The sequence below is a fragment of the Myroides guanonis genome (genome assembly GCF_900114085.1).
Classification (GTDB): Bacteria; Bacteroidota; Bacteroidia; order Flavobacteriales; family Flavobacteriaceae; genus Flavobacterium; species Flavobacterium guanonis.
Genome location: NZ_FORU01000012.1, coordinates 1 through 115,343, shown reverse-complemented (window position 1 = coordinate 115,343; position 115,343 = coordinate 1). Strand labels below are relative to the sequence as shown.

At 35.0% G+C, this 115,343-nt stretch carries 100 protein-coding genes, 1 tRNA gene and 1 riboswitch (1 of these 102 running past the window's edge); of the genes, 42 read left to right on the top strand and 59 right to left on the bottom strand.

The annotated features are described in order from the left end of the window. The 21 genes from BM024_RS10600 to pdxA form a co-directional block, all read right to left on the bottom strand. On the bottom strand, nt 1-1,223 hold the 5' portion of the coding sequence (locus BM024_RS10600) for an NADH-quinone oxidoreductase subunit N (protein WP_090680024.1). The gene continues 151 nt to the left of window position 1, outside the view; the window shows 1,223 of its 1,374 coding nt (coding positions 1-1,223); it begins with the start codon at nt 1,221-1,223; the stop codon falls past the left edge of the window. A 46-nt stretch (nt 1,224-1,269) separates the two neighbouring features. Further along, on the bottom strand, nt 1,270-2,700 hold the full coding sequence (locus tag BM024_RS10595) for a complex I subunit 4 family protein (protein WP_090680023.1): 1,431 nt from the start codon (nt 2,698-2,700) through the stop codon (nt 1,270-1,272). A gap of 9 nt (nt 2,701-2,709) precedes the next feature. Further along, the gene (gene nuoL, locus BM024_RS10590) at nt 2,710-4,596 is read right to left on the bottom strand and encodes an NADH-quinone oxidoreductase subunit L (protein ID WP_090680021.1); all 1,887 of its coding nucleotides are present in this window, start codon (nt 4,594-4,596) and stop codon (nt 2,710-2,712) included. A 6-nt stretch (nt 4,597-4,602) separates the two neighbouring features. After that, nucleotides 4,603-4,923: an NADH-quinone oxidoreductase subunit NuoK gene (nuoK, locus tag BM024_RS10585; protein ID WP_090680019.1), complete on the bottom strand. Its 321-nt coding sequence runs from the start codon at nt 4,921-4,923 to the stop codon at nt 4,603-4,605. A 1-nt stretch (nt 4,924) separates the two neighbouring features. Next, on the bottom strand, nt 4,925-5,434 hold the full coding sequence (locus BM024_RS10580; RefSeq protein WP_090680017.1) for an NADH-quinone oxidoreductase subunit J family protein: 510 nt from the start codon (nt 5,432-5,434) through the stop codon (nt 4,925-4,927). Between the two features lie 2 nt (nt 5,435-5,436). After that, nucleotides 5,437-5,979, bottom strand: coding sequence for an NADH-quinone oxidoreductase subunit NuoI (gene nuoI / locus BM024_RS10575; RefSeq protein WP_090680015.1), 543 nt, complete (start codon nt 5,977-5,979; stop codon nt 5,437-5,439). A gap of 5 nt (nt 5,980-5,984) precedes the next feature. Then, complete coding sequence (gene nuoH, locus BM024_RS10570) at nt 5,985-7,016, bottom strand: NADH-quinone oxidoreductase subunit NuoH (protein WP_090680014.1); 1,032 nt, start codon at nt 7,014-7,016, stop codon at nt 5,985-5,987. Nucleotides 7,017-7,028: 12 nt separating this feature from the next. Then, a complete protein-coding gene (locus BM024_RS10565; RefSeq protein ID WP_090680012.1) occupies nt 7,029-8,054 on the bottom strand; it encodes an NADH-quinone oxidoreductase subunit G in 1,026 nt (341 codons plus the stop codon). Nucleotides 8,055-8,108: 54 nt separating this feature from the next. Further along, nucleotides 8,109-9,467 (bottom strand): NADH-quinone oxidoreductase subunit NuoF, encoded by a 1,359-nt coding sequence (nuoF, locus tag BM024_RS10560; protein ID WP_090680011.1) that lies wholly within the window; start codon nt 9,465-9,467, stop codon nt 8,109-8,111. Between the two features lie 4 nt (nt 9,468-9,471). Continuing rightward, nucleotides 9,472-10,002, bottom strand: coding sequence for an NADH-quinone oxidoreductase subunit NuoE family protein (locus BM024_RS10555; protein WP_090680009.1), 531 nt, complete (start codon nt 10,000-10,002; stop codon nt 9,472-9,474). Between the two features lie 4 nt (nt 10,003-10,006). Continuing rightward, nucleotides 10,007-11,242: an NADH-quinone oxidoreductase subunit D gene (locus tag BM024_RS10550; RefSeq protein ID WP_090680008.1), complete on the bottom strand. Its 1,236-nt coding sequence runs from the start codon at nt 11,240-11,242 to the stop codon at nt 10,007-10,009. Between the two features lie 21 nt (nt 11,243-11,263). Then, a complete protein-coding gene (locus tag BM024_RS10545) occupies nt 11,264-11,785 on the bottom strand; it encodes an NADH-quinone oxidoreductase subunit C (RefSeq protein ID WP_090680006.1) in 522 nt (173 codons plus the stop codon). A 1-nt stretch (nt 11,786) separates the two neighbouring features. Next, nucleotides 11,787-12,338, bottom strand: a complete 552-nt coding sequence (locus BM024_RS10540; RefSeq protein WP_090680035.1) for an NADH-quinone oxidoreductase subunit B — start codon at nt 12,336-12,338, stop codon at nt 11,787-11,789. 11 nt (nt 12,339-12,349) lie between these two features. After that, nucleotides 12,350-12,712 carry an NADH-quinone oxidoreductase subunit A gene (locus BM024_RS10535; RefSeq protein ID WP_090680004.1) on the bottom strand — a complete coding sequence of 121 codons (363 nt, stop codon included), beginning with the start codon at nt 12,710-12,712 and terminating at the stop codon, nt 12,350-12,352. Between the two features lie 194 nt (nt 12,713-12,906). Next, entirely contained in the window at nt 12,907-13,107 is a 201-nt protein-coding gene (locus BM024_RS10530; RefSeq protein WP_090680002.1) for a cold-shock protein, read from the bottom strand. 137 nt (nt 13,108-13,244) lie between these two features. Continuing rightward, complete coding sequence (accC, locus tag BM024_RS10525; protein WP_090680001.1) at nt 13,245-14,597, bottom strand: acetyl-CoA carboxylase biotin carboxylase subunit; 1,353 nt, start codon at nt 14,595-14,597, stop codon at nt 13,245-13,247. 70 nt (nt 14,598-14,667) lie between these two features. Further along, nucleotides 14,668-15,156 (bottom strand): acetyl-CoA carboxylase biotin carboxyl carrier protein, encoded by a 489-nt coding sequence (accB, locus tag BM024_RS10520; protein WP_090679999.1) that lies wholly within the window; start codon nt 15,154-15,156, stop codon nt 14,668-14,670. 25 nt (nt 15,157-15,181) lie between these two features. Continuing rightward, complete coding sequence (locus BM024_RS10515; RefSeq protein ID WP_090679997.1) at nt 15,182-16,180, bottom strand: beta-ketoacyl-ACP synthase III; 999 nt, start codon at nt 16,178-16,180, stop codon at nt 15,182-15,184. Between the two features lie 163 nt (nt 16,181-16,343). Next, a complete protein-coding gene (rpmF, locus tag BM024_RS10510; RefSeq protein WP_090679995.1) occupies nt 16,344-16,541 on the bottom strand; it encodes a 50S ribosomal protein L32 in 198 nt (65 codons plus the stop codon). A 9-nt stretch (nt 16,542-16,550) separates the two neighbouring features. Beyond that, a complete protein-coding gene (locus BM024_RS10505) occupies nt 16,551-17,102 on the bottom strand; it encodes a YceD family protein (protein ID WP_090679993.1) in 552 nt (183 codons plus the stop codon). Between the two features lie 54 nt (nt 17,103-17,156). Further along, a complete protein-coding gene (gene pdxA / locus BM024_RS10500; RefSeq protein ID WP_090679991.1) occupies nt 17,157-18,224 on the bottom strand; it encodes a 4-hydroxythreonine-4-phosphate dehydrogenase PdxA in 1,068 nt (355 codons plus the stop codon). Between the two features lie 54 nt (nt 18,225-18,278). Between pdxA and BM024_RS10495 the strand changes: the two genes are divergently transcribed. The 4 genes from BM024_RS10495 (at nt 18,279) to BM024_RS10480 (ending at nt 20,565) form a co-directional block, all read left to right on the top strand. Then, a complete protein-coding gene (locus BM024_RS10495) occupies nt 18,279-18,866 on the top strand; it encodes a riboflavin synthase (protein ID WP_090679989.1) in 588 nt (195 codons plus the stop codon). Between the two features lie 97 nt (nt 18,867-18,963). Next, complete coding sequence (locus BM024_RS10490) at nt 18,964-19,527, top strand: RNA polymerase sigma factor (RefSeq protein WP_090679987.1); 564 nt, start codon at nt 18,964-18,966, stop codon at nt 19,525-19,527. Nucleotides 19,528-19,529: 2 nt separating this feature from the next. After that, a complete protein-coding gene (locus BM024_RS10485; protein WP_090679985.1) occupies nt 19,530-19,748 on the top strand; it encodes a hypothetical protein in 219 nt (72 codons plus the stop codon). Further along, complete coding sequence (locus BM024_RS10480) at nt 19,741-20,565, top strand: mechanosensitive ion channel family protein (protein ID WP_090679983.1); 825 nt, start codon at nt 19,741-19,743, stop codon at nt 20,563-20,565. Before BM024_RS10485 ends, BM024_RS10480 begins: the two co-directional genes overlap by 8 nt. 473 nt (nt 20,566-21,038) lie before the next feature. Here the strand turns inward: BM024_RS10480 and BM024_RS10475 are convergent, their stop codons facing one another. Next, the gene (locus tag BM024_RS10475) at nt 21,039-21,863 is read right to left on the bottom strand and encodes a universal stress protein (protein WP_090679982.1); all 825 of its coding nucleotides are present in this window, start codon (nt 21,861-21,863) and stop codon (nt 21,039-21,041) included. Between the two features lie 176 nt (nt 21,864-22,039). On the opposite strand from BM024_RS10475, the gene rimP reads away from it, so the two are divergent. The 6 genes from rimP to BM024_RS10445 all read left to right on the top strand — a co-directional run bounded on the left by rimP (nt 22,040) and on the right by BM024_RS10445 (nt 29,918). Continuing rightward, a complete protein-coding gene (gene rimP, locus BM024_RS10470) occupies nt 22,040-22,507 on the top strand; it encodes a ribosome assembly cofactor RimP (RefSeq protein WP_090679980.1) in 468 nt (155 codons plus the stop codon). Between the two features lie 13 nt (nt 22,508-22,520). Continuing rightward, nucleotides 22,521-23,765 (top strand): transcription termination factor NusA, encoded by a 1,245-nt coding sequence (gene nusA / locus BM024_RS10465; RefSeq protein ID WP_090679978.1) that lies wholly within the window; start codon nt 22,521-22,523, stop codon nt 23,763-23,765. A gap of 49 nt (nt 23,766-23,814) precedes the next feature. Further along, nucleotides 23,815-26,730, top strand: coding sequence for a translation initiation factor IF-2 (gene infB, locus BM024_RS10460; RefSeq protein WP_090679976.1), 2,916 nt, complete (start codon nt 23,815-23,817; stop codon nt 26,728-26,730). Nucleotides 26,731-26,861: 131 nt separating this feature from the next. Continuing rightward, nucleotides 26,862-27,536: a zinc metallopeptidase gene (locus BM024_RS10455; protein WP_090679974.1), complete on the top strand. Its 675-nt coding sequence runs from the start codon at nt 26,862-26,864 to the stop codon at nt 27,534-27,536. Nucleotides 27,537-27,684: 148 nt separating this feature from the next. Continuing rightward, complete coding sequence (locus tag BM024_RS10450; protein WP_090680032.1) at nt 27,685-28,608, top strand: bifunctional riboflavin kinase/FAD synthetase; 924 nt, start codon at nt 27,685-27,687, stop codon at nt 28,606-28,608. Nucleotides 28,609-28,613: 5 nt separating this feature from the next. Next, nucleotides 28,614-29,918: an HTTM domain-containing protein gene (locus BM024_RS10445; protein WP_090679972.1), complete on the top strand. Its 1,305-nt coding sequence runs from the start codon at nt 28,614-28,616 to the stop codon at nt 29,916-29,918. A gap of 133 nt (nt 29,919-30,051) precedes the next feature. Here BM024_RS10445 and BM024_RS10440 read toward each other — a convergent pair whose 3' ends face one another. The 3 genes from BM024_RS10440 to BM024_RS10430 all read right to left on the bottom strand — a co-directional run bounded on the left by BM024_RS10440 (nt 30,052) and on the right by BM024_RS10430 (nt 32,453). Beyond that, entirely contained in the window at nt 30,052-30,825 is a 774-nt protein-coding gene (locus tag BM024_RS10440) for a UDP-2,3-diacylglucosamine diphosphatase (protein ID WP_090679970.1), read from the bottom strand. Between the two features lie 3 nt (nt 30,826-30,828). Further along, complete coding sequence (locus BM024_RS10435; RefSeq protein ID WP_090679968.1) at nt 30,829-31,281, bottom strand: 6-pyruvoyl trahydropterin synthase family protein; 453 nt, start codon at nt 31,279-31,281, stop codon at nt 30,829-30,831. Between the two features lie 407 nt (nt 31,282-31,688). Continuing rightward, the gene (locus BM024_RS10430) at nt 31,689-32,453 is read right to left on the bottom strand and encodes an enoyl-CoA hydratase/isomerase family protein (RefSeq protein ID WP_090679966.1); all 765 of its coding nucleotides are present in this window, start codon (nt 32,451-32,453) and stop codon (nt 31,689-31,691) included. Between the two features lie 669 nt (nt 32,454-33,122). On the opposite strand from BM024_RS10430, the gene BM024_RS10425 reads away from it, so the two are divergent. The 6 genes from BM024_RS10425 (at nt 33,123) to BM024_RS10400 (ending at nt 48,386) form a co-directional block, all read left to right on the top strand. Further along, complete coding sequence (locus BM024_RS10425; RefSeq protein WP_090679963.1) at nt 33,123-41,027, top strand: Ig-like domain-containing protein; 7,905 nt, start codon at nt 33,123-33,125, stop codon at nt 41,025-41,027. Nucleotides 41,028-41,058: 31 nt separating this feature from the next. Further along, a complete protein-coding gene (locus tag BM024_RS10420) occupies nt 41,059-43,455 on the top strand; it encodes a hypothetical protein (protein WP_090679961.1) in 2,397 nt (798 codons plus the stop codon). 71 nt (nt 43,456-43,526) lie between these two features. Next, the gene (locus BM024_RS10415; protein ID WP_090680031.1) at nt 43,527-44,153 is read left to right on the top strand and encodes a hypothetical protein; all 627 of its coding nucleotides are present in this window, start codon (nt 43,527-43,529) and stop codon (nt 44,151-44,153) included. A 60-nt stretch (nt 44,154-44,213) separates the two neighbouring features. Further along, on the top strand, nt 44,214-45,467 hold the full coding sequence (locus BM024_RS10410) for a T9SS type B sorting domain-containing protein (RefSeq protein WP_090680029.1): 1,254 nt from the start codon (nt 44,214-44,216) through the stop codon (nt 45,465-45,467). Nucleotides 45,468-45,477: 10 nt separating this feature from the next. Beyond that, on the top strand, nt 45,478-46,410 hold the full coding sequence (locus tag BM024_RS10405) for a PorP/SprF family type IX secretion system membrane protein (protein WP_090679959.1): 933 nt from the start codon (nt 45,478-45,480) through the stop codon (nt 46,408-46,410). Nucleotides 46,411-46,421: 11 nt separating this feature from the next. Continuing rightward, on the top strand, nt 46,422-48,386 hold the full coding sequence (locus tag BM024_RS10400; protein ID WP_090679957.1) for an OmpA family protein: 1,965 nt from the start codon (nt 46,422-46,424) through the stop codon (nt 48,384-48,386). A 161-nt stretch (nt 48,387-48,547) separates the two neighbouring features. Here the strand turns inward: BM024_RS10400 and BM024_RS10395 are convergent, their stop codons facing one another. Then, nucleotides 48,548-49,168 (bottom strand): thymidine kinase, encoded by a 621-nt coding sequence (locus BM024_RS10395; protein ID WP_090679955.1) that lies wholly within the window; start codon nt 49,166-49,168, stop codon nt 48,548-48,550. A 99-nt stretch (nt 49,169-49,267) separates the two neighbouring features. Between BM024_RS10395 and BM024_RS10390 the strand changes: the two genes are divergently transcribed. From BM024_RS10390 to BM024_RS10370, 5 genes are all read left to right on the top strand, one after another. After that, complete coding sequence (locus BM024_RS10390) at nt 49,268-50,503, top strand: Na(+)/H(+) antiporter (protein WP_090679953.1); 1,236 nt, start codon at nt 49,268-49,270, stop codon at nt 50,501-50,503. A 3-nt stretch (nt 50,504-50,506) separates the two neighbouring features. Next, nucleotides 50,507-51,181, top strand: a complete 675-nt coding sequence (rsmI, locus tag BM024_RS10385; RefSeq protein ID WP_090679949.1) for a 16S rRNA (cytidine(1402)-2'-O)-methyltransferase — start codon at nt 50,507-50,509, stop codon at nt 51,179-51,181. A 130-nt stretch (nt 51,182-51,311) separates the two neighbouring features. Beyond that, nucleotides 51,312-51,737, top strand: coding sequence for an OsmC family protein (locus BM024_RS10380; protein ID WP_090679947.1), 426 nt, complete (start codon nt 51,312-51,314; stop codon nt 51,735-51,737). Nucleotides 51,738-51,744: 7 nt separating this feature from the next. After that, nucleotides 51,745-53,442, top strand: a complete 1,698-nt coding sequence (gene recJ / locus BM024_RS10375) for a single-stranded-DNA-specific exonuclease RecJ (RefSeq protein WP_090679945.1) — start codon at nt 51,745-51,747, stop codon at nt 53,440-53,442. Between the two features lie 42 nt (nt 53,443-53,484). After that, a complete protein-coding gene (locus BM024_RS10370; protein WP_090679943.1) occupies nt 53,485-54,474 on the top strand; it encodes an aspartate-semialdehyde dehydrogenase in 990 nt (329 codons plus the stop codon). A 78-nt stretch (nt 54,475-54,552) separates the two neighbouring features. Here BM024_RS10370 and BM024_RS10365 read toward each other — a convergent pair whose 3' ends face one another. After that, nucleotides 54,553-56,583, bottom strand: coding sequence for a tetratricopeptide repeat-containing sensor histidine kinase (locus BM024_RS10365; RefSeq protein WP_090679941.1), 2,031 nt, complete (start codon nt 56,581-56,583; stop codon nt 54,553-54,555). Nucleotides 56,584-56,681: 98 nt separating this feature from the next. Between BM024_RS10365 and BM024_RS10360 the strand changes: the two genes are divergently transcribed. Continuing rightward, a complete protein-coding gene (locus BM024_RS10360) occupies nt 56,682-57,338 on the top strand; it encodes a DNA-binding transcriptional response regulator (protein WP_090679940.1) in 657 nt (218 codons plus the stop codon). A gap of 68 nt (nt 57,339-57,406) precedes the next feature. Here BM024_RS10360 and acnA read toward each other — a convergent pair whose 3' ends face one another. Continuing rightward, a complete protein-coding gene (acnA, locus tag BM024_RS10355; protein ID WP_090679938.1) occupies nt 57,407-60,139 on the bottom strand; it encodes an aconitate hydratase AcnA in 2,733 nt (910 codons plus the stop codon). 204 nt (nt 60,140-60,343) lie between these two features. On the opposite strand from acnA, the gene BM024_RS10350 reads away from it, so the two are divergent. After that, nucleotides 60,344-60,742: a hypothetical protein gene (locus tag BM024_RS10350; RefSeq protein ID WP_143077759.1), complete on the top strand. Its 399-nt coding sequence runs from the start codon at nt 60,344-60,346 to the stop codon at nt 60,740-60,742. 120 nt (nt 60,743-60,862) lie between these two features. Here BM024_RS10350 and BM024_RS10345 read toward each other — a convergent pair whose 3' ends face one another. Together BM024_RS10345 and BM024_RS10340 are read right to left on the bottom strand one after the other, a co-directional pair. Next, nucleotides 60,863-61,081, bottom strand: a complete 219-nt coding sequence (locus BM024_RS10345) for a PLD nuclease N-terminal domain-containing protein (RefSeq protein WP_090679934.1) — start codon at nt 61,079-61,081, stop codon at nt 60,863-60,865. 277 nt (nt 61,082-61,358) lie between these two features. After that, nucleotides 61,359-63,413 carry a M13 family metallopeptidase gene (locus BM024_RS10340; RefSeq protein WP_090679932.1) on the bottom strand — a complete coding sequence of 685 codons (2,055 nt, stop codon included), beginning with the start codon at nt 63,411-63,413 and terminating at the stop codon, nt 61,359-61,361. Nucleotides 63,414-63,569: 156 nt separating this feature from the next. Between BM024_RS10340 and BM024_RS10335 the strand changes: the two genes are divergently transcribed. From BM024_RS10335 to BM024_RS10320, 4 genes are all read left to right on the top strand, one after another. Further along, on the top strand, nt 63,570-64,277 hold the full coding sequence (locus BM024_RS10335; protein WP_090679931.1) for an SCO family protein: 708 nt from the start codon (nt 63,570-63,572) through the stop codon (nt 64,275-64,277). A gap of 109 nt (nt 64,278-64,386) precedes the next feature. Next, nucleotides 64,387-64,617, top strand: a complete 231-nt coding sequence (locus BM024_RS10330; RefSeq protein ID WP_090679929.1) for a FeoA family protein — start codon at nt 64,387-64,389, stop codon at nt 64,615-64,617. After that, nucleotides 64,618-66,720: a ferrous iron transport protein B gene (feoB, locus tag BM024_RS10325; RefSeq protein ID WP_090679927.1), complete on the top strand. Its 2,103-nt coding sequence runs from the start codon at nt 64,618-64,620 to the stop codon at nt 66,718-66,720. A gap of 7 nt (nt 66,721-66,727) precedes the next feature. After that, complete coding sequence (locus tag BM024_RS10320; RefSeq protein ID WP_090679926.1) at nt 66,728-66,859, top strand: FeoB-associated Cys-rich membrane protein; 132 nt, start codon at nt 66,728-66,730, stop codon at nt 66,857-66,859. A gap of 157 nt (nt 66,860-67,016) precedes the next feature. On the opposite strand, the gene ahcY is transcribed toward BM024_RS10320, so the two are convergent. Next, complete coding sequence (ahcY, locus tag BM024_RS10315) at nt 67,017-68,333, bottom strand: adenosylhomocysteinase (protein WP_090679924.1); 1,317 nt, start codon at nt 68,331-68,333, stop codon at nt 67,017-67,019. Between the two features lie 116 nt (nt 68,334-68,449). Here ahcY and BM024_RS10310 point away from each other — a divergent pair, with 116 nt between their 5' ends. The 5 genes from BM024_RS10310 (at nt 68,450) to BM024_RS10290 (ending at nt 73,648) form a co-directional block, all read left to right on the top strand. Then, nucleotides 68,450-69,079 carry a 4'-phosphopantetheinyl transferase family protein gene (locus BM024_RS10310; protein WP_090679922.1) on the top strand — a complete coding sequence of 210 codons (630 nt, stop codon included), beginning with the start codon at nt 68,450-68,452 and terminating at the stop codon, nt 69,077-69,079. Between the two features lie 396 nt (nt 69,080-69,475). After that, on the top strand, nt 69,476-70,168 hold the full coding sequence (locus BM024_RS10305; RefSeq protein WP_090679921.1) for a Bax inhibitor-1/YccA family protein: 693 nt from the start codon (nt 69,476-69,478) through the stop codon (nt 70,166-70,168). 63 nt (nt 70,169-70,231) lie between these two features. Next, on the top strand, nt 70,232-70,849 hold the full coding sequence (gene pnuC, locus BM024_RS10300; protein WP_090679919.1) for a nicotinamide riboside transporter PnuC: 618 nt from the start codon (nt 70,232-70,234) through the stop codon (nt 70,847-70,849). Then, complete coding sequence (gene arfB / locus BM024_RS10295) at nt 70,836-71,252, top strand: alternative ribosome rescue aminoacyl-tRNA hydrolase ArfB (RefSeq protein ID WP_317040024.1); 417 nt, start codon at nt 70,836-70,838, stop codon at nt 71,250-71,252. Before pnuC ends, arfB begins: the two co-directional genes overlap by 14 nt. Nucleotides 71,253-71,491: 239 nt before the next feature. Continuing rightward, nucleotides 71,492-73,648: a TonB-dependent receptor gene (locus tag BM024_RS10290; RefSeq protein WP_090679916.1), complete on the top strand. Its 2,157-nt coding sequence runs from the start codon at nt 71,492-71,494 to the stop codon at nt 73,646-73,648. 68 nt (nt 73,649-73,716) lie between these two features. Here the strand turns inward: BM024_RS10290 and BM024_RS10285 are convergent, their stop codons facing one another. Continuing rightward, nucleotides 73,717-74,145: a Rieske (2Fe-2S) protein gene (locus BM024_RS10285; protein WP_090679915.1), complete on the bottom strand. Its 429-nt coding sequence runs from the start codon at nt 74,143-74,145 to the stop codon at nt 73,717-73,719. A 12-nt stretch (nt 74,146-74,157) separates the two neighbouring features. Then, nucleotides 74,158-74,580 carry a Rieske (2Fe-2S) protein gene (locus BM024_RS10280; RefSeq protein ID WP_090679913.1) on the bottom strand — a complete coding sequence of 141 codons (423 nt, stop codon included), beginning with the start codon at nt 74,578-74,580 and terminating at the stop codon, nt 74,158-74,160. A 154-nt stretch (nt 74,581-74,734) separates the two neighbouring features. On the opposite strand from BM024_RS10280, the gene greA reads away from it, so the two are divergent. Together greA and BM024_RS10270 are read left to right on the top strand one after the other, a co-directional pair. Next, nucleotides 74,735-75,211, top strand: a complete 477-nt coding sequence (gene greA, locus BM024_RS10275; protein WP_090679911.1) for a transcription elongation factor GreA — start codon at nt 74,735-74,737, stop codon at nt 75,209-75,211. Between the two features lie 20 nt (nt 75,212-75,231). Beyond that, the gene (locus tag BM024_RS10270; protein ID WP_090679909.1) at nt 75,232-75,621 is read left to right on the top strand and encodes an HIT family protein; all 390 of its coding nucleotides are present in this window, start codon (nt 75,232-75,234) and stop codon (nt 75,619-75,621) included. A 55-nt stretch (nt 75,622-75,676) separates the two neighbouring features. Here BM024_RS10270 and BM024_RS10265 read toward each other — a convergent pair whose 3' ends face one another. Further along, complete coding sequence (locus tag BM024_RS10265; protein WP_090679907.1) at nt 75,677-76,828, bottom strand: sensor histidine kinase; 1,152 nt, start codon at nt 76,826-76,828, stop codon at nt 75,677-75,679. A gap of 260 nt (nt 76,829-77,088) precedes the next feature. Between BM024_RS10265 and BM024_RS10255 the strand changes: the two genes are divergently transcribed. The 3 genes from BM024_RS10255 to aat are packed head-to-tail and all read left to right on the top strand — an operon-like array spanning nt 77,089 to nt 79,082. Then, nucleotides 77,089-77,961 (top strand): flavin reductase family protein, encoded by an 873-nt coding sequence (locus tag BM024_RS10255; protein ID WP_090679904.1) that lies wholly within the window; start codon nt 77,089-77,091, stop codon nt 77,959-77,961. A gap of 38 nt (nt 77,962-77,999) precedes the next feature. Further along, on the top strand, nt 78,000-78,383 hold the full coding sequence (locus tag BM024_RS10250) for a DUF3127 domain-containing protein (protein WP_090679902.1): 384 nt from the start codon (nt 78,000-78,002) through the stop codon (nt 78,381-78,383). Between the two features lie 45 nt (nt 78,384-78,428). Beyond that, nucleotides 78,429-79,082, top strand: coding sequence for a leucyl/phenylalanyl-tRNA--protein transferase (aat, locus tag BM024_RS10245; protein ID WP_090679900.1), 654 nt, complete (start codon nt 78,429-78,431; stop codon nt 79,080-79,082). Here the strand turns inward: aat and BM024_RS10240 are convergent. Further along, nucleotides 79,069-79,383 carry a DUF4298 domain-containing protein gene (locus BM024_RS10240; protein WP_090679898.1) on the bottom strand — a complete coding sequence of 105 codons (315 nt, stop codon included), beginning with the start codon at nt 79,381-79,383 and terminating at the stop codon, nt 79,069-79,071. The genes aat and BM024_RS10240 overlap by 14 nt on opposite strands. Before the next feature lie 332 nt (nt 79,384-79,715). Here BM024_RS10240 and BM024_RS10235 point away from each other — a divergent pair, with 332 nt between their 5' ends. Further along, entirely contained in the window at nt 79,716-80,558 is an 843-nt protein-coding gene (locus tag BM024_RS10235) for a hypothetical protein (protein WP_090679896.1), read from the top strand. A 62-nt stretch (nt 80,559-80,620) separates the two neighbouring features. Here the strand turns inward: BM024_RS10235 and BM024_RS10230 are convergent, their stop codons facing one another. From BM024_RS10230 to rplM, 18 genes are all read right to left on the bottom strand, one after another. Further along, complete coding sequence (locus tag BM024_RS10230; protein ID WP_090679894.1) at nt 80,621-81,331, bottom strand: HesA/MoeB/ThiF family protein; 711 nt, start codon at nt 81,329-81,331, stop codon at nt 80,621-80,623. Further along, nucleotides 81,328-82,449, bottom strand: coding sequence for a 2-iminoacetate synthase ThiH (gene thiH / locus BM024_RS10225; protein WP_090679892.1), 1,122 nt, complete (start codon nt 82,447-82,449; stop codon nt 81,328-81,330). Before thiH ends, BM024_RS10230 begins: the two co-directional genes overlap by 4 nt. A 1-nt stretch (nt 82,450) precedes the next feature. Beyond that, nucleotides 82,451-83,221 carry a thiazole synthase gene (locus BM024_RS10220; protein WP_090679890.1) on the bottom strand — a complete coding sequence of 257 codons (771 nt, stop codon included), beginning with the start codon at nt 83,219-83,221 and terminating at the stop codon, nt 82,451-82,453. Further along, the gene (gene thiE / locus BM024_RS10215) at nt 83,196-83,837 is read right to left on the bottom strand and encodes a thiamine phosphate synthase (protein WP_090679889.1); all 642 of its coding nucleotides are present in this window, start codon (nt 83,835-83,837) and stop codon (nt 83,196-83,198) included. Before thiE ends, BM024_RS10220 begins: the two co-directional genes overlap by 26 nt. After that, entirely contained in the window at nt 83,830-84,582 is a 753-nt protein-coding gene (locus BM024_RS10210) for a hydroxymethylpyrimidine/phosphomethylpyrimidine kinase (protein ID WP_090679887.1), read from the bottom strand. Before BM024_RS10210 ends, thiE begins: the two co-directional genes overlap by 8 nt. Further along, nucleotides 84,558-85,157, bottom strand: a complete 600-nt coding sequence (locus tag BM024_RS10205) for a thiamine phosphate synthase (RefSeq protein ID WP_090679885.1) — start codon at nt 85,155-85,157, stop codon at nt 84,558-84,560. Before BM024_RS10205 ends, BM024_RS10210 begins: the two co-directional genes overlap by 25 nt. Next, nucleotides 85,135-86,958 (bottom strand): phosphomethylpyrimidine synthase ThiC, encoded by a 1,824-nt coding sequence (gene thiC, locus BM024_RS10200; protein ID WP_090679882.1) that lies wholly within the window; start codon nt 86,956-86,958, stop codon nt 85,135-85,137. The genes BM024_RS10205 and thiC overlap by 23 nt, the downstream gene beginning before the upstream one ends. A 41-nt stretch (nt 86,959-86,999) precedes the next feature. Then, nucleotides 87,000-87,206, bottom strand: coding sequence for a sulfur carrier protein ThiS (gene thiS / locus BM024_RS10195; RefSeq protein ID WP_090679880.1), 207 nt, complete (start codon nt 87,204-87,206; stop codon nt 87,000-87,002). A gap of 58 nt (nt 87,207-87,264) precedes the next feature. Further along, nucleotides 87,265-87,362, bottom strand: a riboswitch (TPP riboswitch). Nucleotides 87,363-87,542: 180 nt separating this feature from the next. After that, nucleotides 87,543-88,502: a methylenetetrahydrofolate reductase [NAD(P)H] gene (gene metF / locus BM024_RS10190; protein WP_090679878.1), complete on the bottom strand. Its 960-nt coding sequence runs from the start codon at nt 88,500-88,502 to the stop codon at nt 87,543-87,545. Nucleotides 88,503-88,507: 5 nt separating this feature from the next. Next, nucleotides 88,508-92,227 carry a methionine synthase gene (metH, locus tag BM024_RS10185; protein ID WP_090679876.1) on the bottom strand — a complete coding sequence of 1,240 codons (3,720 nt, stop codon included), beginning with the start codon at nt 92,225-92,227 and terminating at the stop codon, nt 88,508-88,510. A 51-nt stretch (nt 92,228-92,278) separates the two neighbouring features. Continuing rightward, nucleotides 92,279-94,681 carry a bifunctional aspartate kinase/homoserine dehydrogenase I gene (gene thrA / locus BM024_RS10180; RefSeq protein ID WP_090679875.1) on the bottom strand — a complete coding sequence of 801 codons (2,403 nt, stop codon included), beginning with the start codon at nt 94,679-94,681 and terminating at the stop codon, nt 92,279-92,281. 4 nt (nt 94,682-94,685) lie between these two features. Beyond that, entirely contained in the window at nt 94,686-95,660 is a 975-nt protein-coding gene (locus BM024_RS10175) for an alpha/beta fold hydrolase (RefSeq protein WP_090679873.1), read from the bottom strand. 11 nt (nt 95,661-95,671) lie between these two features. Next, nucleotides 95,672-96,946: an O-acetylhomoserine aminocarboxypropyltransferase/cysteine synthase family protein gene (locus BM024_RS10170; RefSeq protein WP_090679871.1), complete on the bottom strand. Its 1,275-nt coding sequence runs from the start codon at nt 96,944-96,946 to the stop codon at nt 95,672-95,674. Nucleotides 96,947-97,436: 490 nt separating this feature from the next. Beyond that, nucleotides 97,437-98,621 carry a dicarboxylate/amino acid:cation symporter gene (locus tag BM024_RS10165; protein WP_090680026.1) on the bottom strand — a complete coding sequence of 395 codons (1,185 nt, stop codon included), beginning with the start codon at nt 98,619-98,621 and terminating at the stop codon, nt 97,437-97,439. Nucleotides 98,622-98,752: 131 nt separating this feature from the next. Continuing rightward, on the bottom strand, nt 98,753-99,718 hold the full coding sequence (gene tsf, locus BM024_RS10160) for a translation elongation factor Ts (RefSeq protein WP_090679870.1): 966 nt from the start codon (nt 99,716-99,718) through the stop codon (nt 98,753-98,755). Between the two features lie 99 nt (nt 99,719-99,817). Continuing rightward, nucleotides 99,818-100,585: a 30S ribosomal protein S2 gene (gene rpsB / locus BM024_RS10155; protein WP_090679868.1), complete on the bottom strand. Its 768-nt coding sequence runs from the start codon at nt 100,583-100,585 to the stop codon at nt 99,818-99,820. Between the two features lie 138 nt (nt 100,586-100,723). Further along, the gene (gene rpsI / locus BM024_RS10150; RefSeq protein WP_090679866.1) at nt 100,724-101,110 is read right to left on the bottom strand and encodes a 30S ribosomal protein S9; all 387 of its coding nucleotides are present in this window, start codon (nt 101,108-101,110) and stop codon (nt 100,724-100,726) included. Then, nucleotides 101,110-101,565, bottom strand: a complete 456-nt coding sequence (gene rplM, locus BM024_RS10145) for a 50S ribosomal protein L13 (protein WP_090679865.1) — start codon at nt 101,563-101,565, stop codon at nt 101,110-101,112. Before rplM ends, rpsI begins: the two co-directional genes overlap by 1 nt. 720 nt (nt 101,566-102,285) lie before the next feature. Between rplM and BM024_RS10140 the strand changes: the two genes are divergently transcribed. Further along, nucleotides 102,286-102,564: a hypothetical protein gene (locus tag BM024_RS10140; protein WP_090679863.1), complete on the top strand. Its 279-nt coding sequence runs from the start codon at nt 102,286-102,288 to the stop codon at nt 102,562-102,564. Nucleotides 102,565-103,038: 474 nt separating this feature from the next. Here the strand turns inward: BM024_RS10140 and polA are convergent, their stop codons facing one another. Further along, on the bottom strand, nt 103,039-105,861 hold the full coding sequence (polA, locus tag BM024_RS10135) for a DNA polymerase I (RefSeq protein WP_090679861.1): 2,823 nt from the start codon (nt 105,859-105,861) through the stop codon (nt 103,039-103,041). A gap of 169 nt (nt 105,862-106,030) precedes the next feature. Here polA and BM024_RS10130 point away from each other — a divergent pair, with 169 nt between their 5' ends. Both BM024_RS10130 and BM024_RS10125 read left to right on the top strand, forming a co-directional pair. Beyond that, nucleotides 106,031-107,254: a metallophosphoesterase gene (locus BM024_RS10130; protein WP_090679859.1), complete on the top strand. Its 1,224-nt coding sequence runs from the start codon at nt 106,031-106,033 to the stop codon at nt 107,252-107,254. Nucleotides 107,255-107,547: 293 nt separating this feature from the next. Further along, nucleotides 107,548-107,841: a thioredoxin family protein gene (locus BM024_RS10125; RefSeq protein WP_090679857.1), complete on the top strand. Its 294-nt coding sequence runs from the start codon at nt 107,548-107,550 to the stop codon at nt 107,839-107,841. A gap of 58 nt (nt 107,842-107,899) precedes the next feature. Here the strand turns inward: BM024_RS10125 and BM024_RS10120 are convergent, their stop codons facing one another. From BM024_RS10120 to BM024_RS10100, 5 genes are all read right to left on the bottom strand, one after another. Further along, on the bottom strand, nt 107,900-108,520 hold the full coding sequence (locus BM024_RS10120) for a polysaccharide deacetylase family protein (RefSeq protein ID WP_090679855.1): 621 nt from the start codon (nt 108,518-108,520) through the stop codon (nt 107,900-107,902). A 72-nt stretch (nt 108,521-108,592) separates the two neighbouring features. Then, a complete protein-coding gene (locus tag BM024_RS10115; protein WP_090679853.1) occupies nt 108,593-110,002 on the bottom strand; it encodes an efflux transporter outer membrane subunit in 1,410 nt (469 codons plus the stop codon). A 4-nt stretch (nt 110,003-110,006) separates the two neighbouring features. Further along, complete coding sequence (locus BM024_RS10110; RefSeq protein WP_090679851.1) at nt 110,007-113,150, bottom strand: efflux RND transporter permease subunit; 3,144 nt, start codon at nt 113,148-113,150, stop codon at nt 110,007-110,009. A 3-nt stretch (nt 113,151-113,153) separates the two neighbouring features. Continuing rightward, on the bottom strand, nt 113,154-114,302 hold the full coding sequence (locus BM024_RS10105) for an efflux RND transporter periplasmic adaptor subunit (protein ID WP_090679849.1): 1,149 nt from the start codon (nt 114,300-114,302) through the stop codon (nt 113,154-113,156). 5 nt (nt 114,303-114,307) lie between these two features. Continuing rightward, nucleotides 114,308-114,781, bottom strand: a complete 474-nt coding sequence (locus BM024_RS10100) for a GbsR/MarR family transcriptional regulator (protein WP_090679847.1) — start codon at nt 114,779-114,781, stop codon at nt 114,308-114,310. A 488-nt stretch (nt 114,782-115,269) separates the two neighbouring features. Here BM024_RS10100 and BM024_RS10095 point away from each other — a divergent pair. Continuing rightward, nucleotides 115,270-115,342 (top strand) — tRNA-Gly (locus BM024_RS10095). Nucleotide 115,343 lies beyond the last annotated feature (1 nt).

Below are 115,343 nucleotides of genomic sequence, written 5' to 3'. Positions count from 1 at the left end.
AAGTAATAGAAGATGCTTATAATTGAGTTTATTACTCCGAATATAACTAGGGTAATGTATCCTTTTTCCAAAGCTTGTGAAAACAAGAAGAATTTTCCAAAGAATCCAGCAAAAATTGGAATACCTCCCATTGATAGTAATGCTATAGACATTACAGCTGCTAATAGAGGACTTCTTTTAGCCAATCCATTGAACTGTTCTATTAGTTCTTCACTTTTTCCTCTACATACAACAATTACAACTGTAAAGGCTGCTATACCTGCTAAAGCATATGCTGTAGCATAGTAAAATAAGCTAGCTTCAGACTGTGCGAGATTTACCAATGCCATTATCATGAATCCGGCATGAGATATACCAGAATAAGCTAATAGTCTCTTTATATTATCTTGACGTAACGCCATTATATTACCAACTGTCATTGTGATAATAGATATGAAAACCAAAGCAGTTATATAAGCTTCAGGCATCGATAAAGTAAGTATTAAACTTAATTTATAAAGCGTTGCAATCGCTACAACTTTAGCTAGAGTACTCATTAGAGTGGTAGTTAAAGTTGGAGCACCTTGATATACATCTGGTGCCCAGAAGTGAAATGGGACAGCTGCAATTTTAAATAACATACCTATAATAATCAATACAACCCCAAGTTGATACCATTTTGGTATTCCACCATTGATGGCAAGTTTGAATATTTCTCCTATGTCAAAAGTAGCAGTAGCTCCATAGATAAATGCAATTCCAAATAAAACAACCCCAGAAGCAAAAGAACCTAATAAAAAGTACTTCATTCCAGATTCATTACTTCTAATGTCTTTACGATTACTACCTGCAAGAATGTATAATGAAATGGAAAGAATTTCTAGTCCTAAAAAAAACATTGCCATATTTCCGAAACTCACCATAGAAACAGCTCCCATAAGAAGGAACAGTTTTAAGGAGATGTAATCAGATATTTTAGGTAGTTGATCTTTATAGAAATCACCACTTAATGTCACTAAAAATATAGTAAGTACTATAAACAGCGAGTTAAAGGCAGTTGAAAATTTATTTACGACAATCATATTGTTGAAGTAAGTAGCTTGTAGCCCAAAATCATTTATAGTTAAGCCTAGAATTCCCAATAATCCAATAATGGTTATTGGAATGATGAACTTTCTAAGGTTTATGATTTCTGCTATGAGTACTAAAACCGCTAATCCTCCAATTGCTATTAATGTATTCATTTGTGTTATTTTGAATTTAAGATAATCGGTATTACCGAATCCGTTTTTACTTAATTTGTGTCATAATTTCAACCAAACTAGGAGTAATCAAATCCGTTAAAGGTTTTGGATAAACACCTAAGAAAAGAATTGCAATAACTAATACGCCTAATACAAATCCTTCAATTTTGGTTAGATCAGCGAAAGGTTTTGAATTGGTCTCACCTAACATCGATTTTTGGAACATTCTCAACATATAGAAAGCTCCAAGAATGATACTAGTACCACCGATTATTGCATACCAGATGTTTACTTGTGAAAGACCGAATAACAATGAAAATTCTCCAATGAAGTTAAACGTTCCAGGTAGTCCTACAGAAGCAAAAGTTAGAATTAAGAATAACGAAGCAAACTTTACAGCTTGTTGACGGATTCCTCCCATCTCATTGATAAGTCTCGTTTCGTATCTTCTAAAAATGATTTCAGCAACAAAAAATAAAGCAACTATAACAAATCCGTGAGCTAACATTTGATAAACAGCACCACGCATACCATCTAATGTCAAAGAATAGGTACCAGCAGCTATTAAACCAACGTGAGCCAATGAAGAATAAGCGAAGAAACGTTTAATATTTGATTGTTTTAATGCAATAAAAGAACCATAAACTACGCCTATTAAACTCAACACAATAACAGTTGTCATCAATTCTTTTGCAGCTTGTGGAGCAATAGGAATTTGCCAACGAATAATAGAGTACAACCCCATTTTCAGCATAATACCTGAAAGTAGCATTGTTCCAACTGTTGGTGCTTTTTCATAAGTAGAAGCCTGCCAAGTGTGGAATGGAAAAATAGGAATCTTAATAGCGTAAGCCAAAAAGAATGCTATAAAAATCCAGTATTGTTCTCTAGAGGTTAAATTTAAATCGTATAAATCTTGTAGTAAGAAACTACCTGCTTTTTGATACAAATAAATAAAAGCCACCAACATAAACAAAGAGCCCGCGAACGTGTAAATAAAGAACTTTATGATTGCTTTTTTACGAGCTTCAAAAGTATCATTACCCCACAATAGAGCTATGAAGTATATTGGAATTAATGCTAATTCCCAGAAGATATAGTATAAAAAACCATCAGAAGCTAAGAAAGTACCAGCCATAGCAAAAGCCATAAACAATACTAAAGCATAGAAGGTGTTTTTTTTCTCAATTGGACTTTCGAAAGATGAAAGTATAATTAATGGTGTAAGTAATGTTGTTAACAAAACTAAAGACAAACCTAATCCATCGCCGTTTAGAGCAATATGAATATTAGGAGTGTTCATCCACTGCGCCAGAAATCCAACATTAACTCCTTGTTGTTGCTGACAAATTAGAAATATACATTCCACAAATGAAGCAACTCCAACAATCAAAGCAACTTTAGCTGCTGATTTACCAGAGAAGTAAGTGGCTAGCGCACCAATCAATAACGTTAATAATAGTATAGTTACGTTCATTTTTCTAAATTATCTTGCGATGAATAAATAATATAATAAGAAACAAATTCCAAAAACAAAGGCAAATAAGTAAAGGCCGATATTTCCGTTTTGTGCCTTTTTACCTTGAAGAGAAAGTGTATCAGCTATTTTTCCAAGTCCGAATACGATTTCTGAAAGTACTAATTCTACGTAGTCCCTAAAGAATGTTCCCAATGCATATATTGGTTTTACAATTAATTTCATATAGATTTCGTCTACATAGTATTTATTGTAAAGCACTTTATGAAAACCTGATATTTCTGAGTCAATAGGTGGAACAGTATTCTTTTTAATGTATTTACTGTAAGCCAATCCAATTCCGATTAAAGCTCCTAAAATAGCTAATGCCATTAAAATATATTCAGATGTGCCTAATATGTGTGGATTACTAGCAGCATTGTTAACAATAATAGGCTGTAGATAATTGTTTAACCAACTTGCACCTGGTAAGCTAATAGCGCCACCAATGACAGATAATATTGCTAATACGATTAATGGAATTGTCATCGCAGAAGGGCTTTCGTGTAAGTGATTCTTTTGCTCTTGAGTTCCTCTGAAATCTTTGAAAAAAGTAAGATATAACAAACGGAACATATAAAAAGCTGTCATTACAGAAGCAATAGCCGCTAAAAACCAAAGTATTTTGTTTTCATGGAAAGCTACCATTAAGATTTCATCTTTTGAGAAGAAACCAGCAAGTGGTGGAATACCTGAAATAGCTAATGTAGCCAATAAGAATGTGATATATGTAACTGACATAAACTTGCGTAGACCACCCATTTTTCTCATGTCTTGTTCACCACCCATTGCGTGAATTATGGAACCAGATCCTAAGAATAAACAAGCTTTAAAGAAGGCATGTGTTATAACATGAAAAACCGCAATTTCATAAGCCCCAAAACCTAATGCCATAAACATTAAACCAAGTTGTGAAACAGTGGAGTAGGCAAGAACTTTTTTAATATCGTTTTGAACAAGTCCAATTGTAGCAGCAAATAAAGCAGTTAAAGCACCAACTACAGCAATAATATCTTGAACCCAAGGAGTTAAGTCAAATACAAAGTTTAAACGAGTAATCATAAAGATACCTGCAGTAACCATTGTAGCTGCGTGAATTAATGCAGAAACAGGAGTAGGTCCTGCCATAGCATCTGGCAACCAAGTATACAATGGGATTTGCGCACTTTTACCAGCCGCACCAATAAATAAAGCTAAAGTTGCCCAGCCTAACCACATATTAATTTGGTGATTAGTTCCTTGCATCAAAGCTTCCTTAATAGTCATATAATCTAAAGTTTGGAATAAGAAAGCCAAGATGAATACACCGATTAAGAAACCTAAATCCCCGATACGGTTCATAATAAAAGCTTTTTTAGCTGCGTCATTATAAGATTGATTTTTGTGCCAAAAACCAATTAATAGATAAGAGCACAATCCAACACCTTCCCAACCAATAAACATCATCAATAAATTGCTACCTGTAACAAGCACAATCATGAAGAATATGAATAGGTTTAAATATGAAAAGAATTTAGCATAGTTTTCATCACCTTTCATATAGCTTGTAGAGTAGAGGTGGATTAAAGTACCAATACCAGTAACGAATAAAAGCCAAAGAATGGATAATTGATCAAGTAAGAATCCGAAAGAAATATTAAAATTTTCTAATGCAATCCAATTAAATAAATCAACTTGAATTGGAGTTCCCGTAGATTGTACTTGAAAAAAGCTTATAACTGAAACAACAAAAGAAATGAATACTGCTAAAGTTGCAATAACCCCAGAAGCATTCCCTAATTTTTTACCAAAGAATAGAGTCGCTAAAGACCCTAGTAATGGTATTAATAATAAAAGTAAAATTATGTTCGTGTCCATTGGGAATTATCCTTTTAAGTTTTTTAAATTATCGATATCGATTGAACCAATATTTCTAAATATAGCTACCAATATTGCTAGTCCTACTGCTACTTCTGCAGCAGCAACTGCCATAGTGAAAAACACGAAAACTTGACCTGAAGCATCTTGGTGATACGTTGAGAAAGCTACCAAAAGCATGTTGGCAGAGTTCAGCATAATCTCAATACACATAAACATTATAATGGCGTTTCGTCTATATAGTATTCCGAAAACTCCAATACAAAATAATATAACGGATAGGTAGATATAGGAATCAATGCCTATTATTTCTAATACATTTACCATATTAAGCTACTTTTTTATCTTTTTTAGAAATTAATACCGCTCCAATCATTGAAAGTAAAAGTAATATAGCGACCATTTCAAAAGGTACCACATACTCGTCCAATAATATTTTCCCTAATACATGGACAGATTGAAAATCTTCTCCAGTTTGAGCATAGTTTAGTTCAAATGATTGATTTGCTCTCATTGCAATGGAAAGTAATAAAACACCTACCAAACAAAAAGATATAGTTGCTACAATTTTAGTGACGAATGGTTTTTGGATTTCATTAGTAACATTAAGATTCATCAACATGATGGTGAAAAGCATCAAAATCATAATAGCTCCTGAGTATACCATAATATGAACCATTCCTAAGAATTGAGCGTTTAATAAGATATAATGACCAGCAATAGAAAAAAAACTCACCACAAGCCAAATAGCGCTGTGAATAGGGTTCTTACTAAGGATGGTTAAAACTGCACTTCCGATAGTTAGAGTCGAAAGGATATAAAATAAAATTTCTATCATAACTAAGCTTGATTCTGTTTAGAGTTTTGAATAGCCATTTCAAGTGGCATAACTAATTCTTCTTTACCAAAGATGAAACTTTCTCTTGTGCTGTTTGACTTTGCAAATACTTTTGATTTCGTCAAATAAATAGCTTGCTTTGGACAAGCTTCCTCACACAGACCACAAAAAATACAACGCAACATATTGATTTCATATATGGAGGCGTATTTCTCTTCTCTATAAAGATGTTTCTCTTCTGGTTTACGTTCTGCCGCTGTCATAGAAATAGCTTCTGCTGGACAAGATAACGCACAAAGGCCACAAGCAGTACAGCGTTCTCTTCCTTCATCATCTCTCATCAACATATGTAAGCCTCTATAAACGGGGCTAAAAGGACGTGTTTGCTCAGGATAGCTGATAGTTACTTTCTTTCTAAACATATGTTTTAAAGTAACCCACATTCCTTTGGCAATAGCAACTAAGTAGATGCTTTCTAACCAAGTAAGTTTCTTATTTGAAACTTGCTTTTTTCTTCCTGAAAATGAATAAGTATCTAAAGACATGTTTTTTATTTTAAAAGTAAAATTACTACCGCTGTAACAAGAATATTGAAAAGGGCTAGTGGTATTAATTTTTTCCATCCAAGGTTCATCAATTGGTCATAACGGAATCGTGGTAATGTCCAACGAACCCACATATAAACAAAGATGAAGAAGCATATTTTAATGAATAAAACAAGCATACCAATAACGTTTGCAATGTTTACTCCCCAATTTTCAACAGCCCAATCCATTCCAGGGTAATTATATGCTCCAAGATATAGTATTGACAATATTGCAGAAGAAACAAACATACTAGCATATTCGGCGAAAAGGAAGAACCCCATACGCATTGAAGAATATTCTGTATGGTAACCACCAATTAATTCTTGCTCACATTCAGCAAGGTCAAATGGATTACGATTAGTTTCTGCAAAAGAACAAATCCAAAAAATCAGAAAACCTAATGGTTGATAAAAGATATTCCAGTTCATTCCGTTTTGTTGCAGTGCTATCTCACGTAAGCTCAAAGTTTGAGTCATTAACAACAAAGCAATAATAGAAAGACCCATTGCAATTTCATAAGAAATCATTTGAGAAGCTGCACGCATGGCACTCATCAATGAGTATTTATTATTAGAAGCCCATCCACCAATCATTATTCCATAAACACTTACAGAAAGAACTGCAAAAATGTATAATAGACCAACATTAATATCTGCGGATTGTAAGATAATATCGCGACCAAACAAATGAAGTTTGTCTCCCCATGGTAATACAGCACTTGTTATAAGAGCAATAGTCATAGAAATTGTAGGCCCTAAAACGAATAAGAATTTATTAGGAGTGTCTGGTGCATATTCTTCTTTAGCAAATAATTTTAAACCATCCGCTAAGGGTTGAAGGATACCTCCTTTTCCTGCACGGTTAGGTCCTATACGGTCTTGTATCCAAGCGGCAATCTTTCTCTCGGCGAGTGTCATGTACATTGCCATCAACATAGTAATAGCAAACACTACTAGGATGATAACACTCTTTTCTATAAGGATAGTATTGTCCATACTTTAATATGATTATTTTTTAGATTCTTCTTCTTTGAAAGGAACATTGGTCATACTGATTTTAACTCGGTCTTGATCACGTCCTTTTAAAATTTGTTTTTCTGTATCAATAACTACTGTATCTAACTTACGAGTGTAGTTATTTTGGTTGATTACTGAGAATTTTTCAAATTTTCTCGGACCTTCAACAACCCAGTCTGCTGTATCTTTATGATCGAATCGACATTCGTTACAGATGAATTCCTCAACCTCATGATAAACATCTTTTCTAGCAGTAACTCGTTGTATTTCATCACCAAACATCCAAAGAGTAGTCTTTCCACAACATTTATCACAATCTCTATGAGCATTAAAAGGTTTGTTAAACCAAACACGTGATTTAAACCTAAATGTTTTATCAGTCAAAGCTCCAACAGGACATACATCAATTACGTTTCCAGAGAAATCATTATCAATAGCTGCAGTAATATAAGTTGAAATTTGCGCATGATCCCCTCTTCCACAAACTCCATGTACACGACCATCTGTAATTTGTTCTGCTGTTTTTACACAACGGTAACAAAGGATACAACGGTTCATGTGAAGTTGAATTTTGTCACCAATGTTTTCAGGTTCAAAAGTTCGCTTTTCTTCTTTGAAGCGGGTTAATTCTTTACCGTGCTGATAGCTTAAATTTTGAAGATCACATTCACCAGCTTGATCACAAACAGGGCAATCCAAAGGGTGATTTATAAGTAAAAATTCAGTTACAGCTTTTCTAGCTTCCATAACACGTGGAGATGAAAGGTTTTTAACCTCCATACCATCCATAACAGTGGTTTTACAAGAAGCCATAAGTTTTGGCATTGGACGCTCGTCTGCGTCGCTACCTTTACTAACTTCAACTAAACAAGCTCGGCAATTACCTCCTGTGTCTTCTAATTTTGAATAGTAGCACATAGCTGGTGGGACAGATGGTCCGCCCATCATTCTTGCTGCTTGTAGAATTGTTGTTCCTGGTTCTACCTCTATTTCATGTCCGTCTATAATAACTTTCATAAAGCTTATATTATTTGAGCTCAATCATTCTAGATGATTAAATGCTGTTTTATATTATTTTGTAACTAAGTGTTTGATACTTTCAAAAGGTTCATCCACAAAGTGATTTCTGTTTTTAACTTTTTCAGGGAATTGAATATGATATTCAAACTCCTCTCTAAAGTGTCTAATTGCTGCTGCAACAGGCCATGCTGCTGCATCACCTAAAGGACAAATAGTGTTTCCTTCAATTTTTCTTTGGATGTCCCAAAGTAAATCGATGTCTTCTGATGTTCCATGTCCGGTTTCAATTCTATACAGAACTTTTTCCATCCAGCCAGTCCCTTCTCTACAAGGAGAACACTGACCACAGCTTTCATGAGCATAGAATTTTGCAAAATTCCAAGTATTACGAACAATACAAGCCGTATCATTGTATACTATAAAACCACCTGAACCCATCATTGATCCAGTAGCAAAACCACCTTCACTTAAAGATTCATATGTCATTAATCTATCTTCGCCTTCAGCAGTTTTGTATATCAAATGAGCAGGTAATATAGGAACCGAAGAACCACCAGGTATTAAAGCTTTAATTGGTCTATCGTCTATCATTCCACCACAATACTCCTCAGAATTGATGAACTCATCAACTGTAATACCTAATTCAATTTCATATACACCTGGTTTTTTAATATGTCCTGATGCTGAAATCAATTTTGTACCAGTAGAACGACCTAAACCAATTTTAGCGAATTCTTCACCCGAATTATTTACAATCCAAGGTACATTTGAGATTGACTCTACATTATTAACAACTGTTGGATTACCCCAAAGACCACTAACGGCTGGGAATGGAGGTTTTATACGAGGATTTCCTCTTTTTCCTTCTAAAGACTCTATCAAAGCAGTTTCTTCTCCGCAGATATAAGCTCCTGCACCACAATGAACATGAAGATCTAATGAATAATCAGATCCTAGGATATTTTTCCCCAACCACCCTGCTGCATATGCTTCTTTGATAGCGCGTTCTATAATTTTATAAACCCACATATATTCTCCACGAATATAAATGTAAGATAAATTAGCGCCTAGAGCATAACTAGAGGTAATCATACCCTCAATTAAAAGATGAGGGATGTGTTCCATTAGATATCTGTCTTTAAAAGTACCAGGTTCTGACTCATCAGCATTACAAACAAGGTGTCTTGGTTTTCCAGATTTCTTGTCAATGAAACTCCATTTAAGACCCATTGGGAATCCAGCGCCTCCACGACCTCTTAATCCAGAAGCTTTAACTTCTTCTGTTATAGCGTCGGGAGTCATTGTTTTTATAGCTTTTTCCACAGATGCATATCCGCCATTTTGGCGATAAACTTCGTAGGACTTAATTCCTGGGATATTAATCTTATCTAGTAATATTTTCTTAGCCATAATACTATTTATCGTGAAGGATTATTTTTCCAGCTTTACAATCTTCGATTATTTGATCGATTTGTGCTGGAGTTAAATGCTCTTTATAAAAATCACCAAGTTGCATCATAGGTGCATAACCACAAGCACCTAAACATTGAACTCCAACAACAGAGAACATACCATCTTCGGTAGTTCCACCAGGTTGGATTCCGAGCTTTTCACATGCATATTCCAGCATGTCTTCTGCTCCGCGTAAGCTACAACATGATGTTAAGCAAAACTCAAACATATATTTACCCATTGGTTTTTGGTTATACATCGTATAAAATGTTACAACCTCAAATACCTCAATAGGTGTAATTTCTAATATTTCAGCAACTTTAGCCATTAAATCAGCACTCAACCAATTATCATGTGCATCCTGAACTTCATGTAATACAGGAAGCAAAGCAGACTTTCTTTTATCAGCCGGGTAGTGGCTAATTAATTCGTCTATGCGAGATTTCAATTCTGGAGTGATATTAATGACTTGTGTGTAATTTTTATTTTCCATTTTTTTAAGCGTCTAATTCTCCGGCAATTACATTTAAACTAGAAAGTGTAATAATTGCATCAGATAACATTTGTCCTTGTACGATATCGTTGTAAGCTTGGTATATAATAAAACACGGTCTTCTAAAATGTAACCTATAAGGTGTTCTACTACCGTCAGTAATCAAGTAAAAACCTAGCTCACCGTTACCTCCTTCTACAGGATGATAAACTTCTGTATTTGGAACAGGAATCTCTCCCATTACAATTTTAAAGTGATAGATCAATGCTTCCATATTTTCATATACATCTTCTTTTGGGGGAAGATAATATTCTGGAACGTCAGCGTGATAAGGGCCTTCTGGCATTTTATCAAGTGCTTGTCTAATGATTTTTAAACTCTCCCAAACTTCAGCATTTCTAACACAAAAACGGTCATAACAATCCCCACTTTTCCCAACAGGTATATCGAATTCAAAATCTTCATATGAACAATAAGGTTGAGCGACACGAACATCATAGTCCACGCCTGCAGCTCTTAAGTTTGGACCTGTAAAACCATAGTTAATTGCCTTTTCAGCATCTATTGGGCCTACCCCAATAGTACGGTCCATAAAAATTCTATTTCGAGTCATTAAATCTTCGAACTCCTTCCAAATTTCAGGAAATTCACTTAAAAACTCATCAATCTTTTTGAATGCTTCTGGGCTCCATTCTCTTTCGAATCCACCTATACGACCCATATTGGTTGTCAAGCGAGCGCCACAGATTTCTTCATATATTTCGTATATTTTTTCTCTATATTGAAAAACGTATAAAAACCCAGTAAGAGCTCCGGTGTCAACACCCATTACAGAACTACATATAATGTGGTCTGCAATTCGAGCTAGTTCCATAATGATTACACGTAAATATTGAACACGTTTTGGAATTTCAATTCCCAAAGCTTTTTCTACGGTCATCCACCATCCAGTGTTGTTGATGGGAGAGGAGCAGTAGTTAAGACGATCGGTTAAAACGTTGATTTGATAGAAAGGTCTGTTCTCAGCAATTTTTTCAAATGCTCTATGAATGTATCCAATAGTTCCTTCACCGTCGATGATTTTTTCACCGTCTAATAATAAGATGTTTTGAAAAATACCATGAGTTGCAGGGTGTGTTGGACCTAAATTTAGTATTGAAAGCTCTGTTCCATCCTCCTTAAGTCTAGCTTCAATCATTTTAGCATAGCGATGCTCTGGTGGTAATAATAAATCTGACATAGTGTTTCTGAATCAGTTGAATTAACAGTTATGTACGGTTCTTCCAAAGAATCTGTCGTCTTTGTCAGTTCTTCCTCCGTCTTCTAATGGAAACTCTTTTCTCATTGGAAAAGATTCCATTTCATCCATATTTAAAATTCGTTTTAACTGTGGGTGATTTCTGAATTTTATACCATAAAAGTCATAAGTTTCACGCTCTTGCCAATTTGAACTTAAGAATAAATCTGACATAGAATCAATAATAGGATTCTTGATGTTTAAAAAAGATTTGATTCGAATTCTTTTATTGTCAAACCAATTATGTAAATGATAAACAACAGCTAGTTGTCTGTCCTCTGTATAATCTGGATAATGAATACCACAAACATCTGTTAAAAAATTAAAACGTAGAGTAGGGTCTTCTTTTAGATATTTAATTACTTCGTGTATAGCGTTCGGTGAAACCTCAAAGGAAAAGATATCGTGTTCCTGATGGAAGTCACTTACTTCTAAACCAAAAGTTTCAATTAGTTTATCTTGAATAACATTATTCTCTAAAGCCATATTATTTAATGTTATAAGAGTTTAATAATTCTTTGTATTTCTCTGATCCTCGTCTGTTTAGTGGTTCTGCTTTTACAATTTCTTGCAAACGTAAGATACCGTCTAGAATCTGTTCTGGTCTTGGAGGGCAACCTGGGACATAAACGTCAACAGGAATTACTTTATCAATACCTTGCAAGACTGAGTAAGTATCGAAAATACCACCTGAACTAGCACATGCACCAACGGCGATTACCCATCTAGGTTCTGCCATTTGTTCATATACTTGTCTTAGAATTGGTGCCATTTTTTTTGAAATAGTACCCATTACTAATAACATATCAGCTTGTCTTGGAGAGAAGCTCATACGTTCAGATCCAAATCGCGCCACATCATAAGTAGCAGCCATTGTAGCCATAAATTCTATACCACAACAAGATGTTGCAAAAGGTAACGGCCACAAAGAATTTGCTCTAGCTAATCCTACAACCTCAGTCAATTTTGTTGCAAAAAAGCCCTCTCCAGAAAAACCTTCTGGAGCTTCAACCATTGTATGTTTTGATTTTTCACTCATGTCTTTAAAATTTAATCCCACTCAAGGCCTTTTTTCTTGAATTCGTATAACAAACCAACTACCAATAAGAATAAAAATATTCCCATTTTCCAAAAGCCATCCCAACCTAATTCTTGAAAGTTTACTGCCCAAGGGTATAAGAAGATAACCTCTACATCAAAAAGTACGAAAAGTATTGCGACTAAGAAATATCGGATATTGAAGGGGATACGTGCATTACCAATAGATTCTACTCCACATTCGAAGTTTACATCTTTGTTTTTAGAGCTTCTTTTAGGACCTAAATATCCTGAAATAAAAACAGTTAATGATACAAATCCTGCTGCAAATGCAAGTTGCATTAAAATTGGAATAAAATCTAACTGTGATTGCATATCGATAAAATTATTGAATAAGATACAAATATACGTGGATGGAGGATTATAACAAATTTTATGACATAGCACTAGAGGGCATAAGTAGTTAATGTATGTAATTTATAATCATTCTAAGTATTAGGTGGGGTATAAGCACAAAAAAACCGTTCTTTTTGAGAACGGTTGTAAGCAATTTGAAAAAAAATATATAATTAATCTTCTATTACCTCTACTTGTGCGGCAACTCTACCTTTTCTGCCTTCTTCCTCTACGTAAGAAACGCGTACACCTTCTTGTAATTCTCCGTCTTTTAATCCAGATGCGTGAACGAAAATATCACTTCCAGTTTGTTCGTTTGTAATGAATCCGTAACCTTTTTCTTCGTTGAAGAATTTAACTTTGCCTGTTTGCATTTTTTTTAAAAATAAATATTATGCCTCAAAGATAATCTATTTTTGCATTTGACAAGTTTATTTATTAAAAAAAATTAATTATTTTTAATATATGTTGAAAAAAAAACAGAGATCATTGTGTTGATCTCTGTTTTTCGTTATTCTTGTTCCAAGGGTTTTATCTTGAATGTCTCCATAAATGCGGTAGTATAATTACCAGCCACATAGTTCGGGTCATCCATTAATTGTCTGTGGAATGGAATTGTAGTTTTTATTCCTTCTATTACAAACTCATCTAATGCGCGTTTCATTTTACTAATTGCTTCTTCTCTTGTTTGAGCGGTAGTAATTAGTTTAGCGATCATTGAATCATAATTTGGGGGAATAGTATAGCCTGAGTATACGTGGGTGTCTAAGCGAACTCCATGTCCTCCTGGTGCGTGCAATGTAGTGATTCTTCCTGGTGACGGTCTAAAGTCATTAAAAGGATCCTCTGCATTGATACGACATTCAATAGAGTGTAATTTAGGTAAGTAGTTTTTTCCTGAAATAGGTACACCCGCAGCTACTAAAATTTGTTCTCTAATCAAGTCATAGTCTATAACTTGTTCGGTGATTGGGTGTTCTACCTGGATACGAGTATTCATTTCCATGAAATAGAAATTACGGTCTTTATCAACTAAAAATTCAATAGTTCCCGCTCCTTCATAGCCTATGTATTCTGCTGCTTTTACAGCGGCTAGTCCCATTTTTTCTCTAAGTTCATCTGTCATGAATGGAGAAGGGGTTTCCTCTGTAAGTTTTTGATGTCTTCTTTGAATAGAGCAGTCTCTTTCAGATAAGTGACATGCTTTGCCATAAGAGTCTCCTACTACTTGAATTTCGATATGTCTAGGGTCTACAATAAGTTTCTCCATATACATTCCGTCATTCCCGAATGCTGCTGCAGATTCTTGACGAGCACTTTCCCAAGATTTGTCTAGATCTTCAATTTTCCATATTTCTCTCATTCCTCGACCACCACCACCAGCTGTAGCTTTCATCATAACTGGAAGACCAATTTCTTTAGCGACTTTTTTAGCGTGTTCAAGTGATTCAAGAAGACCTTCTGAGCCAGGTACTGTTGGAACTCCGGCTTTTTTCATGGTTTCTTTTGCCGTAGCTTTATCTCCCATTTTCTCAATCATTGAAGGTGAAGCTCCGATGAATTTTACTCCATGTTCTTCACATATTTTTGAGAATTTTGCGTTTTCTGATAAGAATCCGTATCCTGGGTGAATTGCGTCGGCATTTGTGATTTCAGCAGCTGCAATTATATTTGAGATTTTCAAATAAGAAAGATTGCTTGGTGGTGGACCAATACAAACTGCTTCATCTGCAAAGCGTACGTGTAAGCTATCAGCATCTGCAGTAGAATAAACAGCTACTGTTTTAATGCCCATTTCTTTACAGGTTCTGATAATTCTAAGAGCTATCTCCCCTCTGTTTGCTATTAATATCTTTTTAAACATCTCTTGAAATTTTAGAATTGAAGTTTGATAAATTCCTTTTTGATGAGGAATTGTTCTTTTGATTAATTTCTTAAGATGGATCTACCAAGAATAATGGTTGATCAAATTCTACTGGTGAAGCGTCATCAACTAATACTTTTACAATCTTACCAGAAATTTCTGATTCGATTTCATTGAATAATTTCATGGCTTCGATTACACATACTACATCACCAGTTTTGATTGTTTTACCAACTTCAGCAAAAGCATCTTTGTCTGGTGCTGGTTTTCTGTAGAAAGTTCCAATAATTGGAGATTTAATAGTAATGTATTTAGAGTTTTCATCAGCTACAGCTTCTTGTGCTACTGCAGGTGCTCCAGCAGATGGTGTGGCAGGTTGTGCAGCGGCTGCTTGAGGAAGCGCTGATGTTACAGGGACTTGTTGAATGTAAGTGGTTTCAGTAGTTCCTGTTTCAGTAGTTTTAATGGTGATTTTGAAGTCGTCCATTTCTAATTTTACTTCAGTTGCGCCAGATTTCGCTACGAATCTAATTAAATTTTGAATTTCTTTAATGTCCATACTTTCCTATTAGTTAAGTTGTTTTCTATTGTTTGTTATATGCCCATTTTAAATAAATTGCGCCCCAAGTGAATCCTCCACCAAACGAAGCGAATATAATATTGTCGCCTTTCTTTAGTTTGTCTTCAAAGTCGCAAAGTAAAAGGGGTAATGTTGCCGATGTGGTGTTTCCATATCGTTCTATGTTCATTAGAACTTTAGAGTCTTCTAGTCCCATTCTGTGGGCGGTAGCGTCGATAATACGTTTGTTTGCTTGGTGGGCAGCTAGCCAATCTACATCTTCATGTGATAGGTTGTTACGCTCCATAATCTTTTCGCTAACATGAGCCATGTTAGAGACAGCATATTTGAAAACTGTTTTTCCGTCTTGGAAAACATAGTGCTGTTTGTTGTTGACAGTTTCGGTTGATGCCGGGAGTATTGATCCGCCTGCATCAATTTTTAGGTATTGACGACCTATGCCATCACTTCTAAGGTATTCATCTTGAAAGCCTAGACCTTCGTGATTTGGTTCGAATAAAGCTGCGCCTGCTCCATCACCGAAAATGATACAAGTGGCACGATCGGTATAGTCGATTATTGAAGACATTTTATCTGTTCCAATAAGTAATACCTTTTTATATCTTCCAGACTCGATGTAAGATGATGCTACGGATATACCATAAAGGAAGCTTGAGCAAGCAGCTTGTAAATCAAATGCAAATGCATTAGTAGCTCCAATTTGTGTAGCAACATATACGCCTGTTGTGGCAACTGGCATGTCTGGAGTAGCTGTTGAAAGAATGATTAGATCTATTTCTTTAGGATCAACTCCAGATTTGTCTAGCAAATTTTGTGCGGCTTTGATTGCCATATAAGATGAACCAGCTCCTTCAACTTTAAGGATTCTGCGTTCTTTGATTCCAGTTCTCGTTGTGATCCATTCGTCGTTTGTGTCCACCATCTTCTCAAGATCTGAATTAGTCAGCTTGGTTTCGGGTAAAAAACATCCCACGGCCGTAATGGCAGCATTTATTTTAGTCATATGAGGAGTTGTATTTTAATAAAAACATTCCAAAAAGAGGTGAAAATTACAAAAAAAAAACCAATAAGCCTTTAAGAGTTATTGTTTTTGATTTTTTAGGTATTTAATAACAAAAAAAACTCTCACAACGTGTGAGAGTTTTTTGTTTACTTTTTTAAAAAGCTTATGCCTCTACTGCAGTTGTTTTGTCGATAACAACTTGTCCTCTGTAGTACATTTTTCCTTCATGCCAGTATGCTCTGTGGTAAAGATGAGCCTCACCAGTTACTGCACATGTAGCGATTGTAGGAGCCACAGCTTTGTAGTGTGTTCTTCTTTTATCTCTTCTTGTTTTCGAGGTCTTTCTCTTTGGATGTGCCATTTTACTATATTATTTATCCGTTAATAGTTTTTTTAATTTTTCCCAACGAGGGTCTATTTCATTATTCTCTTGTTCAATCTCTTGTTCAGTTTCTTCTTCGGTTTCTTCATAATAGCCTAAGTATTCAAGGGCTTCAGATTCCAATGTTCCATTTTCAATCCCCGGATGAACCCTTTTTTGTGGTATCGCTAGCACAATTAGTTCGTAAAGATAATGAGAAATGTCGATTTGGTGTTCGGTAAAGGGAATTATAACGATTTCATCGTGGTCATTGTTAAATGAATCCCCAAACTTTACAATTAAATCTAGACTTCCTTCAATAGGCATGTCAAAATCTTGTCCTGTAACATCACATGGTACATTAGCAATGCCTTTGAATTCAATATTGAGTTCCAAAAGCGTGCTTTTTTTATTTAAAAGAACGACTGCTTCGGCCTTTATGCGGTTGAAATCTGAATAGTCATAGTTCTCGAAAAAACGGTTGTCTATAAGGAATTCAAAAGTATGCTTGCCTGTTTTTAATCCTGAAAAAGGTATTAAAAACTCATTTTCTATTTTCATGGTAAACATGATTTGAGCGTGCAAAGATATAAAATAATTATAATTACAAGCGCGTTACTGACTTTTTTTTGTTGTAATTTGTTTTTGCTGAGTCGGTAAGCGGTCAGCGTTTATTTCGATGTTGATTTTTCTTTTGTTGAAAATATCAATTGCTAAGTAGATAGCTTCTCTAAAAGAAGTTTCGTTAGCTATTCCTTTTCCTGCTATGTCATAAGCGGTTCCGTGGTCTGGTGATGTTCTGACTTTGTTTAGTCCAGCGGTATAATTTACTCCGTTTCCAAATGATAGGGTTTTAAAAGGTGTGAGTCCTTGGTCGTGATAACATGCGATAATTGCATCGAATTTCTGATAAGTACTTGAACCAAAGAAACCATCTGCTGGGAAAGGGCCTGACACTAGAATGCCTTCATTAAAAAGTTTTTTTATAGTAGGAATCATTATCGTTTGTTCTTCTTCCCCTATAATGCCTTCGTCTCCGCTATGTGGATTTAGTCCCAAAACGGCAATTCTTGGTTTGAAAATATGGAAATCTTCAATAAGAGAATTGTTTATTGTGCGAACTTTTTGTTCAATCAATTCTGGAGTTAATGCTTTTGCTACATCTTTAAGAGGTAGATGGTCTGTTAATAAGCCAACTCGAAGGTTGTCATTAACTAATAGCATTAGGGCGTTACCTTCTAATTGCTCATTCAGATAGTCGGTGTGTCCAGGGTGTTTGAATGATTCGTTTTGAATGTTGTATTTGTTAATTGGGGCTGTTACTAAGATGTCTATTTTATCGGCTTTTAGGGCTTCTGTTGCTTCAACAAATGACTTAATGGCGAGTTCTCCAATTTGAGGGTCGTTAGTGCCAAAGTCAATGTTAATATTCTCTTTCCAGATATTTAAAACATTCACTTTGCCTGGAATAATTTGTTCGAGATCATCAATACCTTGTATTTGAGTGTTGATTTTTGTGATTTTCTTTATATAGGATAAGGGTTTTGAGTTTCCGAATATTACAGGAGTACAAAGTTCTAGTATGCGATTGTCTTCAAGGCTTTTAAGTATTACTTCGGTTCCAATTCCATTTAAATCTCCGATTGATATACCAAGTATTATATTTTTTTCTTTGTAACTCATAACTACGCTAATTATTACTAATTTTGATGCAAATTTAATAAAATATTTCTAGGTATGTTTACAGGTATAGTTGAAACTATTGGTAAGGTAGAGAAAATTGAGCAGAATCTGACTAACTTGAATATTATGGTAAGCTCTGGTTTTACTACTGAGTTGAAAATAGATCAAAGTGTATTGCATAACGGTATTTGTTTGACAGTAGTGGCTATAGATGGTGATTCTTATGTGATTCAAGCTGTGAAAGAAACTATAGAGAAAACCACTATTGGTGATTGGGAAGCGGGTGATGAAGTTAATTTGGAGCGTGCGATGCTTATGAATGCAAGACTTGATGGGCATATAGTTCAAGGGCATGTAGATCAAAAAGGAAGGTGTGTGTCTATTGAGGATGTTTCTGGGAGTGTGTATTTTGGATTTGAATATGACGGTTTTTTGAAAAATATAACTATTGAAAAAGGGTCTATTACTATAGATGGGGTGAGTCTTACAGTTGTTGATTCTGGGGTTTCAAGCTTTAAAGTTGCAATTATACCATATACTTTAGAGCACACTATTTTTAAAAATTACATAATAGGTTCTGAAGTGAATTTAGAATTTGATGTGATTGGAAAATATGTAGCGAAGTTGACTCAGTTGCGTTAAATCTTACACAGAGTGTGACTTTCCTAATTGTTATGTGTCTAATAAATATAAAATGTAAGCAGTTTGTCGATGTAGAGGCTGTGATCTATGTTAATCTATGAAGAAACTGTCGGAGTTTAGTGATGACGAATTGATTCGGAGGATTGTGTCTTCTGGGGATACTACTGCTTTTGGGGAACTTTATGATCGATATGCTCAATTAGTTTATGCTAAATGTAGGAATTTCGTTTCGCAGAGTGATGAAGTTGATGATTTGGTGCAGGATATATTTGTAGGTATTTATGTGAAGTTAAAATCATTTAGGGGAGATTCTAAATTTTCTACTTGGCTTTATTCTTTTACTTATAATCACTGTGTGAATCATTATAATAGAGAGGTGAAAAAGAAAAGGATAGAGGTTAATTTGGAACAAGTGTATGAAGGGGTTGCTGGGGTAGAGGATGAGATTTCTGATGATGAAATTTTCTCGTTAGCGACAGATAAATTAAAGATGTCTTTACAGCAGATAGAGCCAGCTGATAAGGTAGTTTTACTTATGAAGTATCAGGATGATATGTCTGTGAGGGAAATGTCTTTGATGTTGGAAGTTGGAGAGAGTGCGGTTAAGATGAGATTACACCGTGCTAAGAAAAAGATTGTTGAAATTTATAACTCTTTGTAATTATGTCTAATCCATTTAAAAAAATATTGCAAGACGAAAAATTACCTGAGTATCTTAAAGAAAGGGTTATAGATAACGTTAATTTTATTAAGTTAACATTAGATGTTACGGGGTTGTATGCGGTTGAATTGCCGAAGGCTTTACATAGTATGATTGAGGGGGCTGCAGAGGAAAAGGAAATAATAGAAGATAAATTAAATAAAGATAAGAGTGATGATTGATTATATAGTTGAATATTCTGTAGCTTCAGCTAGTACATTTATTGATGTTTTGGTGAAGGGGCTAGTTGGTTTTTTACTTTTGGTTTTATACGTAGTCATTAGTTGGTTGTTGTTGAAGTTAACGGTGTATTTATTTAAGAAGATATTGCGTTTCTTGCATATTGAAAAACTACAAGAAGTTTTTGATAAAAATGAGCTATTTGGTAAGTTGAGTGTTGAGATGAGGATTGAGAGGATTGTGATTTCTTTTATAAAGATTTTTGTAATTCTTCTTTTAGTGGTGGTTGGTGCTGAGTTGTTTGGGCTTGAGATTGTTTCAAGAGAGGTTGGAAATTTCGTTAGTTATATGCCAAAATTGTTTATAGCTTTAGCTATGTTGGTTGCTGGGGTGTATTTCGCATCTTGGTTGAAAAAGACAATTGTTGGTGTTTTGAAGGCTATTGACTTTTCAGGAGCGAGATTTGTTGGGGCTTTGGTTTTTTATATTGTTTTTGTCTTCGTGGGTATTACTGCGTTGAATCAGGCTGGGATAAATACCGATGTTATAACGAGTAATATTTCTATTGTAGTTGGTGCGATAATGCTTGTAATAGTCTTGTCGCTTGGGCTTGGGTCTAAGGATATGGTGGCGAGATTGCTAAATTCTTTTTATGCAAGAAAGAATATTGAGATAGGAAAGAGAATAAAGATAAACAATGAGTTAGAAGGGTATGTGATTGCGATTGATAATGTATACTTATGTTTATTGGTTGATGGAAAAAAGAATTTTATTCCTATTAATAAAATATCGGATAGTCAAATAGAGATACTGGATTAGTCTGTTGATTTTGACTAGTCACTGAAATAGTGGTATAGGGATTGTGTTATTAAAAGGGTATAGAAAACAGTAGTAGACTTTTGTTTACTGCTGTTTTTTTATGTCTTATGAATATTTTTCCTTTTGTTTTGAAGTAGTGTTATTTATGTGAGTATAAAGTTTTGTTATAGCGTTAGTGAAAATATATGAGAGATAGTTCGCGTAATATAGCGAAAAAAGTAACGTTGGGTTTTAAATGTGATTATTGTGAGCAATTTTGATTTATTTGATACTTTAAGACATTTAAAATCAGTTGATTGTGATGTTTAAATAGTGGTTTGTTTGGGTGTTGTTCGGGGATTTCCTGTGTTTATTGGGGCTAGGGACCTGTTTTCCGAACAAGACTCGAATAAGACTCGAATAAGAGTCAGAGAAATTAGATGGTAAAAAGTAAAAAAGTAGGCTACTTTAAAACGGAGTAGCCTACTTTTTTATTATATTTTAAAAGTCATTACAGATTTTGGAGAGTGATTGACTAAATCTTCACTGATGCTTCCATTGAAGAAATGTGCTAAACCTTTTCTTCCGTGTGTGCTAATTCCAATTAAATCTGCGTTAATTTTTTCAGAGAAATTTAGGATTCCTTTTTCGATGGTTAGATCGTTGTATATGGATAAATCGTATTCTTTGTCTGTGATGTCTTCTAAGAAATCTTCAAAAATTTCTTCAGCAACATGGGTAGGTTTGAAGTTGTTAGGTGTGTTTACCATTAGAACATGGAACATGGATCCAAAAATTTTATTGAACTCTTGAGCTTTTAAAAAAGGTTCTTTCATTCCCTCGCTAAAATCAGAGGCGAAAACGAAGTCAGAGACGTTGAAGTCTTCAATTTCTTCTTTGATTACAAGAACGGGAACATCTGAGGTTCTAACCACTTTTTCAGTGTTAGATCCAATAAAAAATTCTTTGAATCCGCTGGCTCCGTGAGATCCCATTATGATTAAGTCAATATCATTGGTGATGGCAGTTTTTGTTACTCCTAAAGAGGTTCTGTCAAGTTTAAGGGCAGTAGATACGCTAAGGTTTTTTAGAATCTCGGATTGAGCTAATTCTAAGAGTCTGTTTTCGGCTGCATTTTTGAAAAACATTACTTCGGGAATCTCTGCTCCTACATTAATGCTGTCGCTGCCTTGTTGAGGAAGTTCAAGTATATGTAGTAGAAGTATTTCAGCTTGGCATTTGCTTGCGATTTTCGCTGCTGCTTTTAAAGCGTTGTTTGCATGAGGCGAAAAGTCGGTAGGCACTAGAATCTTTTTCATAAAATTGATATGATTGGTGAATAATTTTAGGGTTAATTGTCAAAACATAAAGTTAATAATATAATTATCAATACACAAAAGTTTTAGTTATATAAAATAAATGCTTACATTTGCGCAGTTATTTAATAGAAAGAACTAAATAATGAGGGGGCACTTGCCCCCTCTTTTTATAGGATATGGCGTTTAAAGAAAAAGTAAAAGAATTAATAGATCAAGCAATGGCGGTACATACCGACCTTTTTTTGATTGATTATACAATCTCGGCAGATTATAAAATTACCATTACTATCGATGGAGATCATGGAGTGACACTTCAAGATTGTATTGACGTAAGTCGCATAGTCGAAAGTAGTTTGGATAGAGAGGAACAAGATTTTTCATTAGAAGTTGCTTCGGCTGGTGCTACATCGCCATTAAAGCTCCCTAGACAATTCAAAAAAAATATTGGCAGAAAATTAAAAGTAGTAACTTTATCTCAAGAAAAGTATGAAGCTACTATTGTGGATGCCGATGACACTCAAATCTTTTTAGAGTGGAAAGCCCGAGAGTCAAAAGCTGTAGGGAAAGGTAAAGTAACAGTTGAAAAGAAAGAGGCTGTTGCTTATGATCAGATTAAAGAAGCAATTGTTATAATTACATTTTAAAAAATAATATCGCATGGAGAATATTGCATTAATTGAATCATTTTCGGAGTTTAAAGACGACAAACTTATCGATAGAGTTACACTAATGGCAATTTTGGAAGATGTATTTAGAAATGCATTGAAGAAGAAATATGGGTCAGACGATAACTTTGATATAATCATAAATCCTGATAAGGGAGATATGGAGATATGGAGAAATAGGGTAGTAGTTGCAGATGGGGAAGTGGAAGATGAGAATTCTGAGATTTCTTTATCAGAAGCGCAAAAGATTGAACCTGATTTCGAAGTTGGTGAAGAAGTTTCCGAAGAGGTTAAGTTAATACAATTAGGGAGAAGAGCTATTTTGGCTTTACGTCAGAATCTTATTTCTAAAATCCACGAACATGATAATACAAATCTTTACAAACAGTTTAAAGATTTGATAGGTGAAATTTATTCAGCAGAAGTACATCATGTTCGCCCAAAAGCTGTAATTTTGGTTGATGATGAAGGAAATGAAATGGTTATGCCTAAGGAAAAACAGATTCCTTCTGATTTTTTTAGAAAAGGAGATACTGTTAGAGGTATAATCGAAAATGTAGAATTGAAAGGTAATAAACCTCAAATCATTATGTCAAGAACTTCTGAGAAGTTCTTAGAGAAACTTTTTGAGCAAGAGATACCTGAGGTTGCTGATGGACTTATCACGATTAAGAAGGTTGTTCGTATACCTGGTGAAAAAGCAAAAGTGGCTGTTGATTCTTATGATGATAGAATAGATCCAGTAGGAGCTTGTGTTGGTATGAAAGGGTCTCGTATCCATGGTATCGTTCGCGAGTTAGGGAATGAAAATATTGATGTTATCAATTACACAAATAACATACAGTTGTATATCACCAGATCTTTATCACCTGCTAAAATCAATATGATTAAAGTAGATGAAGAGGCTAAGAAAGCGAGTGTTTACTTAGATGTAGAAGAAGTTTCAAGAGCTATCGGTAGAGGCGGTCAGAATATTAAATTGGCAGGAATGCTAACGGGCTATGAATTAGACGTTATGAGAGATGTGGCTGATCTTTCAGTTGAAGACGACGTTGAGTTGAAAGAATTCAAAGACGAAATAGAAAGTTGGGTAATTGATGAATTTGCAAAAATTGGATTAGACACTGCTCGTAGTGTTCTAAAACAAGATGTAGGAGATTTAGTTCGAAGAACGGATCTTGAAGAAGAGACGATTTTAGATGTAATGCGCATTCTAAAAGAAGAACTAGAGGACTAAGTCACAATTAACAACAACACAACTCATTAAAATACACTAAAAAGATAATATGTCTGAAGAAAGAGCAATAAGAATAAATAAAGTTTTAAGGGAATTAAATATTTCTCTCGACAGAGCCGTGGACTTTTTGAAAGGCAAGGGAGTTGAGATTGAAGCGAGTCCAAATGCAAAGATTTCAAAAGAGGAATATAGCGTTTTGAGCAAGCAATTTTCTTCTGATAGGGGGAAGAAAGAAGCGTCTTTAGAGGTCAGTGAAGAAAAGCGAAAAGAAAAAGAGGCTTTGAAGCAAGAGCGTGAGAAGGAGATAGAAGAAAAGCGTAAACAAGAAGAGTTGCGTATCAAAAAAGAGCAAGAAATAATCAGAGCTAAAGCAAAAGAAATTGCTGCAATTAAGCCTGTAGGTAAAATTGACCTTGAACCTAAAAAAAGCAAATCTTCTTCAGACAAGATTACTGAGGTGGTGAAAGAAAGTCAAGACGTGAAGGTGGATACTCCTAAATTGGAGGAGAAGCAAATTGTTAAACAAGTACAGAAAGAAGCTGAAGTTTCAGAAGCTCCTGTTCAGGTTAAGCAAGTGACTGAAGACAAACCAAAAGAGGGTGTTAAAGAATCGGCTCCAAAGAAGGAGTTTGTTAAGCAAGCAGAAGTGAAACAAGTAGAAGTAAAACAAGATGAAGTTAAAAAAGCTGAATCTGTTGAAGAGCCTAAATTAGGTGATGAAATCATTAAAACAAATTACCAGAAGCTTTCAGGTACAACTTTTACTGGGAAAACAATTGACTTAACTCAATTTGATAAGCCTAAGAAGAAGAAAGAAGAGGTTAAGAAAGGTGCTGCTGGAGCCAAACCAGGTACAGGAGCAGCCGCTAACAAAAATAAGCGCAAGCGTATTCCGCCTAAACCGGGTGCAACGGGAACAGCTACTACAGGGACTGGACAAAACAGAACTGGTGGAGCACCGCGTACTGGAACAGGAACAGGAGGTAATAAGTTTGGAGGTAGAAATAATCCAAGAGGAGGTAATAGTCGAAATACAACACCAGTTGTAAAAGCAGAGCCTACTGAAGAAGAAGTAAAAAACCAAATTAAAGAAACCTTAGAACGTCTACAAGGTAAGGGTAGAGGTAATAAGGCTGCAAAATACAGAAGAGATAAGCGTGATACTCACCGTAAGAAAACGGATGATGAACAAAGAGCATTGGAAGAAGGAAGCAAAACTCTTAAAGTAACGGAGTTCGTTACAGTAGGAGAGATTGCAACCATGATGGATGTGCCAATTACAAAAGTTATTGGAACTTGTATGTCATTAGGTATCATGGTTACGATGAATCAGCGTTTAGATGCTGAGACATTAACAATCGTTGCTGATGAGTTTGGATATGAAATTGACTTTACAACAGCAGATTTAGATGAAGCAGTTGAAGAAGTAAAAGACAATCCAGAAGACCTTCAACCGAGAGCTCCAATCGTTACCGTAATGGGACACGTGGATCACGGTAAGACTTCATTGTTAGATTACGTTCGTAAAGCGAATGTTATTGCAGGAGAGTCAGGAGGAATTACACAGCATATTGGTGCGTATGGAGTTACTTTAGAAAGTGGTCAGAAAATCACATTTTTAGATACACCTGGTCACGAGGCGTTTACAGCCATGCGTGCAAGGGGAGCTCAGGTTACGGATATCGTTATTATTGTAATTGCTGCGGATGATGACATCATGCCACAAACAAAAGAGGCGATTAGCCACGCGCAAGCAGCTGGTGTACCAATGATTTTTGCAATCAATAAAGTTGATAAACCTACAGCAAATCCTGAGAAAATTAAGGAGAAGTTAGCAGCCATGAATTTCTTAGTAGAGGATTGGGGAGGAACGTATCAATCACAAGATATTTCAGCGAAACACGGTATGGGGATGAAAGAATTACTTGAAAAAGTACTTTTAGAATCAGAAATGTTAGAGTTGAAAGCAAATCCAGATAAACTTGCTACTGGAACTGTAGTGGAAGCTTTCCTTGACAAAGGAAGAGGGTTTATATCTACAGTATTAGTTCAAGCTGGTACTTTAAGAGTTGGTGATTATATGCTTGCAGGTAAGCACCATGGAAAAGTTAGAGCGATGCATGATGAGCGTGGAAATGTGGTTAAAGAGGCAGGGCCTTCTACACCGGTTTCTGTACTTGGATTGGACGGAGCTTCAACTGCTGGAGATAAATTCAATGTATTTGAAGAAGAAAGAGAAGCAAAACAGATTGCAGCAAAACGTACACAATTAATTCGTGAGCAATCAGTTCGTACTCAGAGACATATTACGCTTGCAGAGATTGGACGTCGTATTGCGTTAGGAGACTTTAAAGAACTGAACATTATCCTTAAAGGAGACGTGGATGGTTCGGTTGAAGCGCTTTCAGATTCATTCTCGAAATTATCAACAGAAGAAATCCAAATCAATATTATTCATAAAGGAGTTGGTGCTATTACGGAATCTGACGTATTGTTAGCTTCTGCTTCAGATGCGATCATTATTGGATTTAACGTAAGACCAATGGGTAATGCTAGGCAATTGGCAGATAAAGAAGAAATTGATATCAGAAACTACTCAATTATCTATGATGCGATTGATGACCTTAAAGACGCTATGGAGGGTATGTTATCTCCAGAGATGAAAGAAGAGGTTACTGGTTCTGCTGAGATTAGAGAGTTGTTTAAAATATCTAAAGTTGGAACTATTGCTGGATGTATGGTTACAGACGGAAAAATATTTAGAAATTCAAGAATCCGCTTAATTAGAGAAGGAGTTGTTATCTATACAGGTGAATTAACTGCTTTAAGAAGATTTAAGGATGATGTAAAAGAAGTTTCTAAAGGATACGATTGTGGTATTCAAGTTAAGAACTACAACGATATTAGAGAGCTGGACGTAATCGAAGCTTTTCAAGAAGTTGAGGTTAAGAAAAAGTTGAAATAGTACTAAGGTATTTATAATAGAATAAAAAAGGATTGCATTTCGCAATCCTTTTTTTGTGTCATGATGTCATAATAAAAAAATGGCGCATATTTTGCAGTGTAATTTGTATAACATTTAAAAAAACAAGGGATATGATTTATATTTTCATGATTGCCACTATGCTTGCAAGTTGGTTTGTAGGTTATAGGTTGAAAAGCAAATTTGAAAAATACTCAAAGGTGCATTTGCAAAATGGAATGAGTGGTGCTGAAATTGCACAAAAAATGTTGTTAGATCACGGTATACGTGATGTTCGTGTTATTTCTACTCCAGGACGTTTGACGGACCATTACAATCCTATGGATAAAACTGTAAATTTAAGTGAAGCGGTTTATAATGAAAGAAATGCGGCTGCGGCTGCGGTTGCTGCACATGAGGTTGGGCACGCAGTGCAACATGCAACTGCATATCATTGGTTGACGATGCGTTCAAAGCTGGTTCCTGCAGTTAGTATCGCTTCTAATGTGATGCCATGGCTTTTATTAGGAGGGGTTTTGATGTTGCAGTCATTTCCTCAATTATTATTGATTGGTATAGTGTTGTTTTCACTTACGACTTTATTTTCTATAGTAACATTACCTGTAGAGTATGATGCTAGTAATAGGGCCTTAAAATGGTTGGAGTCAAAACATATGGTAAATCAACAAGAGTTGGCAGGAGCAAAAGATTCTTTGAAATGGGCGGCAAGGACCTATGTGGTTGCAGCTATTTCTTCACTTGGAACTCTTTTGTATTATGTTATGATTTATATGGGAAGAAGGGAATAAAATTTTTCACATATTTTATAAGATGAAGTCGCTCTTAGGGGGCGACTTTTTTTATATGCTGTTTAATCAGCTCGAAACGATGGTAGTATTGTTTAAAACCGCTTTTCTAATTAGCTCTAATGCTTTAGATTTGCATAAAAATAGAATTTTGAAAACTTTTTCATCTATATACGAATTTGAAGCTACAACTAAAACGGTTGTTACTTTGGGAACTTTTGATGGTGTCCATATTGGTCATCAAAAAATCATCGATAAGTTGGTGGCAGCTTCTCAACAAATGAAAGCAGAGAGTTTGGTTTTAACTTTCTTTCCTCATCCAAGAATGGTATTGAAACAAGATAATAGTATACAGTTGTTAAATACAATGGAGGAAAAGAAGGAGTTGTTGGAGAAATATGGATTGGATAATTTGGTGGTTCATAAGTTTGATGAAGCTTTTTCTCAATTGACGGCAGAAGAGTTTGTTAGTGAAGTTTTGGTTGAACGATTTAATGTCGGAAAGGTTATTATTGGTTACGATCACCGTTTCGGAAAGGATAGAACAGCTGATATTCATGATTTAAAAAGATATGGATTAAAATATGGTTTTGAAGTAGAGGAGATATCTGCTCAAGAAATAGATCATGTGTCTATTAGCTCTACTAAAATAAGAAAGGCGCTTTTGGAAGGTAATGTTGATTTGGCAAATGAATTTTTGGGTTATGAGTACAATTTTTCTGGATTTGTAGTGCATGGAAAAAAAATGGGACGTGAATTAGGGTTTCCAACTGCAAATATTCAAATCCCTGAAAGTTATAAATTGGTGCCTAGAAATGGAGTTTATGTTGTGTCGTCTCACATATCTGGAAAATTAGTACACGGTATGATGAGTATAGGTGTTAATCCAACATTTGAAGATCATCCTTATTCCATTGAAGTGAATTATTTAGATTTTGATGCTGATTTATATGGTCAAACTCTGAAGGTTTTTATTCATAAAAGAATTCGAGATGAAGAAAAGTTCGATAATTTAGAAGACTTAATCGCTAGAATTGAATTAGACGAACTTGTAACCCGAGAATATTTTAGTTAAACATTATGTTGAAAAAAGCTTTAACCCCTATTGATAATGCTCCTTTAGTATTGTTCCGAATTGTTTTTGGATTTTTATTTGTTTGTGAGTCATTTGGAGCTATAGCTACTGGATGGGTAAAAAGTAATTTGGTTGATGTTCAAATGACCTTTTCTCATATTTATATGGATTGGTTACAACCTCTCCCTGGTTTAGGAATGTATTTTTACTTTGCCTTTATGGGGTTGGTTTCTATAGCAGTGATGTTGGGTTATCGCTATCGATGGAGTATGATTCTTTTAACTCTGTTGTGGTCTGGAGTATATTATATGCAAAAAACCTCCTATAACAATCATTATTATTTAATGGTTGTTATATGTATTTACATGTGTTTTCTACCTGCGCATAGATATGCTTCTTTGGACGTAAAGCAAGGGAGGGTTAAGGAAGTGTTGGCAATGCCGACTTATAGCTCTTGGATTTTGATTACACAAATTGCTTTGGTCTATATTTACGGAACGGTTGCAAAGTTCTATCCAGATTGGTTAGATGGAACCTTTGTAAGGTTAATGTATAGTTCTATAAATGCCCCTGAATTTTTTAAAGAGATATTTACAGAGCCTTGGTTTTATTTAACCATTAGTTATTTAGGTATTTTGTACGATGGTTTGATTATTCCTCTGTTGTTGTGCAAGCGAACACGAACATGGGCTGTAATTGCATCTCTCGTATTTCATGTCTTCAATTCTATAACCTTACAGATAGGGGTTTTTCCTTATTTTGCCTTGAGCTTTGCTTTATTCTTTTATGATCCTGAATTTATCAGAGAGAAATTCTTGAAAAAGAAACCTAAAATGTACCCAGGTGATTATTCGTTTTCTATTCCTATATGGAAAGCTGTCTTCTTGAGTGTTTTTATGCTATTTCAGCTACTTTTGCCATTGCGACACTACATAATAGCTGATGATGTTATTTGGACAGATGAAGGGCATCGTTTGAGCTGGAGGATGATGTTGAGATCCAGAAGTGGATATACTTATTTCAATGTGGTAGAAAAGGAGAGTGGGAAGAAATCTCAATATCCATTAGAAGATAAATTGTCTTCAAAACAGAGAGCGAGATTAACCACAGCTGATATGATATGGCAAATGGCGCAGATTATAAAAAAGGAGTATGCTGATAAAGGATTAGATGTTGCTGTCTATGCAGATAGTTGGGTGTCTATCAACGGGAGAGAATATTCTATGTTTATAGATGATAGCGTAGATCTAGCTTCTGTTTCTTGGAGTTATTTTGGACATAATGAATGGATTCTTCCGAAACCATTTTAATGTTTTCTATTCGTTTACTTAAATAATAGACAGGGATTTTTCTTGTAGTTTTTCAACCGTTTTTTAAAAGTGAAAAGAGAATATCTAGTCTGCATTATTGTTTTGTTTAAAAGAAAAAATTATGAGGACCAAACTATCTTTTCTCCTCTAAGTAGTATTTTAACTCTAAATTAGAATTAGAGAAAGTAGCATAGCTAAAATATCCAATCCAATCTCCGAGATTAACATAAGTGCTCTTTTCATTTAATTTAATTGTCATAGGGAGATGTCTGTGTCCAAAGACAAAGAAATCGTAATGAGAAGTTTCTAATTTTCTTTTAGCGTATTGTACTAGCCATTCATTATCTTCTCCGAGAAATCGAACATCTTCATCACCTGATATCAATTTGTTTTTAACAGATAAATATTGTCCAAGACGAACTCCAATGTCTGGATGTAGCCAACGAAATAGCCATTTCGAAAAAGGATTTGTAAATACCTTTTTCATTCTTTTATAACCTAAATCACCAGGCCCTAAACCGTCGCCATGACCTATGAAGAAGGAACTACCATTGATATTGAATACCTGAGGAGTTCTAAAAACGGGAATACCTAATTCTTTTTCAAAGTAATCATCCATCCATAGATCGTGGTTTCCTACAAAGAAATAAATTGGAATACCTGCATCTTTTAGTTGGGCTAGTTTACCTAGAATACGAACAAAGCCTTTAGGGACAACAGTTTTGTACTCAAACCAGAAATCAAATAAATCACCAAGTATAAACAGGGCTCCCATGTCTTTTTCTTTTTCATTCAGCCATTCTAAAAAAGCAGTTTCTCTTGGAAGACTTTGTTCTGGAGTGGGAGCTCCAAAATGGTGGTCCGAGGTAAAATAGATAGTTCTTTCGGTTTGTATAGAATAATTCACTTCTTATAAATTATCAGATTGATACCATTCCGCATATGAAGAATCTGTTTCTTGTAGGCGTAGGGAATACAATTCAAGTCCTTTGGGTAATCTATGTTTTATTTTTTCGGCAAAATCAATTACCATATTCTCGCTTGTAGGTTGATAGTCTACTAATATAACATGGTGACCTCTATCTTGTAATTCTTTTGCAAGTTCAATATGAGGAGTATTCTTGTTAAAAACCGTAGCATGATCAAAAACATCTACTACTTCTTCTAGTACAATTTTTTTTAGGTCGGTAAAGTCGATTACCATACCAAACTTAACATTTGATGCATCTGCAATTGGTTCGCCAATAACAGTTACTCTTAGTTTGTAACTATGACCGTGAACGTTTCTGCATTTTCCATCATAACCATAAAGAGCATGACCTGTTTCAAATGAAAATTGCTTGGTTATCCTAATTTTTGACATCTTGTATATTTTGCTACAAATTTAGCACTTTTTTTTTAATAGCAGACAGAAGCTGATTTGTAGCTATTTAATCAATTTCGGAATAGAGATATTTATTTTGAGCGACCTTAGAATGAGAAAGACTACATTTTCTACTATTAAGTTCTCAGACTCCTCTTAAGAGCTGTCTAAGTACTGTTTAAAGTCCATTCAAGGTCTATTTGTTTTCTAGATTTTAATTAGAGGTTTAATATAGTTTAAATGGACTTTGACTAGAGTTTAAGAACCTTTTATGTGCCTAACCCTGTTTTTGTTTATAAACAAAAACAGGGTTGAAGTCTAGAAGTGTAGATGTCAACCCTGTTTTGTAAAATATTTATCTATTATATGTTAGAATTAGTCGTTCTTTCAATATTGGCTATCGAATACTATTTTCCTTTGAATTGTTTTAATGCGGCAACCGTGAAGTCTGATAGTACAAGTTTACCTGAAGTTAGCGCTCTTTCAAAAAGAAGTGTCTCCCAATGGTTAGTGTCTTCCCATAATATCTTTTTGATTTCAAAAATAGCTTCAGGATTGTATTTTTCAAATTGTTCTGCAAAAGCATTTAGTTCTATGTCTAAGGTTTCTATGTCGGCAACTAATTTGGAATAAAGACCATGTTCATGAGCCCATGATGCACTTTTCCACTCTTGCGCTGCTAAGCTCAAAGTTGCGAATGAAGTTTTGCCAATTTTTCGACTAACAGCAGGTTCTATTACAAAAGGACCTATACCGATAGCTAGTTCTGATAGTTTAATAGAAGCATTCTCAGTAGCAAAACAATAATCACATGCAGCAGCTAAACCAACTCCACCGCCAACAGCTTTACCTTGAATACGACCTATGTAGATTTGTGGACTTTTTCGAATCGCATTTATAACATTAGCGAAACCAGAAAAAAACTGTTTGCCTGTTTCAATATTTTGAATATTTAGAAGTTCATCGAAAGAGGCGCCAGCGCAAAATGCACCAATACCTTCACTTTCTAGAATAACAGTTGTGATGTTTTTGTTTTTGCCTAATTCTTCAATAGCCGCCGTTAGGTTATATAATTGTTCACTAGGGAAAGAGTTGCTAGCAGGATGGTGAAAACGAATTCTTGCAATAGAATTTTCATTGCTTGTTTTTACGTATGGTGAGATGGAGTTCATATATTAAAAATCTTTTGTTCAAAAATAGGAAAATCATTTGGCTTTCAGTGAAGGAAAGAAAATTTCACTAAGAATCTAACTGCATTCTAAAAGAAAATAAGACTTTGTTGGATTTAGGTTGGAGGGTAATTTTAGGTTTTAAATAATGGGAATTTTTGCAGATATTATCTTTTAATACAATGTAGAGTTACCCCAAATTGTGGAAGTGTTTGGTTTTTATGTATCAAATTCAATTGAAATTTTGTTGCGATTATGTGAAATAAGGGTGGATAATTGAGATTCCAGTATTTAAATATGTTTTTTTGAGAATTTTTTATTCTAATGGGGGTTTTGTATTAGTGCTATGTGGTTTTTTTTCTCATTTTGGGGTGCTAATAGTTTAGAATCTGTATAAATAATAGGGGTTTTAAAAAAAATGACATTTATCATGTTTTGTTTGGATATGTATATTTAGTTGATAATTTTTTAATTTAAAAAAGATTATGAATTTTTTTATGTTAAAATATTAGCATAACTGCCGTTTGTTAAACTCTCATTAAAGTGTTTAGGGGTGTTGGAAGTTTTGTTGTAAAAAAATTAAGAATTATATTCGTTGTGCAAATTGAGACTACATTAAGGAATTTTACATCCTTTCTGCATTTTGCCTTATAAAAACATAATCAAAGACCTATGAAACAACAAACTACTTTTTTTCAGATGAAATTCGCCCGCATTTTGTCTTGTTTTTTACTGATGCTTTTTTGTAGCAGTACGTTTTATGGGCAAACGGAGGATTATGCAACGGTGTTAAATGGGAATAGTAGCTCTGGAGTTACAAGTCCTGGTAATGCTGTCTCTTCTTCAACGATTGACTTTGCAACTATGGATGTTGCAGGAGGTTTATTAGGAGGGGGGAGTGGTTATCTTCAAGTTGGGTTTGTAGAGAATAGATCTCTTGGAGAGTCTGTGTTTGTTAAAATATCTAAACCAGAGACATCAGGTTTGGATTTGGGTAACTTATTAGGTGGTTTATTAGGACTGGCTGGTAATCAGATTAAAGGTGAGCTTCGTCTCAATTCAGGAGCTGCTATAAGTAATGTGACGACAGAAATGTTTATGGGAAAAGACGGGTTTTATTACCTTAAGGTTACGCCGTCAAATGGGAGTGTATATAATTCTGTAAGGATACATATAGCGCCTGGTATACTTACAACTATTAAATTCAACGTGTATTATGCTTATACCTTATCTGGTGTTACTCCTTGTAGTGCACCCGTATTTACGGATGAAGGTAAGGTAACTGGAATCTCAGTTAATTTGGGTCAGACTGTTAAGAACCCTAGCTTTGCTATTGACGAAAACACATCGAGTTACTCTGAAATCTCCACCGGTACTTTGGCGGTAGCAGCTTCTGCTGCTCAGAATGTCTATTTTCCTGCATTATCTGAGCCTATTTCTATCTTGAAAGTTAGGTTGGGTATAGCTTCGAGTACTTTGAATTTGGATTTATTAGGGGCGTATAAGATTAGGGCATATAATGGAAATTTATTAGTTCAAGAATTTCCGTTGCAAAGTGGATTAATAAATGGATTAGATTTATTGGGTATTTTAGGAAAAGGAGGGGCGAATACAGTTTCTTTTAATGTGACAAATGGGGCTTATAATAGGGTGGAAATTGGACTCTTTACTACTGTAGGCTTAAATTTAGGTGCGGCTACTTTAAGAATTTATGATGTTTCGCGTACAAGTGCTACTTGTCCACCGCCTCTGCCTACTGTAAGTCCGCTTTTTAATCCTATTTGTGCTAGTAATACTGTAGTTTCATCTGAATATGTAGATGATGTTGCAAATGCGGTAGATGCTAATTTTGATAGTTATGCTAGTATTCGTTCTGGTTCAGGGATTCTTTTAGGGTTAGGTAATCAGTCTGGGCATTTAGAAGCAAAATTCGATTCTCCTGTACCAGCTGGTAAAACAACATATGTTAGAATTGATTATGATAAGGATGTTTTAAGTTCTTTATTGGCTGGAAGTATTGGGAATGTTGTGTCTGGATTAGTTAATGGACTTCTATTGGGAAATCACTATTTCGAAATTCAATTAAGAAATGGGTCCACAGAAACTTTAAATACATCAAGTGCTAATTTATTCTCTTCATCAAATGGTCAAGTAAAACTAGTACGAGATAAAGAAGGGAGATATTATATAGCTATTAAGGCAATAAATGCGTTTACAAATATTAGAATTACAGATAAGACAGATGCTGTTGTAGGTGTTTTGGCTCCAGATAAATTCTTAAATATCTATAGTATATGTTTTGATAATGCTTCAGATATATGTAATCAAGCTTTTTCTACTTCATACGATGGTAGCGGTATTACTTTAGGTTTATTAAATTTAGGTAAGACAGGGGTTATAAATCCACAATATGCTATTGATGGTAGTGATACTACATTTTCAGAAATCAATTTAGGTTTATTGAGTGTTGCTGGTTCTATGTCTCAATACATACATTATAATTCACTAAGTGACCCACATGGGGTATTTAAAATAAAATTGGCACTTGCGGCAAGTAAAACTTTAAATGTTGATTTGTTGGGAGCATATGAAGTTCTTGCTTATAATGGTGCTAACGAAGTGTATCGTAAAACTTTAAGTGCAGGCTTGTTGAATGGGACAGATCTTCTTGGGTTATTAGGAGGTAGTGAAACAACAATAACTTTTGCTCCAGGAAAAGCTTTTGATCGCATTGAAATTCGTGTGAATGGATTGTTGAATGTAAGTGCTTTTGAATCTGCGGTTAAAGTGTTTGATGTGAAACGTTTTGGTTCAGTTGGGTCTGCGTGTCCTGATCCAAGCTTCGTGTTGCCATCAGCAACTCAGGATCCTTTTGAAATTCCAGCTTGTAATGCTACTATAGTAGATTCGAAGTATGCGGACTATCCTTGGTTAGCCGCTGATGGGAACAATGAGTCTTATGCTACATTGACTGCAAGTAGTGGTGCTTTGTTAGGTATAGGTGCTTATTCAGGGTTTTTAGAATATGAATTTCCTACAGCCATCCCAGCTAATAAGACAACATATATTCGTGTTGATATGGATGGGAATCTTTTGGGGCGTTTAGTAAGTGGTACTTTAGGTGCTCTTGTTAATAACGTTGGAGGATTGTTATTGGGGAATCATTATTTTACGGTAGAAGCCAAAACATCTCAAACGGGAGGAACTACCGTTTTAAATGGCTCTAGTGCTAGTGGTTTTTCTGGAACTAGTGGTGGGGATCTTCGTATAGTACAAGATAATATTGGTCGTTACTATATTGCTGTGACACCAAATCAAGCTTATAAAAATATTAAAATTACAGAACACTTTCCTTCATTAGTTGGTACAACCCAAGATGGTGCAACGATGAAAATTTTTGAAGCATGTCATGAAATAGGCATTAATAATTGTTTACCTGCTCAATTTACATCTTTTGACCAGACAGGACTTTCATTAGGACTTTTAAATGGAGCAGGAGTGAAAGATGCGGATCATGCTATTAGTATTAATTCTTCGGACTATTCTGAAATTAGTACGGGTACAGTTGCAATTGCTGCTCAAGTTTCTCAACGTATTTATTTCAATAAGCTTTCAACTGTTGGAGATGAATTAAAAGTGCGTCTTCAAATGGATCCGTCTAGCTTGGCTTCTGTTGATTTGTTGGGTAATTATAAAATTGTTACCTATAATGGTAGTGCTGTTGCTGAAACATTTACATTACAGCAGGGATTGATTAATAATCTTAACTTATTAAATTTATTTAAATCGGGAGGTATTCAAACGCTAACGTATGAAACTACGAAGGTATATGATAGAGTAGATGTAGTTGTGGGGTCACTGGTAAATGTGGCTTTGAGTCCAGCATTACGTCTATACGGAGTAAAACGTATTGGAGCAGGGTGTCCTGAAACAACAACACCATCTCCTTTTGAGAGTCCAACATGCGCTACGACTTTGTTAGGAGCTTCGAATGCAGATGATGTTGATAACTTGTTTGATGATGATTTTGATAGTTATGCTACATTGAATTCTGGAGCTGGTTTACTATTAGGTTTAGGAAATAAATTTGAAGGATTTGTTGAATTAGGTTTTGATGCACCTGTTCCTGCTGACAAGACGGCATATGTTAGAATTGATTATGAACCTACTCTTTTGAATGCGTTGCTTGGAGGAAGCTTAGGAGGTGCTCTTGCTGATTTAGTAAATGGTGTTTTATTGGGTAATCATTATTTCTCTGTAGAAGTGAAGAATGGAGCTACTTCTCTATTTACAGCTTCTAGTAATAATGGTTTTTCTGGTAACACAGAAAAAGTTCGTATTGTACAAGATATAGCAGGACGTTATTATATTGCAGTAACTGCTGGAGTTCCTTTCACTTCAATTAAAATTACAGATCATACTGATTCAGTTGCAGGATTATTAGCACAACCAAATACAATGAATGTATATGGTGTTTGTTTTGATTCTCCAATTGATGCTTGTGCACCTGTGTTTGGAACTTCTTATGATGGTTCAGGAATCACTTTAGATGTAGCAGGTATTTCAGGTGTTAAAAATGCTAATCATGCTATTGATACTAATACTACTAATTTTTCTGAAATTAGTTTAGGTACAGTTGCTGTTGCTGGATCTATAAAACAAATTATATTCTTCAATCAATTGGCAGATGCTACTGATGTGGTTAAAGTGAAAATAGCTACTGGAGCAGGAGCTGTGGATTTGGCAGTACTTGGTAATTTTGAAATCAAAGCTTATAAAGGTGCTGTTGAAGTAGCAGAATTAGATTGGAATAATGGATTGATAAATGGGGTTAATGTTTTAAACCTATTAAATACAGGTAGCGCAACTGAAATACCGTTCAAACCAGGGGTTCCATTTGATAGAATTTCAGTAGGTATAAATACTTTGCTTCAAGCAAGTGTAATGCCTAATCTTAAATTGTATAGTGTTACAAAAGATTGTACTATTATTAATCCAGAATTCGTTTCATGGAAATCTGCAGATAAAACTTCTGTAAAAGGCGGTGAAGAATTAAAATATACTATTCATGTTCGTAATACAGGTGCAATCGATATTCAGGATGTGATTGTTAAGGATATGCTACCAGCAAACACGACTTATGTTTCTGGTGGTACTTTTGCCGCTGGAATTGTATCTTTTCCTGCTCTTGATGTTGCAGTAGGAGAAACAAAAACAGTTACTTTTAAAGTGAAAGTGGATAGTAACCTAACGGGAATTACTGAAATTTTAAACTTAGCAACTGTTAATGGAGTCGCTGCATTCCCTCCATTATCTAATAATCCAAATGAACCAGATACGACTGCTCTTCCAGGTACTAAAACTCCTGTAGAACAAATCAAGTCTGTAGTTTCTTGGAAAGCGTATGATGTGAATGGAGATAATACAATTACTGCTGTTTCTGGTGGTGAAGATGTTGCTTATCATATTTATGTTCGTAATACAGGAAATCAAAACCTGACGAATGTAACTATTTCAGATGTTTTACCAGTTGGTTTAAAATGGAAATCAGGAGGTGTTCATGCAGGTGGAACAGTTACTTTTACAATCGCTTCATTAGCGGTTGGAGCTACTTCTCCTTCTCTTAATTTTGTAGCAACTGTAAATAATGATTTAACAGGAGTAACAGAAATTAAAAATATTGCGAAGGTGAAGGCAAGTCCTACATCTCCAGAATCGGAATCGTTCCCACCAGTTGATAATACAAACCCGACAGAACCTAATACAACTATACCAGGTACAGTATTAGATGTAACTCCTATTCATGATGTAGAGATTTCAAAAGTTGGGGTAAGTAATAATACTACTAGTAATGCACAAGCACAGCTAGGAGATGAAATAGTATACACCATTACGGTAAAAAATGTTGGAAACAAGACTTTGAATAATTTAGTAGTTACTGATGTTTTACCAGGAAGTCTTACGATTTCAAGTGTTAACCTTGGCTCATTTACAGGCAACACATTTACTTATACAATACCAACTTTAGCTGTTGGTGGTGATGTGACATTTACTATCACTACTTCGGTTGATGATTTAAATGGAGGTCTTATTACTGAAATTGAAAATACAGCTACCATAAAATATAGAAATGAGGCGAATACAGCTGATAAAACAGAATCAGCAACACATACAATGCTTACTTCTTGTACACCAATCTTAGCGGATAAGATTACTTTGGCACCTACAAGTTTGGAGGTTTGTGCAGGAATTTCATTCAATGTAACTGCTTCTACAAGTCTTATCGGTTTGGTAAATCCGGTATACAAGTGGTACACAAATGCTGCTTTAACAGGTACACCTATTGTTGGAAGTGTATTAACCACAAGTGTTACTCAAACAACTACGTTCTACGTAACCTTAGAAGCAGATGGATATTGCTTCACAACACCTGCTGCATCAGTTAAGATTACAGTATTGCCAGAGGCGGGTATTCCTACTATTTCGGCAACGGGTGGTATAACTTCTACTTGTCAAGGTGAAAGTATAGGTTTAACAGCTACTGCGACGGGAGCAACTTCATACAAATGGTATAAAGATGGCACTGCTATTAGCGGTGCAACAGGAGCAACTTATAATGCAACAGAAAGTGGAGAATATAACGTTACCGCTTTAAATGCTACTGGATGTGAAAGTGATGAGTCTGCGGCAATTGAAATTACAATTCACGATTTACCAACAAAACCTATGGTTACTCCAGATGGGAGTATAGAGATATGTGAAGGAGAGTTCGTTAAGCTTATTACAGCAAGTGTAGGTGATGCGTATCGTTGGTATAAAGATGGAGTGGAAATATCAGAGAATATTCTTCAAGACCCTACAGATCCAAATAGTCCAGTTATTGGCGTTGTTTACGCAGATCAGCAATTTATTGAGGTTTCCAAATCTGGGTCTTATAGTGTAAAAGTATTTAATAACAATGGATGTGAAAGTGTTCTTTCAGATGCTACAACTGTATCGGTCAACCCTACACCAGAATTAACAGTCAATGGAAATCAGTTGATTTATGTAGCAAAAGGAGCAAATATAACTTGGCCTGTTGTTACCACTGATATAGGCACTATTACTTGGTATCACAATGGGGCTGTAGTAACTACTTTACCTGCGACAATAGCTACACCTGGAGTGTATACATATACTGTAGTTGGTTCAAGCGGTAGCTGTTACAGCACGGAAACCGTTATCGTAAATGTATACGATGATGAAGGTTGTCCTCCAGGAACTGTGCGTACATATGCAAATTCGCAGAGTTGGGGTTCAATTATAACTGGAGGTGTAACTAATGAAGCAAATGCAGCAAATGGTAACCCAAAAACATATTCAACAATTACAACAGGATTAGGATTGTTGGGTATTGGAACAACATGGCAGACATTATTCTTCCCTGAAAAAGTTGCAGCTGGTACTCCAGTTACTATTAAATTAGGTAAAGAATATAGTGGTGTAGTGTTAGCAGGAGGATTATCTGTAGTTGGGGTTTACAAGGATGGTTTAGGAACTCCATTTGATATTGGAACATTAAAGCCAGTGCAAGGTGGACTATTAGATTTGTTGGCAGCTGATAATGTTATTGAATTCACGTTTGTACCTTCTGATGTTAGCGGAACTAAAGCTTATGATGGAGTTCGAATTTCGGTTGGAGCATTATTGAGTGTAGCTCAAAGTGCGAAAGTTTATGGAGCATATATTACAAAACCGGGTTCTCCAAGTTGTAATCCTATTGACAGTACTACAAATCCAAATGTGATTGATGTTTTACATGGAGTTGAAGATATAGGAGTTGGTTTAGCGAGTGCTACTGCTTCAGTGGTTGATCCTTGGAATGCAGTTGATAACGATTTGAACTCATATGCATTGATTTCTCGTGGTGTTGCTGTAGCAAACAGAGCTACATTGACAGCGGTATTTAAACAACCAACTACTAAAGGAGATCAATTACAAATAATATTAGAAACACCAGCAAACCCTATATTAAGTTTAGAATTAATTAAAGGATATACCATTCAGCGTTTTATGGGGAATCAACCAGTAGGCCCAGCATTAGATAGTGGAAGTAGTATTTTAGATTTGAAATTGTTGGGATTGCTAGGAGGATTTAATGATAGAGTGAAAATACTTGTTGCTCCATTCGATGAGCCTTACGACAGAGTGAAAATTTCTTACGGTAGTGTTGTTGGAGTTTTAGGTAACGCGACAAAAATCTTTGATATGTCTATATCTCCATCTTTAGATTACGGAGCTGTTAATGGAGACTTGACTCTTTGTACAATTGATTCTCTTGTGTTTAAATCAATGGATGATTGTACAATTTATGAAGTATATACTTCTGAGAGAGGAATGGAGAAATTAGCAACGACGGACGGTTTAACATTTAAATTACCTGTTAATATCTCGGCGGGTGAGCATACATTTTATGTTCAAGCAATTCGTTCTGGATGTCTTATTGGAAGTAGAACACCGATTAAAGTAACATTAGAAAAATGTTCTAAGGATTGCATCATTTCAAACCCGATGTTAACGAATAAGATTAAAAAATAAAATACATAACACTTAATAATTACACATTACTATGAAAAAAATTACATTATCAGTAGCATTCCTTCTATTTGGAGGAGTCTACATCGCAAATGCGCAGGTAGGGATTGGAACTCCTACTCCAGCAGCTTCTTCTATGCTAGACATAAAAGCTGATGATAAAGGGGTATTGATTCCAAGAGTTAAGTTATCTAAAACAACTGAGTTTTCACCGATTGATGGAGCTCAAGTTGAAAGTTTATTAGTTTATAATGATGCAACTCCTGTTAATGATGTTACTCCTGGTTTTTACTATTGGACTCCTATTAATACAAAAGTTACACCAAATGTACCAGCTCATTGGGAGCGTATTGTGAATCAAACACAATTGAATGAAGCGATTAAAAATGTTACAGATTTACAAGGTGATGTAGATAATATTTTGGCTTTATTGAAAGTTGCATTCCCTTCAAATAATTTAGTGAACCCATCTACAAACGGTGATACTCACGGTGGTGGAATGGTTTTTACTCCAGGTAATGGAACGACTACCGATTCAAAAATTGAGTACGTATACTTTGATGGAACGAATTATGTTACTAAAGATATAACTGGAGATATTATTGATATCATCAAAGGCGCTGAGTCTAGAACTACAATTTTAGAATATCCTGCTGATTCTGGAAAGTTCTATTATATTTCAGAACAGACAATTCAAAAAGCAAGTGGTGTTGTACCAACTACTCCATTTAAATCTGGAAGTACTACTGCTTTAGAGGATGGCGTTGTGTTTTTAGATATTCCTGAGTCAGTAATTAAGAATTTCGAAACTATATTGGATGGTAGAACAACTATAGTTAAACCAGGAACAACAAATCAATATTTTACAGTTGAAGAATATATTCAATATCTTTCTTCTACAGTTGAAGGGAATGTAATCTATAAAAACATTGCTGCAGCTGGAGATCCTGCTAATTTTGTTTTTCAATATTGGGATGGTACGAAATATGAGACTATAAAATTGGGAGATATTGTTACGGCTAACGAAACTCAGACTTTTATTAGAGAAGTGGTTTTAGCTAATGGTAATACTCAGTATATCTATTTCTCTGAAAAAACAATTCAAGATTGGTTAAAGGCGAGTGCTACCAATACAGTTGCAAATATTCCAGATAATGCACCAGGAGTTATTGTTATTGATGCGACTTCTGATGTGGTTCAGAATTTTGAAAATATTTTAAAACAAACTACTCAGTATAACGGAGATACTGTTACAATTGAGAAGATTATCAATGAAATCGCGGGTAAAATTGATGGAAATGTAATCTATAAAAATATTGGTACAGTAGGTGCTCCAAATTGGGTTTTTCAATATTGGGATGGGACTACCTATAAAACTATTGATTTAGGAGATATTGTTAAGGCAAATGAAACCAATACAACTCTTGTAAAAGATACGGTAGCTGATCTTACAAAACCAATAGTTTATACCTACGCAAATGAGAATTTCCTTAAAGGGGTTGCAGGTGCTACAGAATCAAAAATTGAGATAACTGCCGATATGGTAACCTCAATAACAAATAATGAGGATGTTCAGAATGCAATTACAAAAATCTTGAATCAAGGTGGTAATGTGTTCTTCACAAGAACTGCTATTGCAGCAGGGAATCCTGCAGGTCAACTTGCAATCCCAGCAAATAGTTTCTATACTGTAGATGCAAATGGAGTTAAAGTATTAATAAACTTAGCTGATTTAGTAGCAGGTTTGGAAACAAAAACTCGTATTACAAGAGCAGAAGATACTACTGCTAAAGAAGTGATTTATTCTTACGCTCATGAGGCTAATAAACCAAATGCAAGTGGTATTTCTACAGTTGGTACACCAGATGTTTTAAATGTTACTGAAGACGTATTATACTCTATTACAAATAATGGAGATGTAATAGATGCAATTACGAATATTTTAAAACAAGGAGGAAATGTGTTTTTTGGAGATCATGACGGTAATAACACTACAGCTGATGTTTTATATACAGTTATTGCTGGAGTTAATACTCCTATTGATATTTCTGGAACTGTTCTGGAGGTTATTACTAACAATGTAGTAAACATTAAAAAGATTCTTGGTGACAAGATTGTTGATAATTCTGTAACAAATACTGGAGATACTTATAATAATGTACCGGTTTATATTTACAAAGGTTCTACTGTTATAGCTGCAAATTCTGCTTTAACTACAGGAGTTACTATTCCAGATTATACTCCAGGTACAGTTATCGGTATTAAGGTAATTAATGCTAAGGGGATTAGTGCTAATGTGACGGATATTGTAATTGCAGGGAACAAAATTAACTTCAATATTGGTACTGGAAATATGTATAATATTTTAGGTGCTGGTACTTATGATGTTGTTGTCGAATTTACTTCTACTACAGTTGTAACTACACCATAACTGAAATTTTAATTTAATATAACTGGTTCGTCTGATTTATGGGCGAACCAGTTTTTAAAACAACAAGAATTATGAAAAAAATTTATTTAGTTGCATTAGGCTTATTCGCCACAGTCAGTTTTGCACAAGTAAAAGTAGGGGGTACTCCTACAGTGAATCCAAATGCGATGTTGGAGATTGAAGCAACAAATAAGGGGGTGTTATTACCTCGTGTCGAATTAGTCACTACAGATGTTGCTACACCACTTGCAGCACATGTGCAGGGTATGACAGTATATAATACAGCCTCAACACCTGCCGCAAATACAGCTGCTGCTAGAAATAGAGTAGAGCCTGGTTTCTATTATAATGATGGAACGAAGTGGAATCAAATGATCACTACGGATAATAAAGCAGTTAAGTTCTTTTATATGCCGTCGATTACTTTCGATACTTCTGTAAGTGCAAATGGAGTTTCAAAGGATCTGTATGCTGCTTATAAAGCTCAGTTTGAGAGTCCTGTTGAAGCTAGTGCAGGAGCTCCTATGAATGGTATTCCTTTCTTTAAATCGCCAACTGATTTATATTATTACATTACAGATTATGACCCTGCGGTGTTTTCAAATATTACAATTAATGCGAATGGGGTGATGACGTATGATGTAACGGCTGCTGCTACTGATTGTTCGTTGATCAACATTGTATTTGTGGTAAAATAAACCGCTGCAATGAGCCTTTAAAGAGGCAAGGATAAAGTGGAACGCTATCAATTAACTATTATGAAAAACGATACAAAAAAGGGATTATTTTATTTTCTATTTCTAACTACCGCTTCAGTTTCAGCTCAGACTGTAAACTATGGAGGTTTGTTTGTGATGCCAAATACGGAGGTGTCTACAATGGCTGATTTAGAGAATAAGGAAAACGCCATGATTTTAAATGATGGGACCTTATATGTATATAAGGATTTTACCAACAACGGTTTGTTCGACTATACTACGAATAAAAAAACGGGTTATACAGTGTTTAGAGGTTTAGATGCTTATAAACAAGAATTGGGTGGAAGCAAACCTTCTAAGTTTTTCGATGTGTTATTTGATAATCCTACTTCTGATTTTGCATTTGATTTGCAGGCAGATATAACCGTAGCAGGTACTGCAAACTTTACTAAAGGGGTTGTTAATATGGATCATCAAGAGGCTTCTATAGCTTTCCTTTCCGAAGCCAAAGCAATCAATGCTTCTAATGGGAGTTTTGTAAGCGGTTTGGTGGAAAAACAAGGAAAAGATGCTTTTGCATTTCCAATTGGTAAAAACGGACTTTATAGACATGCTGCTTTAGGGATTTCTAAAGAATTACAAAATGCTTTCTATGGTGAGTATTTTCTAGAGAATTCTAATGCTTTGCATTCTCATAACAATAGGACAGGGGTTATTGAGTGGATCAATGATGCGGAATATTGGGTGGTTGAGTCTGAAAAAGCAAATGGACATGCTATTCTTTCTTTGAGTTGGAATGAGAATACTACTCCAGCAAAATTGTTAAATGGAGATAGAACAGCTATACACATTGTACGTTGGGATGAAAAACAACAGTTATGGGTAGATGAAGGTGGTTTTCCTGATGAAGGTGATAAAACCATTACTACACCGGTGGCTGTTGAGGGATATGGTATATTCACTTTAGGACTTGTAAAGAAAAGTATATTATTAGAAGGGGATGTGGTAGTGTATAATGCAGTATCTCCAGATGGGGATGGACACAATGATTATTTGATTATTGATAATATTCAACGTTTTCCAGTAAACCGATTAGAAGTTTATAACAGATGGGGTGTAAAAGTATATGAAACTACTAATTATGACTCTAATGGTAACGTGTTTAAAGGATATTCTGAAGGGCGTGGAACTGTGAAAAAAGGTGAGAAATTACCTTCTGGGACTTATTATTATGTGTTGAAATACGATTATTCTGACGATAATGGTTCTAAAACCATTACGAAATCTGGGTATTTACATTTAGAAAACGACTAACGAAATATATATGAAAAAGATTACTATTTGGAAACAACTTTGTTTGGGTTTGATACTGGCTTGTGGAATACAGACAGCTCACTCACAACAAGATCCTCAATATACACAGTATATGTATAATACGAATCTAGTCAACCCAGCATATGCAGGTTCAAGAGACATGATGAGTATCTTTGGATTGTATAGAACGCAATGGGTAGGCTTAGATGGTGCTCCACAAACATCCACAATCGCATTAGATACTCCTTTAGGAGATTCTAAAATGGGTTTAGGTGCTTCATTTACGAACGATCGTTTAGGTGCTATGGATGAGAATACCATTGCTCTTGATCTATCTTATACCATTGATTTAAGTCGTTCTCTTAAGTTAGGATTCGGTGTGAAAGCCAGTGCGAACTTATTGAATGTAGATTATACTAAATTAGATAGATATAATCCAAATGATGTAAAGTTTCAAGAAAATATTAGCAATCAATTTAATCCTAATGTTGGGGCAGGATTGTATCTGTATTCTGATAAGACGTATTTTGGTTTTTCGATTCCAAATTTTTTGGAAACAGATCGTTACGATGATAACGAAGTTGTTTTAATGAAGCAAAAAATGACGTATTACTTTATAGGAGGACATGTTTTTGACTTAAGCCCAAGCTTAAAGTTTAAGCCAGCTTTCTTGGCAAAAGCGGTTGCTGGTGCACCTTTACAACTAGATTTGACAGCTAACTTTATGATTAGTGATAAGTTTGTTATTGGTGGTGCTTATCGTTGGGATGCTGCCTTTAGTGGATTGGTTGGTTTTCAAGTGTCCGACGGTTTGTTTGTTGGGTATAGCTATGATGCAGAAACTACTAAGCTTGCTAATTATAATTCAGGATCGCATGAGGTGTTTTTGCGATTTGAATTGTTGAATAGACATAACCGAATCTCGTCTCCGCGATTCTTCTAAACGTTTTAATTATGAGAAAAATTTTACATAATCTTGTTTTAGGAACTTTAGTTCTTACTAGTTTGTCTTTCTATGGGCAGGAACGAAAAGTAGAGCGTGCGGATAAGAAATTTGATAGACTGGAGTATGTTAATGCAATCCAGTTGTATGAAAATGTTAGTAGAAAGGGATTTCATACAAGTGATATGCTTGAAAAACTTGGAGACTCTTACTATTTTAATGGTAATCTTCCAAAAGCTCATGAATGGTATAAAGTACTTTTCGAATCGTATAATTCAAGTGAAATTCCTACTGAATACTATTATCGTTATGCAGAAAGTCTAAAGTCGGTTGAACAGTATGTGCAAGCGGATGCTGTTATGAAAACCTTTCATCAACGTGTGGAAGAAGATAGAAGAGGTATCTTGTATACGGAGAATCCAGATTACCTTGCGCAAATTGAAGATAATTCGGGTCGTTATAATATTGAATTAGCAACTGTTAATTCTGTGTCTTCTGATTTTGGTAGTACTGTTTTGGATTCGAAATTAATTTTCACTTCTGCTCGTGAGAGAAGAGGAGTGTCTAAAAATATTCATCTTTGGACAGGAGAGTCTTTTACTCGCTTGTACGAGGCAGAAATATTGGAAGAAGGTGGTTTGGGAAAAGTAAAACCTTTTTCTAATAGCTTGAATACAAAATACAATGAATCTACTCCGGTATTTTCTAAAGATGGTCAAACAGTTTATTTTACAAGAAATAACTTCATTGATGGTCATAAGGGAATTAGCGAAAAGGAAACCACATTACTTAAGATCTACCGTGCTACGTTAGAAGATGGTAAGTGGACACAGATTACAGATTTAAATATTAATGGTGATAATTATAGCACTGCTCATCCTGCTTTGTCTCCTGATGGGAAATGGTTGTATTTCGCTTCTGACAGAGAAGGAACTTTGGGACAGTCTGATTTATTTAAAGCGGCTATTCTAACAACGGGTGCATTGAGTAATCCAGTTAATCTAGGCCCTATAATTAATACAGAGGGAAGAGAATCTTTTCCTTTCGTATCAGAAAACAATGAATTGTATTTCTCTTCTGATGGTAGGCCAGGCTTAGGAGGTTTAGACTTATATGTTGCTAAAATCAATGATGATGGTAGCTTTGGAGAAGTTCAGAATTTAGGTGCTCCTGCTAATAGTGAAAGAGATGATTTTGCTTATTATATAAATTCTAAAACTCGATTAGGGTATTTGAGTTCTAATAGGGAATTAGGTGAAGGTAAAGATGATATTTATTCATTCTTAGAGACTAGAGCACTAGATTTAAGATGTAAACAGCTAATTAAAGGAACTGTGTACGATGCAAACAAATCAAGTGAAAAGTTAGCAGGTGTACAGATTGATATATACAATGATGCTCATGAATTGATAGAGAAATTAACTACTAATGGTATGGGGGATTATCAATTTGCGAGTGATAAATTAGGATGTGGAAAACGCATTTATGTGAAAGCTAGTAAAGAAGGTTATTTGGATGTGGAGCGTCATGTTGATTTACCTAATTCATCTTCTGAGCAACGTGTTGATTTTTCATTGAATAAGAAAATTGTTGAGGTTAAAAAAGGAGATGACTTATTTAAAGTGTTGAAATTAAATCCAATTTATTTTGATTATGATAAATCAGAAATCCGTCCAGATGCAGCTCTTGAACTTGCTAAAGTAGCAGAGGTGATGGAGATGTATCCAAATATGATTATTGATGTGCGTTCTCATACAGATAGTAGAGGTAAGGACAGCTATAATATGAGTCTTTCTGATAAACGAGCTAAATCTACTGTACAATGGATAATAGATCATGGTGTTAAGTCTACACGTATTTCTGGTAAAGGATATGGAGAAAGCCAGTTAATTAATAGATGTAGTAATGGAGTTAAATGTTCGGAGGAAGAACATCAAGAAAATAGACGAAGTGAGTTTATTGTAATTGAATTATAGTATAATACTCTTTATTTTAATAATTAGGGACGCTCATCGGGCGTCCCTTTTTTTATTTATTATAGTGTTTTGCATATAGTAAAAAAGTGCTTTCAACTATATTATAATGGAGAGCTTCCCCTAAAAAAAGAGTAAGATGTTTTTATATCTTACTCTTTTGGTTATTTCGATTTGTTTTCTTCTATTTTAATATCTTCTTCTTTCTGTTTCTTCATAGCATTGAAAAATGCAGCTCGACTAAGGGGTTCATATTCTTCGGTCTCTCCTAGCATAACTAAATTTTCGTTCGATGCTTTTCTGTAGCTGTAGTTTGCCAAATTACCGGTTCTTGTGCATACAGCGTGAACTTTGGTGACATATTCAGCAGTTGCCATTAAAGCTGGCATTGGTCCAAAGGGATTGCCTTTAAAATCCATATCTAATCCAGCTACTATTACACGAACGCCTGAATTAGCCAGGTCATTACAAACACGTACAATTTCATCGTCAAAAAATTGTGCTTCATCTATTCCAACTACATCACAGCCATCTGCCAATATGCGAATATTTGCAGCTGCAGGTACGGGGGTAGATCGAATTTCATTTGAATCATGAGACACTACATATTCTTCGGCATAACGTGTATCTATGGTAGGTTTGAATATCTCAACTTTTTGCTTAGCAAATTGCGCGCGTTTAAGTCTTCGAATCAATTCTTCCGTTTTTCCAGAGAACATGGACCCGCATATTACCTCTATCCAACCGAATTGTTCTTTGGGGTTTACTGTATTTTCGAGAAACATTTTGTAATTTTCAGGCTGTAACCAGCAGTTTTTTGTGTTACTTTGTAGTAGCAAATGTACCAAAAAAAGAGTGGGTTTCACTAATCTAAAATAAAAGTTATGAAGAAAGTGTTGGAGGGAGCGCTGTTAAGTATAGCGCATCGTATTCTACAAATGAAAGATAAAGAGGATGTTAATACCCTTTATAAGGAGGCTAAAGATGTTTATGAAAAGCTCGCTGTATTGAAATTCTATAATGATAATAAAGCATCTTTAGAGGGATTAGTCTCTGAGGAGACTTTAGAGAAGCAATTAGCTATAGTTACCGCCAATGAGTTACAAGATGGTTTGGATGACACAAAAGGAATCATTGTAACTGAAAGAGAACAAATGCCTGTTGATTTAATTCAGGAAGAAAATGACACGAAAGGTATACTAATTGACAATGCAGAGGAGGTATTAGAAGATACTCAAGGTGTTATAATTGAGTCTAATGAAGGTGCTATTTTGGAGGAAACAAGAGGAGTTTTGGTTGCCGATGAAAATTTAATCAATGCTGAAAGCAGGATGAAGAATTCTGATGCTGTTAAGATAGACACTGTCATTGAAGATATGAAGTTTGATAAGCAACGTTTAGCTTATGAAAATCAATTTATTGAAACAGCTTTTGTGGATAGTATTGAGGAAGATGAGACAGACGAATTACTTCATAATTATTTAGATCAGCATGATGCTATGTTAAAGCAGAAAGAGACAAATGCTGGGTCTTTTTCTATCGAAGAAGAACTGGTGATTCATAAGGAAGAAGATGCTTTAGAAGAAGACGTAGAGAAATCTGATATAGAAGTTTCTGCAGATGAAGAAATTCAAGAGGCTATGATTAATCCTGAATCTGCTGGATTAGATAAAAGCCAGATAAGATTCGAAGATTCCTTCTTAGGGTTTGATTTTGGTGATGTTGATTTTGTTCGAGTGGATGATTCGACTAAAGAAATCTCAAGTTTAGACGACACCTCTTTCGTTTCGATGATTGAAAAGGAAAACGTGATTCCTACTCAAAGTTTATTTGAGTTTGAACCTACATCTACTGTCTCTAAGCCTAAAAAATCTTTGAACGATATTTATAATAGTACTATCTCCGTAGGATTAAACGATAGAATTGGATTTGAAAAACATTTGTTCAATGGTAGTTCTGAGGATTTAAATAGAGTTCTATCTCAGTTAAATACTGTAAATTCATTTGAGGAAGCGGTTGGTTTTATTGAAGATTTAGTAAAGCCTGATTATAATAACTGGGAAGGTAAGGAAGCTTATGCTACTCGTTTTATGGAATTGGTAGAAAAGAGATTCGTATAGTTGATGAAAGGAAAACTTTATATAGTTCCAACACCTATTGGAAATTTGAACGACATGACCTTTCGTGCTATCACGGTTCTAAAGGAAGCGGATTGTATTTTAGCAGAAGATACGCGTACAAGTGGTAAGCTACTAAAGCATTTTGAGATTGGGACTCCGATGCATAGTCATCATATGCACAATGAACACAGGACTGTTGAGGGACTGTTGAAAAGATTAGAATCAGGAGAAACCATAGCATTGATATCCGATGCGGGGACTCCTGCTATATCCGACCCTGGGTTCTTGTTGTCTAGGGCTTGTGTTGAACATGGTATTGATATTGAGTGTTTACCAGGAGCTACTGCTTTTGTTCCTGCTTTAGTAAATAGTGGCTTGCCTAATGATCGTTTTGTATTTGAGGGCTTTTTACCTGAAAAGAAAGGTAGACAAACTCGTTATTTGTTCTTAGCAGAAGAAACACGTACCTTTATAGTATACGTTTCTCCTCATAAATTAATAAAGACATTGACTGAGTTTAAGGAGTATTTTGGAGAGGATAGACAGATTTCAGTTTCTAGAGAAATATCTAAGTTACACGAAGAAACTGTTAGAGGAACTGTGGTTGAGGTATTGACTCACTTTGAAGCTAAACCCGCCAAGGGCGAAATTGTTGTTGTGGTAGCAGGGAAAAAATAAAATATTTCTCATAGTTATTTATTTCACAATCATTTATAATAAATATTACAATAGTAAAAAGTCAATGTTCTATGAAGAGTTCTTCAGATCATTGACTTTTATCATTAATAATCATATAAATTTCTATAAGATGTCACATAAAGTAAGCACAACTTGGAAGGAAAATATGCATTTCGAATCTACAAATCCTGGAGGAGTTTTAGATATTGATGCAGGTATAGAGAACGGTGGGGAAGGAAAAGGGTATCGCCCAAAAGCCTTAATGTTATCTGCTTTGGCAGGGTGTTCTGGTTTAGACGTCGCTTCTTTAATTAAAAAAATGAGATTAGACGTTGTGGATTTTAAGATTGAAACAGAAGGCTTTTTAACAGATGAAGATCCTGCCATTTACCATAGTGTTCAGGTGGATTATCATTTTTATGGCGGTAATTTAGATGAAGATAAATTGACTAAAGCGGTGAATCTTTCTATTGAAAAATATTGTGGAGTAATGAAAATGTTTGAGGCTTTTGCAAAGGTTCAAACAGCTATTCATTTTCACAAAGAGGGATATTAGTTAGCTTATGCGTTGGATTTTAAAACAGGAGCCTTTAGATTCGGAAATAGCACATTTATCAGAAGTATTAAAGGTTGAACCTCTTTTAGCTAAACTACTTCTTTTAAGAGGAATTCAGAATTATGAAGAAGCGAGAGCATTTTTCCGCCCATCTTTAGATGATTTACATGATCCTTTTCTAATGAAAGATATGCTAAAGGCTGTGGATAGGATTGAACTTGCTATTCAGAATGAAGAGCGTATTTTAGTCTTTGGAGATTATGATGTTGACGGGACTACTGCTGTAGCCTTAATGGCTTCTTACTTGAGAACAATAACTCCTTATGTGGATACTTATATACCTGATCGGTATAAAGAGGGATATGGGGTTTCATCTGCCGGTATTGATTATGCATCAGACAATGAGATGAGTTTAATTATTGCTTTGGATTGTGGTATTAAGTCTGTTGGTCTAGTTGATTATGCAAAGACAAAAGGAATTGATTTTATAATATGTGATCATCATTTACCTGGAAGTAAGATTCCTAATGCAGTTGCAGTCTTAGATCCAAAACAAGATGATTGTAATTATCCATATAATGAGTTGTGTGGTTGTGGTGTTGGTTTTAAATTGATTCAAGCATTGTCATCAAAAAGAGGATTTACTGTAGAAGATTTAGTACCTTATCTTGACTTGGTAGCCACTGCTATTGGAGCAGATATTGTTCCAATTACTGGGGAAAATAGAGTGTTGGCTTATTTTGGATTGAAAGTGATAAATGAGAATCCAAGACCTGGAATAAAGGCTTTGATGAGTTTATATAAACAATCTCATTTTAGTATAACGGATATTGTATTTAAAGTTGCTCCAAAGATTAATGCGGCTGGACGTATTGAACATGGTAAGTTTGCAGTAGCTTTATTGACTGATTTCACCCTTGAAGAAGCTTTGCTTACGGCCGAGCAAATTGTGAGTTTCAATGAAGAGCGTCGTGAGCTTGATCAAGATATTACAGAAGAGGCATTGCGCCAAATTATAGACCATCAAGAAATTAATAAAAAGTCAACTGTTGTTTTTAACCCAAGTTGGCACAAAGGGGTAATTGGTATTGTCGCTTCGCGTTTGATTGAGACATATTATCGTCCTACACTTGTTTTTACGAGAAGTGGAGACGTTCTTGCAGCTTCTGCTCGTTCTGTAAAGAACTTTGATGTATATGAGGCAATAGAGGCTTGTTCTGAATATTTAATACAGTTCGGAGGACATATGTATGCGGCTGGTTTAACTATTAGAGAAGATCAATTTGATGCTTTTAAAGAAAAGTTTGAAATGGTAGTTTCAAGTACCATAACTGAAGAACAGTTAATTCCTGAATTGGAAATTGATGCAGTGGTGGATTTTTCTCAATTTACAGAAAGATTTTCGAGAATTCTAAAACAGTTTGAACCTTTTGGACCCGAGAACTTAGCTCCAGTTTTTCTCACTAAAGCAGTCTATGACACAGGTTATATTCAAACTTTAGGTAAGGATAATGAACATGTAAAGATGTTTGTAAAACAGGATGCAACAGATGTAGGATATCCTGCTATTGGCTTTGGTTTCGGTGCTTGGAAGGACAAGTTGGATAAGAGACAATTATTTGACGTGGTTTACAGTTTAGAAGAGAATAAGTGGAAAGAAACGAGTAAGTTACAACTTCAAATAAAAGATATGCAACTATCGTAAAATTAGGTACATTTGTGCAAAATTTATTAATATTACCAAAAAATGAAAATAGCAATTGTAGGCGCTACCGGAATGGTAGGTGAAATCATGCTAAAAGTTTTAGCTGAGAGAAATTTTCCAATAACAGAATTAATCCCTGTGGCTTCAGAGAAGTCTGTAGGAAAAACTATTTCGTATAAGGGAGTAGATTATACGATTAAATCTATGGAAGAGGCTGTCAAGATGCGCCCGCAAATAGCACTGTTTTCTGCAGGCGGGACAATTTCGTTAGAATGGGCACCAAAGTTTGCCGCTGTTGGAACAACTGTGATAGATAATTCTTCTGCTTGGAGAATGAATCCGGAAATTAAATTGATTGTTCCAGAGATCAATGCATCTTCGTTGACAGCTGATGATAAGATTATTGCAAATCCAAATTGCTCTACGACTCAATTGGTAATGGCTTTAGCTCCGTTGCACAAACAGTATTCTATTAGAAGAGTAATCGTTTCTACATATCAGTCTATTACAGGGACTGGTGTTAAGGCTGTTCGTCAGTTAGAGAATGAATACAAGAACGAAAGTGGTGAGATGGTATATGCATATCCAATTCATAGAAATGCAATTCCTCATTGTGATGTTTTTGAAGACAATGGGTATACTAAAGAGGAGATGAAGTTGGTGAATGAGACTAAGAAAATATTAAATGATCAAAACATAGCATTAACGGCTACAGCAGTTCGTATTCCCGTAGTCGGAGGACATAGTGAAGCGGTTAATATTGAATTTGAAAATGATTTCGACCTTGCTGAATTAAGAAGAATATTACACGATACAGCTGGCGTGGTTGTTCAAGATAACACCGATACAAATACATATCCAATGCCGTTATATGCAGAAGGGAAGAATGATGTATTTGTTGGAAGAATTCGCCGTGACGAAAGTTTGAAAAATACGATTAATATGTGGATTGTTGCTGACAATCTTAGAAAGGGAGCTGCAACAAATACGATTCAAATTGCTGAATATTTGATTGAGAATAAATTGGTTTAATTTTGAATAAGTATATTTTTGAAATTATATATTGAATAAAAAAGGGAGGACTAGTCCTCCCTTTTTTATTCAATAATTTTAAGATTCTCTGTTGTGAAAATCTTTTAGAATTAGTGTAATTTGAGTACCGCTTCCTATCTTAGAGGTTATTGTTAGATTAGCGCTGATACTTTTTGCTCGTTCCTGAATATTTGAAAATCCAATTCCTTTAGACTTAGTGTTTTGGTCAAACCCAATCCCATTGTCTATTATTTTTATAACTAGGTCATTTTCCTTTTTTAAGAACCATACAGTACATTGACTTGCTTTAGAATACTTGTTTACATTTTGAAGTAATTCTTGAAGTATTCGAAAGATTTGTAACCTTTCATTTAAACTGAAAAGGGACCAATTTACAGCTTGATCAAGGGATAATGTGAATTTGGTATCGAAGGAGTTTTTTTGTTTGTTAATTAAATCTTCAACCATGCTTTTGAAGGTAGCATTTTTAAATTCACCTTTTTCGGTTAATCGGTGAGATACATTTCTAATATCTATTTCCGCCTTTTGAAGTTCGTCTATTAATAAGTTCTTGTAGTCATGCATTGGAGATTCTAATTGCATAAGGTTAAATCGGGTTGTAAATATTCGATTCACTACCCCGTCGTGTAATTCTAAGGCAATTCTTTGACGTTCTTCATTTTTTGCTCGCTCCGATAGCTCTTGTTGGTGGAGAATCATTTGGTAAATTTTCTCATCTGCTTGCTGTTGGGCATTTTGATGTTGTAGTCTTCTATTTCGATATTTCATTCGTAGAAGTCCAACGATACCAAGCAGTAATAAAGTAGCTAAACTCGCAATGCCTATTGTATTACGGTTGCGTATCTGCAATAGCTTTACTTGATTCTCTATTTGTTCTGTTTCATAAGCGATTCTAGCGAATTTATGTTGAGTTTGGCGTTCTTTACTCCTTATTTTGTCTGAAACAGTCACATATTCTTGATTGTATTTTAATTGTTTTGTTCTGTCTAGACGAATCAAATACTGTAGAGCTTCTCGTTGATCTAATAAGTTTTTAATGCGTTTAGCGTTGTTGTAAGCTTTATAAGCATAATTTAATGCGGTTGCTGTGTCTTTTTCAATTGCATAGTATTCAGAAATCCTCAAGTAACTCATGTTTAATTCATGAGGTTGAGAGAGTGAATCACGGATGTTTTGTGCTTTTGTCAAGTCTTCTAATACATTGTCTGTATTACCCAATTCCATTTTTGTGGTTGCTCTGTTGTTTAGAAGAGCTGCATATAGCAAAGGATTAACCTGTTCTATGTTTTCTAAATTGAAGGCTTTTTCATATTCTATAGTAGCTTCCTTGTAAGATTCTTTTAGTTCATATACGCCTGCAATATTATTGTATAGTGCTGCGTATGCCTCTGTTATCTCTTTAGGAGTGAAAAGATGATTTTGCTCTATATATCTAAGAGATTCTAATGTTTTATCATAATAATGTAAGGAGGTCTCAAATTCTTTTAACTCACAAAGTATTAGGCCTAGTAAATGGAAACATTCATAATTAAATTCGATGGTGTTCGCTGCCTGGAAATATTCCAGTGCTCTTATGGCTTCCGATTCGCTTTCTGTGTAAATTCCAAAATCGTATAATATTGAGGCTTTGCTTATTGCCATCTTACCTATTTTTAATTTATCTCCTAAAAGCTGATATTGTTTTTCTGCTCTATCAAAATAAGAATATGCACTATCAAATTTAGACAAACTCTCATAGTGAATTCCAAATTCATTATATAGTTTCCCAAGCTTCAGAGTATCTTTTTCTTCAGTAAGAAATGTTTTTAATCGATGGAGAATTTTGACGTAGTGTTCATCATCTCCATATTCATCTAGAAAACTCGCTAGTTCTATCAAATAAGCCCTTGACTCTTGATTGTTTTTTAAATCCAAGCTGTTTTCAAATAATTGAGATAATACAGAATCTTGTTCTTCTATTGTTAAACTATCGATTTGGATTTCATTTAAAGAATTAATCTTTAAATGTGAATTTTTTAGATCTTTCTTACAACTGTTTAAGAAGAGTAAGGTTAGGATGGTTAATATTGAATATCTTAAGAAAATCATGGTAATATGAGGTTAAACGCTACTAGTTAGTTAAAATAAATATAGCTTTATTTAATCTTAGAAATAAAGATTAACTTGCCTGCAAGTTATATATTTTTATGAATATACTAGTAGTTGACGATCATCCATTAACTGTTGAGGGATATATCTTTTCCTTGACTCAGCATCTTAAAAAGGAAGGAACGCTGTTGTTTCATCGTGCGAACGACTGTGAGTCTGCCTTTTTACAGATAAGAAATGCATTAGAATCTAATAAACCATTTGATCTCGCTATTGTTGATTATGGATTGCCAGAGTATGAGGCTAGAGATTGGAAGAATGGGGGACACATAATTAGTTATATCAAAGAGATGATGCCAGATTGTAAGACTATGATTTTGACTGCTCATACGGAAGTATTGTTGGTGTATAATATTATAAAAAATGTTCGACCGCACGGTTTGGCTATCAAGAATGATGTTACTCCATCAAATCTCCCTGATATGATTTGTGAAATTTTAGATGGGAATTATTTTTTAAGTCCATTGGTCAAACAGTGTCATGGAGAGGTGTTGAAGAAAGAGTTGATGTTTGACGATAATAACCGACTTATTTTGTTGTATTTATCCAAAGGGTATAGAATGTCTGATTTGGAAGAACATATTCCATTAGCTGCAATAACTATCCGAAAGCGTATAGCTAAAATGAAAGCTACTTTTGGTGTATCGGATGCTTCTGCATTAATTCAAGAGGCTTTTAAACAGGGCTTTGTTTAAAGTTTGTTATCGAAATAAAAAGTGTCTTTAAGATTTTTCTTAAAGACACTTTTGTTTATCTATTTTACTTAGCGTTTCATGAAATCTCTTAAAACGTATTGCAGTATTCCTCCATTCTTGAAATAGGCGATTTCTATTTCAGAATCAAATCGAGCTATAACTGTAAACTCCATACTTTCTCCCGTTTCTTTTTCTGCAATCACAGTTAATTTTTTGTGTGGTGTTAGACTTTCTGCAAGTCCTAATATGGTAATACTTTCAGTTCCATCTAATCCTAGTGAAATAGCGCTTTGTCCATCTAGAAATTGTAGTGGAGCTACACCCATCCCAACGAGATTACTTCTGTGAATACGTTCATAACTTTCTGCAATTACGGCTTTAATACCTAATAAAAAAGCTCCTTTCGCAGCCCAATCACGAGAAGATCCACTTCCATATTCTTTACCAGCGAATACAACTAGCGGGGTGCCGTCTTGTTTATATTTCATAGCAGTATCAAAGACTGTTAATGATTCTCCAGTAGGGAAATAAGTGCTATATCCTCCTTCTCTTTGTGCTATCTTGTTTTTAATACGAACATTAGCGAAGGTACCTCTCATCATTACTTCGTGATTTCCTCTCCTAGAACCGTATGAATTAAAATCTCTTGGTTTAACAACTTGTTCCATGAGGTATTTTCCTGCCGCGGATTCCTGATTAAAGGAGCCAGCGGGCGAAATATGGTCTGTTGTAACAGAGTCCCCTAAGTATAGTAATACCCTTGCTTTTTGTATATCAGTAACAGCTGCTGGTTGTTCACTGAGGTTTTCAAAAAATGGTACTTCTCTAATATAGCTAGAAGAAGGATTCCATATAAATTTCTGACCAACCGGAGCTTTTAATTCTTTCCAATCTTCTTCACCTTCAAATATGACACTGTATACATCTTCAAAATCTTGTTGTTTTAAGGAAGTGTTGATAACCTCACGAATTTCTTCATGAGTAGGCCAGATATCTCTTAGGTAAACAGGACGTCCATTTGGGTCATAGTCTAATGGGTCATTAATTAAATCAACATCTACTCGTCCTACTAATGCGTAGGCTACAACAAGCATAGGTGACATTAAAAAGTTCATCTTTACTTGTGGATGAACACGAGCTTCAAAGTTTCGATTTCCTGAGAGTACTGAGGCAACAATTAAATCACCTTGTGTTACTGCCTCTGCTATAGGTGCGGGTAGAGGTCCACTATTTCCAATACATGATGTACAACCATAACCTACTGTGTGAAAACGCAATGCTTCCAGGTCTTCTAATAAACCAGATCGTTTTAGATATTGTGTCACTACTTTCGATCCGGGAGCTAAACTGGTTTTAACCCATGATTTAGTACGTAAACCACGTTCAACGGCTTTTCGAGCAACTAAGCCTGCACCAATCATTACCTCAGGATTTGAAGTGTTAGTACAGCTAGTAATTGCTGCTATTGCTATTGAACCGTCACTTAACACATATTCTTTGTTTTTAAGTTTAATACGAACGGATTGCAGCTCTTCTTTTTCGACTTTAATAGATTGTTGTACTTCTTTCGGTTTTGGTTCAAAACGAAGTTCTGTTCCAGAACCTCCTTCTTCTAACCATGCTTGTTCTCTACGGTCTTTCGCAGCTACATAGGTTCTGTTGTGTTCTTCTTCTAGTAATTGAGAAAAAGTTTTCCCTAAATCCTTTACAAATATTTTGTCTTGTGGTCTTTTTGGTCCTGCAACTGTTGGTTCTAAAATTCCCAAGTCTAATTCTATTACATGTGAGTATACGATTTCTTCTTTACCCGTTCTCCACAACAGATTGTCTTTACAATATTCTTCCACTAGTTTTATTTGCGATTCACTACGATTTGTTTTTCGCATATAATTCAATGTTTGGTCATCTATTGGGAAGTAAGTAACTGTACATCCAAATTCTGGAGACATATTTGCAATAGTAGCTCTGTCTGTAACAGTTAAATGATCCAGACCATCTCCAAATACTTCTACGAATTTACCTACTACGCCGAACTCTCTTAGAATTTTAGTAATAGTTAGAACCATATCTGTGGCGGTTGCTCCTTCAGGAATACGACCTGTCAATTTTAAACCAATAACTTCGGGACAAGTAAAGTAAATAGGTTGACCTAACATTGCTGCTTCTGCTTCAATACCTCCAACTCCCCAAGCTATTACTCCAATACCATTTACCATAGGTGTATGAGAGTCTGTGCCTACTAACGTATCGGGAAAGGCCCATCCGTCACGTAAAGTTACTCCTTGAGCTAAATATTCTAAATTTACTTGATGACATATTCCCATACCAGGAGGAACTACGGTAAAGTTCTCCATTCCTTGTTGTGCCCATTTTAATAGCTCATAGCGTTCAGAATTACGCTCGTATTCTCTTATTACATTCTCTTTATACGAGTAATCGGTTCCGAAATAATCTACTTGAACGGAATGGTCTATTACTAAGTCTACGGGAATAGCAGGGTTGATTTTTGTACCGTCTTTACCTTTTCGTATAAATTCGTCTCTAAGTGATGCTATGTCTACTACAGCAGGTACTCCTGTAAAGTCTTGCATTAATACACGTGCGGGTTTAAAAGGAATGTCCTTGTCTGTACCATTAGGATCCCAGTTTATTAAAGTGTTGAGGTGCTCATCTGTTATTATATAACCATCGTGATTACGCAAAATATTCTCTAATAAAATCCGAATCGAAAATGGTAGTTTGTGAATTGAATGCCCCTCATCTTGTAGCTTTTTTAAGGAAGCTATTTTGTAATCTTTCATAATAATATAGTTTTAAGTTGGCTGTTCGTCTTTGGTTCTTCCAATTTACAAAAAAGAATTGTCAAAAAGGAATAGAGTGTGATAAAATGCTGATTGCTAGTTTATAATTGGTACGTTTATTGAAGTGTTAAGTTTGATTATTAGTATGATATTTTTTATCTCATTATGTTGTATATTTAATATTTAACCTAAATCTTTACAATTATGAAAAAGACACTATTTACATTAATGCTGTTTATTGGTACAATTATCCTTTTACCGGCTCAGGAGAAAAGCACTGAGAAGGCTGCTTCTAAAAAGGAGGTTATTAATAAGAAAATGAAAAAGGAAAAGAGCAAAACTGTCGAGAAGGACAATGTTTGCCTTCTGACAAAAGAGGATGAGTTAAAAAGTTTAGCAGATGGGGAAATTACACATCCAACCAGTGTTCCTAGAATTAAGAAGGAAATTGCAGAATTGACTTCTTGTTCTGTGGAAAATATAAAGATTATTAGTGGAGGAGATGCAGGAAATACGGCAGAATATATTGCCTGTGTTTGTGGAACTAAAATGGTTTATAAAGCTGACTACCCTATGAAAATTAGGACGGTCAGAGAGTTATAGTAAATGCTAAGATTATAGTGAATAAAAAAGTGAGGAACTTTGTCCTCACTTTTTTATTCACTCGACTTTATAGAGGTAAATCAGAGGACCTCGTGTATTTTATTGTTGGAATAATAGCTTTTAAACTGTAGCGTGCTTTTCTTTCCTATCAGCAGTATAATGTTTTAATAGATAAATGATGCTACCAAGAAATGGTAATATAAGTGCTACACATAACCAATAAGTTTCGGTAGCTTTTTTGTCTTCATGCTTGAAGATTAAACTTAATGCCCATATTAGTGAGCTAGCGTATAATAATGAACCAAAGAATGCTTGTTGTGGAGATACTAATGTTTCCATAGTTTTAGGTTTTAGGTTAGCTTATTTCTTAGTTTGTTTATCTGTGTCAAATGTATTTAATGTCTAGGTTTTAAGTGTTTCTAGTATATTAATGATTGATTATTAAAACATTACTTGGGGTTAGGTCTAGAACGAGTGCTATTTCTTTTTTCTTGAATTATAATTGTAATAAGCATTTTTTGAGAAGAAGAGTAGGCGTTAAGTTGGTGATAGAGGAAAAATAAAAAAGGCTGTATCTCATAGAAATACAGCCTTTTTTATTTAAAAGATTTTTGGATTACCAGATCTTAACTCGGTTTTCTGGTTTAATGTATAATTTGTCTCCTTCTTTAACGTCAAATGCATCATAGAATGCATCTACGTTTTGCAATGGAACATAAGCTCTATACATCCCAGGAGCATGCGGGTCTGTTTTTACTTGGTTTGTGATAGCTTCATCTCTGTCTTTTGTTCTCCAGATAGTTCCCCAAGAAATAAAGAAACGTTGTTCAGGTGTAAAACCATCAATTAAACCTGGATCGTTGTCTTTTAAGAATATTTTTAATGCATCGTAAGCTACATTAATACCCCCTAAGTCACCAATGTTTTCTCCAAGAGTAAAATGACCATCTACAAAAACATTAGGTAATGGCTCTAAAGCACTGTATTGGTCAGCTAAAGCTGTACCTAATTTTGTGAAACGTTCTAAATCAGCATCAGTCCACCAGTTGTTTAGGTTTCCATCTTTATCAAAACGAGAACCTGAATCGTCAAAACTATGTGAAATCTCGTGACCAATAACTGCTCCAATACCTCCGTAGTTTACTGCTTCATCAGCTTTGTAATCGTAGAAAGGTGGTTGTAAGATAGCAGCAGGGAATACGATTTCATTGTATAAAGGATTGAAATAAGCATTAACTGTTTGCGGTGCCATTCCCCAACGAGATTTATCTACTGGTTTACCAAAGTCAGCGATATTCTTAGCAGTGCTCCAAACAGAAAGGTTTCTCATGTTTTCGAAATACTGTCCTCCGTCTTTGATTCCTTTGATCTCAAGTTTTGAGTAATCTTCCCATTTGTCTGGGTATCCAATTTTAACTGTAGTAGTATTTAGTTTTTCTAAAGCTCCTTGCTTTGTTTCTTCAGCCATCCAATCAAGTTGTTTGATACGCTCACCAAATGCTGTAAGTACATTAGCGATCATGTCTTTCGCTTTCGCTTTCGCTTCTGCAGGGAATTTTTTCTCAACATAAAGCTTTCCAAGTGCCTCTCCAACACTTCCGTTAACAACTGCTAATGCTCTTTCTTCGATTGGTCTTTGCTCTTTAGCTCCGTTCAAATACTTGCTATAAAAATCCCAATTAGCTTGCTCAATTTCTGTAGTTAATACATCTGCTGAGTGGTTAATCAGTGTCCATCTTAAATACGCTTTTACATCTTCAATATTATTTTGAGCTAATATTGTATTTAGAGCTTTCATATATTTCGGTTGAGAAACAATGATAGTCTTTACATTCTTAAGCCCGAAAGAATTAACATAAGCAGTCCAGTCTACATTTGGAGCTGTCTTTTGTAGTTCTTCAATAGTCATTGGATTGTATGTTAAACGACTGTCTCTACGTTCAACACGTGTAAACATTGGTTTAGCCATAGCTGTTTCAATCTTCAATACTTTTTCAGCATCTTTTTTTGCTTGGTCAGCATCTTCTCCAATGTATCCAAACATGCGAGCAACGTGTTCAACGTATTTAGCACGTTTTTCTTTCATTTCAGCGTCTTCCAAAATGTAGTAATCACGGTCAGGTAAACCTATACTACCAGTTCCAACGTATACTGAATTGTCATTAGAGCTTTTCATGTCTGCATATACATACAAAGAATATAAGCCTAAACCACCTTCATTAGAAAGATCATTAATTAATTTAGTAACATCCCCAACATTTTGAATAGCGTTGATTTTGTCTAAATATGGTTTCAATGGCTGAACGCCTAAATTATTTCTAGATACTGTATCTAAAAAAGTTTGGAAAACAGCTACCGCTTTTGCTTGGTCAGATTTAGGGTCTAAAGATTTGTCAGCTGCAGCTTCTTTTAAAATAGCTAAAGCATCTTGATCTGTGTTTTTTCTCAGTTCATCAAAACTTCCCCAACGAGTTCTATCAGCAGGAATTTCAGCTTTGTCATACCAAGTTCCATTTACATATCTAAAGAAGTCATCGCCAGGTTTAACACTTGGATCCATGTATTCTAATACGATACCATGTGTTTCATTGTCTACTTTCTCTTCGTTCTCTTTTTTACATGCCACCAAAGAAAGCATTGCAACAGAACACATTAATAATCTTTTGTTCATATTAAATAGTTTAATTTTTTAATAGTAGTAACTACAAAAATAATAAATAACTTCGGTACAAGTCCTACTCATCTTGTGAAAAAAGGAGTCTTCTTTTATAACCTCTTTAACCATTGTTGATTTTACAATTTGTAAATTTGTGAAAATTCATAAATCATGTTACAATTCTTTAAGCAGTATCGCTATTTTTTTCTGTTTTTCTTTTTGTTGTGTTCAGTTATAATGTACTTGTTTTACGATGCGTTAGCGTTGCGAAAGAGCCTGCCGGTTTATACTCCAGCAATGGTCAATCCTGAAATGGTGGATTCACTTATACAACATGAGGCAAATAAGCAAAAACACCGTATTGCTCCTTTTAAATTTGTGAATCAGAATGGGGATACGATTACTAATCAGGATTATAAAGGTAAGATATATGTTGCTGATTTTTTCTTTACAACTTGCCCGACAATATGTCCTATAATGGGAGATAATATGGTATGGTTACAAGAGCAAATTAAAGATATGCCCAATGTTAAGTTATTGTCACATACTGTAACCCCTGATATTGATAGTGTTCCCGTGCTAAAAGCATATGCTTTAGAAAAAGGAGTGAAAGATGATGTGTGGAATTTGGTTACGGGTGATAAAAGAGATATCTATTATATTGCTAGAAACTCATATCTAGCAGTTAAAACAGGTTCGCCAGATGAAATGTATGATATGGTTCATACAGAGAATTTTGTTTTAGTAGACAGTGAAGGGAGAATTAGAGGGTTTTATGACGGAACTAATTTCGATACACCAGATGTTGAGACTAAAAACGTGAAGCAATTATTGGAAGATATTAAGTGGTTATATGAACATGAGAGGCAAGGCAAATAATTGATTTTTAAAATATAAAGGAGATATAATCAATTTAAAAAGAGATTTTAAAGTTGTGCGTATCTTTTTTTATTGCTTATTTTGCAATCTCGATTAAATCTAAATAAGAATGACGATAACATTAAATACATTAAAAAAGAATCAAAGAGCTAAAATTCTTGATTTTGATTTAGATCAAGTTCCTTTGAAGCTGTTGGAAATGGGGTGCTTACCAGGGAATTCTGTTGAAATTTTAGAAGTAGCTCCTTTAGGAGACCCTCTTTTATTATGTATAAATGATACTCACTTGTCTATTCGTAGAGAATTGGCAAAGCAAATTCAAGTTGAAATAGAGAAGTAAATGAAAAAATTTTTAAAGGTTGCTCTTATAGGGAACCCGAATGTAGGGAAAACATCTGTTTTTAATGCTTTAACAGGGTTAAATCAGAAGGTAGGTAATTATCCGGGTATAACGGTTGATAAAAAAGTAGGATTGTCAAAATTGGATAGTCAGACTGTAGCAGAGATTATTGATTTACCAGGAACGTACAGTATAAATGCGAGTTCTATAGATGAGCGAATTGTTTTGGATTTGCTTTTAGATAAAGAACAAGCCGATTATCCAGATGTTGCAGTAGTTGTTGCTGAGGTTGAAAATCTAAAGCGAAATCTACTTTTATATACTCAAATTAAAGATTTAGGGATACCTACAATTCTGGCTGTTAATATGAGTGATCGTATGCAGTCTAAAGGGATTACTATAGATGTTGCTTCATTAGAAGCTTCCCTACATACGAAGGTCGTGATGTTGAGTGCTCGTAAAGGAGATGGGATAGAGGAGTTAAAGAATGTAATTCTGAATTACAAAGAGTTAGATTCAAGAATACCTTTAAACGCATCTGAGATCAATCCTGAGTTTTTCCAGAAACTTGCGGCTACTTTTCCAGAGAATGATTTATATCAGCTTTGGACTATATATTCCCAAGATTTTAAAATTGGAAATATAGACAAGAAAAGTATTATTAATAAAGGAATAAGTTTGTCAGAGTCTGAGCTAAAAAGGCTTCAACAAAGAGAAACCATCAAACGTTATCAATTTATAAATGATTTGTTGAAGGTTGCCTATATTAAGGATTCAGCAATTGCTACAGATTTTAGAAGTAGAATGGACAGAATTCTAACTCATAAAGTCTGGGGATATGCTATCTTCTTTGGTGTCATGCTATTGGTGTTTCAGGCTATTTTTGAGTGGTCTAGTGTTCCAATGGAGTGGATAGAAGAAGGATTCGCTAGTTTAAGTACTTATGTAAAGGAAACTTTAGAACCTGGTAAATTAACAGACCTAATAGCAGATGGTATTATTCCTGGTATTGGTGGGATTATGCCTTTTATACCTCAGATTGCTATTTTGTTTATGTTCATCGCCTTGTTGGAGGAGAGTGGATATATGAGTAGGGTAGTATTCTTAATGGACCGTTTAATGCGTCCATTTGGATTGAGCGGAAAAAGTGTGGTGCCGTTGATTTCTGGTAATGCATGCGCTATTCCAGCAATAATGTCTGCTAGAAATATTGAGAATAACAAGGAACGTTTGTTGACTATTCTTGTTACTCCTTTCACAACTTGTTCAGCTCGTATTCCGGTTTATATTATTTTAATTGCATTGATTATTCCAGATGAAAAAATATTTGGAATTATTGGATTGCAAGCACTTACCTTAACCTTGCTTTATTTGTTGGGCTTTTTCACGGCTTTAATTTCAGCTTGGGTATTGGACAAGATTATCAAGACAGAGAGAAAGGCATTTTTCATTGTTGAGATGCCAGGTTATAAGGTGCCAATGTTGAAGAACGTAGTTATTACTATGTATGAGAAAACAAAATCTTTTGTTGTAGGTGCGGGTAAAATAATCTTCTTTTTGTCTATTATAATATGGTTCCTAGGTGCACATGGACCGAGTGAGCGCTATGATAATGCAGAAGAAATTGTAACTGAGAAATATAAGGATTTTGATTATTCAGAAGAAGTGATGAATGAGCATATAGCTAGTTATCAGCTAGAAAATTCGTATATTGGTATTATTGGAAAAGGTATTGAACCGGTAATAAAACCTTTGGGTTACGATTGGAAAATAGGGATAGCTGTTATTACGTCTTTTGTGGCACGTGAAGTGTTTATTGGAACCTTAGCTACAATTTATAACGTGGGTTCACACAGTGATGATGAAGAGACAATTAAGTCACGTATGGCTGCTGAGGTACATCCTGACACAGGAGAGAAGGTGTTTAATTTTGCTTCTGGAATGTCGCTTTTGCTGTTTTATGCTTTTGCTATGCAATGTGCTTCGACAGTTGCTATTACTAGAAAAGAAACAAATTCTTGGAAGTGGACTTTGATTCAATTGGTTTTTATGTCGGTTTTTGCTTATGTAGTAGCATTAGTTGCTTATCAACTTTTAAAATAAAGAAATTATGGGATATCAAGAGATTATAGCATATGCTCTAGTTGTTGTAGCTTTGGGCTTTTTAATTAAAAAGACAATCGGCAATAAAGGTAAATCGAAAGATAAGTCTTGCGGTAGTGGTGGATGTGGTTGTTCTTAAAATTTAGGATATTGCTTTATATAGTTTAATTCAAAAATAAAAAGCAGGAGTTTTCATATGAAAACTCCTGCTTTTTTTAATTCAGTTTAATCGTAAAAAAAAAGAGTTGGTTCATTTTAATGAACCAACTCTTTAAGTATTTAAATCCTATAAAAGATTAGTATCTGTAATATTCTGGTTTATAAGGACCTTCTGGAGTAACTCCGATGTATTGAGCTTGCTCGTCGTTCAATACTTCTAATTCTACTCCAATTTTACTAAGGTGTAAACGAGCTACTTTTTCATCCAAGTATTTAGGAAGCATATAAACTTCGTTTTCATATTGGTCACTGTTTTTCCATAACTCAATTTGTGCTAGAGTTTGGTTGGTAAACGAGTTAGACATTACGAAAGATGGGTGTCCTGTAGCACAACCTAGGTTAACTAAACGACCTTCTGCTAAAATAATGATGTCTTTACCGTCAATAGTATATTTGTCTACTTGTGGTTTGATTTCAATTTTAGAAGCTCCGTGGTTTTTGTTTAACCAAGCCATGTCGATTTCGTTGTCGAAGTGTCCAATGTTACAAATGATAGTTTTGTCTTTCACCATTTCAAAGTGGCGTCCTATAACGATATCTTTGTTACCAGTAGTTGTGATAACAATATCTGCATTAGCAATAACGGTGTCTAGTTTTTTAACTTCAAAACCATCCATTGCAGCTTGAAGTGCACAGATAGGGTCGATTTCAGTTACTGTAACGATAGAACCTGCTCCTCTGAAAGATGCAGCAGTTCCTTTTCCTACATCACCGTATCCACAAACTACAACTCTTTTTCCTGCTAACATAATATCTGTAGCTCTACGGATAGCGTCTACAGCTGATTCTTTACAACCGTATTTGTTGTCGAATTTAGATTTAGTAACAGAGTCATTTACGTTGATTGCAGGCATCGGTAAAGTACCGTTTTTCATTCTTTCATATAAACGGTGAACTCCTGTAGTTGTTTCTTCAGAAAGACCTTTAATTCCAGCAACAAGTTCAGGATAGCGATCGATAACCATATTAGTTAAATCTCCACCATCGTCTAAAATCATGTTTAGAGGTTGACGGTCTTCTCCAAAGAATAATGTTTGTTCAATACACCAATCAAACTCTTCTTCGTTCAAACCTTTCCAAGCATATACTTGAATTCCAGCTTCAGCAATTGCAGCAGCAGCTTGGTCTTGAGTAGAAAAAATATTACAAGAACTCCAAGTAACTTCAGCACCAAGTGCAATTAAAGTTTCAATAAGAACAGCTGTTTGTATAGTCATGTGTAGACAACCTGCAATTCTAGCTCCTTTTAATGGTTGTTCTTCTTTATATTCTTCGCGCAGTGACATCAAGCCTGGCATCTCTGCTTCAGCAAGTTCGATTTCTTTTCTTCCCCAAGCGGCAAGAGAAATATCTTTTACTTTGTATGCTACAAAAGGCGGTGTTTTTGTGCTCATCTGTTGTATATTTGTATGTTCAAAATTTATAATGCAAACTTACGGAATTCCTTTGTAATTCACCTTTTCGAATTCTTAATTCCTAGTTAAGCAGTTCAATTCTAACAAAACCACTTATGCCCTTAGCATTTAAAATTCAGCACGATAGTGAAACCACCGTATATGTTTGGGAAATAACGGAGGAGATAGATGAGCTACAATCTTCAGTTGTTTTAAGAGAAGAAAGCGAAGTTCGATTTCAAAACATGAAATCACTTTCACATAAAAAAGGGTTTTTAAGTGTTCGAATGTTACTTCTTGAAGCTGGTTATACAGACTTGGATTTGTATTATGATGAAGCTGGCAAACCTCATTTAAAGGACGGGTCTTTTATATCTATCACACACTCTTTTGAATTTTCAGGGATTATTATCAGTTCTAAAAATGTTGGAATTGATATTGAAATGCAACGTGAAAAAATTGAAAGGATAGCTTTTAAATTTTCAAAACCTAGAGAATTGGAATATCTATCCGAATCCTCTTTAGATAGAGTAAGAGAGCTTACGGTAATTTGGGGAGCTAAAGAAGCAATGTATAAAATGTGTAATTCTAGGAGCTTGAGTTTTAAGGATGATATGGAAGTTTTTCCTTTTAAACTCACCGATAAGTCTGGAAAATCTAGTGTTATAAGTGATTGTGGATTTCAATTAGACTTCGATTTTTGGTTTTTAGAAATAAATGGGTTTACAATAGTCTATGCTGTTTAGTTAAATAGCTACCATATAACAACGTCATCCGATAATATTACAGTGAGCTTAATGATTAAGATACTGTTTGGATAAAGTGAGTGTTATTCATTCAAGATTCACTCAAAGTCTAGTAAATGTGTGGAGGTTGAGTAGGGTTTAAGAGGAGGTTAAATACTTATTAGTAGAAGCTTCTATGAGTCAGATTACAGAGTGATAGTGATGGGAAATCACTTAATAAATTTTCTGTTACTTATTTAACCACAATCATGTCAAAGCGAAATAGCACAAATGCAAAAATCGAGAAACTAAAGAAAGGAGAATATAAAATGTATAAAACCACCTCCAATATCTATCTCTTATTTGTGTACTAATGATTTTTACGTAAATTCGTGCTGTTAAAATTAAATTGTAATTATGGAAAATCAAATTGCTGTTGCGCATGTTTCTGATAAGGAGCAAGCGATATTTTATAAAAAAACGTACATAAACCTAGCTTTAGGTGTTTTAGTGTTTGCTGCATTAGAGGCTATCTTACTTCGAATTGATCCTCTTGTTGAGTTTATGTTGGGATTAACTCAAGGTTATTCTTGGTTGATTCTTCTAGGCGGTTTTATGGGTGTAACTTGGTTTGCTCAGAATATGACTTATAAATCAGCTAGCAAGCCAAAGCAGTACTTGGGATACTTTATTTATATTCTTGCTCAGGCTTTTATTTTTGTGCCGATATTGTATATAGCTATTGCTATGACAGGCGGTTCAATGGAGCTAATTAATCAAGCGGCTATATTAACGGGAGCCTTGTTTTTAGGATTAACGGGGGTTGTATTTGGTTCAGGTATTAACTTTTCTTTCTTGCGTTCAATCTTAACTATCGGTTTTTTTATAGCTCTGGGGTTAATAGTTGCGGGAATGATTTTTGGTTTTGATTTAGGCCTTTGGTTTTCAGCAGCTATGATTGCTTTGGCTTCTGGTTCTATATTGTATTCAACATATCAATTAAAAAATGATTATGCTTCTAATGAATATATTCCTGCTGCATTGTCTTTATTTGCATCATTAATGTTGTTGTTTTGGTATATACTAAGACTTTTGATGAGTAGAAACTAGTCTTTTATTATATTTGAGATAGGAACCGTATTTTTTAAATACGGTTTTTTTATTGTTTTTATTATGGTTGATTTCTTTTTTGATGTTTATAAGGATGCTACTTGGTGGTTTATATTTCTAGAATTTGTAGTATTCGTTTTTGGTATTCTTAGTGTTTGGTATGCGGGAAAGGAAAATATCTTGGTATATCCAACAGGTATCATTGCTACAGTTATTACTGTTTATTTATTGTATGTCACTGGTTATTTAGGTGATATGGTATTGAATGGTTACTATTCGCTTATGAGTGTTTTTGGTTGGTATAATTGGAGTAGGGTTGATGGAAGTCAGAATACACTAAAAATATCGAGAACCACAACCAAGGAGAAGTGGTATGGTTTTGCTCTTTTCATAATTACTCTAGGAGTTATTTATGGAGTTTATAGACTTTTTGGAAATGAAATTGGTCCTGAAAACTGCATAGATATCTTAACTTCTGGAATCTTTTTTACAGCTATGTACTATATGGCTTTGAAGAAAATAGAAAATTGGACCTTGTGGATAATCGCAAATGTTATATCAATACCTTTGTATGCCTATAGAGGGTTGGGGATGTTATCTCTACAGTTTATCGTTTTTACAGTACTGGCAATACAAGCATATCTCTCTTGGAAAAAAATGTTAGAAGATGAAAATAAATAAAGAATTATTGTTGACCGAATTGCTGTTTAAAGCGGTTCGAAGTAGTGGTGCAGGAGGACAGAATGTAAATAAGGTGTCTTCCAAAGTGGTCTTGTCTTGGGATTTGTTGGGAAGTAAACTTGTGACCGATGGTCAAAAAGAAAAACTTTCTAATGCTTGGAAAAACCGTCTAAGTAAAGAGGGGACTGTTGTCATGGAATGTGATTTAACAAGAAGCCAGTTTCAAAATAAGGACTTGGTTATAAAGCGATTTTTCACCTTATTAGATCTGTCACTAAAAGAGGTTAAACCAAGAAAGGACACTAAAGTACCTAAGAAAGCGATTCGAAAAAGAAGAGAACATAAAGAGCAATTGTCATTAAAAAAGGTTTTGCGAAAGAGAATCGATAAGTCAGATTTTTAGTAATGCTTGGAGTTAATAGGTTGTTTTAGGCTTTTGCACATAAGAAATTGTTATATGACCATAAAGGTTTATATTTGCATCGTCTCAAAGGGGTGCCCGTAAAGGCTGAGATTATACCCATAGAACCTGGGCAGGTAATGCTGTCAAGGGAACTGGATCCAATCAGTATGATTGGATAACGAACACGTGTAATTATTAATTAAAAAATAATTGCCCCTTTTATTTGTAAGCTTTTACGAATGAAAAAAAATCTTTTTTATCCATTATTTTTTATCGGTTTTAATATCTGCGCAGTAGCTCAAGAGAAGAGTGTACAAGATTCTGTGTCAAATACTTCTTTAGATGAGATATTGGTTTCATCTATTCGAGTAGATTCTAAAACACCTATGGCATTTTCGAATCTTTCCAAAAATGATTTAGCCAAGCGAAATTTAGGTCAGGATATACCGACTATGATGAATTATATGCCTTCCGTTGTTACAACAACAGATGCGGGGAACGGTATAGGGTATTCTAGTATTAGAGTTAGGGGAAGTGACGCTACTCGGGTTAATGTTACTTTAAATGGAATTCCTTATAATGATTCGGAATCTCAGGGTTCTTTTTGGGTTAATATGCCTGACTTTACTTCTTCTATACAAAATCTACAATTGCAAAGAGGAGTTGGAACTTCTACAAATGGTTCAGGTGCTTTTGGTGCAAGTTTAAACTTATTGACAGATTCCTACTCTTTGGAGAGCTCCGGGGAAATAGCGAATTCATTCGGTAGTTACAACACTAGAAAGCATACCGTGAAGTTTAGTACGGGGCTAATGAACGACAAATTTGAAATCGCTGGTCGTTTATCTAATATGGCATCAGATGGTTATATAGACAGAGCTTCTGCGGATATGAAATCTTATTTCTTACAAGGAACTTATCTTGGGAAAACTACTTTAATCAAAGCATTGGCTTTTGGCGGAACTCAAAAAACTTATCAAGCTTGGAATGGAGTAACACAGGAACAGATTGATACATATGGTCGTCGTTTTAATACTTCGGGAATGTATATTGATGACAATGGGGTTATGCAGTTTTATGATAATGAAACGGATAACTATCAACAAGACCATTTTCAATTGCATTGGAACGAGCGTTGGAGTGATAAATGGTCAACTAATTTAGCGTTACATTATACAATTGGTGAAGGTTATTACGAGAATTACAAAGTGAGAGGGAAGTTTAAGGAGTATGGTTTAACTCCTATTGAAAAGGACGGTGTGTTGATAGATCGCTCTGACATTATTCGTCAAAAGGGATTGAGTAATGATTTTTATGGAACTACTTTTTCTGTCAATTTTCAAGAAACGAATTTCAATCTTGTAATAGGAGGAGCAGCTAATAAATATGAAGGAGACCATTTTGGAGAAATACTTTGGGTAAAGGAACCAGTTCGTTATGATTATAACCAACAGTATTATAGAGATAATGCAGCTAAAACAGATGTAAATACATTTGTAAAGGCTACGTATCAATTCACTGAGAGATGGAGTGTTTTTGGAGATGTTCAATATCGTTATGTTGGATACAAAGCCAATGGAGTAGATACGGGACTAGTAGATGATACGTTTAATTTCTTTAATCCAAAAGGGGGGGTAACTTTTCAAGCGAATGATCGAAATCAGTTGTATTTTTCATATGCAAGAGCAAACCGTGAGCCTAGTCGAAATGATTATGAAGAAGGAAGTCCAAAACCAGAGAAATTGAATGACTTTGAATTGGGATGGCGCTATGCTACTGAAAAGAATCGTTTGAATGTGAATGCTTACTATATGCGTTATAAAGACCAATTGGTATTAACTGGGGCTTTGAATGATGTAGGGGCTGCTGTTCGTGAGAATAGTGGAGACAGTTACCGCATGGGATTAGAGATTGATGCGCATATACAACTCCAAGACTCATGGTTTTGGAATCCTAGTGTTACTGTAAGTTCTAATAAAAATATTGATTTCCTCACAGAATGGGATGGAGAGATAGTGAATTTGGGTAATACGAATATTGCTTTTTCACCAGATTTTATTGCTTCTAATGCGATTACTTACTCTCCGATTAAGGGGATGTATCTTTCACTTCTAACTAAGTTTGTAGGAGAACAATATATGGGGAATGTTGATACAGAAACCTCAAAGTTGAAGTCTTATTTTGTAAATGATATAAACCTTGTATATGAAATTCCAGTTAAGGGGTGGTTTAATAGTGTCGGTTTATCTGTGTTAGCAAATAATATATTTGATGAGGAGTATATTTCAAATGGTTATTATTGGACCGATTTTGATGGTAGTAAAACTATAGACGGTGCGGGTTATTATCCTCAAGCAACGTTTAATATTTTAGCTGGTCTTACTTTGAAGTTTTAGAGTATAATTGTTTTTAATATAAAAGAGGATGTCTAATCGGTTGATTGGGCATCCTCTTTTTTATGTGTTTAGTTACTTATAAATATGCGGTTCCCTGATTGACTTACTCTATATGTTTTTAATTGATACTCTGAGTCTAATGAGGTGCCTAAGTGCAAATTAAATGCAGCACCATCATCTGGGCAAACACATTTTGCAAAAATGTCTCCTTTTTTAATTTCCAAGGTAGAGCAATCGCGTAGGGCATGATTTGGACATGCAGCGTCATAAGCTCTATAGGTTGAACCTGTATTGATTAATATAACACCTCGTATTCCTTGAATATGGGTTATGTGAACACCTCCAGGGTGCCTTAATTCGCTGTATTCTGGCCAGTCTAAGTTAATGTCTAGTTGTATGGGTACATCTGGGAGGTATGGGTTGTAATAGTTATTGCTGTCTTTCGAGCATGAAAGAAATATAAAGGTTAAAGAGAATAATATAAATAGCTTTTTCATTATTGAAATAATTTAATTGCGAATGGTTAGAGTGTTTCTATAAGTTTGAACGCTGTATTCTCTAAGTCGATACCCTCCATTGAGAGCATTTCCGGTGTGCATTGAGAAATCCACGTTTTCACAAACACAATATAACAAGTTTCCGTCAAATTCTAAGGTTGAACAATCTCTAACAGCATGATTTGGACAAGCGGCTTCATAGGCACGATAACCAGCTCCAGAATTAAAAATAATTACACCTAAGACACCAGAATAACCATCGTCTAAAAATAGGGCACCTTCATATTCTTTTAAAATGCGGAAGTGGGGGTCGTTCAAGTCAATTTCAATATCAACTGGAGCATATGGTAAATAAGGACTTTCTGTAAAGAAATCATCAGAAGAGCAACTACCTAAAACAAAAAGAAATAGGATTGTAATAAATATATTTTTCATGGTGAAACTTTTTTGTAAAGCAAATTTAATTAATTAACTTTGACCTTACGATACAAAAGAAAGTAAAATAGATTTATCGTTTAAATAATATATCTTTGTAAAAGAGAATCCCGTTTTTCATGGGATTTTTTCTATTTATATAAACCAGTTAATTATGAGTAAAATTTCGTATTATACTGCTGAAGGTTTGAAAAAACTGAGAGAGGAAATTGAGCAGTTAAAAAATGTGGAGCGTCCAAAAGCGTCACAAGCTATTGCAGATGCAAGAGATAAAGGAGATTTATCGGAGAATGCAGAGTATGATGCAGCTAAAGAAGCTCAAGGTTTATTAGAACTTAAAATTGCTAAGTTTGATGCAATTTTATCTAATGCGCGTCTTATCGATGAAACACAATTAGATGTGTCGAAAGCATTGGTATTATCTACCGTGAAGATTAAGAATGTTAAGAATGGCATGGAAGTGAAATACACATTAGTAGCTGAAAGCGAAGCAGACTTAAAAGCAGGAAAAATATCTGTAACCTCTCCTATTGGAAAAGGTTTATTAGGTAAGTCTGTCGGAGATATTGCTGATATACAAGTTCCTAATGGGGTAATGCAGTTTGAAATTGTTGAAATTACAAGAGACTAAACTTTAAAAACACCATTATTATGAGTTCTATATTCACAAAGATTATTAATGGAGAACTACCTGCTTACAAAATAGTTGAAGATGATCAATTCTTGGCTTTTTTGGATATTAATCCAAATGCCAAAGGACACACCTTATGTATTCCTAAGAAAGAAATCAATAAGATTTTTGATATGGAAGAAGAGGACTATGTTGCTTTGATGCGTTTTTCTAGAAAAGTTGCTAAAGCACTTGAAAAAGCCGTTCCTTGTAAAAGAATTGGTATGTCTGTAGTTGGATTAGAAGTGCCTCATGTTCATGTACATTTGATCCCATTACAAGAAATGGATGATATTCGTTTTACAAGAAAAACATCTTTATCAGTAGAGGAGTTTGAAGAGTTAGTGAAATCAATTCAATCTTACCTATAGCTTATAGAGTTAGTATATGTATAATAAAAAGGCGACATAATTATGTCGCCTTTTTTTATGCGTTATTTTTATATGTAATACAAAATGTAGTGCCCTTACCAATTTCTGAACTTAAAACTTTTACTGTTCCGTTTTGAAATTCTTCTACAATACGTTTCGTAAGCGATAATCCCAATCCCCAACCTCTCTTCTTAGTGGTGAAACCAGGTTCGAATATTTTCTTGAAATTACTCTTTAGTATTCCACCTCCAGAGTCTGTAACTAAGATTTTAAGGTATTTGCCATCTTTTAATATGGTTAAGTTTATTTCTCCTTTTCCTTTCATTGCGTCTATAGCGTTCTTGATAAGATTCTCAATAGTCCAACCGTGCAGGTCTTTGTTTAAAGGAATTAAAATAGTCTCATTAGGAGCATGGAATGAGAATGTAATTTGCTTAGATGAACGAGATTGTATGTATTCAAATGTACTCTTTGTTTCAGCTATCACGTCCAGTTCTTTTAGTTGGGGTTTTGAACCTATTTTGGAAAAACGGTTTGCTATGAACTCTAATCTGCTTACGTCTTTTTCAATTTCACTTACGGTAGTTTCGTCTACTTGGTCTAGCTTCATTATTTCAACCCACCCTAACAAAGACGAGAGTGGTGTTCCAATTTGATGTGCGGTTTCCTTTGCCATCCCTGCCCAAAGTTTATTCTGTAATGCCATTCTGCTCGCTCTATAAAAACTAAAAATCATTAACGAGAAGATTAAGAAGAGCAGTACAAGTACACTCGGATAATAAGTTAACTTAATAAGTAATGAAGAATTTCCATAATACAAATACTGGGTAGATTGTCCAAATACTATCTCAATAGGGGTGTTTTGTGATTTTAATTTGTTTAGAAAATCGGTTGCTTTATGGGGGTCACTCGTTATTTTTTCGTCTATATTGGACATGGATATTATACTATCTGACTCTGTTGTTTGTACAATTGGAATCGTAGTATTAGAGGTTAATATCATTAATGGTAATTCCAATTCTGTATCGCTAAGATTAGCGTCGTTTAAGGTTTTTAAGGCTGAAGCCCAAATTTCCATTTTTAAACGCTCTTCTTCTTTAAATGTTTGGAAAAATGAATAAGTGTTCCAAAGTATAAGAATTAAAACTATGAGTGAACTAAGTATAAATATCCAGCGATAAATGGTCTTTTTTGATGACGAAAGCATGTTTGCTTATTTAAATTTTAAACCGAAAACTAAAATACTCATTTTACTTATACAAAAGTGTGATTGGGAAAGGAAACTAGAGGGATTTTTAAGTTATCAATTATTATTGATATTGGAGTTTATTAAAAAAGATTCATTCGATTTCGCTTTACTCAAAGCTTTTTGTAAATTTACCTTTATTCTAAAAAACAAAGAGTCAAGTTGATGTTTTATGAATCGATAAATAAGAGACAATACCACAAAACGATAAAAAACAATACATGAAAACAATTGATCCAAAAGATCTTTCAACAGTAGAATTACAAGGATATTTACAAGGAGCAGTTAGCCCAAGACCCATAGCATTGGCGAGTACAGTAGATGCAGATGGAAATCCAAACTTATCTCCTTTTAGTTTTTTTAATATTTTTAGCTCTAACCCACCTATACTTATTTTTTCTCCAGCTCGACGTGTGAGAGATAATACAGCAAAACATACCTTATTTAATGTGTTGGCAACAAGACAAGTTGTAATCAATGTGGTGAATTATGATATGGTGCAACAGACTTCTCTTTCAAGTACGGAATATGCTGATGGTATCAATGAGTTTGAAAAATCAGGTTTTACCATGTTACCTTCAGATGAGGTTAGACCTTATAGGGTTGCAGAAAGTCCAGTTCAATTTGAATGTGTTGTTAATGAAGTAATCGGATTAGGAGATGAAGGAGGAGCAGGGAATTTAGTGATTTGTGAAGTAGTAAAGATTCACGTTGATGAAAATATACTTAATGAAAAAGGGGCTATCGATCAACATAAGATTGATTTAGTTTCAAGAATGGGAGGTAATTGGTATTCACGTGCTAATATGGGAATGTTTGAAGTTGAAAAACCTTTAGTAACTTTGGGTGTTGGTGTAGATGTAATTCCAGAGGATGCAAAACAAAGCGGCGTGTTTTCTGGTAATGACTTAGGGATACTTGGAAATGTGGAGCAATTGCCTACTGCAGAGGAAGTTGAAGATTTTGTAAATAGTGATGCTGCAGTTAAAGAATTAATGCAAGAAGGGGATGCTGTCAAGAAATTCAAAAAAGCAAAAAAATATTTAGAGGAAAATAATGTAACTTTGGCATGGAATATCATTTTAGCCAAATAATGATTTCAAATAGAATAACGAGATAAATAATATACAAGATGGAAGTAACAGGAAGAGTTAAGTTGGTAAGTCCAGCACAGCAAATCAGCCAATCTTTTAAAAAGAGAGAATTGGTAGTAACTACAGATGAGCAATATCCACAACATATTTTGATTGAGTTTACTCAAGACAGATGTGATTTGTTAGACACCTATAACGTAGGAGAAGAAGTGCGTGTATCTATCAACCTAAGAGGAAGAGAGTGGACGAATCCACAAGGAGAGACAAAATATTTCAACTCTATTCAAGGATGGAGAATTGAGAAATTAGTTCCAGTTCAAGCAGGTGCAGGTATGCAAACACCTCCGCCAATGGCAACAGATCATTTTGAAGCGGCACCAAACTTCAACAACGAAGAAGAGCACGACGATTTGCCGTTCTAATTTAAATATATCCCCAAGTTCAACACTTGGGGATTCTTTTTCACTATGATTTTCCAATTAACTTCGGATTTGATTTTTCCTCCTGTTCGGTTGACTCATTCTTCAGGCATTCTTGCTATTGGAGGTGACTTGTCAACCCAGCGTTTAAAATTGGCTTATCGTTCAGGGATATTTCCTTGGTTTGAAGATGGAGAGCCTATTACCTGGTGGTCTCCTGACCCTCGTATGGTGCTTTTTCTAGATGAATTGAAAGTATCTAAGAGTATGAAGGTGGTGTTGAATAAGAAGCAATTTACAGTGACTTACAATACGTGCTTTCGAACTGTTATTGAAAATTGTCAGACCGTTAAAAGAGTTGGGCAAAATGGTACTTGGATTACCGATGATATGGTAGATGCTTATGTGAAATTACATGAAGAGGGTATCGCTAAATCAATAGAAGTTTGGGATGGAGAAGAATTGGTAGGAGGTTTATATGGTATTGATTTAGGACATATATTTTGCGGAGAAAGTATGTTTTCTAAAGTTTCTAATGCGAGTAAGGTTGCTTTTATAAGTTTAGTAAATCAACTTAAAGCAGGAGATTATAAGCTTTTAGATTGTCAAGTATATAATGACCATCTCGCTAGCCTAGGGGCTAGAGAGATATCAAGAGAACATTTCTTAGAAATATTAGAGTCTGAAACTATTCCGCGATAGAAATAGCTGCCTCTTTTAAAATTTGCTTTACACAATCATATTGTGCTACATGAGCATTATAAATACCATCTTCACTAAAAACTCCTGCGTTAAAATCAGGACATTTCTCTTCTAATAACTCGCGTTCTTCTAACCAAGTTCCATCGTAGAAGTAATAGTTTTCTAAATCCTTCATGTTTTCTCGAATGGACTTGAATCTACTCAAAAATTCTTCTAAATAAGCTAAGTCTTTTTCGGCTTGAGCTAGCTTAGTATCCATTAAAATCGCTTTTGCTTTTATTGCTTCTATATCTTTTTCCATGTTGTTTTTAGAGATTAAAGTTAGAACTAATGTTAGTGTTTATTCTGACTGAATACAAAAATAGTCAAGAATACCAACTATAGGTAATTTCATTGTTATAATTAAAAATGGAGCATGTTTTAGTAAAGGTGTTTATTTGAAGATTGAGTTTAAAATTCACTGAAAACCACTAGAAAACATTTAAGACGAAGCTTTGGTACTTTTACTAAAACGACATTACTTTATAATCTCTATGAAACACTGTTTGAAAACATCTATTACTCTGTATAACAGTTGGTTGGTGTGTCTTTTTTGTGGGGTTTAATAGTAGGTAAATAGAAAAATAGATTAATATGAAAATAAGGAAAATAAGTGTAGGACTCGTGGCTTTAAGTCTTTCCATTGCTTTCATTTCTTGTAAGAATGAGGGAAAAGTTGAAACAGAAATATTGGATAAAGTGGTTGCAGATACTATACCTATTGCAAAGGAAACGACAGCTGTACAATCATTGTCATCTAAAGAAATCGAATTGTTACTGCCTACGCAATATCGTGAGGTAAGTACGGGATATCCTACCAATTTCACGGATAAGGTTTGGTATGAAGTTTATAGAGATACCGTTAGTGAATCAATTAAAATATCGAAAGCTAATTTAAAGGTTAGCTATGGTCTAGATGAGTGTGTTGGAGAAAACGTTATGATTATAAGTTCTGAAAACGAATATGCTCGTTTATTCTTCACAGAGTTTGAGGGAATGACTAAAAAACCTGTAACCTTTTTAAGTGAAAAGTTGTTGATACCAGAGCATAGATTGTCTTTCAAATTTAAAGGAAAAGATTATGTGTTTTCTGCTACAGGAACTGTTTATGACGATCAAAGAGAAGTGGTTCCTAGCGAAGATGTGAAAAAATTGGAAGGGGAAGATGTTTATGTAAGTGAGATACGCAATTATAAATTAATGTTTTCAACATCTGACGGAATTAGTTATCAACTTGCTTATGAAGAGCATTTGGAGGGGACAGTTCCTGAAGTGGTTTGGGTAGGGGATATGAATGGAGATGATTTACCAGACATGGTATTAGACTTATCTAATTTTTATGAAGAGAAACATCTGTACCTATTTCTTTCAGACGCTGAGGATAAAAGTAAACCTTTGAAAAGAATAGCTGACTTTGATGTGGTCAATGATTGTTAGAATTAGCTATCGCAAAGAACTTTTTTGCTATGAGGAAATCATTTAGATACTTGTTTATAAAATCAAAATTTTAATAGAGTAAATTGCCAATTCATCGTGTCGATACATAGTAATTGATTGCAAAGATGTGGTAGGTCTAAAATAAGCTTTAAGGTTTCTTGAGCCATTATAGTGCCCATTATACCAGGTAATGGGCCTAAAACACCATTTAAACTACAGTTAGGAACATTTTTTGGGGAAGGAGGTTCTGGAAAAATGGATCGAAGATCTTTAGATCCGCGGTGATTAAAGACTGCAATTTGACCTTCAAATCCTAGGATACTACCATAAACAAGTGTTTTATCAAGCGCTACACAATTGTCATTCACTAAGTAACGGGTAGTAAAATTATCAGAACCATCCACTATGTAGTCATAGTCCTCAAGAATGGAGGTGCAATTATCTTCGTTTAGTTTTTCATTATAAATATGAATATTAACATGTGGATTGGCTTCAATTAATCGCTTTTTTAGCACATCAACTTTGGATTGGTTGATGTCTTTTTCTGTATATAAAATTTGACGATGTAGGTTGTGTATTTCAACAATGTCAAAATCAATGATTCCTAAAGTACCAACTCCAGAGGAAGCGAGGTAAAGTGAAATAGGACACCCTAAACCACCTGCTCCTATAATCAGAACACGAGCGTTTTTAATTTTTAATTGTCCTTCCACACCTACCTCTAGCATAGACATAGGTCTGTTGTATCTCAAAAAATCTTGGGTATTAATCATCGTGAAAGTGTATTAAATGAACTATCCCAATCTTTCCAAACGGGTTCGTATCCACTTATTTCTATTTGTCTTTTAAATGTATCCGTGTTTCGAGTATCTGAAATCTCGAACTGTTCAAGTGCTTGTTCGTTCATGCTATATCCACCAGGATTGGTTTTTGAACCAGCACTCATACTTGTAACCCCTAAACTGATAATATGGTTTCTAAAAGTTTCGCTTTCTCTAGTTGAAATGGATATCTCTAATTCTTCATTCCAAATCCGGTATGCACAAATTAGCTGTACTAAATCTTTATCTTCCATTACGAAGTTGGGCTCTATAACCCCTTCTGCTGGTCGAAGTCTTGGAAAGGAAACAGAGTATTTAGTTTGCCAATAGGTTTTTTGTAGGTAGTCAATATGTAAGGCATTAAAAAAACTATCTACCCTCCAGTCTTCTAACCCGAGTAAAACACCCAATCCAATTTTGTGAATACCCACTTTACCGATTCTGTCAGGGGTATCTAATCTAAATTCGAAATTGGATTTCTTGCCTTTGGGATGGTATTTCTTATAAACTTCTTTGTGATAGGTTTCTTGATAGACTAAAACGGCATGAACACCTAGATTGTGGAGCTGTTTGTATTCCTCTTCTGTTAGAGGTTGTACTTCTATTGAGATAGTTGAAAAATGAAGTTTTATAATTCGAATTGCTTTTTCGAAATAATGGATATTTACGGTGTAGTTCGCTTCTCCTGAAACCAATAAAATGTGGTCATAACCTTGTGCTTTGATGAATGCGATTTCCTTTTCTATTTCAAAGGGGTTTAAGGTCTTTCTCGGGATTTTATTGTCTAGGCTAAAACCGCAATAGGTACAGATGTTTTGACATTCATTACTCAAATACATTGGAGCATACATTTGTATGGTTTTTCCATAGCGTTTTTGGGTTAATTGCTGACTTAGTTGTGCCATAGGTTCTAAAAAACTTTGTGCAGCGGGAGAAAGAAGTATCAAAAAATCATCTAAGGTTTTAGACTTCTTACCAAGACTATACACTACCTGTTCTTGGGTGGTATTGTATATTCTGTGTTGAATTTCATTCCAACTGTATTGTTCAAAAACGGATTTAAAAGACATATTAATCAAATAAGAATGATGTTAGTGGACTTGATGCGTATGCGCTATTTTGAATGGGAGCTAGCTTTGCTTCAAAAGCCATTCTTCCAGCTTCAATAGCTCGAGCAAAGGCTTGTGCCATTTTAATGGGGTCTTGTGCTATAGCTATAGCTGTATTGACTAATACAGCATCGGCACCTATTTCCATCGCTTTTGCTGCGTCTGAAGGTGCTCCAATTCCCGCATCAACAATAACGGGTACTTTGCTGTTTTCAATAATAATTTCTATAAAGTCAATAGTTCTTAAACCTTTGTTTGTTCCAATAGGTGCGCCCAATGGCATTACAGCGGCTGTTCCAACTTCTTCTAATCGCTTACACAAAACGGGGTCTGCATGTATATAGGGCAAAACGACGAAACCAAGTTTTGCTAACTGTTCTGTAGCTTTTAATGTTTCAATAGGGTCAGGTAATAAGTATTTTGGGTCTGGGTGTATTTCTAGTTTAACCCAATTGGTTTCAAGGGCTTCTCTTGATAGTTGAGCAGCAAGCACAGCTTCTGCTGCATTTCGTGCACCTGATGTATTGGGTAATAGAGACCAATTGGGATGCTGTAATGCTTGGAGGGTCGTATCTACTTTTGTGTTAATATCAATGCGTTTTAAGGCAACTGTGACTAATTCAGTTTCTGAGTGTATAAGTGCCTCTTGCATTAATTGAGGGGAGCCGAATTTGCCAGTCCCTAAGAAAAGGCGAGATTGAAATGTTTTATCTTTTATTTGCAGTGGTTTCATTTAAAAGGCTCTTTAGTTGGTTAAGTGTATTTCGTTTGTCTGCCGCAGTATTTAGTAATTGTGAGAAAGCAATACCATGTATCCCTGCTTGTAAAAGTGGGAATACGTCGGCAATTTGTATTCCTCCAATAGCAATTAGGGGAGGGGGTGTAGTTAGAAGAATCCATTTAGAAAGGATATTTGGATAACCCTTTAAACCTAAAATAGGGTCTAACTTTTCTTTGGTGGTTGTATGTCTAAATGGACCTAATCCTATATAGTCGCAATTTTCATCATAGCGTTGTAAAAGGTTTTCCCAAGTGTTAGCGGTTCCACCAATTATTTTACTTCCTAGAAGTTTTCTAGCTTCTTCAATAGAAGTGTCTTGCAAGCCAAGATGGACTCCATCTGCTTCAATAGCAAGTGCTAGGTCAACATGGTCGTTGATGATTAAAGTGGTTTTATAGGTTTCACAAAGTCTTTTAGTTCGTTCAGCAGTTTGCCAACGAGTTTTAGTATCCGTGTTTTTAAATCGAAATTGTAACCACGTTACTCCAGTGTCTAAAGCGGCTTCAATTAGAAATAATTGCTCCTCTTGGGTATTTCCATTTGAAATATAATGTAGTTTGTCAATCATGATATCCGAGTAAAGTAGGGTTAGAATTTAAAAATCGCTCTATATAGTTTTTAGCCTCAATACAGGCTTGTTGAAGTAAAAACCCCTTTGCTATATAGCTACAGATAGCAGATGCCAATACACAACCCGATCCGTGTTTGGAATAGTATATTTGTTCAGTAGGCAGTAGACAAATTGTTTCACCTTTTTGAATGAGATAGTCTGTTCCCATTGCATTTTCGTTGTGACCACCTTTTAGTAGCACAGCGCAATAATGGCTTAATACTGTGGCTTTTTTCAGTGCAGAATCTCCTTCTTGTATTAATTGATGTATTTCGCTAAAATTGGGGGTTATCAAGTCAATTTCTTGTATTACTTCAATTAGTTTAATATGATTGTCACTTTCCATAAATGAAAACCCTGAGCTAGATTTTATTATTGGGTCCCAAATAATAAATATGTTTTTGTTTCTGTCTTTAATCGTTTGTACACATTTTTTTAAAAAGGCAATATTTGGTACTATACCTATCTTAACCACTTTTACATCATAGTTTGTTAGTATTGTTTTTAAGCTGTCGATAACTATGTGTAGTTTCTGCCAATGCAACCAATGAAAATCATGTTCTGTTTGTAGAGTATTAGCTGTAGGGATTGCTAATCCATAGATATTTAGATTTTCAAAGGTTTTACAATCTGCCAATAGTCCGGCTCCTCCACTTGGGTCAAAACCTGCTATTGACATTACAAAAGGTCTATATTCATGCATCTTTCAAAATTTTTAATACCTTCGGGTTGAGACCATATAGCCCCTAATAATGCATAACCATCAAACCCCATATTGTTGAGGTCTATTATATTATTTGGGTGAACTCCGCCTAAAGCGATTAGTTTGCTGTTTCGATTTGTTCTTTTTTCTAAAATCTCTTTCCAGTTATTTGTGCTTTTATAACCAAGTTTTGAAATACTTGGAAAAATGGGGCTTAAGAAGGCATAGTCAAAAAGAGCGTCAATATTGTTGAATTCTGATATAGAATGTGTTGAGGTAGAGGTGCTAACGGAATTCCTCACCTCTAGATTACATATTGGAAGCTTACTGTGTATACCATATAACTCATAATGTTTTATCAAATCATAATAGTCGTGTATCACAATTTTATCGTGATACACGGGGGGAATTTGTTCAATAAAAAGCATTGTTTCACGAAAGCTCCAATAGGGTTTCCTAAGATGAAAAAGGTTTAAACCTAGCTCAAATAGAGCTTTTATTTTTTCAATCTCATTGGTTACTGAAGTTGGGCTAGAAATAACAATACGATAGTTACAAATAGATTTCTTTTCCATTTTCTATAAACTCCTTTGATTTTTCTTCCATGCCTTTGGCAGCGGAATCTCTAATTTCTTGTGATATTTTCATAGAGCAGAATTTAGGTCCGCACATGGAACAGAAATGAGCTACTTTTGCCGCGTCTGCTGGTAGTGTTTCATCGTGAAATTCTCTTGCTGTATCTGGGTCTAAAGAAAGGTTGAACTGGTCTTCCCATCTGAATTCAAAACGAGCTTTACTCAACATATTGTCTCGGTATTGAGCACCTGGATGTCCTTTTGCTAAATCAGCAGCATGAGCGGCTAACTTGTAAGTTATTACTCCGTCTTTTACGTCTTTTTTATTAGGCAGTCCAAGGTGTTCTTTTGGAGTTACATAACACAACATCGCCGTGCCATACCAACCAATCATAGCAGCACCAATGGCAGAAGTTATATGATCATAACCTGGTGCAATATCAGTAGTCAACGGTCCTAAAGTGTAAAAGGGAGCTTCTCCACAATCGCGAAGTTGTTTTTCCATATTCTCTTTAATCATGTGCATAGGTACGTGACCAGGACCTTCAACCATAACTTGTACATCGTGTTTCCAAGCAATTTTTGTAAGCTCACCCAGCGTTTCTAATTCTGCAAACTGGGCAGCATCATTTGCATCAGCAATGGAACCTGGTCTTAAACCATCTCCTAAGGAAAATGCAATATCATACCGCTTCATTATCTCACAGATGTCTTCGAAATGAGTGTATAAAAAGTTTTCTTGGTGATGAAATAAACACCATTTTGCCATAATAGAACCCCCTCTTGAAACAATACCTGTAACTCGGTTTGCTGTTAGGTGTATATAGCGCAATAAAACCCCTGCATGAATAGTGAAATAGGAAACACCTTGTTCGGCTTGCTCAATAAGTGTGTCTCTAAAAATTTCCCAAGTTAGGTCTTCCGCAACTCCTTTTACTTTTTCTAATGCTTGATAGATTGGTACAGTTCCAATGGGTACTGGAGAATTTCGGATAATCCATTCTCGGGTTTCATGTATGTTTTTACCAGTTGAAAGGTCCATAATGGTATCTGCTCCCCAGCGACAAGCCCAAACGGCTTTTTCTACTTCTTCTTCGATCGTGGAAGTAACAGCACTATTGCCAATATTTGCATTGATTTTCACCAAAAAGTTACGACCAATAATCATAGGTTCACTCTCAGGATGATTGATGTTGTTTGGGATGATGGCTCTACCCGCAGCTATTTCATCGCGTACAAATTCTGGGGTTATTCTTTTTTTAGGAACGTTGGCTCCAAAACTATTTCCTACATGTTGTTGCCTCATAGCAGGAGTAGCCTCATTTAATTGTTCTATACGCTGGTTTTCACGAATAGCAACATATTCCATTTCTGCCGTAATGATACCTTGTTTGGCATAATACAATTGGGACACATTGCAATTGTTTTTGGCAACTTTGGGTTTGTGTAAAAATTCAAAACGCAAATGATCGAGTTTTTCGTCATTTAATCGTTCTTGCCCATAGTTTGAAGTAATACCTTCTAGACTCAGCACATCTTTACGATTTAAAATCCAAGCTTCTCTTATTCTTGGAATTCCTTTTCTAATGTCAATATTTTGCATGGGGTCTGTGTAAGGACCCGAGGTGTCATAAACGGTTACAGCAGGGTTTTTTTCTACTTCTCCACTTGCTAGTTTAGTGTCGTGCAAGCTAATTTCTCGCATGGCTACCTTTATTTCGGGATATAGATTACCGTTTAGATATATCTTTTTAGAATTGGGAAATGGGGTTTGAGATATTTTTTCTTTTTGTGAGTCCATCTTATAATGATTTAGTTGATTATGTAGTTTAAAAAACAGAATTAGCCTCCTTGGGTGGCTGTAATTATAAGAATGGAATCTCCCTCTTGTACAAAGTGTGTACTCCAAAGGTGTTTTGGTATTACCATTTGTTTAATGGCAATAGCAATTCCCTTTTGGTCATTGGGTCTTTCAATGTCTAAAAGTTGTTGAACGCTGAGCGTTTCAAACTGGTACGTTTTTGATTGATTGTTGATTTGTATATTCATTCCTATAGTTTTAAAAATATAACTTTAGGAATGGCTACAAGGCGTGTGAATACACGTATGAAGTCCGATTACTTTTCCCTACGCTAGTATTAACTAGATCAGGTTCAAAGGGTGAAATCTCAGCCTACACAATGGTAGACACCCCTAAAGCTTGAAGCAAATATAGTGTTTATTTGATGAGTTGCAAGTTTTTTGACTTTTAGAGAAGATTGTTTTAAAAATTATAATGCTTTACATTAAAACTAATTATGAAGGGAGAGGTAAAGAAAAAGGCTGTATTCATTAATGAATAACAGCCCTTTCCATCCTAATTACATAGCAAATAAGTTTTTTATCTTATAAAGTGGAACGATGAATGATATCGCTAATCGTATCTGGTTTTCCCATCGAATAATAATGAATAATCGGAACGCCTGCTTTTAGAAGTTCTTGTGTTTGGTGTACACACCACGCTGAACCAATTTCTTTTATTTGCTCACTTGTTTTAGCAGTTAAAACCTCAGCTACTAACTCGTCTGGTAAATCAACTTTAAAACGATGAGGTAAAATATTTAACTGTCGTGCTGTCGCCAAAGGCTTTAATCCTGGTATGATAGGAACCGTAATACCCTCTTTTCTACATCTATCTACGAAGTCAAAATACTTTTGATTGTCGAAGAACATTTGAGTGATGATATAATCTGCTCCACAGTCTATCTTTTCTTTCAAATAGCGTAAATCGGTATCAAAGTTAGGCGCTTCCATGTGCTTTTCCGGATAACCCGCAACACCAATACAGAAATCTGTTTTATTAGAATTTTCTAAATGTGGGTCTAGATAAATTCCTTGATTCAATGCTGTGATTTGGGTTACCAATTCAGAAGCATAGTGGTGTCCGTCTCGTTCAGGTTTAAAATAAGTTTCACTTTTTACAGCGTCTCCTCTAAGAGCTACAACGTTGTCTATACCTAAAAAGTCCAAGTCTATCAAGAAGTTTTCGGTGTCTTCTTTGGTAAAACCACCACAGAGAATATGTGGGATGGCGTCAACTTTAAACTTACTTTGAATAGCAGAACAAATTCCAACGGTTCCGGGTCTTTTTCGAACGATTCTCTTTTGCCATAATCCGTTTCCTGCATCTAAATAGTCATACTCCTCTCTGTGATAAGTGACGTCTATAAATGGAGGTTCAAACTCCATAAGGGGTGAAACAGTGTCGAATATGGCTTGTATATTTTGACCTTTTAAAGGTGGTAATATTTCAAATGAGAATAGGGTATTACCTTTGGCTTTCTCTATGTGTTCAGTTACTTTCATTTTGTTTAGTTGTTTGTGTTATAAGCTAAGTTTGGACCCAACCAACGCTGTGCTTCTTCAAGGCTTATATTTCTTCGTTTGGCATAACTTGTTAGCTGGTCTTTTTCTATTTTCCCCAATCCGAAGTATTTACTGTTTGGATTTGCGAAATAGTAACCAGAAACGGAGGCAGTTGGAAACATCGCATAACTTTCTGTAAGTGTTACTCCAATGTTTTTTTCTACGTCTAATAACTTCCAAATAGTGCCCTTTTCTAAATGGTCTGGACAAGCGGGATATCCCGGTGCAGGTCTAATTCCTTGATAACCTTCTTTGATTAAGTCCTCATTACTAAGGGTTTCATCAGAAGCATATCCCCAGATTTCTGTACGTACTTTATGGTGTAAGTATTCTGCAAATGCTTCTGCCAAACGGTCTGCCAATGCTTTTACCATGATGGCATTGAAATCATCTAACTCTTCTTCGAATATTTTTGCTTTTTCTTCTACTCCAAAACCTGCTGTAACACTAAATAAACCGATATAATCTTGCTTTTCTGTCGTCTTTGGTGCTATAAAATCGGCTAGTGCTATATTGGGAGCTTTTACGTTTTTTAATGATTGTTGTCTAAGAGTTAGTAGTTTGTCTAGTGCCACACCTTCTTTGTTATACACTTCTATATCATCTTCATTTATTTGATTGGCTGGAAAAATACCTAGTACGCCTTTTGCTTCAAACCATTGTTCGTCAATAATGGTTTGCAACATCTTTTGTGCTTCTTCATAAAGTTGAGTAGCGGTTTCTCCTACTACTTCGTCTTTTAGTATTTTTGGAAATTTTCCAAATAATTGCCACGAACGAAAGAAAGGGGTCCAGTCTAAAAATGGTATCAGTTCAGAGAGTTCTACTTCAACTATCTTAGTCCCAATGAAATTAGGTGTTTTAATAGTTTGTTGTTCCCAATCAATTTTAAACTTATTAGTACGTGCTTGTTCTAAACTGATATATTGCTTTTCTCTAGCTCTTTCTAAATAGGCGGTTCTTAAATCCTTGTATTCTTCTTGTAAGTTAAGTTGAAAGTCTCCCTTGGTGTCTTTGTTTAATAACTGACTCACCGTTGTTACTGACCTTGATGCGTCGTGAACATGTACTACACAGTTGTTATATTCAGGTGCGATTTTTACTGCGGTATGTACTCTTGAAGTAGTCGCTCCTCCAATCATCAAAGGGATGTTGAACTGTTTTTTCTCCATTTCTTTCGCTAGATGTACCATCTCATCTAATGACGGAGTTATTAAACCACTTAAGCCAATAACATCTACTTGCTCTTTTATAGCTGTTTCAATTATCTTTTCTGGAGAGACCATTACGCCTAAGTCTACAATTTCATAGTTGTTACAAGCCAAAACAACTCCTACTATGTTTTTGCCTATATCATGAACATCTCCGCGAACAGTGGCCATTAATATTTTGCCTGCAGAACTTGATGAGGTATTGTTATTTCTTCTTTTACTTTCTTCTATATGAGGTAATAGATAGGCAACGGCTTTTTTCATGACCCTTGCAGATTTCACTACTTGGGGTAGAAACATTTTTCCCGAACCAAATAGATCTCCAACTACGTTCATACCATTCATTAGATGTCCTTCTATTACTTCGATTGGTTCTGCAACACTTAGGCGTGCTTCCTCTACATCTTGTTCTATGTGACTTTCTATTCCCTTAACTAAAGAATGAGTAAGACGTTCCTGTATGTTGAAACTTCTCCATTCTTCCACTTTTGCTTCTTTGATTGCGCCATTAGAAGGGTCTACAATATTTTCAGCAAAAGTCAGTAAGCGCTCAGTTGCATCAGGTTTTCTGTTTAATAATACATCTTCAACATGTTCTAATAGTTGAGGCTCTACTTCGTCGTAGATTTCTAACATCTCTGGGTTTACAATTCCCATGGTTAATCCGTGCTGTATGGCATGGTACAAAAAAGCAGCGTGCATAGCTTCTCTAACTGTATGATTCCCTCTAAAAGAAAATGAGACATTACTTACACCTCCACTTATATTAGCATAAGGTAGATTTTCTTTAATCCATTTAGTAGCCCTGAAGAAGTCTAAAGCATTGTTGTTGTGTTCTTCCATACCAGTTGCTACTGGAAAGATATTAGGATCGAAGATGATGTCTTGAGGAGGAAAGCCAACCTGGTCTACTAGAATATCGTAAGATCGCTGACAGATTTCTATTCTTCGCTCGTAAGAGTCTGCTTGTCCGTTTTCATCAAAGGCCATTACCACAACAGCTGCTCCATAACGGCGAATTAATTTTGCATGTTCAATGAATAAAGCTTCCCCTTCTTTTAAACTAATGGAGTTTACTACTCCTTTTCCCTGTATTACACGAAGTCCTGCTTCTATGATTTCCCATTTAGAACTATCTATCATGATAGGTACTCTAGAAATATCAGGCTCTGATGCTATTAGGTTTAAAAAGACTGTCATGCAATGAACTCCATCTAAAAGGCCCTCATCCATGTTGATGTCAATGATCTGCGCTCCTCCTTCTACTTGTTCTCGAGCTATATTTAAAGCTTCATCAAATCGTTCTTCTTTAATAAGGCGTAGAAACTTTCGAGACCCAGTTACGTTGGTTCTTTCACCTACATTTATAAAGTTGGAATGTTCTGTTACATATAAAGGTTCTAGTCCAGAAAGGCTAAATACATGTTGATTCTTAGGTTTTTCTTTAGGTGTTCTGTTGGTATTGTTTTCTTGTACTGCTTCCGCAATTTGACGAATATGTTCTGGTGTTGTACCACAACATCCTCCAATTATTTGTACTAAGTTTTCAGCAAGATATTGGTTTATTAAAGTTCTCATTTCTTCGGGTGTTTGGTCATATGCTCCGAAGGCATTTGGCAAACCTGCATTAGGATGTGCAGATACATGAACACTTGTGTATTGAGAAAGTTGTTTGATGTAAGGTTCTAATTGTTGTGCTCCTAAAGCACAGTTAAAACCAATACTCAAAAGAGGAATATGAGATATAGAAATCAAAAAAGCTTCGACTGTTTGTCCAGAAAGCGTACGTCCAGAGGCGTCTGTAATAGTTCCCGAAACCATGATAGGAATTGAAATATTCCTTTCAACTTGAATTTCATCGATAGCAAATAAAGCAGCTTTGGCATTTAAGGTGTCAAAAATAGTTTCTACGAGAAGTAAATCAGCACCTCCATCTAAAAGAGCTTCTGCTTGTTGTTTATAAGCACAACGCAATTCCTCAAAGGTAATAGCTCGGTAACCTGGGTTATTTACATCTGGTGATAAGCTTGCTGTTTTATTAGTAGGACCAATCGCTCCTGCAACAAATCTAGGCTTATTAGGAGTGGTTAGTTCTATTTCATCTGCGACTTCTCGTGCTATTTTTGCCGATTGAAAGTTAAGGTCATAGACCAAATCTTCCAAGTGGTAGTCAGCCATTGCGATTGTTGTACTTGAGAAGGTGTTGGTGGATATAATATCTGCTCCAGCTATTAAATATTTTCGATGGACTTCTTGTACAGCTTTTGGCTGTGTAATAGATAGCACATCGTTGTTTCCCTTTAGGGGAAAGTCAAAATCTGCAAATCGTTCTCCTCTAAAGTCTTCTTCTGTAAATTGATAGGCTTGTAGCATAGTTCCCATAGCCCCATCTAGTACTAGTGTTTTTTCTTGAAGTAGGAGTTGTATGTTCGATTTTACTTTAATGATTGACATAGTTGTTTTTATTTTTAAATCTGTGTTTTGTTTTTTAATAGGAGTAAGGGATTATTTGTCTGCTAATCGCAAAATATCTCCAAAAACTCCTCTAGCTGTAACGGCTGCACCTGCACCTGCTCCTTGTATGATGATTGGATTGTCTCCATAGCTTTCTGTGTAAATCTCAAATAGACTATCAGATCCTTTTAATTGACCTAATGCTGAATTTATTGGAACAGCTATTAACTTGGTCTCTAAAAAGCCTTTTTCTTCTTGTAAATCACCATTTAATTCACCTACATATCTAAGTACAGTCCCTGGTACTAGGTCTTGTTTCTGCTTTTCAAAATAGCTATCTAGTTTATCTAAACCTTTTAAAAATGCAGGAGTGTCTATGGCTTGCAGTTCTTCTGGGATTAGATTTTGTATTTTGATTTCTTGAAATTCATTTTTCAAGTCCAACTCACGGGCAAGTATTAATAGTTTTCTTCCAACATCATTCCCTGATAGGTCTTCTCTAGGGTCAGGTTCTGTATATCCTTTTTCGATAGCTTCTTGTAAAACGGTGCTAAAGGGACGATCTTGAATGGAAAAGTTGTTGAAAATATAGCTTAAGCTTCCAGAAAAAACTCCTTTTATTTTAGTGATGTTTTCTCCTGATAAATGCAACAGTTTTATTGTGTCTATTAATGGCAGACCTGCTCCTACATTGGTTTCGTATAGATATTCTTTGTGATTTCTTTTTAGGGTTTCACGTAGCTCTTTATAGAATGAATAAGAGATAGTATTACCTATTTTGTTGGAGGAAATCAAGTCGAAACCACTTTGTACAAGTGAAATATAGTTGTCTACAAAAGAACTTGAAGCTGTATTGTCTATAGCAATCAAGTTTTCTAAATGATTTTCATTAGCAAATCGAATCACATCTTGAATTTGATAGTTTTCGCTATTTGCCTTAATGTCTTCTCTCCAGTTTTTTCCAATTCCATTTTCATTTAAGAGTACTTTTTTAGAGTTTCCTATTGCAAAAATGTTTAAACGAATGTTTTTCTTTTTCTCAATAGAAGATGCCGTTGCTAGTATTTGGTCTATTAAAGTTCCTCCTACTAATCCATGGCCAAATAGTGCAAGGTTGATGTTTTTAGCGACTCCAAATATTTGTCCATGAATAACGTTTAATGCTTTTTTAGCTTCGTGTTTTCGAACTAGTATACTTACGTTTTTACCCGTTACGGTATTGTTGAATAGTATAGGTATAATCTTGTTTTTTACTAAAGCGGCATAGGGCTTGTCAAAAGTGCTTAAGTCTTGTCCGATGATAGATAGTACAGCTATATCGTCAATTAATGAAATTCCACTCACATCTTTGGTATAGAGGTCTTTTTCAAATTCTTTTTGAAGTGCTTTTATTGCTTTATCTGCTTCTGATTGCTTAACAGTAAAACCAAGTCCTCGTTCTGATGAACCTTGTGAAATAACACCTATGCTTATGCCTTCATTTGCTAAAGAAGTGAATACACGTGCATCGACTCCAACAATACCTAAGAGGCCTCGACCTTCAAATTGAATTAGGGATACATCTGACTGTAAAGACAAAGACTTTATTCCGTTATCCGTTGCTTTAGCAGAGATTAATGTTCCTGCATTTTTTGGGTTTAAAGTATTTAAAATACGCAGGGGAGTACTGTTTTCTAAAAGCGGTATAATGGTTTTAGCATGTAAAATAGAAGCTCCGAAATTGGCTAATTCATTGGCTTCTTCAAAATGAAGTTCTTCTATTTTTTGAGCGTTCTTTACCCAATCTGGGTTTGCGGTAAATATTCCATCTACATGCGTGTAGTTTTGAAGTTCTTCTGCCTTTAGAAAGTTGGATAATAGTGCTGCTGTATAGTTACTTCCGTTTCTTCCCAAAGTGGTGGTTTCTCCTTTTTGTGTAGCTCCAATAAAACCAGTTACTATCGGTATTATTTTTAAAGGTAACTCGTTGAAATAGTTTTGTGTTTTTGATTTTGAAAGAGACTCATCTACTATAGCATTACCAAAAGAATCATCTGTAATGATAAAGTCTCTACTGTCAATAGAAACAGATCTTAATTGTGCAGCATTAAGTTGTTTTGCTAAAACTCTGCTTGAAATGATTTCTCCTTGTGATAAGATGAGGTCTTTTATTTTGGGTGTACAATCCTCAATTAATGAAACACCTTCAAACAGTTTTGAAAGTAATTGAAACTCTGCTTCTAAATTAATGTCTTTGTGGTATACTCTTTCTTTGAATTCATTAAAAGTGCTTTGATAGTCTTGGTTGTTTTTTGCTAATTCTGCAATGTTTTCCAAAATGTCTGTGGTGTCACCAATAGCAGATACTACAACCACTATCTCACTTTCTTTGCTTTTGTTTTCAATGATTTGAATTACGTTCTTAAATGTGTGTTCAGATGCTAGAGATTTTCCTCCAAATTTTAATACTTTCATAGTGTTAGGCTTTCTTGAAAATGGGTTGTAATAAGGTATTTAGTTGTTCGTATTCAATTAAAAAGGCATCGTGTCCATGTATAGATTGAATGCTGTATAAGTGAATGTCTTTTTTATGATTGGCAATCGATTGAACAGTGTTTATTTGTTCTCTTGAAGTGAACATATAATCAGAATCCACATAAATGCAATGAATAGTAACAGAGGTGGTTTTAGCAAATTGCTCTAAATCTTCAGACGTGAGTTCTTGACCAATGGTTCTGAGTAGATGATTCATCATTTTATAGGATGCCAAGGTAAACCGCTTTTGGAGGCTGTCTCCGTGGTAGTTTAGCCAGTCTTCAACGGCATAACAATTTTTATTTTCATTATAAGTTCCTTTAAATTTTTCTTGAATAGACTCTGGGGTTCTGTATAGCAGCATAGCGTGCATACGTGCTTTTTCCAAGGGTTGTTCTTGCTGATTTAAAATCGATTCTTGAATGTGAGCATTGCCTATTAGCCAATCCGACGCTTTGATGTTGGTTGCTATGGGAATGAGGTGTTTTATCTTTTTTGGTTCTAAAAGTGCCATTTCCCAAGCAATAGCACCTCCTAAACTTCCTCCAATCAAGGCAAACAATTCATTTATACCAATTTGTTCTAAGCTTTTCCAATAGATTGTCGCAATGTCTTTTGTGGTATACTCTTTATAGTTATGAATGAGATTTTTGTCTTCTTTATCAAAACCATTACCTGGAATATTAAAGGCTATTACTGTGAATCTATTTAAATCAATTACTTTGGTTTCACCGATCAAGTTACTCCACCATCCCTCTTCTCTTGCTACTTGACTATTGCCAGTTAAGGCGTGATTTACTAATACAATGGGAGCTTGATGTAAAGCTTGCCCGAATAGTTGATAGGTCACATTGAGTTGTTGATCAACTCCATTTTGGAGTTGAAAAGAGATGGTAGGAAGTACTTGTAATTGACTCACGGTTTATGGGATTATAGTTGAATAAAAATTTGTTGTAAATCTTGTTTTAAATCTTCAATGTTCTCTATACCTACGGATAGGCGAATTAGGTCAGGGCTAACACCTGTTGCTTTTTGTTCTTCTACAGTTAATTGTTGGTGAGTAGTCGAAGCAGGGTGTATTATCAATGATTTGGTATCTCCTATATTGGCTACTAAAGAGAATAGTTTCGTTTCATTTGCTATTTTTTTCGCAGCTTCAAAACCTTTTTTAAGTCCGAAAGTAACCACACCACTTTGTCCCTCTGGTAGATATTCTTGTGCTAATTGATAATATGGGCTAGACTTTAATCCTGGATAATTTACCCATGCTACAGCTTCTTGTTTCTCTAACCAGCTAGCTAGTTCTAGTGCATTCTCACTGTGCTTTTTGATTCGTATAGGAAGTGTTTCCAGTCCTTGTAGAATTTGAAAAGCGTTAAATGGGCTTAAGGCAGCTCCTAAATCGCGCAGACCTTCGATTCTTATTTTGGCTATAAAAGCTGCACTACCTAATGCTTCATGATAAACCAGTCCGTGGTAGCCCGCAGCTGGTTCTGTAAATTCAGGAAATCTACCAGAGCTCCAATCAAATGTACCTGCATCTATTATGGCACCTCCTAATGATGTTCCATTTCCAGAAATGTATTTTGTAAGTGAGTGAATTACGATATTTGCTCCGTGTTCTATTGGTCTTAGTAAATAGGGGGATGCAACCGTATTATCTACAATAAGTGGAATGTGAAATTCTTTAGCAATTGCGGAAACTGCTTTTAGGTTAATAATATCTAGTTTTGGATTACCTAAACTTTCAACAAAAATTGCTTTGGTGTTTTGTTGTATATTTTTTCTGAAATTTTCCACGTTTGCTGGATCAACAAAAGTGGTATTGATGTCATATCGTGGAAGTGTTACGTTTAATAGATTATAAGTTCCTCCGTATAGACTGCTAGATGATACGATGTGGTCACCTGCTTTTAATAATGTTAACAATGTTGTAGATATTGCTGCGGCCCCAGATGAGGTAACTACCGCTCCAATACCACCTTCTAGTGCTGCTAGTCTTTTTTCTAATACGTCGTTTGTTGGATTGTTTAAACGAGTATAGATATATGCTGGTATTGATAGGTTAAATGCTCCAGCTGCATGGTCGGCATTTTCGAAAACGTATGAAGAAGAGTGATAAATTGGTACTGCTCTAGTTCCTTGTGTAGTAGTTACGTCGTGTCCTGAATGTAATGCTTGTGTTGAAAATTTTAATGTACTCATGATTTTAGTTTGTTATTTGGTTGTTAATTTTTAGATTTTAGGTATAAAAAAAGTCCTTTCAGTGTTACCGAAAGGACTTTAAAGTTTTTGCTTGTGTGCGACTAACTTTTTGACTTCTGGCAACGAGGAGGTGGGAGCATCATCATGCTCATCATCATTACCATCATCATTGTGTTTGTCAAAAGTGTCATTCTAGTTATTTTTTAAGTGTATTGTAAAAAAAAAGCCCTTGCAATTGCAGGGGCTTTTAGTTGTTTTAAATATATGTTTTCATTTATACATACAACAAGCCCTGCGGAGATTTCCACATCATCATCATAGCCTGCATCATTGTTATATAAATTGTATTCATCGTTTCTTTTTGTTGGTACAAATGTCCGTAATAATTATTTATAAATCCAAATAAAATATTAATAAATTTTAAATTTATGTGTAAGTTATTTGTTTTGAGGTGTTTGAATTTGTTTTTAATTCTTAAGAATAACCTTTTTCAGGTATTTTCTTGTTGAATTATTTCTTTTTTCGAGGCTATTTTATCTACGATAACTGCAATAGCTCCATCACCCATCACATTACAAGCAGTTCCAAAACTGTCCATGGCTATATAAAGGGCAATCATTAAACTTTGGTTTGCAGCGTCAAAACCGAGCATGCTTCCAATAATTCCTATTGCAGCCATAATGGCTCCACCTGGTACACCTGGAGCAGCTACCATTGCAATACCCAACATACAGATGAATCCAGTCATTTGTAAGAAATCTATTGGTTGTCCTTGGATTAGCATGAGTGCAATGACACAGGCAACAATTTTAAGTGTACTTCCTGCTAGGTGAATAGTTGCACAAAGAGGAATTACAAAGCCTGCTATTTTCGGGCTTACTTTATTTTTTAAGGTTTGTTTAAGTGTTATAGGAATAGTTGCGGCTGATGATTGTGTTCCCAATGCAGTAGCATATGCTGGAAACATAGTTTTCATCATGCTAAAAGGGTTACGGTTAGCAATTGCACCAGCAATTGCGTATTGGAGAACCAATAAGAATATATGTAGAACAAATATAACCCCTATAATTTTTACAAAAGTATTGAGTACTAAAAAGACTTGTCCGCTATAGGTCATGTTTAGGAAAATTCCGAAAATAAAAAGAGGAAGGAAAGGAATAATAGCTTTGTTGATAATGAGTAGGATTATTTTTTCAAAATCTAAAAAAACTTTTTCAAGTGTTTTTGATTGTGTTTTGGCTATACCTACTCCTAATACGAAAGCAATTACTAGTGAGCTCATTACGTCTAAAATAGGAGGAATGGCAATGTTGAAATAGGGTAGGAGGTTGTTTGCGTTTTCTCCTATTGCTTCTATTTTTTGTCCAGAAAGTAGTTTGGGGAATAGTTGTATACTAACCCCGTATGTCATAAAACCTGAAAACAAGGTTGATCCATAGGCGATTGCAGCTGTAATAATTAATAATTTCCCTGCTTCTTTTCCAAGGTTGGATATAGCAGGAACAATTAGTCCTAAAATTATTAGAGGTATTGCAAATCCAAGAAAAGAACTGAAAATGTCATTGAATGTAGCGAATATACGACCGATACTTTGAGGAAGTAATGTGCCTAGTATTGTGCCTAGCACTATGGCTAGTATGATTTGTAAGAGAAGACTGTTTTTTAATACTTTCATCATTGTTAATTGATTAACAGTCAAAAGTACAAAAAGGATTCTAACAATAAGCAGTTCGTTTCTTTAGGATATAAAAAAAGAGCCTTTTCAATTTGAAAAGGCTCTTAAATATATGTAAAGACTCTTAGGGATTAACCTAAAGTAGCTCTTTTGAATCCAGTGATTTCAACACCGAAAGATTTTACGTGGTCAGCCACTTTTTTAGATTCGTCTTTGATAAAGTTTTGATCTAACAAAGCTTTTTCTTGGTCTAAAGAAGTGTTGTCGCTAATGAAACGTTGAATTTTTCCAGGAAGAATTCTGTCCCAAATAGCTTCTGGTTTTCCTTCAGCTCTCAATTCAGCTTTCGCGTCTTCTTCAGCTTGTTTCAAAGCTTCTTCGGTTAACTGAGAGTAAGAGATATATTGAGGTACGTTTTTAAGTGGTTTACCTAAACGAGCTAATTCTTCGTTATCTTTTGCTATAACAGCAATACGAGCTTCAGTTTCGTTAGCAACGAATTCTGGAGAAAAATCTTTGTAAGAAAGAGTATCAGCACCCATTGATGCAATTTGCATAGAGATGTCTTTTCCTAATTCTTCAGCTTTTTCAATAGGAGCAGATAATGCAACGATAGCAGCAATTTTGTTACCGTGAATGTATGAACCAATGAAAGCACCTTCAAGAACTTCGAAAGAACCAATTTCAATTTTCTCACCGATTACACCTGTTTGCTCGATACATTTATCAGCAACAGTCATAGTGTCATTATATTTAGCAGCTAAGAAATCTTCTTTGTTGTCAAAGTTTAAAGCGATTTGAGCAAGTTCATTAGCTAAAGTAATAAAACCTTCATTTTTACCAACGAAGTCAGTTTCACAGTTTAAAGAAATAACAACTCCTCTAGTTTTATCAGCGTTAATAGCAGCAACAGCAGCTCCTTCAGAAGATTCTCTGTCAGAACGATTAGCAGCAACTTTTTGTCCTTTTTTACGTAGGTAGTCAATTGCTGAATCGAAATCTCCCTCAGCTTCAACTAAAGCTTTTTTGCAGTCCATCATTCCAGCTCCAGTAAGCTGTCTTAGTTTATTTACATCTGCAGCAGTAATATTTGCCATTTTAAAAGTTTTTAAAAGTTAATAAAAAAAGTCGTTATCGATAGTGTAAACAAAAGTAAACATCCATCAGAATAACGACTTTATGGTATTGTTAAATTATTATTCTTCAGTAGCTTTCACTTCTGTTTGTGCAGCTGGAGCAGCTGGTGTAGCAGGAGCTGCTTCATCTTTTTCAGACTTTCTTTCAGAATGTCCTTCGATAATAGCGCTTGTTACTAAAGATAAAATTTTATCAATTGATTTAGAAGCATCATCATTTGCTGGGATAACATAGTCAACTTGGCGTGGATCCGAGTTGGTATCTACCATAGCGAAAATTGGAATGTTTAATTTCTGAGCTTCTTTAATCGCGATGTGTTCTGCTTTAATATCTACAACGAATAGAGCTGCTGGTAGACGAGTCATGTCAGCAATAGAACCTAAGTTCTTCTCTAATTTCGCACGTAAACGGTCAACTTGTAAACGCTCTTTCTTAGAAAGAGTCAAAAATGTACCGTCTTTTTTCATTCTGTCGATAGAAGCCATTTTTTTAACAGCTTTACGAATAGTAACGAAGTTAGTCAACATACCACCTGGCCATCTTTCAGTGATGTAAGGCATATTTGCCGCAGCTGCTTTTTCAGCTACGATGTCTTTAGCTTGTTTTTTGGTAGCTACGAAAAGGATCTTTCTACCAGATGCAACGATTTTTTTCAAAGCTTCATTAGCTTCTTCAATTTTCGCTGCTGTTTTATATAGATTGATAATGTGAATACCATTACGCTCCATATAGATGTAAGGAGCCATGTTTGGGTCCCATTTTCTAGTCATGTGTCCGAAATGAACACCTGCTTCTAGTAATTCTTTAACTTCTACTTTGTTTGCCATTTTCTAATAGTTTACGTTCTGTTGTATTAGCAATAATTAAGTAGCGATTGTCTCGGTCCTAACCATTTAGATGCTAAACTACTTCTTGCCTCAGCAAGCGAGCAACAAAAACTCAGGTTTTTTAATAAAATATAAAAATTAACGTTTAGAGAATTGGAATCTCTTACGAGCTTTCTTCTGACCAAATTTCTTACGCTCAACCATTCTAGGGTCACGAGTCAATAAGCCTTCTGGTTTAAGAATACCTCTGTATTCTACGTCAATTTCACACATTGCTCTAGCAATAGCCATACGTACAGCTTCTGCTTGACCAGTTGAACCTCCTCCGTATACATTTACTTTAATATCATAGTTATCAACGTTTTCAGTTAATGAAAGTGGTTGTAAAACTTTGTATTGTAAAGTACCTGTAGGGAAGTAAGTTTTGAATTCTTTTTTGTTTACTGTGATGTTTCCTGTTCCTTCTGAAACATAAACACGAGCAACAGCGGTTTTTCTTCTACCGATTTTGTGAATAACTCCCATTACTTAACTTCGTTTAAATTAACGGTTTTAGGTTGTTGAGCTGCGTGTTTGTGCTCAGCACCTACATTTACATTTAGGTTGCGGAATAATTGTGCTCCTAATTTGTTTTTAGGCAACATCCCTTTTACTGCTTTTTCAATTAATAATGCAGGGTTTTTTTGTTGCATTACTTTAGCAGTTAATTCTCTTTGTCCTCCTGGATAACCTGTGTGGCGGATATATGTTTTATCCTCCAATTTGTTACCTGTAAGGTTGATTTTTTCTGAGTTGATAACGATTACGTTGTCTCCACAGTCTACGTGCGGCGTGTAATTTGTTTTGTGTTTACCTCTTAATAGTGTTGCCACTTTAGAAGCAAGACGACCCAAATTTTGGCCTTCAGCGTCTACAACCAACCATTCTTTTTGAACTGTTGCTTTGTTAGCTGATACTGTCTTGTAGCTTAAACTTTCCACAATAAATTATTATTTAATTAAACATTCCATTCCCAATAAAGGGAGTGCAAAAGTACAATTAATTATTTACTATACAAAAAGTCTGTGAGTTTTTTTAAACTTATTGATGTTTAGGTGATTGAATGTCGATTTAGTTTTTTGATAACTCATTAGTTTCTTTTTGATATTTGCTAAGATGGATTTTTTTGAAGGATTTGAGATTGAGTTATTAAATCTTATAGGTCGGGCTCATAAAGCTGCCTATTTTCTAATGGAATCAGTAGATGATACGAGGCTTATCTGAAGTTAAGTAAAATATTTTTTCATAATATACTGTGTTATAGTTGTCTAGGTGTTTTTTAATGACTGATTTTAATCCTCCTACGAGTGTAATGTTGAAGTAGGTTTTAGTTTGGCAATGTAATCTGATTTCACAATAGGTTGTTGTTTGTTATTCGGTTTTCCTATTTTGATGTTCAAAGATTAAATAGGCTACCTATAGATACTGAAAATACCAAACTAAAAATTAAAGCTTCAAATAACGATTGATTGTGAAAATGGACTCCCCAAAGAATGTTTACCGGAATTAAGGCGAGTAGTAGTGTTTTGTTGGTTTTTTTCATAGTTGACTGCGATAAAAATTTGTAGTTATTAAGATGTTATTTAAATTAAGAGAAGAATTTTAATGTGTCACTGTTTGGAGTTTTTGTCTATATTTGATTAATACTTATAAACAAGACTATGAAGGATTTTAAAAAATATTTGCCCAGTGCTACTTTGGTGATAGTTTTACTAATAGGGTTATATAAGATAGTAGCAGTGTCTATCGATGGTGGGATTTATGAATATGCCTTAATTGGAGCTCTTTATGAATTGACATGGTTGCCTTTGCTTTTGTGTTTAGCAGCGATGCCTATTCTTTGGGTGATGTATATTCTCAGAAAAGAAGTTGGCTTTAAGAAAGGTATTACCTACGTTGGAATTTGTTTTTTGGGTATTTTAGGTGTACTATTTTTATAGCGTATTAAAGTATAAAAAAAGGAAAGCCTATCTATAAATAGATAGGCTTTCCTTTTTTTATCTCATTCTGCATTATCTTAATCCTTCGACCATTTTGATTATATTCTTTTATCTCGTATAGGCTTATGCTCCTTAGTTCTTTAATGGAGTTATTTTGTGTGTGACTTCTATTGTTTGTATTTGTACTTTATCTGTAATGCATCTATACTTTATCTATAAAAACCCCCTAATCTATAGATGGAGTATAGATGCACTATAGATGGAATATAGATGCACCTCGAAGTTATTCAAGTGTGGATTTGTTTTTTTATTTATTATTATACCTTGAAGGTTTTAAGTCTTTGTGTTAGAAGGTTTCCTTTTTATCTTCATCTTGAATATCAATAAAATAGAATTCAAGATGAGTATAAAAAAAAGAGGCTATCTGTGTTTAGATAGCCTCTTCTTTGATTTTATAGTAGAAAAACGGTTTAATTAATGTGCTTCCAGCCAATTGTCTCCAACTCCTAGATCTACCGTTAGGGGGACATCTAGAATAAAAGCATTTTCCATTTCGTGTTTCACCATGGTCTTTAAGTTTTCGAGCTCGTCTTTGTGAGCATCGAAAACCAACTCATCGTGTACTTGAAGTAGCATTTTAGATTGCCAGTTTTCTTCAGTCAGTCTTTTGTGAATGCGAATCATTGCAATTTTGATGATGTCGGCAGCACTTCCTTGAATAGGTGCGTTGATGGCATTTCGTTCTGCTCCACCTCTAACCATTGCGTTTTGAGAATGGATATCTTTTAAATAACGTCTTCTTCCTGAAACTGTTTGTACATATCCTTTGTCTCCTGCTAAATTAATTTGTTCTTGAATATAATCTTTTAGTTTAGGATAGGTTTGATAATATGCATCAATGAGTTCTTTGCTTTCTGCTCGACTCAAATTTGTTTGATTGCTTAATCCAAAAGCAGAGACTCCGTAAATAATTCCGAAATTTACCGTTTTAGCATGGCTTCGTTGTTCTTTAGTAACCTCTTCTAGTGGCACGTTAAATACTTTAGAGGCTGTAGAACGGTGAATATCTTCTCCGCGCTGAAAGGCTCCTATCATGTTAGGTTCTTGGCTTAAAGCGGCTATAATGCGCAACTCTATTTGAGAATAATCGGCAGCCATCAATACGTAATTTTCGTCTTTGGCTATAAATGCTTTTCGAACTTGCCTGCCTCTTTCTGTTCTAATCGGTATGTTTTGCAGGTTGGGGTTGTTGGAGCTCAGGCGACCTGTTGCGGCAACTGCTTGCATATACTCGGTATGGATTCGTTTCGTTTTGGGGTCGATTTGTTTTGGTAAAGCTTCAACATAGGTGTTTTGTAGCTTTACTAATTGACGCCATTCCAAAATGTTTCGAACTATTTGATGTTCTTCTGAAAGATAACTCAATACTTCTTCTCCTGTTGCGTATTGTCCAGTTTTTGTTTTTTTAGGTTTTGTTCCTCCTATTTTTAATTTATCAAAAAGTATATCTCCTAGTTGTTTCGGCGATGCTAAATTGAATTGTTCACCTGCTTCTTCATAGATTCCTTCCTCAAGGTTTTTAATGTCTTCGGTTAGTTTGTGGGAAAGTTGATTTAAGAAATCTACGTCCACTCGTATTCCTTCGCTTTCCATAGAAGCTAAAACAGAAACTAAAGGAATTTCTATTTCGTCAAAGAGTTTTCGTGTGGCTGTTTTATCCAGTTCTGGTTCGAATACATATTTGAGTTGTAGAGTAATGTCTGTGTCTTCTCCTGCGTATTCTTTTACTAATTGAGGTTCTACCTCACGCATGGTAATTTGATTCTTTCCTTTTTTACCTATCAAATCCTCAATAGGTTGAGGGGTGTATTTCAAATAAGTCTCTGCTAAAACATCCATGTTGTGACGCATATCTGGATTTATTAGATAATGCGCTATCATAGTGTCAAATAAAGGTCCTTTGACTTCGATTTGATATTGTTTCAGTACTTTAATGTCATATTTTAAATTCTGACCTATTTTCTCTATTTCTTCTGATTCAAAAATGTCTTTGAATTGGTTGATAAGTGCCTGCGCTTCTTCTTGATTTTCTGGAAAGGGAACGTAAAAAGCTTCTCCTTTTTCATAAGAAAATGCAATACCAACTAGAGTAGCGTGGAGAGGATTTAGATCTGTGGTTTCGGTATCAAAGCAGATACTCTTTTGATTTCGAAGATTGCTTATTAGTAATTTTATTCCAAGATTTCCATCAACTAATTGATAGAGATGTTTGGTGTTTTGAAGGTTTGAATAGTAGGAGTTAGATGTGTTTCCGGTGTCTACATCTGAACCTAATGGGGTTTCAAAGAGAGAAAACTGATTTTCTTCTGTGACAGTAGGTTTTTTGGTAGGTGTAGGTTCTTCTTTTTGATTGTCTGAAAATATCTTGTCGAACTGCTCTTTCATTCGTCTGAATTCTAATTCTACGAATAGCGCATCTGATTTTTCAACATCTGGCTTTTCTAATTCAAAATTTTTAGAGCAGAAGGTTACTGGGCAGTCTAAAAGTATAGTCGCTAATCTTTTTGACAGAAGACCTAGTTCAACGTTGCTTTCAACGTTTTCTTTCATTTTGCCCTTTAGCTCATGTGAGTGTGCAAAAAGGTTTTCCATTGAACCGTATTGATTGATGAACTTCTTTGCGGTTTTTTCCCCTACACCTGGTATTCCCGGAATATTGTCAACCGCATCCCCCATCATCCCAAGAAAGTCTATTACTTGGTCTGGGTGTTCTACTTCAAATTTTTCTTTTACTTCAGGTACTCCCCATATTTCTATACCGTTCCCCATACGAGCTGGTTTGTACATGAAGATGTTTTCGGAGACCAATTGAGCGAAATCTTTATCAGGAGTAACCATGAATACTTGAAACCCTTCTTTTTCAGCTTGTTTTGAAAGAGTACCTATCAAATCGTCGGCTTCAAATCCAGCTACTTCGATGATAGGAATATGCATAGCTTCTAAGAGCTGTTTGATGTAAGGAATGGCTACTTTAATAGCTTCTGGAGTCTCATCTCTATTTGCCTTATAGGTTGGAAAGAGTTCATTTCTCAAATCACTACCACCTTTATCGAAAGCTACTGCTAGATGGTCGGGATTTTCTCTTTTTATTACATCTAAAAGTGAATTCATAAATCCTAATACAGCAGATGTGTCTAAACCTTTTGAATTAATTCTTGGGTTTTTAATGAATGCATAATAACCTCTAAAAATTAGAGCATAAGCATCAAGGAGAAATAAACGTTTTTGTTCGGCCATAAGTCTGTTTTATTATGTTCAAAATGGATTTTCAAAGATAAACAATTTGGATAGAATCTAGTTTTTATATCTAAAACGTTAATCTTAAGGGTGCTGTATTAAATTTTGTTAAAGAAAGATTGAAGTCCCTCCAATAGCTCTATTTTTGTTTGTTTAAGTGATTTATGTTATGCGTTGGACAATTCTTTTGTTGGTTTTCATATTGGTAGAGTTTTATTCTTATCAAGCTTTGAGACAGCTTTCTAAAAACCCCTGGTTGCTTGCAGGGTATATTGTAATCTCAGTCGCGGTTATATTGTATGTAGTTTATGGTTTTTTACAGTTCGACAGAACTTTGGGACAGAATAAACAGTCAATGCTAGCTATGGGACTTATTATGCTATTTTATTTACCGAAACTTCTTATTACTTTAATTTTATTGGTAGAGGATGCAGGGCGTCTTTTTATGGGGACTGCGAATTATTTTATTTCAGATACGAACGTTTCGGATAGTTTTATGCCTGAAAGAAGAAAGTTCGTTTCTCAAATGGCTTTAGGGATTGCTGCTTTGCCTTTTCTTTCTATTATGCACGGTATTACACGCGGACGTTATAAGTTTCAGGTTCATAAGCAAACTGTTTTTTTTGACGATTTACCCGATGCTTTCGATGGTTTTAAGATTACTCAGATATCGGATATTCATTCAGGGAGCTTTGATAATGAAGAGAAAGTGCAGTATGCTATTGATTTAATCAACGAACAAGACTCTGATGTAATTGTATTTACTGGTGACCTAGTTAATAGTTTGGCTTCTGAAATGGAACCTTGGATTTCTGTTTTTAAGGGAATTCGACCACATGAGTATGGTAAGTACTCAATATTGGGAAATCATGATTATGGTGAATATGTACAATGGAGTTCGGAAGAAGATAAGGAGGCTAATTTTAAAGCTATTAAGGATTTGCATCCTGCAATGGATTTTAAATTGCTTTTGAATGAAAGTGTTTGGTTAGAAAAAGAGGGTGAACGTATTGCGATAGCTGGGGTAGAAAATTGGGGGGTTAAGTTTAAGAAAGTGGGTGATTTGAATAAGTCTATTCAAGATGTAGAAGAATCTGATTTTAAAGTACTGCTTACTCATGATCCTTCACATTGGGAGGCAGAGGTGTTAGACCATCCTAAAAAGATACAATTAACACTATCTGGACATACTCATGGTTCTCAGTTCGGAATCGAAATTCCTGGTTTTTTAAAATGGAGTCCTATTCAATATGTTTATAAACAATGGGCTGGTTTGTATGATAAGAAGTCTAAGTTTCTATATGTGAATAGAGGTTTTGGTTATCATGCTTATCCTGGTAGGGTTGGTATTTGGCCTGAAATTACAGTTCTTGAACTTCGTAAAAAGGTTTAATCTATGGTTTCAGTTTTTTATGTTTTGTCATATTGATTAGACCTAACTTTTTGATAGTTGTTTAATACATTACTGTGAATTTGCGGAATTTTAAAAGGATAAATTTTATCTGGAATGTTATTGTGGAGAAAATGAGCTTAGGTTAATTACTGGATTGCGTAAGCTGTGGCTGTGAAAACCGTATTATAAAGCTGTAATACTTGTGATTTTCGTCTTAATAGTGTTGTATGTTTGTAAAAATTAATATTTTTGTTATGTACTTTTAAGATTAGTAAAATTAAATAAAGTTGTAGATGGCTAAGTTTGGAGATTTAATAAAGGCAGATGTTCCAGTGTTGATATGTTTTTTCGCAACTTGGAATGAAGGATCTATTTCTATGAATCCTGTGATTCATGATGTAGCTGCTGCTATGGGGGATGAATTACGTGTGGTAAAGATTGATGTAGAAAAAAATCAAGAGTTAATGGAGGCTCTTCGTGTAAAACAAGTCCCGACTTTAATGCTGTATAAGAATGGAGCTATGATATGGAGACAAACTGGAGTTATGGATGCTAATTCTTTAATTGGAGTAGCTAAGACTTTATAATTATGCGTTTGTTGAAGATCACTTTGAATAATAAGCAGTAATATGTTTTTGTAATATCTTATAAAGTACTGAAAATGTAGCCTTCTTTTAAAAGTGTATCTATTGTTTTTGGCAATGAATCTCTAAGGTTTTTTTGTGCTTTGATACTATCATGAAATACAATAATACTACCTGGGCGAACCTTCTTAGTTGCATTGTTATAGCATTCTTGTGCTGACAAGTGATTACTGTAGTCATGACTTAATAATTCCCACATTATTATTTCGTATCCTTTTTGTTTTAATATTTTTATCTGTTTAGGTGTTATTCTGCCATACGGTGGTCTAAATAATTTTCTTTCTAGTTTAATGTGCTTTTCAATTTCCTCATTACATTTTAATATGTTTTGAGTATAGATATCTGAAGTGTTTTTCCATCCGTTTATATGGTTAAAAGTATGGTTACCTACTGTGTGACCTTCTTTTATAATTCGAGAGAATATTTCAGGGTGTTTTCGTATGTTGTCTCCTATAGAGAAAAAACTTGCTTTGATTTTTTTTTCTTTCAATAGGTCTAGTACCCATGTGGTAACATCGGGGATTGGACCATCATCGAAGGTTAGGTATACTGTTTTTTGTGATTGTGGTAGGCTCCAAATTTGATTTGGAAAAAGAGAATTGAAAAGATTGGGAATACGCATTTTAAATCAAAGATAAAAAAAGAGTGACTGCTTAGCAGTCACTCTTTAAAATAATATGTAATCTAATGACTATTAATTAACTCCTCCACCAACTGCTTTATAAAGCTGAACTAATGCATTTAGTTGACCTAGTTCTGTATTTATTAAACTAAGTTGTGCTGCCAATGCATTTTCTCTAGCTGTTAAAACTTCTAGGTAGTTTGCCATACCGTTGATTTGAAGTTCTTCTGAATATTCAGTAGCTAAAGCATACGCTTGGTATTCCTTTTGTTTTAAAGCTTGCTTTTCAGAAAGGCTTTGATAGGTGTATAGTGCGTCTGAAACTTCTTTACTTGCAGTTAATACTGCTTTCTTGTAGTTTAAATATGCCTTTTCTTGGTTTGCTTTGCTTACTTCATGCTGTGTTCTGATTTGTCTTCCATTGATTAATGGTTGAGTTAAAGAACCAACTATATTAGCAAATAAAGAATTAGCATTGAACAATTGATCAAATTCTATACTTTGAAAACCTCCATTAGCTGTTAGTTTAATTGATGGATAGAAATTACTTCGAGAAACATTTGTTAATTCGAATGCATTTATTAAACCATATTCAGCTGCACGAACGTCTGGACGGTTACTTAATAGTTGAATTGGTAGTCCAATGTTTAAATCTGTATTCAATTTCTGTGTAGCTAAACTTGATCTTTGAATAGAGTTCGGGTTTTCTGCTAAAATGATGCTTAATACGTTCTCTGTAAGTTTGATGTTGTTTTTAATATCAACTAGTAGAGATTGAGCGTTTAATAATTGAGCTTCGGTTTGTTTAACAGCAACTTCAGTAACCTGTCCTGCATCTTTCAAAGCAGTGATCGTTTCAAGACTACTTTTTCTGTTCTCAATAGTTTCTTCGGTTATTCTCTTTTGTTCGTCTAATGATAAAAGTTGAAAATAAGTTGAAGATACAGTCGAAATTAGTTGTGTTTTAACTGCTTGATGAGCGGAAAGCGTTTGTAAATAACTAGCTGCAAAAGCGCGCTTGTTACTTCTAATTTTACCCCAAACATCTAACTCCCAAGAAAGATTAGCAGTTGCCTGATATTGGTCAATTCTATTGCGTTCTCCTCCAAACATTGCTGCTGTAGAAGAATTTTTAGAGTTTACTGAATGTGTGTAATCACCACCAATATTCAGAGTGGGAGCGTATCCCATTTTTCCTTGTTTCATATAGGCTTCAGCAGCTGCAATATTTTCCATTGCAATGCGAATGTCTAAATTTTGTTCCAAGGCTTTTTCTATATGTTGTACGAGAATAGGATCGTTAAACAATTCTTTCCATGGCAAATTAGCCATAGAAAGAGTGTCTTGTGATGTTGTTTCTGTTCTGTACATCGGTTCGTCTATCACTTCCGGACGATCATAGTTCTTAGCTACGAAGCATGATTGCATCGATAGTGAAACGATTGCTATAGGAAGAGCAGTATATAAAAATCTTTTTTTCATGAATTTAGTTTTTAAGTTCTTCAAATTTCATTGGTTTCACTTTTTCTTGTAATTTTTGGAAAATCACATACAATACAGGAATAACAAATACTCCAATTACAGTACCAATCAAAAGACCGAAGGCAGCTCCTGTTGCAATAGAACGGTTACCTACTGATCCTACACCAGAAGCAAAAGCCAATGGCATTAAACCTAATATGAAAGCGAATGAAGTCATTAAGATGGGGCGTAAACGTGCTTTCGCACCATTAATAGCCGATTCTACGATTGATTCTCCATGACGACGTCTTTGAACTGCGAATTCAACAATTAAAATCGCATTCTTGGCAAGAAGCCCCATTAGCATGACTAAGGCAATCTGGAAATAGATGTTGTTTTCTAATCCAGCTAGCTTTTGTGATATAAAAGCTCCCATAATACCTGCAGGTAATGATAGAATTACAGCAAGTGGTAAAATATAACTTTCATATTGAGCTGATAGAATAAAATATACAAAGATGATACACAACATGAAAATAACTAATGTTTGAGAACCTGCGTTTATCTCTTCTCTAGATAAACCAGTAAAGTCAACACCGTAATTGTTTGATAACGTGCTCGCTGTTACTTCTTGTACGGCACGGATAGCGTCACCCGAACTAAAACCTGGTTTTGGTGCTCCAGAAATATTTGCTGAAGTAAACAAGTTATAACGGTTGATAGACTGTGGGCCATATACTTTCTTTAAGCTTACAAACTGAGTTATTGGGGTCATTTCTCCAGAAGTTGTACGTACAAATAATTCGTTTAAACTATTTACGTCTGTACGGCTTTCTGGTAATGCTTGTATCATTACTCGGTATTGTTTACCAAAACGAGTAAAGTCTGCTGCGTAAATACCTCCAATATAACCTTGTAGAGATGAGAAAATATTACTAACTGAAACACCTAATTCTTTCGCTCTTGGAATGTTTAATTCAATCTCATATTGAGCAAAGTTTGTGTTGAATGATGTTTGAGCATATAATATCTCAGGACGTTTCATTAATTCCGTCATATAAGCTTTAGCTGTTTTGTCAAAATCTTCTAAACTTCCTCCTGATTTATCTAACAATTTCATTTCAAAACCTGAAGACATTCCATATCCTGGAATACTCGGCGGTTGGAAGAAAATCATTTTTGCGTCTTGAAATTGCATTGCTGCTAGACCAAATAATTTTCCAATTACTGCGTCTGTAGCTACATCTGGAGTTGTTCTTTCTTTGAATGGTTTCATTTTAATTAAAGCCATACCGTAGTTAGAACCTGCTCCTGAAATTAAACTACGTCCTGAAATTACAGTAACACTTTCTACTCCTGGAATTTTTGAAGCTGCTTTCTCAAATTGTCTTTCTAAAGCAAATACACGGTCTTCTGATGCACCTGAAGCTAATTCAATGTTCCCCATGATAAATCCACGGTCTTCGTTTGGAACGAAACCTGCAGGCATAGTTTTATTAGCGTAATAAGTGATTCCTAAACAACCTAAAAGAATAACAAAAGTTACCCATTTGTGCTTAAATAAGAATTTAAAACTACGAGCATATCGAGCGGTTAAAGCTTCAAAAGCGGTATTGAAAGCACGGTAAAAACGTTTTACTATGTTCTCTTTTTGAGTATGACCATCTGCTGTAGAATGTTGTCTTAAGAATAGTGCACATAAAGCAGGGCTCAATGTTAGTGCGTTTATCGCAGAAATAATGATAGCTACGATAAGTGTGATACCAAACTGTTTGTAAAAAACTCCTGTTGGACCAGAAATGAAGGTAACAGGGATAAATACTGCTGCCATTACCAAGGTAATGGAGATAATAGCTCCTGTAATCTCGCTCATTGCGCCAATAGTTGCTTCAGTGGCTTCCTGACCTGTTTCTTCCATCTTAGCATGTACCGCCTCGACGACGACGATGGCGTCATCCACTACAATACCAATGGCGAGTGTAAGTGCAAACAATGTTAGTAAGTTCAGTGAGAATCCAAATAAACTCAAGAAGAAAAACGTACCAATAATGGATACTGGAACCGCAATCAATGGAATAAGTGTCGATCTAAAATCTTGTAGGAATATATAAACCACTAAGAACACCAAAATGAAAGCTTCAATTAAAGTGGTAACCACTTTACTAATTGAGGCATCTAAGAATTCGTTAGTATCAAAGTTAATAGCATAATGCATTCCATCAGGTAAGTTTTTACCTAATCCTTCAAGTGTTGTTTTAAGGTCTCTAATAATGTCTTGTGCATTGGATCCGGGTGTTTGATAAACTGCCATTGCTACAGCAGGATTACCTGATAATTCAGAAGAACCTGCATAAGTTTGTGCGCCTAATTCAATATCCGCAACGTCTTTTAAACGAAGAACTTTACCGTTTTCCAACGATTTGATTACGATATTTTGATATTGTTCTTCAGTTTTATACTTTCCACTATATTTAATTACGTATTGAAAAGCTTGACCACTGTTTTCTCCTAACTGACCAGCAGCAGCTTCTAAACTTTGCTCATTTAAAGCAGTTGTGATATCAGCTGGTACTAATCCATAACTTGCCATTTTGCTTGGATTTAACCAAACACGCATAGCGTAGTTACGAGCTCCAAATACAGAAGCATCCCCAACACCACTTACCCTTTTTAGTTCTGGAACTACATTGATATTCATGTAGTTTTGAACGTAGGTAGCGTCGTAATTAGGATTTGTTGAATAGAAAGAAACGAACATTAATGCACTTGTTTCTTGCTTTTGAGTTGTTACTCCAGAACGAGTTACCTCAGCTGGTAACAAAGGAGTTGCACGAGATACACGGTTTTGTACGTTTACCGCAGCGATATCTGGATTAATTCCTTGCTTAAAAATTACTTGTATAGAAGCAGAACCATCGTTACTTGCTGTTGAAGTAATGTAGTCCATTCCTTCCACACCATTCACTTGTTCTTCAATTGGAATAATAACACTTTGAAGAACTGTTTCAGCATTTGCTCCAGGATAATTTGCCATGATTTGTACCGTTGGAGGTGCAATATCTGGGTATTGGGTTACTGGGAGTACGGTTAAACCAAGGACTCCGAGTATCACTATGATAATAGAAACAACCGTAGATAGTACGGGTCTTTCAATAAATGTTTTAAGCATCTTTTAGAAGTTTACTTTGATGTTAATAATAGAGTCAAAAGCAACTGGATTGATAGTAACTGGTGCACCATTTCTAAGTGTTCCTAAACCTGAAGTGATAATTTTATCTCCTTTTTTAAGACCAGACTCTACAATTGCCATTCTGTCTACTCTTGCACTAATGTTAACAATTGTTGAAACAGCTGAATCATTTTCAACTTTATATACGTAGAAAATTCCTTGTTGCTCAAATGTAGCAATCTCAGGTACTACCACTACGTTTTCGTATACGGTAGGAATATTAATTACTCCGCTATTTCCATTGCTAAGCAATCCATTTGGATTTTTGAAAACAGCTCTAAATTGAATAGTTCCAGTATTAGGGTCTACTTGTCCTGTAACAGTTTGGATTTTACCTTTTTCAGAGTAGGTTGTCTTATTAGCTAAAGTCAACGTAACTTCCGGTAGGTTGTTTATTTTATCTTTAGTTGTCTTCCCTTCCATAGTTGTAAGGAAATCAAAATACTCTTTTTCTGTCATAGAAAAATAAGCATATACTTCACTGTCATCAGACACAACTGTAAGTGGAGTAGGGTCATTTGGACCTACTAAACTTCCTGTTCTAAAAGGAATTGCTCCAACAACTCCTGAAATAGGACTTTTGATGATAGAGTAATCTATGTTTGCTTCTACACTTTGGTAGTCTGCTCTAGCTGCTGCTAGTTGACTTTTAGCTCTGCTTAAATTAGCTTTTGCTGTTTCCAATTGTACTTTACTTACAATGTTTTTCTCAACTAATGGGATTAATTTATCTACTTCAACTTGTGCTACATTTACACTTGATTCTGCGGCTACAATACCAGATTTAGCAGCATTAGCTGATTGATTCAATATGTTAGTCTCTAAACGAAACAAAGGTTGCCCTTTAGTTACATGTTGCCCTTCATCTACATACAGTTCTTGAATGTAACCTGAAATTTTAGCGCGAACACCATTGTTAATTCTTCCTTCAATGGTAGCCTGAAAGCTACGTTGGCCTGTTACTGTTTTAACGGGAACTTCTACAGCATCGTAAGGGATTGCTGGTCGAGCTTGTGGTTCTTGATTCTTACCGCAAGAAACAGCTACAAGTGCTATTGAAGCAATAAAAACGGTATTGAAAAAATGTTTCATAAAGATTAATTTGAGTTTTTTAATTTTTCTATGGTTTGGGAAAGCTCTTCTGAAGATTTCTCTAAGTGTTCTATGTATACGTTAATTCTGGATTCGCATTTAAATACATTTAACTTGTTATTTTGATTAAATTCTAACAATCTGCAAGTTAAGTCTAATTCTTTTTCGATAGATTTCTTGATTGTAAATAATCGATTGGTTAAGTACTTAGGATTTATTCTGAAATAACGTTTTCGTTCATCAATCTTATTGAATTGTTCAATTTGATTGTTGTTTAAAAGAACGTTTAAGCTGGTTGATATGGAACTCTTACTAGCGTTTAATTTCTCGACTATTTCATCGAAAGTCACGCCATCTCCCATGCCTGAAAACAACAAAAATGTATAAAGTTTTGAAGTTAATGGTGAGTAATGATAGAGCGCTTCGTGATGTGCACAATAATCTTGAAAAAAATCGATTATGTCTTGTTCGTACTCCATTTGTATTGAAATTTCCTGCAAATATAAGTTTAGTTCGGTTAGAGCAAAACTAAAAGAACTTAAAGTTTTATTAAAAAAAGTGCTTTTTATTGGTGTTTATAATATTAGACGTGAATTGTTATAAACTGGTCATTTGAATATTGGTTTTAAGTGGATGAAATCATTGTGGATTAATTTTCTTGTTTTTGTTACGTCGTACTTGACTTTCATTTTCCTTTACTTTTATAATAATTGGCGAATATAGATAAGTGGGTGGGATTGATATTAAGAATTTATACGAAGTGTAAGTAATTTTATACGAAATGGAAGATTGGAAAAACTTTGTTTGTTTTTCTTTAAAGGGTTAGTACATAATGTTTTTATATTTCTTTAAAAAGGATGTTGTGTCGAGAATTCGAGGTGGTTAAAAATTCATTATTTTTTTTGCTTATAAAATTTGTGAATAAATAGAAAATAGCTTTATATTTGCACCCAGAATACCAATAATTGCGGAAGTAGCTCAGTTGGTAGAGCTCCAGCCTTCCAAGCTGGTTGTCGCGAGTTCGAGCCTCGTCTTCCGCTC

Bases quoted from the DNA above. Each gene is read 5' to 3' on its own strand.
- BM024_RS10595 (WP_090680023.1), bottom strand. From the start codon at position 2,700: ATGAACGTAACTATACTATTATTAACGTTATTGATTGGTGCGCTAGCC.
- nuoL (WP_090680021.1), bottom strand. From the start codon at position 4,596: ATGGACACGAACATAATTTTACTTTTATTATTAATACCATTACTAGGG.
- nuoK (WP_090680019.1), bottom strand. From the start codon at position 4,923: ATGGTAAATGTATTAGAAATAATAGGCATTGATTCCTATATCTACCTA.
- BM024_RS10580 (WP_090680017.1), bottom strand. From the start codon at position 5,434: ATGATAGAAATTTTATTTTATATCCTTTCGACTCTAACTATCGGAAGT.
- nuoI (WP_090680015.1), bottom strand. From the start codon at position 5,979: ATGTCTTTAGATACTTATTCATTTTCAGGAAGAAAAAAGCAAGTTTCA.
- nuoH (WP_090680014.1), bottom strand. From the start codon at position 7,016: ATGGACAATACTATCCTTATAGAAAAGAGTGTTATCATCCTAGTAGTG.
- BM024_RS10565 (WP_090680012.1), bottom strand. From the start codon at position 8,054: ATGAAAGTTATTATAGACGGACATGAAATAGAGGTAGAACCAGGAACA.
- nuoF (WP_090680011.1), bottom strand. From the start codon at position 9,467: ATGGCTAAGAAAATATTACTAGATAAGATTAATATCCCAGGAATTAAG.
- BM024_RS10555 (WP_090680009.1), bottom strand. From the start codon at position 10,002: ATGGAAAATAAAAATTACACACAAGTCATTAATATCACTCCAGAATTG.
- BM024_RS10550 (WP_090680008.1), bottom strand. From the start codon at position 11,242: ATGTCAGATTTATTATTACCACCAGAGCATCGCTATGCTAAAATGATT.
- BM024_RS10545 (WP_090680006.1), bottom strand. From the start codon at position 11,785: ATGGCTTTAGAGAATAATGTTATTCAAGATAAACTAATTGAAACTTTT.
- BM024_RS10540 (WP_090680035.1), bottom strand. From the start codon at position 12,338: ATGAGTGAAAAATCAAAACATACAATGGTTGAAGCTCCAGAAGGTTTT.
- BM024_RS10535 (WP_090680004.1), bottom strand. From the start codon at position 12,712: ATGCAATCACAGTTAGATTTTATTCCAATTTTAATGCAACTTGCATTT.
- BM024_RS10530 (WP_090680002.1), bottom strand. From the start codon at position 13,107: ATGCAAACAGGCAAAGTTAAATTCTTCAACGAAGAAAAAGGTTACGGA.
- accC (WP_090680001.1), bottom strand. From the start codon at position 14,597: ATGTTTAAAAAGATATTAATAGCAAACAGAGGGGAGATAGCTCTTAGA.
- accB (WP_090679999.1), bottom strand. From the start codon at position 15,156: ATGGACATTAAAGAAATTCAAAATTTAATTAGATTCGTAGCGAAATCT.
- BM024_RS10515 (WP_090679997.1), bottom strand. From the start codon at position 16,180: ATGACTAAAATAAATGCTGCCATTACGGCCGTGGGATGTTTTTTACCC.
- rpmF (WP_090679995.1), bottom strand. From the start codon at position 16,541: ATGGCACATCCAAAGAGAAAGACCTCGAAAACAAGAAGAGATAAAAGA.
- BM024_RS10505 (WP_090679993.1), bottom strand. From the start codon at position 17,102: ATGAAAATAGAAAATGAGTTTTTAATACCTTTTTCAGGATTAAAAACA.
- pdxA (WP_090679991.1), bottom strand. From the start codon at position 18,224: ATGAGTTACAAAGAAAAAAATATAATACTTGGTATATCAATCGGAGAT.
- BM024_RS10495 (WP_090679989.1), top strand. From the start codon at position 18,279: ATGTTTACAGGTATAGTTGAAACTATTGGTAAGGTAGAGAAAATTGAG.
- BM024_RS10490 (WP_090679987.1), top strand. From the start codon at position 18,964: ATGAAGAAACTGTCGGAGTTTAGTGATGACGAATTGATTCGGAGGATT.
- BM024_RS10485 (WP_090679985.1), top strand. From the start codon at position 19,530: ATGTCTAATCCATTTAAAAAAATATTGCAAGACGAAAAATTACCTGAG.
- BM024_RS10480 (WP_090679983.1), top strand. From the start codon at position 19,741: ATGATTGATTATATAGTTGAATATTCTGTAGCTTCAGCTAGTACATTT.
- BM024_RS10475 (WP_090679982.1), bottom strand. From the start codon at position 21,863: ATGAAAAAGATTCTAGTGCCTACCGACTTTTCGCCTCATGCAAACAAC.
- rimP (WP_090679980.1), top strand. From the start codon at position 22,040: ATGGCGTTTAAAGAAAAAGTAAAAGAATTAATAGATCAAGCAATGGCG.
- nusA (WP_090679978.1), top strand. From the start codon at position 22,521: ATGGAGAATATTGCATTAATTGAATCATTTTCGGAGTTTAAAGACGAC.
- infB (WP_090679976.1), top strand. From the start codon at position 23,815: ATGTCTGAAGAAAGAGCAATAAGAATAAATAAAGTTTTAAGGGAATTA.
- BM024_RS10455 (WP_090679974.1), top strand. From the start codon at position 26,862: ATGATTTATATTTTCATGATTGCCACTATGCTTGCAAGTTGGTTTGTA.
- BM024_RS10445 (WP_090679972.1), top strand. From the start codon at position 28,614: ATGTTGAAAAAAGCTTTAACCCCTATTGATAATGCTCCTTTAGTATTG.
- BM024_RS10435 (WP_090679968.1), bottom strand. From the start codon at position 31,281: ATGTCAAAAATTAGGATAACCAAGCAATTTTCATTTGAAACAGGTCAT.
- BM024_RS10430 (WP_090679966.1), bottom strand. From the start codon at position 32,453: ATGAACTCCATCTCACCATACGTAAAAACAAGCAATGAAAATTCTATT.
- BM024_RS10425 (WP_090679963.1), top strand. From the start codon at position 33,123: ATGAAACAACAAACTACTTTTTTTCAGATGAAATTCGCCCGCATTTTG.
- BM024_RS10420 (WP_090679961.1), top strand. From the start codon at position 41,059: ATGAAAAAAATTACATTATCAGTAGCATTCCTTCTATTTGGAGGAGTC.
- BM024_RS10415 (WP_090680031.1), top strand. From the start codon at position 43,527: ATGAAAAAAATTTATTTAGTTGCATTAGGCTTATTCGCCACAGTCAGT.
- BM024_RS10410 (WP_090680029.1), top strand. From the start codon at position 44,214: ATGAAAAACGATACAAAAAAGGGATTATTTTATTTTCTATTTCTAACT.
- BM024_RS10405 (WP_090679959.1), top strand. From the start codon at position 45,478: ATGAAAAAGATTACTATTTGGAAACAACTTTGTTTGGGTTTGATACTG.
- BM024_RS10400 (WP_090679957.1), top strand. From the start codon at position 46,422: ATGAGAAAAATTTTACATAATCTTGTTTTAGGAACTTTAGTTCTTACT.
- BM024_RS10395 (WP_090679955.1), bottom strand. From the start codon at position 49,168: ATGTTTCTCGAAAATACAGTAAACCCCAAAGAACAATTCGGTTGGATA.
- BM024_RS10390 (WP_090679953.1), top strand. From the start codon at position 49,268: ATGAAGAAAGTGTTGGAGGGAGCGCTGTTAAGTATAGCGCATCGTATT.
- rsmI (WP_090679949.1), top strand. From the start codon at position 50,507: ATGAAAGGAAAACTTTATATAGTTCCAACACCTATTGGAAATTTGAAC.
- BM024_RS10380 (WP_090679947.1), top strand. From the start codon at position 51,312: ATGTCACATAAAGTAAGCACAACTTGGAAGGAAAATATGCATTTCGAA.
- recJ (WP_090679945.1), top strand. From the start codon at position 51,745: ATGCGTTGGATTTTAAAACAGGAGCCTTTAGATTCGGAAATAGCACAT.
- BM024_RS10370 (WP_090679943.1), top strand. From the start codon at position 53,485: ATGAAAATAGCAATTGTAGGCGCTACCGGAATGGTAGGTGAAATCATG.
- BM024_RS10365 (WP_090679941.1), bottom strand. From the start codon at position 56,583: ATGATTTTCTTAAGATATTCAATATTAACCATCCTAACCTTACTCTTC.
- BM024_RS10360 (WP_090679940.1), top strand. From the start codon at position 56,682: ATGAATATACTAGTAGTTGACGATCATCCATTAACTGTTGAGGGATAT.
- acnA (WP_090679938.1), bottom strand. From the start codon at position 60,139: ATGAAAGATTACAAAATAGCTTCCTTAAAAAAGCTACAAGATGAGGGG.
- BM024_RS10350 (WP_143077759.1), top strand. From the start codon at position 60,344: ATGAAAAAGACACTATTTACATTAATGCTGTTTATTGGTACAATTATC.
- BM024_RS10345 (WP_090679934.1), bottom strand. From the start codon at position 61,081: ATGGAAACATTAGTATCTCCACAACAAGCATTCTTTGGTTCATTATTA.
- BM024_RS10340 (WP_090679932.1), bottom strand. From the start codon at position 63,413: ATGAACAAAAGATTATTAATGTGTTCTGTTGCAATGCTTTCTTTGGTG.
- BM024_RS10335 (WP_090679931.1), top strand. From the start codon at position 63,570: ATGTTACAATTCTTTAAGCAGTATCGCTATTTTTTTCTGTTTTTCTTT.
- BM024_RS10330 (WP_090679929.1), top strand. From the start codon at position 64,387: ATGACGATAACATTAAATACATTAAAAAAGAATCAAAGAGCTAAAATT.
- feoB (WP_090679927.1), top strand. From the start codon at position 64,618: ATGAAAAAATTTTTAAAGGTTGCTCTTATAGGGAACCCGAATGTAGGG.
- BM024_RS10320 (WP_090679926.1), top strand. From the start codon at position 66,728: ATGGGATATCAAGAGATTATAGCATATGCTCTAGTTGTTGTAGCTTTG.
- ahcY (WP_090679924.1), bottom strand. From the start codon at position 68,333: ATGAGCACAAAAACACCGCCTTTTGTAGCATACAAAGTAAAAGATATT.
- BM024_RS10310 (WP_090679922.1), top strand. From the start codon at position 68,450: ATGCCCTTAGCATTTAAAATTCAGCACGATAGTGAAACCACCGTATAT.
- BM024_RS10305 (WP_090679921.1), top strand. From the start codon at position 69,476: ATGGAAAATCAAATTGCTGTTGCGCATGTTTCTGATAAGGAGCAAGCG.
- pnuC (WP_090679919.1), top strand. From the start codon at position 70,232: ATGGTTGATTTCTTTTTTGATGTTTATAAGGATGCTACTTGGTGGTTT.
- arfB (WP_317040024.1), top strand. From the start codon at position 70,836: ATGAAAATAAATAAAGAATTATTGTTGACCGAATTGCTGTTTAAAGCG.
- BM024_RS10290 (WP_090679916.1), top strand. From the start codon at position 71,492: ATGAAAAAAAATCTTTTTTATCCATTATTTTTTATCGGTTTTAATATC.
- BM024_RS10285 (WP_090679915.1), bottom strand. From the start codon at position 74,145: ATGAAAAAGCTATTTATATTATTCTCTTTAACCTTTATATTTCTTTCA.
- BM024_RS10280 (WP_090679913.1), bottom strand. From the start codon at position 74,580: ATGAAAAATATATTTATTACAATCCTATTTCTTTTTGTTTTAGGTAGT.
- greA (WP_090679911.1), top strand. From the start codon at position 74,735: ATGAGTAAAATTTCGTATTATACTGCTGAAGGTTTGAAAAAACTGAGA.
- BM024_RS10270 (WP_090679909.1), top strand. From the start codon at position 75,232: ATGAGTTCTATATTCACAAAGATTATTAATGGAGAACTACCTGCTTAC.
- BM024_RS10265 (WP_090679907.1), bottom strand. From the start codon at position 76,828: ATGCTTTCGTCATCAAAAAAGACCATTTATCGCTGGATATTTATACTT.
- BM024_RS10255 (WP_090679904.1), top strand. From the start codon at position 77,089: ATGAAAACAATTGATCCAAAAGATCTTTCAACAGTAGAATTACAAGGA.
- BM024_RS10250 (WP_090679902.1), top strand. From the start codon at position 78,000: ATGGAAGTAACAGGAAGAGTTAAGTTGGTAAGTCCAGCACAGCAAATC.
- aat (WP_090679900.1), top strand. From the start codon at position 78,429: ATGATTTTCCAATTAACTTCGGATTTGATTTTTCCTCCTGTTCGGTTG.
- BM024_RS10240 (WP_090679898.1), bottom strand. From the start codon at position 79,383: ATGGAAAAAGATATAGAAGCAATAAAAGCAAAAGCGATTTTAATGGAT.
- BM024_RS10235 (WP_090679896.1), top strand. From the start codon at position 79,716: ATGAAAATAAGGAAAATAAGTGTAGGACTCGTGGCTTTAAGTCTTTCC.
- BM024_RS10230 (WP_090679894.1), bottom strand. From the start codon at position 81,331: ATGATTAATACCCAAGATTTTTTGAGATACAACAGACCTATGTCTATG.
- thiH (WP_090679892.1), bottom strand. From the start codon at position 82,449: ATGTCTTTTAAATCCGTTTTTGAACAATACAGTTGGAATGAAATTCAA.
- BM024_RS10220 (WP_090679890.1), bottom strand. From the start codon at position 83,221: ATGAAACCACTGCAAATAAAAGATAAAACATTTCAATCTCGCCTTTTC.
- thiE (WP_090679889.1), bottom strand. From the start codon at position 83,837: ATGATTGACAAACTACATTATATTTCAAATGGAAATACCCAAGAGGAG.
- BM024_RS10210 (WP_090679887.1), bottom strand. From the start codon at position 84,582: ATGCATGAATATAGACCTTTTGTAATGTCAATAGCAGGTTTTGACCCA.
- BM024_RS10205 (WP_090679885.1), bottom strand. From the start codon at position 85,157: ATGGAAAAGAAATCTATTTGTAACTATCGTATTGTTATTTCTAGCCCA.
- thiC (WP_090679882.1), bottom strand. From the start codon at position 86,958: ATGGACTCACAAAAAGAAAAAATATCTCAAACCCCATTTCCCAATTCT.
- thiS (WP_090679880.1), bottom strand. From the start codon at position 87,206: ATGAATATACAAATCAACAATCAATCAAAAACGTACCAGTTTGAAACG.
- metF (WP_090679878.1), bottom strand. From the start codon at position 88,502: ATGAAAGTAACTGAACACATAGAGAAAGCCAAAGGTAATACCCTATTC.
- metH (WP_090679876.1), bottom strand. From the start codon at position 92,227: ATGTCAATCATTAAAGTAAAATCGAACATACAACTCCTACTTCAAGAA.
- thrA (WP_090679875.1), bottom strand. From the start codon at position 94,681: ATGAAAGTATTAAAATTTGGAGGAAAATCTCTAGCATCTGAACACACA.
- BM024_RS10170 (WP_090679871.1), bottom strand. From the start codon at position 96,946: ATGAGTACATTAAAATTTTCAACACAAGCATTACATTCAGGACACGAC.
- BM024_RS10165 (WP_090680026.1), bottom strand. From the start codon at position 98,621: ATGAAAGTATTAAAAAACAGTCTTCTCTTACAAATCATACTAGCCATA.
- tsf (WP_090679870.1), bottom strand. From the start codon at position 99,718: ATGGCAAATATTACTGCTGCAGATGTAAATAAACTAAGACAGCTTACT.
- rpsB (WP_090679868.1), bottom strand. From the start codon at position 100,585: ATGGCAAACAAAGTAGAAGTTAAAGAATTACTAGAAGCAGGTGTTCAT.
- rpsI (WP_090679866.1), bottom strand. From the start codon at position 101,110: ATGGGAGTTATTCACAAAATCGGTAGAAGAAAAACCGCTGTTGCTCGT.
- BM024_RS10140 (WP_090679863.1), top strand. From the start codon at position 102,286: ATGAAGGATTTTAAAAAATATTTGCCCAGTGCTACTTTGGTGATAGTT.
- polA (WP_090679861.1), bottom strand. From the start codon at position 105,861: ATGGCCGAACAAAAACGTTTATTTCTCCTTGATGCTTATGCTCTAATT.
- BM024_RS10130 (WP_090679859.1), top strand. From the start codon at position 106,031: ATGCGTTGGACAATTCTTTTGTTGGTTTTCATATTGGTAGAGTTTTAT.
- BM024_RS10125 (WP_090679857.1), top strand. From the start codon at position 107,548: ATGGCTAAGTTTGGAGATTTAATAAAGGCAGATGTTCCAGTGTTGATA.
- BM024_RS10120 (WP_090679855.1), bottom strand. From the start codon at position 108,520: ATGCGTATTCCCAATCTTTTCAATTCTCTTTTTCCAAATCAAATTTGG.
- BM024_RS10115 (WP_090679853.1), bottom strand. From the start codon at position 110,002: ATGAAAAAAAGATTTTTATATACTGCTCTTCCTATAGCAATCGTTTCA.
- BM024_RS10110 (WP_090679851.1), bottom strand. From the start codon at position 113,150: ATGCTTAAAACATTTATTGAAAGACCCGTACTATCTACGGTTGTTTCT.
- BM024_RS10105 (WP_090679849.1), bottom strand. From the start codon at position 114,302: ATGAAACATTTTTTCAATACCGTTTTTATTGCTTCAATAGCACTTGTA.
- BM024_RS10100 (WP_090679847.1), bottom strand. From the start codon at position 114,781: ATGGAGTACGAACAAGACATAATCGATTTTTTTCAAGATTATTGTGCA.